This window comes from Aliterella sp. E5.1 (assembly GCF_057473825.1).
Map to the genome: position 1 here is coordinate 1 of NZ_JBYCCV010000010.1, position 93,055 is coordinate 93,055.

A 93,055-nucleotide genomic window follows, 5' to 3' on the forward strand; every position below is an offset into this window, starting at 1 on the left:
ACTTTCTGCTTGACTGTCTCTAGGTCTAGATGAGGACAGGCTTGCGTTACTTGACTCCTGTACATTTATCTTTGCCAAAGTTCTCTCTATTTAATACTCTACTACCTCTGACCACAACTTAGTATGAGTTGTTTTTTTGTACTGGTGGCACAGCCGGAATCCAAGCGCCGTCAAGCACCACTATGATTAAAAATTACCAATAGCTCCTTTGGTGAGGTTTGGCAGCCAATTACCAGCAAAATATACTTGATCCAATCGGGAGTTTGAGCAATTAACAAATGTCATTCTAAAACCGATACTTATTTTGAAGTTTGGAAAGCGTTTTTATGTATAAGATGAAACTAAATTATCTAAACATTTATGACGGCGGTTTCTCTTCAAAACGTCCATAAGGTCTATAACAACATTCCTGTAGTTAACGATTTATCTTTGACGATTCAATCGGGGGAAATGTTTGGTTTACTGGGACCCAATGGTGCAGGTAAATCTACAACCATTCGGATGCTCACAACTTTGACTAAACCAACTCAAGGACACATTGAAGTAACGGGGTTTGATGTTATGCGGCAACCATTGCAAGCAAAGCAAAGCCTAGGTGTAGTATTGCAGCAAACCAGTGTAGATGCTGACTTGACTGTGTGGGAAAATATGGAACTGCACGGGCGCTTACATCATTTGCCCAATCCCCGACGACAGCAATCAATCAATCGCTGGTTGGAATATGTGGAATTAATTGAGCGGCGCAATGATTTGGTAAAAACTCTTTCGGGGGGGATGAAGCGCCGCTTGCAAATTGCTAGAGCGCTGCTGCACGAACCAAAAATATTGTTTTTAGATGAACCTACCGTAGGGTTAGATCCGCAAACAAGGCGGCGGTTGTGGGAAATTATTCTCGACTTGAACAAGCAAGGAATGACAATGCTGCTCACAACTCACTATATGGATGAAGTCGAGTATCTATGCGATCGCATTGGGATTATGGATGGCGGTAAATTAATCTCTTTAGGAACTTTACAACAACTAAAATCACAGTATGGTGAGGGGCTACTCATGAAGCAAATAGGCGATCGCTGGGAGTATAAATTTTTCCCCACTTTAAACGATGCAAACGCCTACCTAGAAAACCAAACTAACAAAACAGGTATGATGGTACGCCCAGCTAACTTAGAAGATATTTTTGTTGAATTAACGGGGCGACAACTCGACTAACTACGGCTGCAACTGTTTTAATGCGGCTTCAGCTTTTTTTAGCCCTTCTACTTGTCCTTTTTGCTGGTAGAGTTCGCGGGCGCGACTAAAAGCTGCGATCGCATCTGGCACTTGACTTTGCTGTTGCAAAGCTACACCTAGCTTAAAGTAGGCATTACCATCTTCAGGTGACAGGACAATTAATCGCTTATAAGCTCTAATTGCTGGTTTTAATTCTCCTCTAGTTAGTAAAATATTCCCGATCGCTTCTTGGACGTTAACTAAGTTTGGCTGTACGGATAAAGCTTTTTCGTAAGCTAATAAAGCACCATTTAAGTCATTTTGTTCTGCCAGCATATTGCCAATTATCATGTGAACTTTAGCATTGCCTGGTTCTAACTTGGCAACTTGCTGCAACGTCAGCAATCTAGCCGTACCATTACCCTGTTTCCACCAAGCATCGGCTAAAGATAGCAGCACGTTACTATTGTTTGGCTCTAATTGTGCAGACTTTTGCAAGACAGAAATCGCTTCTAGAGAGCGCCCCTGCTGAATTAATATTTCTCCTAGCAATCCGTAAGCACTGGCATTTTTAGGATCTATGGCTATGGCTTTTTCGTAAGCATCGATCGCGCTATTGTAGTTCCCTTGGCGTAACATAATTACCCCAAATCCCAGGTATGCGTTTGAGTTTTTTTTGTCTAGTTCTATAGTGCGACGATAAGCTTCGGCTGCACCAACGTTTTCACCCAATTTTCCCAAACTATAAGCTAAGGCATAATGAAAATCTGGATTTTCTGGCTCTAGTTGTACCGCTTGACGATAGGCTACAGCCGCAGCAGAATAATTACCTTGTAGCCCTTGCAAGTAACCTATCCCAGAAAAGATTCGCGGGTTATTTTGCTCTAGCTTGGCTGCTTTTTGGTAGAGGGTGATCGCTCCTGACCAATTTCCCGCGTCTACCAACTTGCGCCCTTGCTCTAGCAGCTTATTTAATTGTTGACTATTTGCTTGCTTTCCTCTATTTTCTTGCGCTACCAATATTTCAGCCGTAGCTGCTATCGGTACTACTACCACAAATCCTCCTAGCAGCACTAAACTAATTCCCAATAACGTTGACTTTTGCACGATTCTATAACCTAATGTTTGCTTGCGCCTTTACAAAATTTTACATTTACTCTCAGGATTTTTACATTAAATCAGAAATTGGGAGATTTGGAAACTGTATAGCTGCAAGATTAATTGAATCTATTTTGATTAATTAAATAGTCCCCAAATAATTAACACCTTTCTATCAATCAAAAGTTTTTTATTTGAAAAACTAATCTAATTTATAAGCCAATCTTTTGAAGTATAGAGACGATCCCAACCGTTTTAAAGATGTTTAAACACCTTTGCCGAAGCAAGACAAATTGCTGATATTATAGGCAATAATTGCAGCATACAAGTTAGCTATAAGTTAGGCTTTTTGGATGCCAAAAAACTTGTTAAATCCTTCAAAAACCCTATTTATGTCTAAAGGTAGACCACCAAGATATTTCTAGTGACGGATAGTGATTTGTTTATTTTGTAATTAAATGAAGCTCTGAAGTAAAAAAATAAGTAATCTTCGCAAGTAAATAAAAAGGGAAATTGAGTTATGTCTTACGTAAATAGACCAATTGATGATGTAATTATTGAGCCGGGAGTTGCGGGTAGGGCAGTGGATTATCATGATCGCGTAAGATGGGGTCCAATTATCTCAGGCTTAGTCGTAGCATTAGCTACTCAGTTAGTTTTAACTGCCTTAATTGGAGCAATCACATCAGGCTTTATTTCTGATTCAGGCGCACCTAGATCGAATGCAGATGGTGCAGCAACTACTGCTGGAATTAGTGCAATTATTGCCTTGCTAATTTCTTTATTTATAGGTGGTTGGTTTACAGCTCAAGCTTGCGGTCCGATGAACCGGAAAACAGCCTTACTCAATGGCACAATTTTGTGGGCGACAACTCTAGCGCTTAGCTCTTGGTTACTAGCAAGTGGAGTTAGTGGTGCTTTTGGTCTTGCAACTAATGCCGCTAGTAATGCTGCCGGAGTAATTGCCAACCAAGTACAACAACAGGGTGGAGTAAATGTACCTCCAGCGCCAAATGTAAGCGCAAGTGAGGCTCGTGCGCTCGCTGAGGGAGCTACTAGAGGGCTGTGGTCATTTGTATTTGGTTCTTTGCTAGGTTTAGCTGCTGCAATGATTGGCTCTGCTGCAGGTGCGCGTACTCCTAGAGGAAACCATTAACTTTAACTCCAAAAGTGAAAACAGTTATATTAAGGAGTCAGAAAGCACTTTGCAAAAAGTGCTTTTTTGTTGGGAAATTGTAAAACAAACTTACAAAAGTATCCAGGGCAATTGTTCGTAACTGCCCTAAATAGTATTAAGCGCTAAAGTATTTAGCTTTCGGGTGATAAGCAACGATCGCCGTTGTAGACTGTTCGGGATATAGTTGTTCGCTTTCATCCATATAGAGGTTGATACGATCGCACTTTAGCAAATCCAGTAACTTATATTGGTCTTGAATATTCGGACAAGCTGGATAGCCAAAACTGTAACGAGAACCCGGATAGCGTTGAGCTAAAATATCACGAATATTACTTGGTTCCTCACCTAAGCCCAACTCGCGGCGAATGCGAACGTGTACCCACTCCGCCAAAGCCTCAGCCACCGATACCGCCAACCCGTGAAAATAAAGGTAATCTGTATACTTATGCTCCTCAAATAAGGATTTAGCAAACTCAGTGGCAACTTCTCCTACCGTCACCGCCTGCATTGTAAATACATCCATAACACCCGACTCTACGGGAGTAAAAAAGTCAGCAATACATAGTCGTCTCAATGACTTTTGCCGAGGAAACTCAAAACTTGCTACCTTTTCACTGTTCTCTGGCTTGTAAATAAACAAGGAATTTCCTTGAGACTGACAAGGAAAATACCCATAAATTATCTGAGGTTGCAACAAATTTTCCTCAATTACTCGCTGCTTCCACTGTGCCAAAACTGGGTAAACTTTCTCTGCTAAAAATGCCTCATAATCTTCCTTAGACTGCTCTCGCGGCTTGCGGAACTGCCACTGTCCGGCAATTAGAGCTTGCAAGTCCAAATAACTAAAAACTTCCTCTAAGTTGATGTCAGCACCTTGCAACAACTTAGTTCCCCAAAAAGGCGGCGTAGGAGGTTTTATCTCCACTTCTACCGCTTCAGAACGGCGCGTATCTACAGGTAAGTTTTCTACTTCAATTGCAGCCTCAACTACTTCTAAAGCTTGCTGATGACCATTTTGAGATACTTCTACTTTCTGGGCCAAACCATCCAAAAAGCCCGTGTGATCGCTCCATTTATCTTGCGACTTTGCAGGCATTAATTTGTCCATGAAATGCAGGTCAGAAAAGGCATCTTTACCGTAAATAACTTGACCGTTGTAGGCATTTTGACAATCTTCGTAAACAAACTTAGGCGTAAGCGCCGCACCTCCCAAAATTACCGGGGTAGTAATTCCGCGATCGTTAAATACCTGCAAATTTTCTTTCATGAACGCCGTGGATTTAACCAATAAACCGCTCATAGCAATGCAATCGGCTTCGTGCTGCAAGCAGGCATCAATAATAGTATCTACAGGCTGTTTGATGCCCAAATTAATTACTTTGTAGCCATTATTCGACAAAATAATATCCACAAGATTTTTGCCGATATCGTGGACATCACCCTTAACCGTTGCAATGACTACCGTACCTTTGGTACTGACTTCGCCTACTTTTTTCTCCATAAACGGTTCCAAAAACGCTACCGCCGCTTTCATAGTTTCCGCAGACTGCAATACAAAGGGCAATTGCATTTGTCCCGAACCAAAAAGTTCGCCCACAACTTTCATGCCATCAAGCAAGAAAACGTTGATAATCTCTAAAGGTGGATGAGTTTCTAAGGCTTTTTTTAGCTGTTCTTCTAAACCAATCCTTTCCCCATCAATGATGTGACGTTTGAGACGTTCTTCTACCGGAAGATTTTCGTCTTCGGTGCGATCGCGTTTTGTAGTTGCGCCTTCAAATAATGTCGTTAATTGAGTCAAAGGATCGTAAACGCAGATATCCCCATCAAATTTGCGCTCATCAAAAATCAAATGACGGCAAACTTCTTGATGCCGATCTTCAATCCGCGCCAAGGGTAAGATTTTACTAGCACTGACAATGGCTGCATCCATCCCTGCTTCGGTTGCATAATGCAGAAACATCGAATTTAGCACTACTCGCGCGGCGGGGTTCAAACCAAAGGAAACATTAGAAACACCCAAAATAACATGACATCCGGGCAATTCCTGACGTATTCGCTTAATAGCTTCAATAGTGGCGCTACCGTTGGCTCTATCTTCCTCAATCCCCGTAGAAATCGGCAATGCTAAAGTATCAAAAAATATTTCATACGGTGCGATCCCAATTTCTACTGCTTGATGATAAGCACGGCTAGCGATCGCAAACTTTTTATCTGCTGTCCGCGCCATCCCATCCTCATCAATTGTCCCAATTACTATTCCCGCACCATACTTTTTCGCCAATTCCAGCACTTTCAAAAACCGGGGTTCGCCATCTTCATAGTTAGTAGAATTGAGCAAACATTTACCACCAGCAACTTTTAAGCCTGCCTCCATTTTTTCCCATTCAGTAGAGTCCAGCATCAAAGGTAAAGTCACATTAGTTACTAGGCGCGAAGCTAGTTCGTGCATATCGCGCACGCCATCGCGTCCCACATAGTCAACGTTGACATCTAATATATGCGCCCCTTCTTTAACTTGCGCCTTCCCCAAAGCCACAAGTCCATCCCAATCTTCAGCATTTAATAAATCGCGGCACTTTTTGGAACCACTAGCATTTAGCCGTTCGCCCACAATCAAAAATGAGTTATCTTGTTCGTAAGGCTGGGCGCTGTAGATAGAAGCTGCCGCAGGTTCATACTGAGATTGTCGCTCTTTAGGCGTTAAAGTTGTACCTATTTCGGCTAATTGTTGAATGTGATCGGGTCTTGTCCCGCAACAACCGCCAATTACTTGCACTCCCAAGTCTTCAATAAAGTGCATCAACGCCATTTTTAATTCTATTGGCGTTAATTTATAGTGAGCGTGACCGCCAATATTTTCTGGCAAACCCGCATTGGGAATACAAGATACGACAAAAGGCGAATGCTGGGATAAATACTTTATATGTTCCGCCATGCGATCGGGTCCGGTCGCACAATTTAGCCCTAATATATCAATGGGGTAAGGTTCCAAAATTGACAGTACAGCGCCTATTTCCGTACCTACAAGCATTTTTCCTTGGACTTCCATTGTTACCGACACCATCAAGGGTCTGCGATCGCCCTTGCGCTGAAAAACCCGCTCAATGCCATTGAGTGCAGCTTTAATTTGTAGCACGTCTTGACAAGTTTCGACGATAAATAAATCTACTCCGCCGTCATATAACCCTTCTGCTTGCTCGGCGAAGGCAGATTCTAGCGTATCAAAATCAATGTGTCCCAAAGTTGGCAATTTAGTTCCAGGTCCAATAGAACCCGCTACAAATCTAGGTTTTTCGGGAGTGGCAAACTCGGCGGTAACGCTTTTAGCAAGTTCGGCGGCGGTTTTATTTAATTGGTATGCTTGGTCGCCTAAATCGTACTCTGCAAGGACAATGGAAGTGCCACCAAAAGTATCAGTTTCAATTACATCCGCTCCCGCAACAAGAAACTCACGATGCACCTTTTTAACGGCTTCAGGCTTAGTATGTACCAAATACTCGTTGCATCCTTCGTATTCTGCCCCACCAAAGTCATCGGCTGTCAAGTTTTGCGTTTGCAAAGATGTACCCATCGCCCCATCAAATACAATAACTGGGCGACTTTTACTATGGAGACGAGAAAGGAAGGGACTATTCATATAATTGGTGACTGTATAAGTATTTGAGCTAGCTTGGGATAATTAACTTATTATATTCTGCAAAATTTCTAGTTTTTTATTACACCTACGATCATGAATGCAAATATACTAATTGCCCCTACTCCCGACCAACAAATCGTTGTAGAACGATTAGTGGTATTGGAGGGGGTTAGCTGGCAGACTTTTAAAGCCCTACTAAAAGATATTGGCGATAGTCGCGCCTCTAGAGTTGCTTATGACCGAGGGGTCTTAGAAATTAGAATGCCACTCCAACAACATGAAGTACCTAAAGGGCTATTAGAAAGCTTCATAGAAGCAATAGCTGATGAACTGGAAATTGAAGCAATGAAGCTTGGCGCTTTGCTACTTGAGAGAGAAGATTTAACCCGTGCGGTGGAGCCTGATAGTTGCTTTTATATTCAAAATGAATCAATAGTGAGGAGTAAAATTATTCAATTACCTGCCAATCCTCCACCCGATTTAGTTATAGAGTCAGACTATACCAGTTCTTCTTTAGATAAGTTCACGATTTATGCCTCTATTGGCGTTCCTGAAATTTGGCGATATCGCTCGCAAACTTTAGAGATATATAACCTTATTGAGGAACGATACGAGCGGTCTGCAACAAGTATTGCTCTTCCCTTTTTACCGACTTCTGAAGTTCCTAACTTTATTGAGCAAGCTAAAACTGTTGGTCAAAGAGCCACAGTACGTTTATTTCGCGATCGCATTCGAGAAATTTGTCAAAATGAGGTCTAATAATTAATTTATTGTTAAAAGCTCATGTCTGTATATGACTCAATAGGTCAAAGTTACTCAAATTCTCGGCTTCCCGATCCTCGAATAGTTGACTTTATCATCAAATTATTACAACTAAAACCAGGTAGCGCGATCGCAGATATTGGTGCGGGTACTGGTGGATATAGCATAAGCCTTACTAATTGTGGCTATCAACTTTACGCTGTGGAACCATCAGCCGTTATGCGATCGCAATCTCCTCCCCATTCACAAGTGCAATGGTTGAATGGATGTGCTGAAGACATACCTTTGCCTACTTCATCAGTAGATGCTGTAATTTGTATTTTGGCTACTCATCACTTCTCTAATCTGGAAAAGGCGATTAGGGAAATGCAGCGAATTACTAAACAAGGTGCGATCGTTATTCTGACTTTTGACCCCAGATTGGTTAAGAACTTCTGGTTTACTGATTATTTTTCCTCACTCTGGGAGGCGACTTTTCGAGTTTTCCCACCATTGAGTCAGGTTTTAGACCTTATTTGTGCAAATACTCAAACAACTGTTGAAGTTTCTACTTTGATGTTGCCTCATGACTTATCAGATTTATTTATGGCTGCGCTCTGGCGACGACCAGAACTATATCTAAATCCTGTAGTTCGTGCAGGCATCTCGGCTTTTGCCTTAGCTGACCCTGCGGTAGTCGAATTGGGAGTTAAAAAACTCAATCAAGACTTAAATACAGGAAAATGGCATGCTAAATATGGAAGTATCCAATCTCTAGCAGAATTTGATGCTGGCTACCGATTTTTATATGCAAGCGATGCCAAGCCAGCACCTAATCTTAATTAGCCGCAATCACAGCCTTCATGACCGCAACCTTTACCGTCCGGATGTCATTGGGCGCAAGCTTCACTACAGTAAGTTTTATTATCTTTTTGTACTGCTTCTGATTCAGAAACTGGGCAATGGCAGGTTTCACAGCCACATTTGATTTGAGTTGCTGTCATGAGTTTGTCCTTAATTCATCTATAAATATCATAAACTATGAACAAGTATTCATGGATTATCAAAAGAATTAACTTTATCTGTCAGGAATCGCTAAAATATGGCTGGACAAAAGAGGATAGATTAAATGTTTTTAGTTACAGGCGCTACTGGAGATATAGGACAAAGAGTTGTACGCATACTAAGGCAACAAGAAACACCTGTTCGCTCTTTTGTACGCCTGAATTCTCGCTACGGCGAATTAGAACACCGGGGTAGTGAGGTATTTATCGGAGACTTACGAGAGCAAAGAGATATTCATAAAGCGTGTAGTGGAGTACGGTATATTATCAGCGCTCACGGTAGTGGTGGCGATGCTTTGGCTTTAGATTATCGTGCCAATATTGAACTTATCGATCGCGCTAAAGAGATTGGAGTAGAGCATTTTGTGTTTATTTCCGTGCTAGGAGCCGATCGCGGTTACGAAGATGCGCCAGTATTTAAAGCCAAGCGAGAAGTGGAAAAATACTTGCAATCTAGCGGTTTAAATTATACTATTTTGCGCCCCGCAGGTTTGGCATCAAATTTATTGCCCCTAGCTGAGAGATTTAAGCAAACGGGCATATATTTACTAATAGGCGATCGCTTTAGTCGGACTTCAATTATCAGCACCGATGACTTAGCTTTGATGGCTGTAGATTCTACTAGCAATACCGCCGCTTGTAACCAAGTTTTAGCTGTTGGTGGACCAGAGATTTTGAAACGAGAAGATATCCCCCAGATTTTTAGTCGCATTTACCAGCGCGAAGCGATTATTCTTAATCCGCCATTAGTTGTAGTTGACGGATTACGCTCGGCGATTGGGTTATTTAACCAAGACGCGCAAAAAGCCTTCGGCACATTCCGCACATTGCTCAACAATGAATTTTTCTGTACCCCTACCGAGATTGAGCGTTTGGAATCGATATTTAATTTCAAATTAGAAACCTTGGAAAGTTTTTTACGGCGAAACTAATTGTGATGCAGCCAATAACTGGGATTGTCCTCGCAGGCGGTAAAAGTTCCCGTATGGGGAGAGATAAAGCTCTGCTACCTATTGACGGCGTACCGATGTTACGCCTGGTGTGCGATCGGGCTTTATCTATATGCGATCGCGTATATGTAGTTACGCCTTGGCAAGAGCGCTACCAAAACTTACTTCTAGCAAAATGCGAGTTTATTGATGAAATCCAACCCCAAGGCGAAGATAATGCCCCTATACTCGGCTTTGCTCAAGGACTTGCACAAGTTAATACCCATTGGGTACTACTCTTAGCCTGCGATTTACCTCGATTGCAAGCGCAACGATTGCAAGAATGGGTAAAGCAACTAAATAATTCTCAGGCGATCGCTTTTTTGCCTCGCCATGCCAAAGGGTGGGAGCCATTATGTGGTTTTTACCGCCGCGACTGCCTTATCTCACTTACAGACTTCATTAACCAAGGTGGGCGATCGTTTCAAGACTGGCTCAAGCTGCAACCTGTACAAGCACTGACTGTAACTGATGCTCAAATGTTTTTTAATTGCAATACACCAGATGATGTATTAGCTATAGATGTTAAGCCAATATCTAAGGGTGATGGTTTGGCAATGCCGTAACCTTGAGCGTAATCTATACCTAGAGCTTGAATTTTGCGGAGAATCTGCTCGTTTTCTACAAACTCTGCAATAGTTTGAATACCCATTACAGAGGCGATACGAATAATTGCTTCTACCATTGCTGATGCAATATCATCTTCGACAATATCTTTAATAAAAACACCATCAATTTTTAGATAATCCACAGGCAAGTTTTTTAGATAGGCAAAAGACGACATTCCACTACCAAAATCATCTAAAGAAAACTGACAGCCAAGAGTTTTTAGTTGCTCAATTAGTTGTGCTGCTTTAGTTAGATTAGTAATTGCTACAGTTTCGGTAATTTCAAAACAAATTATTGAGGGTGAAATATTATATTTACTAAATTGTTCCTGGATAAAGCCAACAAAATTTATATCGTTAATACTAGCTCCCGAAACATTAATAGCATATAAATTATCGCAGTTTTTTTGCTCTGGATCTGTTTTCTCCAAATAAGCAAACAATGTAGATATTACCCATCGATCGATTAAGTACATGAGGTTATAACGTTCTGCTGCTGGAATAAATGCCATTGGTGAAATAATTTTTCCATTTTCGTCTTCCAACCGCAAGAGAATTTCCCAATGCTTGGTTTTTTTGCTATTTTGGATTGGAGTAATAAGCTGAGAATAGAGGCAAAAACTATTTGCTGCTAATGCTTGAGGAATTAATGATAACCACTGCATTTCACCGCTTGCTTCTACTTCGCTGTCATTGGCTTGATAGATATATACTTGATTTCTGCCTTGATTTTTGGCAGCATAGCAAGCCGCATCTGCTGAACGTAATATACTAACTAAGTTTTGACTATTTTTAATCGCAACTAAGCCAATACTTACACCCAAAGCAAAAGTTTTCTCTTGCCAAACAAAACGAAACTCCTCAAGGCAAGAGCGCAAAACATTGGCAATTTTTAAAGCTTCATTAGTTGGACAGTCATAAAGTAAAACTCCAAATTCATCGCCACCTAACCGCGCCAAAACATCAGTTTTTCTCAGTTGTTTTTGAAACAAAATGCTAACTTGCCCTAATAATTGATCGCCAGCTAAGTGTCCGCAAGTATCATTAACAATTTTAAATCGGTCTAAATCCAAGTAACATAAAGTATGTTCTTGATGGGCAGTTTTACTACTAATTACGGCGGCTTGCAAAAGCTGCTCAAAATGACGGCGATTGAACAATTGCGTCAAAGGATCGTGGTTAGCTTGCCAAGCTAGTTGTTGCGCCAAGCGGCGAGATTGAGTCACATCGCGAAATACGACAATGTTGCCCACAAAAGAGCGATCGCTATCAAAAATTGGTGACGCGCAATAATCTATAGCAAACTCAGTGCGATCGCGGGATATTAGTAAAGTATGTTGTGTTGTATCAACCAGGCGCTCTCCACAAAGAGACTGATCGACAAAATTATCTATAGGTTCGCCTGTAGTCTCGTTAATAAGTGTGAATATTTCCAGCAAGGGTAATCCTTCGGCTTCGTGAAACCGCCAATTAGTAATTTTCTCTGCTACCGGATTGAGGGATTTTATTCTATTATCGGCATCAGTAGTAATTACCGCATCGCCTATCGATTGGAGGGTTACTTGAGCCAACTCTTTTTCTTGAAATAAGGCTTGTTCAATTCGCTTGCGTTCGTCAATTTCTTTGGTCAGCTTTAAGTTAGCTATCTCGGTAATTTTCGCTTTAATTAGTGCTTCTTCAGCAATTTTTCTCTCAGTAATATCTCGTTGGATGCCCCATACTCTTACTAAGTAACCGTTTTCAATAATTCCTAATAAGTTTATTAAAAAATATCTTTTATTACCTTGATTATCTACTTGATAAATCTCTCTATCAATAATTCTGTAATTGCAATGAATAAGAGAAATCAATAAGCTTCTACTTGATGGGTAAGAGTTTGATAATAAATCGTTGATACTAATGTCAGTTAGCTTCTGAATGCCTTTATAACTAAGCATGGAAGCCAAAACATCATTGCATTCTACTAAATAACAATGCTTGTAAAAATATTCAATTTGCTCATTTTCAGAACAACTAATTGCGATTGGATGCTCTAATTCGCAGCGCCAAATCCCTTCAGAACTTTGAGAAACAAAAGCCCGATAACGCTCTTCACTTTTTTGGAGTGTCTTTTGGGAATTGGATATTTGATGCAACATCAAGTTAATGTTCATAGCTAAATGAGATAATTCATCTTTACCCAAAACTCCTACCCTTGCTCCTAGGTTGCCACTTTTGGCAATTCGACTAACACCAGTAGTAAGGCGAGTCAACCGAGACAATACCAAGTTTTCTAAAAGTAAGAGAGTTAATATGCCAAATACCAATCCAACTGCACAAAGAAAGAAACTAACTTTGCTAAAATCTTCAATATCTTGAGTGATAATACCCGCAATTCCTGCAACTATTTGTCTAGTATTTTGTTTTTTTAATTTTACTAGACTGCGGGATAATATAGTTGAGGATGTAGCGTAAAAAACACTAATTAAAGTTATTAATGATATACAAAATATGCCTCGCGCTTGATAACGTAGTTTTTTGTACCTAGCTTTTTTGGTATTTTTAGTCAATGTAGCTTCAGAGGGTTTTGTTGATGATCGCGTCTTGGTAATTTGCAAAATACTGTACCAATTAAGTTCTCAGATCTGATATATTGCGGGAGCAAAAATTATTTTTAGACCTAGGTCACTGTATCTCTAAAATTCTGGGCGAGTAACAAAACATATTAAACTTTCACAATAAAAAAATATATTTAAGATAGTTTTGAAGACTGTTGCTAATTATAAAGTATTAGACAAAATTTGCATTTCCAGGCGATCGCTTTTAAAAACGATGGTAAACTAAGCGATCGCATCTCCGTTGAGAAAAGAGGATAAATTGATTGAAGAACAAGCTTTTTGGATAGCGTGGGCGCAAATTAATGGCGTGGGTTCAATTTCGATTAGGCGCTTGCAGCAACATTTTGGAACCTTAGCCGCCGCTTGGACAGCAAGTAGAGAGCAACTATTGCAAGTAGAAGGGCTAGGATTGCATACCGTAGAAGCGATCGCCCGGCAAAAGTCGCGCATCCAGCCAGAAAAGTTATTTCAACAGCACCAAGCCCAAAACCCTCATTTTTGGACTCCTAACCAAACCGATATTTATCCCCGTTTGCTCTTAGAAACGGCAAGTCCCCCACCAGTTTTATACTATCTAGGCAAAGTAACAGTTGCCGAAAATCAAGGCAATATTCCTCTAGTGGGAATTGTTGGTACTCGTAAACCTTCAGAATACGGCAAGCGCTGGACAAGAAATATTAGCACAGCCTTAGCTAAAAGCGGTTTTACAGTAGTTTCGGGCATGGCAGAGGGAATTGATAGCGAAGCACACCTTAGCGCTCTTGCAGCTGGAGGTAGAACGATCGCTGTATTAGGAACTGGAGTTGATGTTGTCTATCCGTCGCGCAACCAAAAGCTTTATCAACAAATTTTGGCTCAAGGATTGGTTGTTAGCGAATACCCAGCTAAAATGCCGCCCGATCGTCCTCATTTTCCTCAACGCAACCGAATTATTGCTGGGATGAGTAGAGCGGTAATTGTTATAGAAGCACCCACCAAATCAGGGGCTTTGATCACTGCTAGGTTTGCTAATGATTTTTGTCGGGATGTGTATGTTTTGCCTGGAAGCTTGGATAACGAGCAATCCTATGGTTGTTTGGAATTAATTAGTAATGGCGCTACTACGATCTTGGGAATTAAGCATTTGCTAGAAATGCTCGGTGCTATGCCTCAACTTGATGCTAGTTTACCACCCCAGCAATTGGAGTTATTGCCAGTAGATTTAGCCCCAGAACTAAAACAAGTATGGGATGCGATTAGTTCTGAAGCTATGGCTTTTGATGCGATCGTCCAAAGAGCGAATAAGTCTGTAGGTGAAGTTTCTAGTGCTTTATTGCAGTTAGAGCTAATGGGATTAGTAGCGCAGCTACCAGGAATGCGTTATCAAAGATCTTGATAGTTCTAACTTAAGTAAGTAAGCGAACAATAACATCAGCTATTTATCTCAGCTAAAGTTTAGCTTGCCAAAGGCAAGCTAAACTTTTTTTCAATTATGATTATATGGCTTTTAGAATCAACTTTGATTTCACCTTTTTCTTGTAGCTTTCCGATCAATCGAGTAATTGTTACTCTCGTAGTAGAACAGGCATCTGCAAAATCTTGATGAGTAAAACGAATACTTAAACGAGATCCTAACTCTGTGCTTTGCCCAATTTCTTGTTTCAATAACTGTAAAAGCTGATAAAAACGGTCTTTTACTCTGCGCTGTCCAGAAATGGCTAAAAGCGACTCTGTTTGCCGTAGGCGTTGGCTAACTTGTTCAAGGACACCTTGAGCTAAACCATGAGAACTAGCTATGTCGGTTGGAGAAATATTTATTAATTGAACTTCCGATAATGCTGTGGCTTGGTAAGTTTGCAATGAAGTTAAGCCTGAGCCAAAAATCATATTAGAGCCGATCAAACCTACTAGCACTTCTTCACCATTTTCACATACTGTAGCAAGTTTGACTACCCCTTGGCAAACTTGCCAAATAGTTTGGTGTTTGATGGGAATAATCTCACCTTTCAAGTAAGTATTTTTCTGAGGGGTGAGAGCGATTTTTGGTTTCTCGGTTGTAGATTTTGATACTCTTGGTTGCAGTTGAAGGTTGTCAACACTGTTGTATATGCCTAGGCGTAAGCCAACTAAATTCCCTTCCCAATCATTAATTCTTGCTACTACTAATTCGGCATTGAAGGGCTTAAGATTACGAGGCAAAAAAGGTAAATTCAATTTAACGATATTTTCACCTTGCTGCAACTGAGTAAGCTGGACGTGAAAAGCTTGTCTTTTTTCTTCAGCAATAAATATAACTAAGGGCTTGCCGATCAAAAAGCGCTGCGAAACATTAAGTGTGTTCGCAGCAATACAATTTGCCTCTTGAATTACGCCTTGTTCGTCAGTAACTAAATAAGCATTTGGAGCAAATTCAAAAAGTTCCTGATATTTTTGCTTCTGAACTTCTAACGCTATTTGTGTTAGACGTAATTCTTCATTTTGCTGTTGTAATTCCTCTACAGCAACTTGTAATTCCTCAGAAACTATTCCAAGCTCTTTAAAAGCTGTAGGCATCACTTCTGAGGGAATTTGCAAATTGGATTGTATTCCTTTATATAAATCTTCTAAGCGAACGTTTATACCTTCTACTTGCTTTGTAAAGTTTGCTAAATCCAACTTCTACCTCCAGTATTTATAAGTGCTAGTAATTAAAAAGTTTTAAGTTTGAGCAACTTAAAATGAGAATTTATTATTGGTAATAATGCCTTATGCGTGTGTGGTTTACAAGCAGGTTTTGTAACTAAGCTACAAAAAGTGGTGTAGAATTGATTGCTTGCTTACAGCAATATTTAGGATAAATTTTGCTGCTAGTATATAACCTTTTAATTTAGTGAAAAAGGTTTGGATGTATTTAAAAAGCTATTTAACTTAATCTATCATAATTTTCAACTTGACCGTTTGCGCTTGGAGGTTGTAATTGTGGGTACGGGAGTAGAAGCCGCAGGAGGAAGGTAAGTCTGAGATACTGGTTGTGTAGGCTTTGCAGGTTGCTTTTGCTGCAACCACCAACGTAGAGCGATCGCACTACCTATAGTTACTATTCCAAAAGACAATAAACCCATGCGATCGCCTAATCCTCCGATTACCGTGTCAACTAGACCAATGGTAATTAAAAAGCTAGGGATGGGTTCTTTACGGTACACTGAACTCAAAAATCTTGGATTTATAGGGTTCATTATAATTTTGTTTATTATTAATATTTTTCAGTACGGTATATTAATGTAATGTTTTTACTTTTGCTAACTTATCGGCATAAAATTTAATTTATTTATTTAATTTTAGCTCTTAAGGTTTAGATTTACATTGCATTAGGGGCATCTGCAAAATTTAGCTCTTTAGTCTTTAACAAGTAAACATCTACTTTATTTTAGACCCAGCCAGGCAAGTACACCTTTGTTAGTAACGTACTCGATAATTACCATTAAAATAAAGCCGATCATGGCTGCTCTACCATTTAATCGTTCTGCATACTCATTGAAGCCAAACTTAGGTTGTTGTAACTTGGGAGTGACTAGAGGTTGGAGTTGGACGTTCATGCTAAAACTTGTGACCTGTTGAAAGAATTTATACCCGCTACAAGCGAATACTGAGATCGCCATCCTAAGTGCGGGTAGGCTAATCTATAAACACTGTAACATTTATTTATATTTAGTTGATTGAACTAGAAAAAAAATCATTGATCGAATTAAAAATGTGTTATAGTAGTTAATGGCATGGCGGGCGTAGCCAAGTGGTTAAGGCAGTGGATTGTGATTCCACCATTCGGGGGTTCAAGTCCCCTCGTTCGCCCTTGAAGCAGTAAGGATATTGTAATGCCGCCCATCCGAAAAATGGATGGGCGGCATTTGCATTTATATAAATAGCGATCGCTCTAGGGAATTGACTAAATAGCGATCGCGTATCAGAAATATTAAGTTGTTTGTTATTTGACCGAAACTGCGTCAACTTCAACCGTACTAGCTGTATTGACATCGGTAGTGCTTGCAGTTTCTGAGTAATTTTTACGAGCTTTTACGCCTTCAATTACCATTTGGGACACTTCCGAAACTAACAGCGTTAGTAGAAAAACATCATCTAGTTGTCCAACGATAGGCAAGAAATCAGGAGCAATATCGATAGGGCTAACAAAATAGAGCGCTGTAGCAATAATTACCCACCAACGGTACTTTGGATTGCGGAGTAGATTGCGATACCAAGTGTAAACTGATTGAATCGAAAAGTTCATTTATTCAACCTCCAATTACCAATAATTGTGACAAATTTGTTGAGGCGATTGCAGTGTAAATAACCGTCCTTTTACAGTGCGGAGGTTGCTACTATTTTCCGTTTGGGCTGTGGTAAGTGATAATCTCTACAATTAAAGTGCCTTAAATAGTATTAGTGGTTAACTATGCTTAAATATTGGGCTGAGGAATGGACGGAGGAGAGTAGAAACTGTGGATGTATTACAGATTTTTCGTGATGGTGGTCCAGCAATGTGGCCCTTACTCGCTTTATCGATTCTATCGTTGAGCGTAATTATTGAGCGATTGTGGTTTTGGGTGAGAATCCTTACCCAAGAAAGAGAGATTGTCAATCGGATCTTGACTACCGCTAGTGCCAATTGGCTGTCGGCAACAGAACTTGCCAAACGTGCCGTCAACCAACCTATTGGACGGTTTCTTTACGCGCCCTTGCGCCTGATAAAGCCCGATCCAGAACTTTTCCGATTGGCATTAGAGGCAAGCGCTGAAGATGAACTATCATCCATGCGCCAAGGTGAAAAAGTGCTAGAAGCCGTAATTGCTCTAGCGCCCTTACTAGGATTGTTAGGTACAGTATTGGGATTAATTCAGTCTTTAGGTAATATTCGCCTGGGAGACTTGGGAACGGCGGCGGCGGCGGGAGTAACGACAGGAATTGGACAATCATTGATTAGTACGGCAGCAGGGCTAATTGTTGCTATTGGTAGTTTGGTCTTCTACCGTTTGTTTCAAGGATTTGTGGTAAATCAAGTAAAAGTATTTCGCAGAGCGGGAAGTGACTTAGAGTTACTTTATCGGCAATATTGGCAAAATGTACCTGAAAATCAACCGCTCCCAGAGCGCCAAAATATAGAACTAGCTAGTGTTGACGAAAACATAGCTACCAATCAATTTACTCAGGTACAGCAACAAACAAATTTTCAACCAAGTCCTAGCGAAGGAAGCGATCGCATAATAATTGAAGCGGAAGACTTGAAGACTCCTCCTATTGAGCCAACTACAAGCCCGGAAGTGACAGAAACAAGTCATCCCTCAGATATTCACCAAACCAAGCAAACACCACAAAACACTGAAAATCGTGCTGATGGTTCGGAGCTTTAGAATATTGCCCAAAAATGACCTTACTTAAATAAACACCATGAAAATTAATTTGCATTCACCCATTGAAGAAGTCCAAATTCAAATTATTCCGTTGATTGATGTCATTTTTTGTATTTTGACGTTCTTTTTGTTAGCGGCTTTGCAATTTACTAGGCAGCAGGCAATTAATGTAGATTTGCCTAAAGCTAACACCAGCACCACCCCCCAGACTCAACAACGATTGATTGTAACTATCGATCCAGTGGGGCAAATTTATGTCGAACAGCAACCAATCAACTTAGATCAATTGCCAGGAACTTTACAAAGTTATTTTCAAGCCAACCCCAATGCTTTGATGGTGTTAAATGCTTCACGAACATCTAGTTATGACGATGTGGTGCAAGTATTAGATACTATGCGGCAAGTAGGAGGCGATCGCGTTGCCTTGGCTACTTTACCACCATCTTCTACTCAAACCCCTGGTACGGTTGCCCCCAATACCACTATTCCTGTAAATCCTGGGGCGATTCCTGTACCAACTACTAACCCGTTGCCAGGCACTGCACCCTTACCTACACCGCCGACTAGCCAACAAGGGGTGAGTCCGGGTAATAGTACAATTCCAGTTTTTCCTACTACACCCTCTACCCCGCAACCGAGGACAACTTCACCCCAAAGATGAGTTTAAGTTCTGCCAATTTACAGATGAATCTTCATAGCTCAAATTAGTTTACTGGTATTAAGAGTCTGCTTAAAACTAGGAGAATTGAGATATGCACTTCGATATTGTCAGCTTATTAATTGCTTGGCTAGTTAGTGCTTCTAGCTTGTTACTTGTGACTAAATTGCCTATAGGTGTAGAAATTGATAGCCCAGCCAGAGCTTACATCTCTGCCGCAGTTTTGGGAGTTGTAGCCGCCGTTGTAAATCCAATTTTGAAGGCAGTATTTTTTATTCCTAACCTGTTGACTTTTGGTTTGATTTCTGGGCTAGTTACGTTTATTGTTACTGCCGTAGCTTTAGCAGTGACGGCTGGCGCAGTAAGCGGTTTTCGTTTGCGTCAAGGTATTTGGAGTGCCTTAATTGGTGCTTTGGCGCTATCGGTTGTGAGTAACTTAATTTATGGTTTTGTTGCTGCTTAATATTACTAGCCTCCTTCCCGCATTGGGGAGGAGGAATAGAATAGCCCGCCTAGGGTTAAAACCCAAGGCTAATAGCTAAAGTCGGCTGAAGCCGACTGAAGAAAAAAATTTTAGACTTTTGCAAGAGGTCTAATGACTAAGCTGGTACTTGGATTTGGTCGTTACCTTCAAGCCCAAAAGCATTATGAATTGCTTGCAATGCCTTAACCCCTTCTTCTTGGGGAACAACGCAACTAATTTTGATTTCTGAAGTTGCGATCATTTGGATATTAATTTGCTGCTGGGCGAGGGCTTGAAACATTTTGGCAGCAATACCTGGTTGTCCGAGCATTCCCGCACCAACAATACTAACTTTAGCGATCGCGCTATCAACGATTATTTCTCCCCAACCAAAGTCTGGGGCAGCATTTTCTAGAGTCTTCTTTGCCAGTTCTGCATCTAGTTGCGCCACAGTACAGGCAATATTTCGCTTGGGTACGCCTTCAACTATGCGGCAGCGCTGAGACTGAATAATTGTATCGACACTAATATTATTTTCTGCTAATAAACCAAATAATCGGGCTGCCGTACCTGGGCGATCGGGGACTTGCCGAATCGCTAGTCTTGCTTGATTAAGGTCCAGAGCGACCCCCCGCACCGGAGGGAGGGCAGTATTAACGGTTTTATGGCTTATGTCTTGTTTCGTAACTTCAAAAGCTTTGCAAAGGGCATTTATGGCGCGATCGCCATCGGTGGCATCAATTACGCAACTAACTTTTACTTCAGAAGTAGAAATCATTTGAATATTGACCCCCGCATTCGATAAAGTAGCAAACATTTTCGCCGCTACCCCAGGGCGACCAATCATCCCAGCCCCAGCTATGCTTACTTTGGCGATTTGTTGTTGGATCATTACTTCCGCTTCTTGGGGTGCAGAATTGCTGTGAGAACGCAAAACCGGAGCGATCGCACTAGCTACAGCTTCTGCCCGTTTGAACATAGGAGTTGTTACTGTAAAAGCTATATCGTTAGTATTGCCTTCATGGATAGATTGAATAATTAAGTCTACATCCAAGTTTTGTTTGGCAATTTCACCAAATAGTCGCGCTGCTACTCCAGGGCGATCAGGTACGCGCAATAAAGCCACTCTAGCTTGATCGATGTCTAATTCCACCCCATCTACAGGACGAGCAATTTCTAAGTCTACAAGGCTTCTTTCACTGGGTATGGGGGAGACTACGCGCGTACCAGGTTCATCACTCCAGCTAGAACGAACTACCAGTTCTACTCCATAATTTCGGGCAATTTCTACAGCGCGAGGATGCAAGACTTTTGCACCCAAACTAGCTAGTTCTAGCATTTCATCGCAGGTAATTTCTGTCATCAACTGCGCTTGAGGTACTAAGCGCGGATCTGTGGTCAAAATTCCTGGTACATCAGTATAAATTTCGCAATAATCGGCTTTTAGAGCGGCAGCTAAGGCAACGGCAGAGGTGTCGCTCCCGCCGCGTCCTAAAGTTGTAATTTCTAGTTCTGAGGCGTTGCTGATGCCCTGAAAACCTGCAACTACAACAACTTTGCCCTCTTGGAGTTGGCGACTAATTCGTTCGGGCTTAATGTGCAAAATTCGAGCGCGGCTATGTTCCGCTTCGGTCATAATGCCTACTTGCGCGCCAGTTAGGGAAATTGCTGGTTGTCCTAATTCTTGCAGCGCCATCGACAGCAGAGCGATTGTTACTTGTTCTCCAGTGGAAAGTAACATATCCATTTCTCGGCGGCTAGGATTATTAGAGATTTCTTGAGCTAATTTCACCAGTCCATCAGTGGTTTTGCCCATAGCAGAAACTACTACAACTAACGAGTTTCCTGCATTGCAGCAAGCGATCGCTCTTTTTGCCACTGCCATAATGCGTTCTACCGAACCAACTGACGTACCACCGTATTTTTGAACTATTAGCGCCATAACTTTTACTGAACCTTGCTCAATTACAACGTTAAACCAAGCAGGGGTTAAGTGCTGATTGAATACTATTTAATTAAACTAGACCAAAAGTATATAACTATAAAGATTTATTTTTCTGTTTTGCGCGTATAACGGTGTTTAACGCCTAGCGGGAAATATTCTGGATCTGCTGTTAGTTTTAAAGTAATTTGCGGTATTTGGTAAGATTCGGGAACGTAGTTTGCAAATTCGCTATTGAGGCGTAGTAATTGAGCTTTGATGGCAAGAGCGATCGCATTTTCCTTTTCTGAACTTGCTTCTACTCCCGGCGCTAACTCCACAACTATTGATAAAAATCGGTTTTTGTCCGCATCTTCTAGCACTTGCAAAACAAACTTACCTGTCACCCATTCCTTAATTTCTCCTTGCTCTAATCCTACAGTGAGGTTTTCCGGGTAAATATTTGCGCCAAAATAGGAAACTGTGAAATTAGAGCGTCCGAAAACATAAACAAAGGGTAACTGGTGGCTTTTACCTTGCGATTCTACTGAAGGATTGAAATCCCATTTTGCTAAAAACGCCTGCATCGCTTCATAAGTAATAATTCCCCCTGTATCGGCGATGTGATATCGCAGCAAGGGAATGCCATTATCTCCAGAAAAAAGCAGCGTTCCGTCGATAGTTTCAAAAAAGCGATTAAGTGGATCGTACTGTACGAGCGTTGGTAAACGCGATTCGCCAAATAGTTCTAAGCCAGCGTCAAGATGATTGGCTAAAAAGCGGCGAATACAAATACTTAACGGCGTTTCATTGCCCAAAACACCCGCATCCGCCGTACCATACAGCGATGCGGAGTCATGACAGATATTTTTTCCTCCGACTCTTTCGCCTACTAAAGTGCGCCATTCTTCGCTAAAAACTTCCCCAGCCATGACCAATTTGATTGCATACTTTTGCCATTCCATACCTTGACGAATGCCATTATCGATCACATCTTTCAAAAATGGTGGGTAGCCAAGCAGTACAACTTGCTCGTACATATTGCCAAGTTCTTTGACAACGCGAAATATCTCTGCTTGGTTATTTCCAGGCGTGACAACGGTAAGGGGATAGCCTTTACTTGCCAAATAACGACAGCAATTTGTAGTGTACATTCCTCCTACCCAAGTCCCCAAAGTAAAACAGATTACCGCTAGAGTAGATTTTTTATCTGCCTCAAAACTATCCCTAAATATTTGCTCGAAACGGGTAGCAATTTGCAATTCATCAGTAATAAAACGCGACCAAAAAGTAGGTTTACCAGTAGAACCCGATGAAACTGCGATCGCATCGCACATAGATAATTGCCCATAGCGGCACAAATCAGTTAAAAAATTAAGTTGTAAATAATTTTCTTTATTTATTAGTGGTAATTTTTGGAAATCTGCGTAAGTTTGAATAGAAGCAGGATTAATATTATTTGCGGCTAGAAAAGCTTTGTAAGCTGGAACTGTCGCCGCTACTTCTTGAAACAACTCTAAAACGTTCGCTTGCGGCGATGTATGCAAATGTTGTTCTAACTTGGTTTCTAGAGGAATAGTCAAAAAATCTTGAAACGCTTTGAGCGATTTTTGGCGCTGTTCTAGTTTCATATATTGCTACTGATTCTCACTTTTTTACTTTAAGTGACTTGATAATTTTTTCATAAAAAAAGGACAAGCTTTATAGCATGTCCTCCAAAGATAATTATTGCCAGCTAGATATTAAAAGTTCATCTCTGCTGCTTGAACTTTCTCTACTTGCTTTTTCTTCAGAACCAACATGACCTGAGACAGCATGATGCCAGATATAAATACTATCAGCCATCTAATCCGCGTAGAACTTTGCAGCACTATTTCGCCATCTGCTTGACCAAATCCACCAACATTTGGGTTATTGGTTAAAGCATCGCCTATAGCTACGGTTTGCCCTTGAGTGGCAATCAACTCAGATCCGGCGGGAATTGTCTCTACGGTGTCGCTGCCATCGCCAGAAATTGTAACTTGATAGCCACCTTCTTCAACAGGGCTAATTTTACTAATAGTCCCCGCCGCCGAAGCGTTGTAAACAGTATTATTACTCTTTTCACCCGTAGGATAAACTTGTCCGCGTCCTCGATTTGCACCTAAGTGAACGGCGTATTTACCAAAGTGAACGCTTTTGTCGCTGGCTGGATTGGGAGACAGTACAGGGAAAACAATTTCTTGGTACTGTTCGCCGGGTAATGGTCCAACTAAAACAAAATTGTCTTGAGTTTCACTGTAAGGTTGGAAATAAAGATCCCCTACTTTTTCCTTCATTTCCTCTGGAATTCTTTCGGCGGGAGCAATCTTGAAACCTTCCGGTAACATTAATACTGCGCCAACTTGCAAGCCCCCTTTTGTGCCATCGCTGACTACCTGCTGGACGCTAGTATCGTAAGGAATTTTGACTACCGCTTCAAATACTGTATCGGGTAGAACTGATTGAGGGATTTCTACTTCTGACGGTTTTGCTGCCAAGTGACAGTTGGCGCAAACAATTCGTCCTGTAGGTTCGCGGGGAGTTTCAGGATAGGTTTGCTGCGCCCAAAATGGGTAGGCGGCGGCGGATTGAGGCATGGCGATGTCGCTAACTACCAAGAAGGCGACAGTTACCAAGGCTAGGATCGCCGTTTTGAAGATCGCCCATACTTTAAAAGGCGATTTTGCTGCAAATAAAGCTTTTTTCATCTGTAACAATTTCTGTGACAAGGACTCAATAAATGGAGTATGAGTTATTATTTGCAACTCATAATTCAAAACCCAAAATTTCTAGTTAAGCCCACCAAGGCTCTTCACCCGTACGGAAATCTGTCTCAGTCCACTGAGTCAAGGTGATTTTATCGTCTTGGGCTTTGGCGTGAGCTAAAGCTAATGACCGAGGTGCAGGTCCGCGTACTACTTTACCTGTATTGTCGTACTGGGAACCGTGACACGGACACATAAATTTATTTTCGTTGCCATTCCAAGGCACAACACAACCCAAGTGGGTACAAATGGCGTTGATGCCGTAATCTGCGATCGCATCTTTGCTTTCTGCCACAATATAAGTTGGGTCGCCTTTGAGTCCTTGGACTAAAGTGCGATCGCCAGCGCTACGATTTTCTAAAAATTTGCTAACGCTAAAATCATTACCTAGCGCGTCTTTTGCTGTTGTTCCACCGCTTGCGCCGCCGCTAGATGGCGGAATAAAAAACTTCACGACTGGATACAACGCCCCGGCTGCTGTCCCTGTAACTGTACCGAAAGCCAGCAAATTCATAAACTGACGACGACCCATATTTGGGACATCCATTGATTCTGACATCTGCGCCATACTGTTCTCTCTTGGATCTTTGTTAACTTTTTTGAGCTTAGGTCAAGAGTGCAATCGCGCACTTTGTTTGCGTCGGACTACCACTACTTACGAAAATATAAAAACTCCTCAAGCGTGCGAAGATTCTCATCGGTAGGAGGTATATTACATTTCTTTATATTGGTATCATACTTGAGTTACCTATTTCTATTTTGTAAAGAAATGTAAAAGTTGGCAAAAGCCATGACAGGACAAGACTTACACCAGCTATTGCTAAATAAATGGGGACGCTCTTACGATGTGCAGTTGCGGCGCACTCAAGGGAAGGTATTTTTACAGGTAATGTGGAAATATCTAGAGCAAGCTTCGTTTCCGTTGAGCGAAGCGGAGTACGATTTGCATATGGAGGCGATCGCTACTTACTTAAATGGGTTTGGGGGAACGTTACAGGTACAGAGGTATATTTTAGAAACAAAAGAACGTCCGCGCTTAGGTAAAGCAGTGAGCATTCCTTTGGATTTGGGCGATCGCGCTTCCGAATGGATACTTTAAGATATTCTTTTGCCTAAAGGTACATCGCGATCACTTTGAATTATAGCCACTGCATTATCATCTAAAACTACACCTAAAACCAGCACTTCCGATAGAAAGTCAGCAATTTGACGCGGTGGAAAATTTGTAACAGCCAAAATTTGTCGCTCTATCAATTCTTCTGGTAAATAGAGTTTAGTAATTTGAGCGCTAGATTTTTTGATTCCTAATTTTCCAAAATCAATCCATAGCTTGTAAGCTGGTTTTCGAGCTTTAGGAAAAGTTTCTACTTTAATAATTTTGCCTACTCTAATTTCTACCTTATCGAAATCATCGTAAGTAATTAAAGTCATTTGCCTAATAACTTAACCAAACCAATTCCACCGAAATAAAGCCCCAATACTGCACCCGCTAATAAGCTTTGAGTTAAGGGATCTGTAGAAGGGGTCAAAACTGCGCCTAAAACCACAGCAGCAACAATTACAAAGCGCCAACCAGCTAACATTTGGGTTGAAGATACAATACCCAAAAAGCCAAGTAGAACTTGAATAATAGGGATTTGGAAGGCAAGTCCGGTACTAAATAATAGTAATAATACAAATTCAAAATAGCGGTCAATCGACCACAATTGCTCAACAACACCCTCGCCATAATTGATAAAGAAATTGAGTGCGGCTGGAATTAAAAGTAGGTAAGCAAATATTAAACCCGCAGCAAAAAGAAAAGTAGAGCCGATAACCACAGGTCCAATTAAACGGCGTTCGCGACGAGTCAAACCAGGGAGAATAAATTGAATAATTTGATAAAGAATAAAAGGACTGGCTACAACCAAGCCACTATAGCCAGCTACTTTAATCGACACGAAAAAGAACTCTCCCGGAGCAAGTTGCAGAAACTTTACGCCTTGAGCGGGTACTTCTAGTAGCTGAACAATTGGCTTAACGGCTATAAAACAGCCAATTACACCTACTACCACAGCAATTAGCGCATAAAAAATGCGCGTTCTCAACTCCTCTAAATGGTCAAATAGTGACATCTCCGCTTCGTCAGGAAGTTGGTTGAGAAACTCATCTTGACTTGGGATGTCGAAATTTTGCTCGGTTAAGGTTTCAACTTCTAAAGGAGGTGTCATTATTCAAGCTATGCAGGGGTTTGTTGACTATTGTATCGAGGGCGGCAGCAGAAAAAAAGAGGCAATAGTTTATTTATGGCAGTGCGGCGGCTTTGGGGTGGCTAGTTGAATAGTCAGCTACTAACTGGGATATTTCTGGATTGTATAAACGTAGATAGTTCCAGTAGTTACCAAAAACTTGTCTGACGTAGCCCTGGGTTTCTTCGTAGGGTATGGCTTCCACAAATTCATCAGGATCGCTGATGCCAAACTTATCGCGCCATCGAGACACTGCGTTGGGACCTGCATTGTAACTTGCGATCGCGAATAAGGAATTATTATTATATTGCTGATGGGTGTAGTTCAAAAACCAAGTCCCTAGCAAAATATTATCTTTGGGCAAGTCGGTATTGTATTGCTCTAAATTAATTTTTTCCGCAATCCATTTACTTGTACCAGGCATTACTTGCATCAAACCTACCGCACCTGCAACGGAACGAATTTTTGGCTCAAACCGAGATTCTTGCCGAATTAAAGCAGTTACAAGCAAAGGGTTTAGTTGACGCTGACTTGACCAGTATTCTATCTCTTGAAGAAAAGGAAAGGGGTAACGCGCTTGCCAGTAAGTAAGTTGTTGGCTTAGGGCTTTATATTCTGTTTGTTCTGGGGGCGTTTCTCGGTCTTCTAAGGTGGCAATTTTGTTGATGCCGAGGAGATTGTCACCTTTGGCTAAACTCATTACGCCGTCGGTAAATTGCTCAGCTACAGTAGGCTGAGTTTTGTTTGTAAATTCTACTTGCCAAAATATTGAAGCATCCCGATCTTGTCCTAGCTGGTAGAGTTCTTTTAAGGTTGCCGATCCCGCAGGTAAAAGACCCCTTGCTGGTAGAACTACTTGAGGATTTATTTGTTTTACTGTCGTAAAGTTTCCTACGTCTAGACCCAGCTTTACTGCCGATCGCCAAGCATAATAAGAGTGGGGAAACTCGCTTAATACATACTCGTAAGCTGCAATAGATTCTTGTTTTTTCCCTAGCTTATCCGCCCATTTTCCTACCCAAAAGCCTGCTCTTGGAGCCAGTATACTTTTAGGATTGCGTGTGGGGAGAGTTTGCGCCCATTGCCATGCTTCTTGATAATTTTGCGCCTCAGCTTTTTCTAAGGCGACTTTCCAGCGATATTCTGCTGCCGCTTCTGAGTCGCCATACTTTTTTAGCATTACGTTACGCGCTTGGGTGGCAGCTTTTTTATCTTGCCGATCTAAAATAGCCGCTTTTGCAGCTAAGGCGGCTCCAGCTTGCGGGGGAAAACTACCAATTACGTTATCGTAGTAGGCGATCGCACTTGATTTTTGCGTACTCATCGCTGCTAGTTGAGTTAAGGCTAAACCGCTTTCTTTGGCAGTGGGGAAGTAAGCGATTAATTGGTTGTAAGTGGCAATAGCTTCGGTTTTTTTGTTGCTTACTTGTAGACTTCGCCCTTTACGGTAAAGATTGAGTGGCTTACGGGTTGCTTTGCTGTAGGCTAGGGCAGCTTTGCCATAATTTTTTCTAGTCCAGTAAGCTGTAGCGACTTGTTCCCAGTCGGTGGATGTTAGTTTTGCTCCCGATTGAACTAATTTATCGGCAACAGCAATATCTGGAGGAGTAGCATTTTTAACTATCACCAGCATTAAATCCGAGCGTTTGGGATTTTCTTTTAATAAATTTCGGGCAATTTCTACGCTGCGGGGATGAGTGGGGAACTTGGCGATCGCTTGTTCCCAATATTGTTTATCAGTTTTACCCAAGGTAAATAAAGCCTCCACCGCTACGGGGCTATTGGCGTGGCTTTTAAGTAGCTCTTGCCATTGGGTTGGGTTGCCATTAGCTTGAGCGCGTTTGAGGGCGATAGGGGCGGCAAGAACTGGATAAGATTGTTCTAAATTTTCTAAAAGTGGAAGGGCTTTTTTTCCTTGATTTTGGGCGATTAGGTCGCTTGCTAGGAGGTAACGAGCGCGCTCGCGCTCGACCGATGGCGGCAACTGGGCGATCGCGCTTAGTTGCAAAGCTCTTTCTTTGGCACTAAGCCCCACTAAGGGCAGGACTTGCGATTTTGGATTGGCTAGGATAGCTTGCGCTTGCTTTGTATTTGCTGGAGATGTATTGCTAGACTTTATTGCTAATACTGCGGCTCCGCCTAGGAAAATACACAGGGCGGTAGTTGTAGCTATCGAAATTAGATTTTGCCTCTGCACCATCGCTCCCACTTAAATAATTAGATGAATTTTCTGCAACTCTAGCATTATTAATTTGGGACTAACGGTCAAAGTTGGTTTTAGGGTAAAAATCGATCTAGAGCAGCTTTTAGCTCTTGAATTTCTACTTCAATATTCCCTGCTTGGGCGGCTCTACCAATACATTCAGTTAAATGTTCGTCTAAGATTAATCGCGCTACTCGATCTAACGCCCCTCGGACGGCGGCAATTTGTACCAGCACGTCGGGACAAGGGCGGCTTTCTTGCACCATTGTTTTAATCCCGCGAATATGTCCTTCTAAGCGCGAGAGCCGATTGATAATGCTGCGTAAGGATTCTTCACTGTGGACGTGGGGGTGAGGTGCTTGTTCGTTTTCGTGCGTATGGGTAGTTGGCAAGTCTTCGTATTGTTTAGAAATAGACAGTGAATTTTCCACTAATCCTTTAGATTGATTCATAGGTGATGGTGAGGCTAAGGCTAGGCGACAAATTAGATCGTAGCTTAGAGCAGCAATTGGCGCTCTTGGAGGCATTTAAACTTAATCGCTAAACCTAATTTTTTAGAGCGCACGTTTTATAGATGCGATGCCCTTAATAATAAAAATGTCGCCCCATACTTTTCTATGAGCCAAACTACCCTTAATTTAGTCGCTATTTCTATTTTTTTAGTTACGCTTTCAACTTTAGCTGGACCATTATTTAACTTGTCTCCTACCATTCCAGCGATCGCTACTTTTACGCTTTTGGGGCTTGCAACCCTTGATAGTTTTGGCTTGCAAGGCAAAGGCGCGGCCGTAGTTAGCGATTTATTTGCTTGGACTTCAGCTACAAACCGCGATCGCATTCTCCGCCATGAAGCGGGACACTTTTTAGTTGCTCATTTTCTAGATATTCCTGTTACTGGCTATACGCTTAGCGCTTGGGAAGCTTTAAAACAAAAACAGCCTGGTCTTGGGGGCGTAACTTTTGCCGATGAAGAATTAGCCTCCCAACTGCAACAAGGAGTTTTGAAAGCGCAGTTATTAGACCGCTACTGTACGCTTTGGATGGCAGGTATAGCCGCCGAAAACTTAGTTTATAACAATGCCCAGGGTGGGGCGGATGACTTAGATAAGCTGCGCAGGGTACTTGCACCAATCGGATTTTCTGCCGCCGCTCAAGAGCTAAAACAGCGCTTTAGTACGTTGCAAGCAAAAACCATTATTGAAGAGCATTGGACGACTTACGAAGCTTTAGTTACAGCAATGCAACAGCGCCTTTCTGTAGCTGAATGTCAAGCAGTAATTGCCAGCAACACTACTACTCTTGGTTAGCGGATTCAGGTTCGGGGGCGGGCGGATTCAAAAACCTCTCCCAACTGGTAATTTGGTCTTGAGCGCCCGCATAAGCCTCTGTACCCAGGGGAACTTGCTTAGCGATCGCAATTGCGCCAGGAATATCCGATTGACCTCGATCTTGAGCGATGCTTAGTATACGATTACTCCACTCGGCGATCGCTGAACTGGCATCGTAACGCAAGGGGCTGCTATTAGGAATCCGGTTGGCAATGCTAATTGCTTTTACTAGCGATTCTGGCGTTCCTCGCAAAGCCATCTGCCTTGCTTCTTGCCAATTTACCCGCGCATTAATTTGTCCTTCCCAGTCATTGATTTCCCTTTGCGCTTCGCGCGAGAGCGATCGCCCAGGTTTAATTTGCCTAGCTGTATTAATCGCTGAGGGTAAATTACCAATACTTGCTAGGCTGCGGGCTTCATCTAACAGGGGACGATCTTCAATTTGCTCAATTTGCTGCTGCCAAGAGCGAATTTTGCGCCGTGCTTGCGAGTATAAAGCTCGTCCCTTACCAATTTGACTTGCTTCATTGATCGCAGCTTGCAAAGAACCCGTATCCTCTGCCGATGCCAATTCTTCCGCCCGGATTAAATAAGGACGATCTTCAATAGTTTCTACCTTCGTACGCCAACGATTTACTTCATCTTTAGCTTCGATAGCACGAGGATTTTTATCGGGTATAACTTCAGCTTGAGCAATAGCGGCGGTTAAGTCGCCTACTGTTCCGCCTTGAGCTAGTTCTCTAGCTCTTTGTAGATGAGCTACATCTTCAATTTCTAGCTGCCAAAGCGCAATTAATTCTTGGGCTTTGTTGTACAAGGGGCGATCTTGAGCAATTTTTTGAGCGATCGCGATCGCACCCTCTAGTCCTGACACATTATTTAACCATGCACTACGCCAAGCTTCGGCAGTAGTAACAAAATCTCTTGCTGCTAGTTGCAAATTGGTACTTGCGGGAATTTGGTTAGCAATAGAAATTGCTTCATCCGCATCTTTTCTATCTAAGGCTGATTGAGCAAGATCGAGCATTTCTTGCCCTAATTTAGGAATTAATATTTGAGCATCTTTATAGCTGTAACTACTCGTACCGATTTCTTGGGCTAGTTTAATTGCTGCAAGTGCATTATCCAAACCACCCCGCTTGCCCAAGGCAACAGCTTTATCAAGATTATTTGCATCTTCTTTTGCCGTCTCAATTAGCCGATTTAGTTCTTCGTACTTAGTCGTTGCCCAATAATCGTTGCCAACATTTAATAAGCGTACCGCCGCCATAAACGCCTCATGCCAGTCTCTTTGTGGTAGCTGGGCTTCGGCTTGTTGATAATAAGTTTCAGCTTGCTTCCAAGTAGCTTCCCAACTAGCGATTTTTTCTTCTACGACTTGATAATTAGGGACATTTTTGGGAATCTTTCTAGCTATGACGAGCGCATCTTGGAGTTTACCTGCTTGAAAGGCGCGATCGCCCAAGTCTAAAATATCTGTTGTCCATAGCTGGATCGATTGGTTTATTTCTGCCCGTAATGGATGATTGTTAGGCAAAGCTTGGACTAAGGCAATTGCTGCTAATAAATCTTTTACTGTCTGCTTATTTGCTGCTACTTCTGCGCAGTGTATTCTTACTGTTGCCGTTGCCAAGGGCCAAAAAATTGCTGGGCAATTGGGAGCTGCGGGCAATTTCAGCAGCATAGAAATTGCGATTATTCCCACACCACTACTAATTAAACCTGCAACTCCCCACCAAAGAACCCAGTTTTTTAACCATTTTGGTAGTTTTTCTGGGGGAGGGTTGATACTTGGTGGTAGGGGTGACGGTGAGCGATTACTTTTACGATTGGGTGAGAGCGACTGTAATTTTAATGAAGGGGTTGGCGATGATAGCTCTCCTGGTTCTGAGCTACTATGACTTGGCAATGGAGAGTCAGGAGGAGAATTTGCATTATTGGGCAATCCTGGACGATCGCCCCAGTTTACAAATTTCCGTGTTGACCAATTTTCAGGAATTCCTGGCTCTCTCATTGTTTGTACCCAAAGTGTCTTACAGATCCAGCAGCCTTCAATAAATTAGCTTAGTTGACAGCTTTATTATTTAAAAACAGCTTTAAATCGATCTATTTGCTTCGATCTTGATTGCTAATCCTCGTTGTCATCGTACCCCTCCAGGGTTCAAAAAGCTATATTGTCTGCCAAAATCTCTTTAGTTAGTAGGGAGGCTTTTACCCTGAAGATTCTGTTTGCAAGTCAATAATTAGCTGGGCTAGTTCATCGCTACTAGCTTGATATACTTCTCCACAAAAGTGGCAAGTTGCCTCAGCACCGCTATCTTTTTCAATCATATCTTGTAGTTCGGCGGCTCCTAACATTTTTAATGCTCCAAGAACGCGATCGCCAGAGCAACCACAGTGAAAACGCACTAACTGAGTTTCTGGTAATATTTGTAAGTCCATATCTCCCAGTAGTTGCTCGAAGATTTCCGGTAAGTTCAAGCCTGCTTGCAGTAGCGGAGTAAAACCCGAAAGCGAAGCTACTCGCGATTCTAAAACTTGCACTAAAGCTTCATCTCTGGCGGCTTTTGGCAATACTTGAATTAATATCCCTCCTGAAGCTGTCACCCCATTTGCACCCACAAACACACCTACAACCAAAGCAGAGGGGGTTTGTTCGGAGGTAACTAGATAATGTGCCACATCTTCGCCAATTTCTCCAGAAACCAATTCAACCGTACTAGCGTAAGGGTATCCGTACCCTACATCGCGGACTACATACAAATACCCTTCTTTTCCTACTGCACCACCAACATCTAGTTTGCCTTTACTATTTGGTGGTAGTTCTACGTCAGGATTATCTACATAGCCGCGTACCGTTCCATCCAAACCTGCATCTACCAAAATGCCACCCAAAAGCCCGTTACCCTTAACTCTGATATTCACGCGCGAACCAGGGCGCTTCATGTTTGAAGCAAGCAACAGTCCGGCGGACATGGTACGACCTAACGCCGCCGTAGCTACGTAGGAGAGATTATGCCGCCCTCTAGCTTCTTCCGTCAGACGAGTTGTAATTACACCTACTGCTCTAATTCCACCATTGGCGGCGGTGGCACGAATTAATTGATCTGCCATGAAAATCCTTACAATTCTTTATATCTTTATTTTAGGATGGAGAGTAAGGCGGATGGGTTAGGGGCAGGAAAATTCAATTCTGCCATACTGGAAAGTAGAACTTAAGACACTCGCTACAATTTAAAGCCATGCTGGGTACATTTCAACAAAGCCAAATCCGCATAGAAGTTTCAGCTTCCTTTGATACCATCCGAGATAGCCTACTTTGCCCTAGGCAGTTGCAACAATGGCTGTGGTTTGAACGCTTCAACCCTGGAATGCCAGAACAATTACACCCAGGACTTACCTTTACGAACTGGACTGGGTTTGTCCCAATTCATCATCAAGTAGAAGTAGCTACGCCAGAGAGTCTGCGCCTCATACTCAGTCAAGGGATTGATGGCTTTCACGAGTGGTACTGGGGAGAAGGTTGGGTTCAGTCGCACCTGGAAGGCATATCTCTATTGCCATTAAGTGCAGGACAAACTTTGAGCTTGTTAAACCTACGTCAGTTTTTAACTCAAACAAGTCAGCCCAAGGCAACACCCTAGGCTAATAACTGAAGCTAACGGGCTTTTATCAATCAAGTAGATAAGTTTACTAAAATCTCACTCCTAATTGTCCGTTAATACCTCGAACCGTATTGTAGCCAACGCCAACAAAAATATTATCTGTTGCACCCACTTGAACGCCACCAGAAACTGCTACGCCTTTATCTGCGGAATACAATCCTAAGCCTACGTAAGGAGAAACTAGGGGTACGCTAATAAATTTCAGTACATCTACCCCTGTAGCGCCGTCTGCACCCGTCCCTAGCTCAACTCCCCAATTTATTGCTCTTGCTCCTAAAGCAAAAGTAGGATCGCTATCGTTGATCCCTACAGATACCCAAGGCTGGGGTATTAACTGACTTTTCGCTGGGCTTGGGGCAAGTAATGTTGTCAAACTTACGGCTATAACTAGGATTTTTTGCATCATGGTTAAATCGGCAGCTATTCAAAAATACAACTGTTAATAAAAATACGCGATCGCATTTTCATAACTATCACACTGAGGGCTTAACTACTAGCACTGAACAGGTGGCATCTTCTACAACTTGGCTGCTTACAGAACCTTGTAAAATTCGCTTTACCCCAGTCAATCCGCGACTGCCGATCGCAATTAAATCAGCATGATATATATTTGCTAACCGAATAATTTCTTCGGCTGGATCTCCCGTGACAATTTCTAGTTCGCTTTCAAAGGGCAAACAGGCTTGGTAAGCTTGCAACTGCTTTTCAATGTGGCGGTAAGGAATTGTCTCAGCTTCACTTTGAGGGCGATCGGCAGCTATTTCCAATTCAGAATCTGATGCAGGAATCGCATGGGCAAGAATAATTTTGGCAGAAGGTGACAATTGCAGTTGTTGGATTGTCTCAATTACCCGATCGGAAAGCTCGGAGCTGTCTAGAGCTACCACAATTATGTTTAACACTGCAATTGTCTCCTTCAAAGTTGATACTGAAAACTACTCTTGTCGTTTCCAGTCTTTAGGCTCATTATCCTCTACTCGCAGCTCTACAGATTGCGCGTGCGAAACCAATCCTTCTGCCTTTGCTAGGACATCAATAGCTCCCGCTACTTGCTGCAATGCCATTGGAGAATATTGAATAATACTAGAGTGCTTGAGGAAAGTTTCTACGCCCAAGGCGGAGGCGTAACGAGCAGCGCCAGAAGTAGGTAGAGTATGGTTAGGACCTGCTAGGTAGTCTCCTACGGCTTCAGGAGTGGAGTAGCCAAGAAAAATTGCCCCCGCATGACGAATATCTGGCATTAAGTCCCAAGGTTCTGCAACTTCAAGCTCTAAGTGTTCTGGGGCAAATTCGTTAGATAGCTGTACCGCTACGTCTAGAGAATCGACGATCGCAATTAGTCCATAATGAGCGATCGCTTTTTCCGTTAAAGTCCGGCGTGGGTGGTCTAATAGTTGCCTTTCCACGGCTGCTTGTACTTTCAGCGCTACCCTACTATCAGTGGTAAGTAAAATCGCCGCAGCCATCGGATCGTGTTCTGCTTGGGCTAGTAAGTCGGCAGCTAAGTGTTCGGGGTTAGCCCCAGTATCGGCAATAACTAGCACTTCTGAGGGTCCAGCCAAGGAGTCAATACCTACAGTTCCATAGACTAATTTTTTTGCCAAAGTGACGTAGATATTGCCGGGTCCGGTAATCACATTTACTTTGGGAATTGTCTCGGTTCCGTAAGCTAAAGCAGCGATCGCTTGCGCTCCACCTACGCGATAAATTTCTTCTACTCCCGCTTCCTGCGCGGCGACTAGCACGGCGGGGTTGATAGTTTTTCCCACCCCTGGAGGCGTGACTATTACTCTTCTAGGTACGCCAGCTACTTTTGCTGGAATTGCATTCATAAGTACCGTACTAGGGTAGGCGGCTCTACCTCCAGGCACGTACAACCCTGCTCGGTCTACGGGGGTATAACGTTTGCCCAACACAACATCTAGCTCCCCAAATTGTACCCACGACTTAGGGATGCGTTGGCGATGGAATGCTTCTATATTTTGACAAGCCAAACGAATCGCGCTCAATAACTCCTTTGATACTTGCTGATAAGCCGCGTCCAATTCGGAGCCACTAACACGCAAGTCTTCTACTTGGAGTTCTTGATTATCAAATTCTGCTGTATAGTGCAGTACGGCTTTGTCTCCCTGGCGCTTTACTGCCTGAAGTACTTCTCGGACTGTCGCTTCTTTGTGGTGCACCTGGTCGTCCTGGGTGCGATCGCAGATCCTTTGTAGTTCTGCTTGTACCTCGCCTTGCTGAGTAATAATTCGCAGCATGAAGTTCGCAATACAATCAATTTTGGAGTTAGTGCTAGTTATAGCGCGTACTGCTTCCTTGCCATTATTCGCCCCTTAAGGCGGGTCAAGTTCACCGATACTCGCTACTTATATAGCTTAACGCGGATTTTTCTTTTCCATCCATACCAATTATTGTAATATCAGTGTTATATTAGTACATCTAGTATTTTGTCTATATAACAGTAGTTTTTCTGAATTAATTGTGGCAAATATCAAATCTGCTATCAAGCGCATCCAAGTCGCGGAAAGAAATCGCTTGCGTAATAAAGCTTACAAGTCAGCCGTCAAAACCCTGATGAAAAAGTACCTCACCGCCGTAGATAGCTATGCGGTCAATCCTACTCCTGAAGCAAAGCAAGAAGTAGAAAAGCATATGTCGGCGGCATTTAGCAAAATCGATAAAGCCGTAAAGTGCAAGGTACTGCATCGAAATAATGGTGCGAGGAAAAAATCAATCCTTGCCAACAGTTTGAAAAGAAAAGAAGCTAGCATCAGCAGCGCTCCCTAAGAGGCTCTCTAGCATCAACTTTTAGCGTCAAATCGCTTAGCAGCAAGAACTACAGCTTAAAAAAATCATGCAGCTGATAGACTCTCATGTTCATCTAAACTTTGATGTGTTTGAGCCAGATATAAAAGTAGTGCGATCGCGTTGGCAAGAAAATGGTGTAGTAAAGCTCGTCCACTCTTGTGTAGAGCCTAGCGAATTTACCCGCATTCAAAAGCTAGCTAATACCTATCCTGAAATCAATTTTGCTGTGGGTTTGCATCCCCTAGATGCAGACAAATGGACGCAGAAAATGGCTGAGGAAATATTGGCGTTGGCTAGTTCTGATGCCAAAGTAGTAGCAATTGGCGAGACAGGCTTAGATTGTTATAGGGCAAACAATATAGTCCAGCAGCGCCTAGTTTTAGAATCCCAACTAGATATCGCTGCACAATTGAACTTGCCTGTAATTATCCACTGTCGGGATGCTGCGGCACAACTAAAACAAATTTTGCAATCTTGGCAAGCAAACAACTCTCATCAAATCCAAGGTGTAATGCACTGCTGGGGAGGAACGCCAGAAGAAACCAAATGGTTTTTAGACTTAGGGTTCTACATTAGTTTTAGCGGTACAGTGACTTTTAAAAATGCTCAGCAGATTCATCAAAGCGCTCAAATTGTCAACAAAGATCGCCTACTAATTGAAACAGATTGCCCTTTTTTGGCTCCAGTCCCCAAAAGAGGGCATAAACGCAATGAGCCAGCCTTTGTTCTGCACGTAGCCCAAGCTATTGCTCAATTGCGTGACGTAACGGTCGAAGAAATTGCTCAAACAACTACGGCGAATGCTTGTAAACTGTTTAATCTCTCAGTCTAATTCTAAAGCGACCAATGAAGGGGAAAAAAGTCATAATAGTTAAGGGTCAAGCAATTGTAGTCAATTTTGCTAGGAAAAATTCTACAAAGCCGCCAATCTAAACCCTTAAAGCTCTACAACCAAGGGATCTTAAGAGCAAACAAGTCGCAAGTGGAGAATTTTTGTTGTCCATACTATATTATCGGCAACTTGACTGCAAAAATGTCTAGCGATCGCGCTCAAACTTACGTGGATGATACTAGCTAAAACAATGCCGTAATAATTCACCCCTAGAATGACGATACTACAAATCCTGCACAATGATAAATAGCTAGAGTTGGCAATAAGTCATCTTTTGAATATGAAAAAATTTTTTGTTAGCAATCACTGCGTACCTGTTAAATAGCAAAGCGCAAGCAGTAGAAAAGGATTTCCGCCCGTTGAATACATACCAGCAGCAATAAGTATAAAAACGCATGACCACTGACAACTACATTGAACCTGCCTTTTTGCTACCCGACTTAATTGACATTCAGCGTTCTAGCTTCCGTTGGTTTTTAGAAGAAGGACTAATTGAAGAACTTAATAGCTTCTCACCAATTACTGACTATACGGGTAAATTAGAATTACATTTTTTAGGTCATAACTACAAACTCAAGCAGCCAAAGTACGACGTAGACGAAGCAAAACGGCGCGATAGCAGCTATGCGGTACAAATGTACGTACCCACCCGATTGATTAATAAAGAGAACGGGGAAATTAAAGAGCAAGAAGTATTTATTGGCGATTTGCCGCTCATGACCGATCGCGGCACATTTATTATTAACGGTGCAGAACGGGCAATCGTCAACCAAATCGTGCGTAGTCCTGGAGTGTACTACAAGTCCGAAGTTGATAAAAATGGTCGCCGTACTTATTCTGCTAGTTTAATACCTAACCGAGGAGCGTGGCTAAAATTTGAAACTGACCGCAATGGCTTAGTTTGGGTAAGAATTGATAAAACCCGCAAATTATCAGCCCAAGTGCTATTGAAAGCTCTCGGATTATCAGATAACGAGATTTTTGATTCTCTACGTCACCCAGAGTATTTTCAAAAAACGATTGAAAAAGAAGGGCAATTTAGCGAAGACGATGCCCTGATGGAGTTGTATCGCAAGTTGCGACCAGGGGAACCACCTACAGTATCTGGTGGTAATCAATTGTTAGAGTCTCGCTTTTTCGACCCCAAGCGTTACGACTTAGGGCGGGTAGGACGCTACAAAATTAATAAAAAGCTGCGGCTATCCATCCCCGATACCACTAGAGTCCTGACACCAATTGATATTTTGGCTGCCGTTGACTACCTAATCAACTTAGAGTTTGATATGGGTAGTATCGACGATATCGACCACTTGGGCAATCGGCGGGTGAGAAGTGTAGGCGAACTGTTGCAAAACCAAGTTAGAGTCGGCTTGAATCGATTAGAGCGGATCATTCGCGAACGCATGACTGTCTCCGATCCTGACACTTTAAGTCCCGCCTCCTTAGTCAATCCTAAGCCCTTGGTAGCAGCAATTAAAGAGTTTTTTGGTTCTAGCCAATTAAGTCAGTTCATGGATCAAACCAATCCCTTAGCTGAACTTACCCACAAGCGCCGCTTGTCAGCCCTTGGACCTGGCGGATTGACCCGCGAACGTGCAGGTTTTGCAGTTAGAGATATTCATCCCTCCCACTACGGGCGAATTTGTCCGGTGGAAACGCCAGAAGGACCAAACGCGGGGTTAATTGGCTCTTTAGCAACCCATGCTAAAGTCAATCAGTACGGCTTTTTAGAGACACCCTTTAGACCTGTAGAAAACGGCATCGTTCAGTTTGATAAGCCGCCTGTATATATGACGGCGGACGAAGAAGATGATTTGCGAGTAGCACCAGGCGACCTCCCCATTGATGAAAACGGTCAAATTTTGGGTAAAAAAGTCACTGTGCGTTATCGCCAGGAATTTGCCAGCACTACTCCCGATCAAGTGGACTACGTGGCGGTATCTCCCGTACAAATTGTCTCGGTCGCAACGAGTCTTATTCCCTTTTTGGAGCATGACGACGCTAACCGGGCGCTAATGGGGTCGAATATGCAACGGCAAGCCGTGCCATTACTTAAGCCAGAGCGTCCTTTAGTGGGTACAGGGCTAGAAGCACAAGCTGCGCGCGACTCTGGCATGGTGATAGTTAGCCGTACCGATGGCGAAGTCGCTTATGTAGATGCCACCAAAATTCGCATCCGAGTCAAGAGTAAAGAAATTACTAGAGACGCTCAAACAAATTTTGCACCTCAAGAAATTGAGTATCCAATATCTAAGTATCAGCGTTCTAACCAAGATACCTGTTTGAATCAGCGACCTTTAGTGCGATTTGGCGATCGCGTAGTTGCCGGACAGGTTCTTGCCGATGGATCTTCTACGGAAGGCGGAGAACTCGCGCTAGGGCAGAATATCACTGTAGCTTATATGCCTTGGGAAGGTTACAACTACGAAGATGCGATCTTAATTTGTGAAAAACTCGTCCAAGACGATACTTATACTTCAATCCACGTTGAAAAATACGAAATTGAAGCAAGACAAACCAAGCTAGGACCAGAGGAAATTACCAGAGAAATCCCCAACGTCGGTGAAGATGCTTTACGCCAACTCGACGAACAAGGAATTATTGGTATTGGTGCTTGGGTAGATTCGGGAGACATTCTAGTCGGCAAAGTCACTCCTAAAGGAGAATCGGATCAACCACCGGAAGAAAAACTACTAAGAGCAATCTTTGGTGAAAAAGCTAGGGATGTCCGCGATAACTCTTTGCGCGTACCTAACGGTGAAAAAGGGCGAGTAGTAGACGTGCGCGTGTTTACCCGCGAACAAGGCGACGAATTGCCACCGGGCGCTAACATGGTAGTCCGGGTGTATGTAGCGCAAAAGCGTAAAATTCAAGTCGGCGACAAAATGGCAGGACGGCACGGCAATAAAGGAATTATTTCTCGAATTTTGCCTGTAGAAGATATGCCTTATTTGCCTGATGGATCTCCCGTAGACATCGTTCTCAATCCTTTAGGCGTACCATCGCGGATGAACGTCGGACAGGTATTTGAATGCTTGCTCGGTTGGGCTGGAGAAAATCTCGGACTGCGGTTTAAGATTACTCCCTTTGATGAAATGTATGGAGAAGAATCATCAAGAACAATCGTGCATGGAAAATTGACGGAAGCGCGAGAAGAAACTGGGAAAGATTGGTTGTTTGACCCCGAAGCCCCAGGAAAAATTCAATTGTATGACGGGCGGACGGGAGAACCCTTCGATCGCCCAGTAACGGTGGGCATAGCTTATATGCTGAAGCTGGTGCATTTAGTTGATGACAAGATTCACGCTCGTTCTACAGGTCCTTACTCCTTAGTTACGCAGCAGCCTTTGGGTGGCAAAGCGCAACAAGGCGGTCAAAGATTTGGAGAAATGGAAGTGTGGGCGCTAGAAGCATTTGGTGCGGCTTACACCTTGCAAGAATTGCTGACAGTCAAGTCTGACGATATGCAGGGACGCAATGAAGCCTTAAATGCGATCGTTAAAGGGAAAGCAATTCCCCGTCCCGGTACGCCAGAGTCGTTTAAAGTGTTGATGCGAGAATTGCAATCCCTGGGCTTAGATATTGCTGTCCATAAAGTAGAACTTCAGTCTGATGGCAGTTCTTTAGATGTGGAAATTGATTTGATGGCAGATACTGGGGGTCGTCGGACTCCCAATCGTCCTACTTACGAATCTCTTAGTCGCGAAGCACTCGAAGAAGAAGTATAGCCAAAAGCTAGAAGTAACAAAATTTACTTCTAGCTTTTTATCCTGGCGAAAATGTGCAATCTATTCCTCTCCCCCTTCTTACTTAACTTATGAGAACGCCACAAGTCACGCAATTTGATTATGTAAAAATTGGCATCGCCTCCCCTGAGAGAATTCGGCAGTGGGGAGAACGAACTCTACCAAATGGTCAAGTGGTAGGGGAAGTTACTAAGCCAGAAACTATTAATTACCGAACCCTTAAGCCAGAAATGGATGGCTTATTTTGCGAACGGATTTTTGGACCTGCTAAAGATTGGGAATGTCATTGCGGTAAGTACAAGAGAGTTAGACATCGCGGTATTGTCTGCGAACGCTGTGGTGTAGAAGTAACGGAAGCTCGCGTCCGCCGCCATCGCATGGGTTTTATCAAGCTTGCAGCCCCCGTGGCTCACGTTTGGTATCTCAAAGGTATACCTAGCTATATTGCTATTTTGCTGGATATGCCTTTGCGGGATGTGGAGCAAATTGTTTACTTCAATGCTTACGTAGTTCTATCGCCTGGTAACGCCGATACTCTTACTTATAAACAACTACTAACAGAAGATCAGTGGCTGGAAATTGAAGACCAACTTTATAGCGAAGAATCTGAGCTAAGTGGTGTGGAAGTCGGCATCGGCGCAGAAGCATTGGCGCGGCTACTTGCAGATATTCAACTAGAAACCGAGGCAGAAAGCTTACGCGAAGAAATTGCTAATGCCAAAGGACAAAAACGCGCCAAATTAATTAAACGTCTGCGGGTAATCGATAACTTCGTTGCTACTGGATCTTTGCCTGAATCGATGGTAATGAAGGTAATTCCCGTTATCCCTCCCGACCTGCGCCCAATGGTGCAGTTGGATGGTGGACGTTTTGCTACTAGCGACTTAAACGATCTTTATCGCCGAGTGATTAACCGAAATAATCGTTTGGCAAGGTTGCAAGAAATTTTAGCGCCAGAAATTATTGTCCGTAATGAAAAACGAATGTTGCAAGAAGCGGTGGACGCTTTAATTGACAACGGACGGCGCGGACGGACGGTAGTAGGCGCAAACAACCGCCCCTTAAAGTCTTTATCAGATATTATTGAAGGCAAACAAGGTCGTTTCCGGCAAAACTTGCTCGGAAAACGGGTGGATTATTCTGGGCGATCGGTAATTGTCGTCGGACCAAAGCTAAAAATTCATCAATGCGGTTTGCCAAGAGAAATGGCAATTGAGCTATTTCAACCCTTTGTAATTCATCGGCTGATTCGCGGCAACGTAGTCAATAACATTAAAGCTGCCAAAAAGTTGATTTCACGAGGCGATCCTAGCGTCTGGGGCGTTTTGGAAGAAGTAATTGAAGGGCATCCCGTACTACTAAACCGCGCTCCTACTTTACACAGATTGGGAATTCAAGCTTTTGAGCCAATTTTGGTAGAAGGTCGGGCAATTCAGTTGCATCCCTTGGTATGTCCAGCTTTTAACGCTGACTTCGACGGCGACCAAATGGCGGTACACATTCCCTTGTCTTTGGAAAGTCAAGCGGAGGCAAGGTTGCTAATGCTGGCTTCTAATAATATCTTGTCTCCGGCTACGGGAAGACCGATTGTGACTCCAAGTCAAGATATGGTGTTGGGTTGCTACTACTTAACGGCAGAAAATCCGAATAGTAATGATGGGGGCGATCGCTATTTTGCTTCTCTAGATGACGCAATCATGGCGTACGAACAAAAGCAAGTACATATTCATGCCAAAGTTTGGGTGCGTTTTGATGGCTTGGTAGATTCGGAAGATGATGGTGTAGAGAAGGTAGAAAAGCTCAGTGATGGCACGCGAGTAATTACTAACAATAATATCCGCCGTCGTGAAGATGCGGACGGCGAGCTAATTTCCCAGTTTGTGCGTACTACTCCCGGCAGGATTATCTACAACAAAACTATTCAAGAAGTATTGCAGTAAAGCGGTTCGCAACTAATCAACTAAATAAGGGATGGCAAAAATGGCAGACGGCAAAGAAATGATTTTCCGCAATCGCGTGGTAGATAAAGGTCAACTCAAAAAGTTGATTGCCTGGGCGTTTACTCACTATGGCACTGCCAAAACCGCCGCGATCGCCGACCGATTAAAAGATTTGGGTTTTCGCTACGCTACGGTGGCGGGAATCTCTATTAGCGTTGATGACTTGAAGGTTCCCCCCACCAAAAAACTGCTCCTTGAAGCGGCAGAAACCGAAATTTTGGCGACTGAAGAGCGCTATACACGCGGAGAGATTACTGAAGTAGAGCGTTTTCAAAAGGTAATTGATACTTGGAATAGTACCTCCGAATCCCTTAAAGATGAAGTGGTGGAGCATTTCAAAGCAACAGATCCTCTCAACTCTGTATACATGATGGCGTTCTCTGGTGCGAGAGGAAATATCTCTCAAGTCCGCCAGCTAGTAGGAATGCGCGGGTTGATGGCCGATCCCCAAGGGGAAATCATCGACCAACCAATTAAAACAAACTTTAGAGAAGGTTTGACGGTAACAGAGTACATTATTTCTTCTTACGGAGCTAGAAAAGGACTTGTAGACACCGCTTTAAGAACGGCAGATTCTGGTTATTTGACTCGCCGCTTGGTAGACGTATCCCAAGACGTGATTGTGCGCGAAGTAGATTGTGGCACGACGCGGGGAATTATGGTGCGTCCAATGGTGGAAAACGACCGCATCATGATTCCTCTAAGTTCGCGCTTGCTAGGGCGCGTACCCTTAGAAGACGTAGTTCACCCCAAAACCAAAGCCGTAATTTCTCCTAAAAATCAGCCAATGTGCGACGATACTGCGATCGCAATTCAAAAAGCTGGAGTAGAGGAAGTAATGGTGCGCAGTCCCTTAACTTGCGAAGCCGCGCGATCGGTGTGCCAACACTGCTACGGCTGGAGTTTGGCTCATGCCAAGCTCGTAGACTTGGGTGAAGCGGTGGGAATTATTGCCGCTCAAAGTATTGGCGAACCTGGAACTCAGCTAACAATGCGGACGTTCCACACTGGCGGCGTATTTACAGGAGAAGTCGCGCGTCAAGTCCGTAGCGAAGAAGAAGGAACTATCCGCATTCCCAAAAAGCTGCGGACTAGACCCTTTAGAACCCGTCACGGTGAAGAGGCTTTATTTGTAGAAGCAAATGGCGACTTGATGTTGGAAGTAAGTAGCGGAAAATCCGTAACTATTCCTGTTACTCAAGGATCGACTATCTACATTGTGGACGGTCAAAAAGTTAAAGCCGATCAATTACTAGCGGAAGTCGCCATCGGTAGCCGGACTAACCGCGCTCATACCGAAAAAGCAACCAAAGACGTTTCGTCAGATTTAGCTGGAGAAGTCAAATTTGCCGATCTAGTACCAGAAGAAAAAACCGATAGACAAGGCAATACTACAACGACAGCGACTAGAGGTGGCTTGATTTGGATTTTGTCGGGAGAAGTGTACAACTTACCCCCTGGAGCGGAGCCAAGTGTAGTTAATGGCGATCGCGTGGATGCCAATACCGTCCTTGCTGAAACAAAAATCCATACCCTGCATGGTGGGATTGTGCGATCGGCTGCCGACACCCCTGAGTCCGGTCACAGCGCCCGTGAAATTGAAATCATCACAGCTTCCGTTGTTCTAGACACCGCCACCGTGCGCGTAGAGCAGTCTTCTCGCCAAGGCGACCATTACATCATTGAAACCAATCATGGGGCAATGTTCTCGCTCCTAGCAACCCCAGGTACAAAAGTTCAAACAGGTCAAGTAGTCGCTGAACTTATTTCTGACGAATACCGGACCAATACTGGTGGCTTAATTAAATATGCGGGAGTAGAAGTTGCCAAAAAAGGTAAAGGTAAACAAGGCTACGAAGTAGTTAAGGGCGGCACAATACTGTGGATACCTGAAGAAACTCACGAAGTCAATAAAGATCTTTCCTTGTTGTATGTAGAAGATGGTCAATACGTTGAAGCGGGTACAGAAGTTGTCAGAGACATTTTCTGTGAAACTAACGGTGTCGTCGAAGTAACTCAGAAAAATGATATTTTGCGCGAATTAGTGATCAAACCTGGTGAATTACTGATGCTGGACGATCCAGAATCCGTATTAAACCGTGATGGCACGTTTACGCAACCTGGAGAGGAATTAATTCCAGGGTATGTTGCGTCAGAGTTGCGCTACATCGAATATATAGAGTCATCCTCCAATGGTCCAGCGCTTTTACTGCGCCCTGTAACTGAGTTTGCCGTACCCGATTCTCCTTCTGTACCTAGTACAAAATCAAGCACTGGTGAGGGTCGCTCGATTGAACTACGGGCAGTTAGTCGATTGCCCTACAAAGATTCTGAGCGCGTGAAATCTGTAGAGGGAGTTGAACTACTGCGGACTCAGCTAGTGCTAGAAATGGATCAAACGCACTCGGCTGAATACACTGGCGGTTCGCCAATTGTGGCAGATATTTAGCTTGTATCAGATGCGGAAAATTCAGAAATCAAGCGCCTGAAATTAGTGATTTTAGAATCACAAATTATTCGTAAAGATACCCCCGCCGATGTTACCCAAGGCAGTACCAATACTCGGCTCAATGTAGTTGAAGGGCAAGAGATTCCCCCGAAAGCTGTAGTCGCTCGGACTGAAGTTTTGTGTAAAGAAACAGGGATTGTACGCGGGGTGAGAGAAGGTGCGGAGGCGATTCGCCGAATTTTGATTTTAAGAGAAAAGGATTGTTTTACTGTAGTCACAAATGAAAAGCCCCGCGTCAAAGTGGGTAGCTTGTTAATTGCTGGGAGCGAAATTGCTCCTGGGGTGTTTATAGAAGAATCCGCTCAAGTAATCGAAATTGCCAACCAAAGCAAACAAGAAGCCGCCCAAGCAAATAATCAACTCTCTACAAGCTCTTACAAAGTTACTCTACGCATTGCCCGCCCTTACCGGGTTAGCCCTGGAGCAATGTTGCAAGTAGATGATGCGGGATTAGTGCAAAGAGGAGACAACTTAGTCTTGCTGGTATTTGAGCGGACTAAAACTGGAGATATCATTCAAGGATTGCCCAGAATTGAGGAACTCTTAGAAGCACGCAAACCCAAAGAAGCTTGTATTCTAGCTATTAGACCGGGAACTGTAGAACTAACTAGAGTAGAAGATGAAACTATTGCCGTTAAGGTAATTGAAGATAACGGGACAATTACTGATTATCCTTTGGGACCTGGGCAAAATCCTGTAGTCTCTGATGGATCGGTAGTAGATGTGGGAATGCAGCTAACTGATGGTCCGGCTAATCCGCACGAAATTTTGGAGGTGTTCTTCAACTACTATTCCGCACAAAAAGGTTCTGCCGCTTCTACTGAAGCATTGCAAAAAGTGCAAAACTTCTTGGTTAATGAAGTGCAGTTGGTTTATCAATCTCAAGGAATTGATATTGCTGACAAGCATATCGAGACTATTGTTCGGCAGATGACTTCTAAAGTGCGGGTAGATGATGGTGGAGACACAACTATTTTGCCTGGAGAGTTGATTGAGCTACGCCAAATCGAGCAGGTGAATGTAGCCATGAGTATTACAGGCGGCGCTTTAGCTCAATACACGCCGATGTTATTGGGGATTACTAAAGCTTCGCTCAATACTGATAGCTTTATTTCTGCGGCATCTTTCCAAGAAACTACAAGAGTCCTTACGGAAGCTGCTATTGAAGGTAAGTCAGATTGGCTGCGGGGTTTGAAGGAAAACGTAATTATTGGACGCTTAATTCCTGCGGGTACGGGGTTCAATGCCTATGAAGAGCCACTTGCGGTTTCTGAAGATCCGACTTTAGATGCTAGTAGTGTTTTTGAGGAGAGCGACGATCCGTTAGATGTAGTGCTAGACGATCGCACGGCTCGTGCTTATAGCTTTGAAAGCGGGTTGGGAGAAGGATTTAACTTTGATCGCGGTGCGGTTACTCCCGATGAGGAGGAACTGGTTGATGATGAAATAGACGATGTAGATGATGATGACGATGTAGATGATGATGACGACTTTGAAGACGATGACGAGTAAATTCTAAGTCTTAATATAGTTTGAAAGAGCCTAGCGTTTACAAACCTAGGCTTTTTTATTTAAGCTTGGCTATACTTAGGGCGTTCCGACAAACTTGTAAATTGCATACAATATTTATAACTGTTTTGATTTATTATCTAAATTCTTATGAAAAAAAATACTTTACCTACGAACCTGGCATTAGTGTTGAGCATAGTTAGCATGACTATCCTAGCTCAACCAATATTTGCTTCTGAGCCAATACCTGTAGTAACTAAGCAAACTTCTCCGCTTGGAGCTAAAAAAATTCAAGAAGCCCAAGCATACAACGATCGCGGTGTAACTTTGGCGGAGCAGGGTAAAATTGAGCAAGCGATCGCTGCTTTTAATCAAGCTATCAAAATTTATCCTACTTTTGAGAATGCTCACAATAACTTGGGGTTGGCTTTGAGCAGCCAAAATCAATTTGCTGAAGCTGTCACTGCTTTTAAACAAGCCTTAGCTATCAATCCTCAAAACCTAGAAACCTACAATAATTTAGGCATTGCTTTAGGTAGTCAAGGCAATTTTATTGAAGCAGTTACAGTATTTAACATTGCAGTTCAAATTAATCCTAGCGAACCAATCTCTCATCAAAACTTGGGGGTAGCATTTTGGAGTCAAGGTAAATTGCCAGAAGCGATCGCTTCTTTGCAAAAAGCAAAAAAACTGTACGCATCGCAAAATAAACAGGAGGAAATGCAACAGGTAGAAGAAATTATCCAGCAAGTGCGATCGCGTTAACAATCTATTTCAAGCCCAAAATACTTTTTACTTCTCTCCACAAAGGCATTGCCGAACTAGCTTGCGGATAGGTAAGGATACCTTGGCTGGGACTAAATAACAGTGCCAAAGTAAAAAAGCCCGATGCTACTAAAACAATCGCTGGACCCGAAGGTAAATTTAAAAAATAGCTAATATACATACCGCTAATACTAGCTACAACCCCAATTGCTGCCCCTAAAATCATCATTTGATTGAGTTGTTTTACTAGCAAATAAGCCGTTGCCCCAGGGGTAATCAGTAAAGCTAAAACTAAAATTACGCCTACAGCTTTTAAACTAGCGACAATGGTTAGAGCGATTAACACCATCAACCCAAAGTTGAGCAAATTTACTGGCAAACCCGCCGCCTGAGCGCCCAAAGGGTCAAAAGTGTAGAACAATAATTCTTTGTATAGCAGCACGACTACAGCAATTACTACTGCCGAAATAATTGCTGTATTTCTGACTTCTTGTCCCGTGACTCCTAAAATATTCCCAAATAAGAAATGATTGAGATCAATTTTGTTATCTTTTTGAATAATTGTAATTAAAGTAATGCCTAGGGCAAAAAATGCTGAAAACACAATGCCCATGGCTGCATCTTCCTTAATTGGCGATCGCGTTCTAATTAAAGTAATTACTACTGTACTCAAAACCCCAGCAATAAATGCCCCTATAAAGATATCTGCGCCAATAATAAACGCGATCGCAAGCCCTGGTAATACAGAGTGACTAATCGCGTCTCCAAGTAACGCCAATCGCTGCACCATCAAGTAACTACCCACTACAGCGCAGATAATTCCTACCAAAACCGCAATAAAAAGCGATCGCTGCATAAAACTATATTGCAACGGTTCAATCAATGCCTCTATCATTAAGCCGCTTCCCCGGTAAAAAACATGACTTGTCCCCGGTAGGCACGACTCATATTTTCCGGTTGCAATACCGCCGCTCGATTACCACTAGCAACTAACTCAGTATTTAACAAAATTAAGTCGTCAAAATGGGTAATTGCTTCGCCCAAGTCGTGGTTGACGACCAAAACGATTTTGCCTGTATCCGCTAATTCGTGGAAGACATCAAAAATTACTGCTTCAGTTCTTTTATCAATTCCAGCTAGAGGTTCGTCAAAGCAAAATATTTCTGCTTCTTCTGCCAGCGCACGAGCAATAAATACGCGCTGTTGCTGTCCTCCAGACAATTGCCCAATAGATCGATCGCGATATTCGCTCATACCTACGCGATCGAGGGCGGCGGTGGCTACTTGACGGCTAACACTTGTAAAACGTCGAAACCAACCAGCCTTTCTTACGCGCCCCATCATGACCACATCAGACACCGTTGCGGGGTAACTCCAATCAATTTGCGATCGCTGGGGAACATAAGCTACTTGCTGTAACTGATTTATTAACGGACTACCTTTGTAGCGCACAAGACCACTATTTACTGCCGTTAAACCCAACATTGCTTTCAATAACGTGCTTTTACCCGCGCCATTGGGTCCAATAATGCCTGTTAATCTTCCTGGTTGGATCGCTAAATTGACATCTTGCAACGCCTGAACACTGCGGTATTGGACGCTCAAGTGACTAACCGTAATTGATTCGCTATTCATAACAGGGGGTATTTGTCTGGATTTATGCTTGGTAGAAGTTGCCATTTTGTTTATAAATTTAAAAATAATGAAAGAAATATGAAAACAGTATAAGCTAAAAAATGAAAAGAATATGAAAACTAATGTATCAAGTCTATGAAAGCGAGTTCTCAGTCCCAGGACATAAAATTTAACTTAGCAAAAGTTGTCGGGGTACTACTGGGAATGTATTTGAGTGCTTGCGGGACTCAGCAAGGAGGTATTGATTCTAGCAGTGATGACAACAAACCAAATGTAGTTACAACTAGCACGGTAATAAATGATTGGACGCAAAAAGTCGGCGGTGACGAAATTGAACTGACGGGAATTTTGCAACCAGGAGCCGATCCCCACGTTTACGAACCCGTACCCAAAGATAGTATTGCGTTTGAGAAAGCAGATTTAATTATCTACAACGGTTACAACTTAGAGCCGGGGTTGATTAAAATGATGAACGCGGCGGGTGTAAAGGCGCGTAAACTGCCTGTAGGAGAAGTCATAAAACCCTTGCAGTTAGATAAAGCTGGGCAAACTGTACCCGATCCTCACGTCTGGGGAGATGTCAAAAATGCGATCGCAATGGTAAATAGTATCAGGGATACGTTGATAGAATTGTCGCCGGAAGACAAAGCAGAATTTATCCAAAATGCGGCGGAATTTACAGAGCAATTAGAGCAGTTGCATACTTGGACGCGATCGCAAGTTCAAACTATTCCCGAAAATAAGCGCCGACTTGTAACGACTCATGATGCTTTTCAATACTATTCTAAAGCTTACGGCTTAGAAGTTTTTGGCACTTTAATCGGCATTAGTACCGAGGAGCAACCCAGCGCTCAAACGGTGAGAAAATTAGCTGATTCTATTAGAAATACCGGAGTTCCAGCGATTTTCGCCGAAACTACCATTAATCCCGCATTAATTCAAACTGTGGCACAAGAATCTGGAGCGAAATTAGCACCAAGAAGTCTATATTCTGATTCTATCGGCGCACCGGGTAGCGATGGCGATTCTTATATCAAAATGATCGTGGCAAATACCCGCACCATCGTTGAAGCTTTGGGGGGAAAATCCACCCCTTTTGAGCTAGTTAGTAAGTGATTTTAATGGGGCTTGTATTTTAAAACGTCTCAGTTTTTTTGGGGTTAATGTAGCTTTGACGTATTAATTGGGGAATACTAGGCTAGTGATTTTTACTTCCTAGTTATGATCGTTAAGGAACTCGATTTGTTTATTCCCCAAGGCAAGTTTGCGAAAGCTGGTAAAGAAGCAGAAGAACAGATGAGTTTTTACCTGCGCCGAGCTTTTGCAGATAATAAAAATATTTATGTGTTTAACGATTTACGCTTGGAATATGAAAATGATGCTGCCCAAATCGATCATTTAGTTGTTCATCAATACGGCATGATCGTTATTGAAAGTAAAAGCGTCACTAGCCGCGTCAAGATCAACGAGCAGCAAGAGTGGCCTCGATGGTTTAATAACATTGAGCAAGGGATGTCATCTCCTATTCTTCAAGCCGACAGACAAAAGACTTTTCTCAAAAATCATTTGGAACGATACGCTGAGGTTTTGTTAGGCAAAATTTTGGGTATGCAAAGTCACTTTAGATCGATGCCAATTGATACCCTAGTAGCAATATCTGACTCTGGAATTATTGATCGCCCTAAAAAAATGTCTCTAGAGGAAGTGTGTAAGGCAGATCAAATTTGCGATTGAGTACGATCGCTTTATAGCAAACGACAAAAAGACAATAGTGTCTTTAATTTAAGTTTAAACAGTGTAGTCTACTCTTTTAACAAGGATGAAGTAACTAGAGTTGTCCAGTTTTTACTCAAGGAGCATAAACCTTTACGCTACAAGACTGAAGCAGAAGCTATATCTAATCCTACTTCACAAACTACTATCCTAGAGAAAAAAGTAGTCATTCAAGTTAAAACTGAAAGCTTATCTATCTCTAAGGCTGTTGTTTCTAAACTCAATAAAGTAATCGCTCAAACTGTAAGCAACTACCCCTGTCGTCAATGCAATAAAACTAATTTGTCTGTAGCATCTGGCAAATATGGCTATTATTTTAAATGCTTGGAATGTGAGGGTAATACGCCAATTAACATTACTTGTCAAAGTTGCAGTAGTAAAGAGAAAATTCGCAAAAGTGGAAATCAATTCTTTGCAGAGTGCGAAAGCTGTAAGACCTCTGATTTGTTTTATACCAACCCCACAAGCTAAAAGAGTTCAATACAAACTATTTCAGCCAGTTAGGAAGTAAATTTTATTGCGATCGCACTACTAGCTATATATTTTAGAAAATATTATGCAGCCTTGTATTTTGTATAAAAGTTACAAAGCTGCCTAGTGCTTTAGACGTTGTTGGTTTTAAGTAGTGATGATAATGAATTATGTTGCAACCATGCACATATTTTTATAGCTCTTGAATCTTCCGGTTTTGACTTATATTCACTGCTTTGAATTTCTTGTAAGACCTTACCGCCGCAAAATGACTTAGCATCTTTCATCAGGTCTTCAAACATTCCTAATAGTAGCAGTATACTTTCAACTTCAACATCGTCCTCATTAAATACAATAGTTTCAAGTCTAAATCTATAGCCAGTCCATCCAATGGAAGGCAATTTATCAATTGTTCTTTGTAAGTTTTCTATTACACAACTACGCTCTAGATCGGGATTTTTCCCCCTTGCCATATCCACCAGTAAACATTATGCCTAACAAAATGCTTCTCATTTCCGTTAGTACATACCTCTACTTCTACACCGTCTACATCTAAAAACTGGCGATTCATCTCTCTAACTTCACCTTCAGGCATTGGTTCTAATTCTTCCCAGGGTTCAACTTCAACAACACTTTTATTGTTCCCATTGTTAGCTGGAAGTTTACTAATATAGCGGTTCGCACTTGAGTGCAGTACACCTTAAGCATGACCTCACAGTAATTAAATCCTAAAGCTGTACTTTATCGGAATGAGAACTGCTGTAAGCTGTATAGGAATCGGATCTTCTTCCACGGCTTCTAGCCCTGGAGTGTCTTTTTTAATATCTGGCGCACTTTCTATAATTGTTTCTAGCTGCGAGACACTAACAGCCATGAACTCTACTCCCGCAATAGTTTTACGAGTTGCGTCTTGCATTATATGAACTAAGCCTTCAACAGGACTCAAATCTATTTTTATACCGTTGTACTCAGTTTCCCAGTATCCGAATTTGCCAAAAGACTTAGGTTCTGTATGATACTCTTTCCACTTCAACGAACTAGCTTTTTTATTGATATTGCGTAGTGCAACCCGTATGCTACCTGATAGCCCACGTTTACCATAAACTGGATAGTTCAAATATATAGTAGGCGGTTTTCTCCAGCGATAGGGTCAAATCCAAAAACCACAATATTCAACTTTGCTAATTGATGGAGACTTTGTTGTAATGCCGTCTCAACAGGAGTAATTTTTCTTATAGGTGTAACTATTTTTGACCAATTTAGCGGCGGCTTATATAAGCTTATAAACTCATTTTCCAAATTAGAGATCGTATTGAGATCGTCATTACAATTTAGCCAGCTAATGCTAAGGGGATTTTTGCGATTAAACCTTTTTAGTTGATTAAATCGATGATGATCTTTCCATCTTGCTACTAAGTTTACTGTTCTGCCAATATAAATAATTTGCCCATTGCTGTCAACTACAAAATATATAGCTGCACAGTTAGGTAATCTGTTTTTTTTTAATAAATTAACTGATGGTAAGTCAGTAATTTTAATTTTTGATAGCACAATATAGTATTCCTAAATTATTCATATAATTTTCTTTCCTTTTGGTCTTGACAGTTAAGTTAAAAATCTCGATCTTAATGCTGAAAATCAACTTTAATGTATCCAAATTTTTACTCAGATAAGTTAAAATATAATTTATGTAAAGTTTTCTGATAAAACTTAATAAGATATACGTGTGAGGCGACCAAATGGCGGCAGATTATGCAGATATTGATATTGCTCCTTTAATCGATCACACGCTGCTCAATCCCTTAGCGACACCGGAGCAAATAGAAAAACTGTGCCAGGAAGCAGACAGATATCAGTTTGCGGCGGTTTGCATATACCCTTGTTACGTGCGTCTAGCTGCCGAATTATTGCAAAGGAAGAATCCTAAAATATGTACGGTAATTGGCTTCCCTAGTGGTGCAAATACTTCTGCTACCAAGCTCTACGAAGCGCGAGAAGCCGTAGAAAACGGTGCAACGGAACTTGATGTAGTAATTAACTTAGGTTGGTTAAAAATCGGCAAAACTGAAGAAGTCCACCGAGAAATTGCTCAAATCTGTGAAGAAACAGGAGTAACAGTTAAGGCAATATTAGAAACTACCCTGCTGACGGATGCAGAAAAGCGCCTAGCTGCGGAACTATGTATGGATGCAGGCGTAACATTTCTGAAAACAAGTACAGGCTGGAATGGGGGAGCAACGGTAGTAGATGTAAAGTCGCTTTATGAACTAGCAAAAGAGCGTGTAGGCATCAAAGCATCAGGGGGAATTCTCAAAATTGAGCAAGCCTTGGATTTGGTGGTAGCTGGAGCAACTCGCTTAGGTACATCTCGCGGTGTGGATTTACTCCGTCAACGCGATACTGTGGAGAAAGACTAAGTTTAAAATCGTTTACTTAACAAAAACAACTAGCCTCCACCCATTGCTAATAGCTAAAAGCTAACAGCTAACTATGAGTCGAACTTACAAAGCCACTGGAATTAATCTTAAAAGTATGCCTTTAGGCGAAGCAGATCGCCTAGTTACAGTTTTGACGCAAGAATATGGTTTGATTCGAGCCGTAGCACCAGGAGCGCGCAAGCAAAATTCTAGCTTAGGTGGTAGAAGCAGTTTGTTTGTGGTGAACGAGTTGTTGATTGCCAAAGGGCGATCGCTTGATAAAATTACTCAAGCTGAAACTATTGGTACTTACCCTGGTTTGAGTCGCAATTTGGGCAAGTTAGCTGCTTGTCAATATATGGCAGAAATAGTTATGTGCCAAGCTTTGAGCGAACAACCCCAAGTAGAATTATTTTGCCTACTTAACGAGCATCTCAAGCGATTAGAACAATTGCCTAGCAACTGCGAGTTTTTGATTTTAGCTTATCTATGTCATGCCGTTTTTCACTTGCTAACTCTAGCTGGAATCACGCCACAAGTTCAAGAATGCCAATTGACACACCAACCTATTATTCCCGAAATAAGAAGTCCCACTACGGAGCAAGTAGGCTTTAGTATCGCCGCCGGAGGCGTAATTAGTATAGATGCGTGGGAAAGTTTGCAAGCTGAAAACAAAGCTATTGTTTACCGCAGCGCCGAGCAAGTTAGAACCAATTTGGTTAAAGAAATTGATACGCATTACCGAACAAGCCAAGCATTACCGCAACTAAACGCTCGTTTTAGCAGTCACGAACTAGCCTTGATGCAGCAACTAGCAGATGCTGAGCTAAGTCAAGTAGAGCAATCTAACCCTAGCTGGCTATCTATTGAAAAGATTTTACGTCAATACGTTCAGCATCACTTCGATCGTCCAATTCGCTCTGCTGCTTTGATTGACAGTTATTTTGCTCTACAAACTTCCGCGCCAAACGTATGATGCAACCCCCTAACTCTAACCCAAAAGCAAGTCCGTCTAATCAGACTATTACCGACTCACATTTTAATCATCCCTCATCTACTAATAAATCAAAGAAGTCGCCTTTAGAGCCATCTAATAAAAAATATCAAAAAATGCCTTTATCTAATTCCACTTTTGAACAACAAAACGATCGCGTTTCAGAAGCTAATATGCCTACCGTAGAACAGTTAAACGAGTTAACTAAGAATACGGAAGCAATTGCTAACCAACCGATGGATGATAGCTCATCATACCTGCCTCCAGAATCTACTGGAGAACAAGAACCTGGATTTTTGCCAGTTTTAAGAAATCGTAATTTTTTAACGATGTGGAGCGGACAGGTTTTTTCGCAATTAGCCGATAAAATTTATTTGGTGCTAATGATTGCGATTATTTCTACTCGCTTTCAATCTAGCGATCAAAGTATTAGTGGCTGGGTATCAGCGATTATGATGGCTTTCACTATCCCCGCCGTGCTGTTTGGTTCGTTAGCTGGAGTATTTGTCGATCGCTGGTCGAAAAAAACTGTTTTAGTATCAACTAATATTCTACGCGGCATTTTAGTATTATCGATTCCTGTATTACTGTGGTTAACTCAAGATTGGCAAGCGATCGCGGGTTTGCCTGTAGGTTTTGGTATTTTACTTTTGTTATCGTTTTTAATTTCTACCTTGACACAGTTTTTTGCCCCTGCCGAACAAGCGGCAATTCCTTTAGTGGTGGAAGAAAGACACTTATTATCAGCTAACTCGTTGTATACAACAACAATGATGGCTTTAGTAATTGTAGGGTTTGCGGTGGGGGAACCGTTACTGGCATTTGCTGACAACACTACAAATCAGCTAGGTGTAGGCGTAGGAATTGGGAAGGAATTGGTAGTAGGTGGCAGTTATGCGATCGCTGGGGTTCTATTATTACTGTTAAAAACTGGCGAACAAGAACCAAAACCCGAACGCGAACAAAATCATGTTTTTCAAGATTTACACGATGGTTTACGCTATTTAGGAGAAAATAAGCGCATTCGCAACGCTCTAATTCAACTGGTAATTCTATTTTCAATTTTTGCGGCTTTAGCAGTTTTGGCTGTGAGAATGGCAGAAGTAATTCCTGGCTTAAAATCGTCTCAATTTGGTTTTTTGCTAGCGGCGGGTGGTATAGGACTCGCTTCTGGATCGACTCTTTTAGGACAATACGGTCAGCGTTTTTCTCATGTTCGATTGAGTTTTTATGGTTCCATTGGCATGGCAGCTTGTTTAATTGCTCTATCTATATTCACCAAAGAATTGTGGATTGTAGTAATTGCCCTGGCTTTATTGGGGATGTTTTCGGCATTAGTCGCGATTCCGATGCAAACAACAATTCAACAAGAAACTCCGCCCCAAATGCGGGGTAAAGTATTTGGGTTGCAAAATAACGTTATAAATATTGCCCTAAGTTTGCCTCTAGCTTTAGCTGGATTAGCCGAGACTATGATTGGATTGCAGGCAGTTTTTTCAATTTTGGCAGCAATTGCGATCGCAGGGAGCCTCTTAACCTGGTATATTTGCCGTACAGAAACAGAAAATTTACAGGGTTTAAACAGATAATTGCTATTGAATACCTGTAATTAACTGTAATTTGGCGATGTACGTGCGATCGTCAATGTCTCTAAACTCAAAGTGCTTAAAGAATGCATATTGCTTGGCTTGGAAAAAAAACACCTTTTTGTGGCAACGTCACATACGGTAGAGAAATTACGAATGCTCTGTTAGACCGAGGACACCAAGTAAGCTTTCTTCATTTTGCCCAAGAAGAAGCGAGTCGAGATACCGAGTCTGACTGTGCGGAAGTTTCCCTGCCTTTCCTCTATAAATCTCAGGTTTATACAATCCCCTCTTTTAAAGCGACTAAAGTTTTAACAGAATCTCTGCGCCAACTAAAGCCCGATTTAGTTCATGCTTCTCTAACTTTGTCGCCGCTAGACTTTCTCTTACCAGAAATCTGCGCTGAATTAAACTTACCTTTAGTTGCTACTTTTCATACACCGTTTGCAGGTAAAGGAGCAAAATTCAAATCGGGAACCCAGCTTTTAGCCTACCAACTTTATGCGCCGTTTTTAGTCAACTACGATCGCACAATTGTTTTTTCTCAAGTGCAGCGAGAAGTTTTAGCGCGTTTGGGCGTACCTGCAAATAATGTAGCTGTGATCCCGAATGGCGTAGACGTGCAGAGATATTCTCCGGGTACTTCGGCGATCAAAGCCGAATTTAACGCTCAACACTTATTTGTTTACCAAGGACGATTAGCCGCAGAAAAGAATGTAGAGGCGCTTTTGAGAGCCTGGAAGCAGGCTCAAATGAATGTAGATAGCAAGTTGTTGATTGTGGGGGATGGTCCGCTAACGCCTTCTTTAAAGCCTTTTTATGGTTCGGAACATGGCATCATCTGGCTGGGGTTTGTCGCCGATGAACATCGACGCATTGAAATTCTGAGAGGCGCAGATGTATTTATTTTGCCGTCTTTGGTAGAAGGGTTGTCATTGTCTTTATTGGAAGCAATGGCTTGTGGACTTGCTTGCTTGGCAACCGATGTAGGGGCTGATGGGGAAGTATTGGAAGACGTAGGGGTACTATTAAATACGCGCCGCGTCGGCTCGCAGTTGCGGACATTGCTACCACTATTTCAAGATCATCCTGAGTTAGCACCGATGCTGGGTAAAAAAGCTCGACAGCGAGTATTAGAGCGCTATACCCTAAATTACAACATCACTTGCTTAGAGCAATTGTACGGTCAAGTTTTGGAACAGCAGCGAGTTGGGGTAGGAATTTGATCGTCGGCAAAAATGCGATCGTTTCTATACTTTTCAAGAGTTTCGCTACAAAGCAGAAAGTGCAAAATATCTCTAGTTAGTTACTGGTGATGCGACTGGAACCTCCGATGTTGCAGCTTGTAAAAAAGTACGGGGACGAAAACCAAATACTGGTGAAATTAGGGAAGTAGGAAATAATTTAACTTGGCGATTGTAGGCTTGCACTGCCTGGTTGTAACGCATTCTTTCTACAGCAATCCGGTTTTCTGTACCCGTCAACTCATATTGCAAATTAGTAAATGCTTGTGCTGCACTCAACTGGGGATTTTGGACTATATATTGCTGAAACTGAGAAATAGCTTTATCCATCTGGATGTTTGCGGCAATCTTTTGGGCTGGAGTGCTGGCTTGTAAATAATTTTGCTGAGATTGAGTTAGTTGCGTAACTAAATCACGCTCGTGTTGAGCATGAGCTTGGGTAATGCTAACTAAATTAGGAATTAAGTCCGAGCGGCGTTGAAATTGATTTTCTACTTGCGCCCAAGCAGAGTCTACTTTTTGCTCGGCATCGTTGAGAGTATTGTAAGTCCAAATGCTCCAGGTAGAAATTACTAATGCTAAGCCGAGCGAAAATATTTTAAGTTTTTGCGATCGCTTGCGAGTTTTAATCTCTTGAATTTGAAGTTCTTGTACTGCTTGTCGAATGAACTCTGGCGGAATCTGGGCTTCTAACCCTGCTTGTTCTAATTCTTTCAATGAAAATTCTTGACTTTTTTGAGCATAAAAGCGAGAAGCAAGAGCAAAAACTTCTGGAGTGAGTTCTTCGGGAATTTTAGGTTCTAGGTTACTCATCGATTTTTTCCTCTACCAACTGCCGCCCGCACCGCCGCCGCCACTGCTACCACCACCCCAATCACCGCCGCCGCTATACCCCCCACTGCTGCCACCGTTATTAATCCAAATGTTAGTAGAAGATGATTTAGTAGGAGGTGGGGGTGGTGGGGGCAATTTGTTAATTGTTTTCTCAGTCTCTTTCTGGTAAGAACAGCAATTACAGCTACCAACTTCAAGGCTTGTACCTTCACTGAAAACCGTAGCTGGCTTAATGACTTTTGATGTGTGCGTTACTGTAAATTCTTGACAAACGGGACAATATCTAAATCGGCTTGAGGGCAACCGATGGCGTTCTAGGTGAACTTCCTTCAAGCTATGTTGCTTCAAGTAACAATTAATGCAGTGCCATCCTTCAAAATCAACACTGCCTAGCTTTTGTGCTACTTGCTGCGGTTGATTCAAATGCGGGTGAAGGATCTTTGAGTCAATTTTTGTCATCGGCTGCTGACAGGTAGAACAAAGCTTAACAATAGGTTCCACAACTTTTTGGAAAAGCTTACCTTTGCGACCAACCAGAGCGATCGCTAAAATGCCTCCACTTAATCCTAGCAGCCCCAAAAATACCGCCCACCCACCATCTTGACTATTTTGTTCGATGGAACCTAAATTTTGGGGGTTTGAGTTAGCAATTTTACCTTCTGAATCTGGGTTTAAATTCCTAGCTTCAGCCTCTAGAACTGTTACCAATGCTTTAGTTCCGTTTAAAGTACCCTTGTCAAAATTACCCTGTTTGAATGCAGGTGTTATTTGCTGATTGATAATATTACCGACTAGAGCATCCGATAATACATCTTCTACGCCATAGCCTGTTTCAATCTCTACTCGGCGATCGCCTTTAGCTATTAGCAATAGAACACCATTATCTCGACCTTTCTTTCCAATTCCCCAGTAGTTAAATAAAGCTGTAGCAAATTCTTTAGGTGTAGCCGATGGCGTAGTTTCTGGCACGGTTACTACAGCTATCTCACTACCATTTGTTGCTTCTAAATTTGAGAGCAAACGATTTATGTCTGCCTCCGTTTCTGAGCTAAGAACATTTGCCATATCCGTAACCCAACCATTTTGGCTTTGCTTGGGATTTGGCACATCTTGCACATTTAGAGCTAAAGCTATATTAGGAAAGCTAACAACAGCGATCGTCAATGCTCTACCGCAAACCAATTTGGTTAAAGCTTTCCAATTAAAACTTGGTTGCATTTTTACAGTTAGCAATAATGTAGTCTCGCTCACAACAATCACCTTTGCTAAATATTGCTAGTTTGGTCATAGATGTATTGGTTGCTCAAATTTTTAGTATAACTACTACTTTGCGATCACTAATTCCAGAAAAACAATGGTCATTGTCTAATTACTAAGGGTAGTTTTTACGGCTACCTTCCCACCCAAACGTGTTGGCTGTTGATAAACTAACTTAAGTGTATTTACATCTCTAGCGGAAATACTAGGCGGGTTTGCGACTTGGGAAAAGTACAAAGCATCAGTGGCAATTGGACTATGCCCCCATATTCCTAAAGCATGACCCAATTCGTGCAAAGCGGCAGCCTTAATATATTTGCTTGGCTGGTTGGGACTTAAGATAATCGTGCAACGATGAGCTAAAACTGGGGTAGATGTGGAAAGGCGATTGATGTATAACTCATAGCTAGTTAAAGCCGAGCGCGCCCTTAATAAACTTGTCTTTCTGAGCGGCGGAGACTGAAAAGAAATATTAATGTCAGCTATTTCTTTTTGCTCAACTATCTGCAAAGGCAAATAAGTATTCCACTCTTGAACAGCAGCATTTACCTGTAACAACTCTCGAAGTTGGGTACTATCTATATAAATTTTGACTGGAAACTGCGACCAAACTAGATAGCCAACTTCTGTTAACTTTACATGCGCTAAGTAGTCACCGCTATTTGTTAAGTCTTGCCATTGCTTTAGAGTAACTGGTAACGGATGGCGCTGACTTGTGGCTAAAAAATTATGAGGTTTTGCCGAACTAAGCTCAATATTACTTAGAACTACCAATAACCCCGTAATAATAGCTATTCCCCAAATAATTATTTGCCGTCGTGATCGCTTTAACTGTTGCCATTGTCTAAGAGAGATCGCACCAATCAACGGCATCAGCTATCTAGGGAGCCAGTTTGCACTCAATACTAAGGATAATCCTAAAAAAATCACCGTTAGTGTCCAAGTAATTCTATTTAATGTACTTTCGGCGCTCTTTGTACTGCTAAACAACTGAGCTTGTCCGCCAATAGCGCCAATTCCATCCCCTTTAGGACTATGAAGCAACACCAAAATTGTCAAACCTACCGCAGAAATTGACCAGATTGCTTCTACTATTTTATATAACGTCATTTACTAAGTTCCTAGACAAATAGTTTTTTCTGGCATACTACTAGCTGCCAGTATTTCAAATTTTAACTCAATTGCGCGAACCACACTCAACTATAAAGACACTTCTACGGGAGTACGAGTTGCTTGCAATTGATATTGACTTGGTTCTAGTAAAGAGCGCCCAGTCATTTCTACAGGCTGCGGCAATTGCAAAATCTGGAGAATAGTAGGAGCAATATCGCCTAAAGCGCCATCTGTTCTTAATTTTACTTCTGCGCCGTAGCCGGGGATTTTTGCTATTTCGCCTTCAATCAAGATGAAAGGCACAGGATTGGTAGTATGAGCCGTCCAAGGATTGCCCTCATCATCTTTCATACTTTCGGCGTTACCGTGATCGGCGGTAACAAGGGCAGTTCCTCCCACTTGGCTGATACTTCCAAGTAGTCTCCCCAAACATCGATCCACTGTTTCTAATGCCTGAATTGTGGCAGGGATTTGTCCCGTATGCCCTACCATATCTGGATTAGCGTAGTTGATTACCACCAAGGAATAGATGCGTTTTTTGATTGCTGCGGTGGCAATATCCGTTACAGCTTCTGCCGACATTGCTGGAGCGCGATCGTAAGTGGCTACCATAGGACTCATTACCAGTTCTCGATCTTCCCCTTCTAATGGCTCCTCTAAGCCACCATTAAAGAAATAAGTAACGTGAGCATATTTCTCAGTTTCGGCGGTGCGAAATTGCTTTAAACCATGCTGGGCGATTACTTCTCCCAGGATATTACTCAAGTTTTGTGGCTCAAAGGCAACTTTTACGGGCAAATCTGGCTCGTATTGAGTAAACGTAACAAACGATAGCGGGACAATTTGTTGACGCTCAAAACCATTAAATTCTTTGTTTACTAATGCTTGAGTTAGCTGCCTTGAGCGATCGGGACGGAAGTTAAAAAATATTACTCCATCTCCTGACTCAATAGCTCCAGGTGCTACCCGCGTCGGCAAAATAAACTCGTCTGTTATATTTTGAGCATAAGATGCCTGTATGACTTCTAGCGCCGAACCGCCGCTTTCTCCGTCTAGTGTCATTGCATCGTAGGCTTTTTGAACTCTATCCCAACGGCGATCGCGATCCATTGCATAATAACGACCGCTAATAGTCACAATCTGCCCTATCCCAACACTATCAATGTGTTTTTGGACTTTCTCGATTGCTTCGATACCTTCGTTTGGGCTGGTATCGCGCCCGTCAGTAATGGCATGAATACAAACCTTACCAATTCCTTGAGCCTTCGCTAAGTCAAGTAATCCTAACAAATGGCTGAGATGAGAATGTACCCCACCTTCAGAAGTTAGTCCAATTAAGTGCAGTTTGCTCTGGCGATCACGTACTTCGGTGCATATTTTCACTAGCGCCGGATTTTGCAACAGCGAACCATCTTCTACTGCGTCAGATATGCGCACTAATTCTTGCGGTACTACTCGCCCCGCGCCAATATTGAGATGTCCCACTTCTGAGTTACCCATTTGTCCCTCTGGCAAACCTACAGCCTTACCAGAGGTTTTAATTAGGGTGCGAGGGTAGGCAGCCCAGAGGCTATCCATTACGGGAATTTTCGCACTGGCGATCGCATTTCCGTCTTTTTCCTCTCGGTAGCCCCACCCGTCTAAAATGACTAGCACCACGGGAGCGACAGGTGCTTGGGTCATAAGTCTATTGCCCTTTATTTAATAGTTTTAACTCACCGCAATAATACCACTGCTGTTACCTAACGCGAAGGAATTTTTACGGATTTATTTGACATTTTATTTGATTTTTATCCCATTTTGCTGACTTAATTAAGCGGATAATTTTTTTGTTTTGTCAATTTATTTACGCTTCGTCGAGGCTTTAGCAGCTTTTTTGGCAGCTTTTTCGGCGGCGTTTTTTTCTTGCATTGCCTGCTCTTTTTCTTCAGCAATTTTATCTAAATAGTAATGATAGTCCCCGCGATAGATGCGAAATTCTCCATCGCGAATCTCAACTATTTTATTTGCTACTTTAGAAATGAAATAGCGATCGTGAGAAACTATAACTACCGTTCCATCGTAGTTTTGGATTGCTTCTTCTAGCATCTCTTTAGCAGGAATATCTAGATGATTAGTCGGCTCATCTAATATTAAAAAGTTAGCTGGGCGCAGCAACATTTTAGCTAAAGCCAAACGAGCTTTTTCACCACCACTTAAAGCCCCTACTTGCTTGAATACGGTGTCGCCACTAAACAAAAATCTACCTAAAATTGTCCTAACTTCTTCATTGGTCCAATCTGGTACTTCGTCATGAATTGTTTCCATTACGGATTTGGTGAGATTTAATGCTTCTGCCTGATTTTGTTCAAAATAGCCAGGTATGACATTGTGATCGCCTGTTCTAACTGTGCCTTCGGTAGGAGGTTCTAAACCCATGATCAAACGGAGTAAAGTAGATTTACCCGCACCATTAGGACCTAAAAAAGCAATGCGATCGCCTCTTTCAATTAATAAGTTTGCACCTAAAAACAGCACCTTATCGTCATAAATATGAGTAAGTTCTTCAATTGACGCTACTTCTCTACCACTGCGAGGCGAAGGGGGAAAACGAAAATGTAAAGTTCTCATTACTCCAGTAGGTGCTTCGATTCGCTCTATTTTATCTAGTTGTTTCTCGCGGCTTTTTGCTTGGGTGCTACGAGTTGCACTAGCTCGGAATCTATCGACAAATGCTTGCTGTTTTTCTAATTCCTTTTGCTGGCGTTCGTAGGCGCTTAACTGAGCTTCTTGAGCTTCAAATTTTTGTTGCAAGTAAGCGGAATAATTACCCAAATAAGTAGCCGAAACTCCGCGCTCTGTCTCTACAACTTGCGTGCAAAGACGATCTAAAAATTCTCGGTCGTGAGAAACAATTACCATCGGAGTCAGTAACTTTTTGAGATAAGTTTCTAACCATTCAATTGTTTCTAAGTCTAAGTGGTTTGTCGGCTCGTCTAATAATAATAAGTCGGGCTTTTGCAGTAAAATTTTGCCCAAACTCATCCGCATTTGCCAACCGCCACTAAAGGCACTCACCAAGCGATCGCCATCAGCTTGTTCAAAACCCATTTCTGGCAATATTTTCTCGATTTGAGCTTCTAAACCATACCCATCCAAAGCCTCAAATTTTCTTTGCAGCCGATCCATTTTATCGATCAACTTGTCTAATTGCTCAGGATCGGCGCTTTCCATCGCTCGATGCACTTCTGATAAAGCCTGATGAACTTGGTTTGCTTCGCCAAAGGCTTGCCAAAATTCTTCTTTCACCGTGCGGGTGGGATCTACTTCAAATTCTTGGGTAAGATAAGCTATGTGCAAACTAGCAGGTCGGATAATTTCGCCGCTAGTCGGTTCCATTTCCCCAGCGATGATTTTGAGTTGAGTCGATTTACCTGCGCCGTTAACGCCAACTAACCCTGTGCGATCGCCTGGTTTGACTTCCCAGTTTACATCTTTGAGAACTTCGCCCGTCGGGTAAATTTTACTGATATGTTCTAGTCGCAGCATGAAAAATCTCCAAGGTAGGAAAGGCGATCGCGGATTTAGTCGCATTAATCTTAACAAAATTTAAAGACTAGACGCAAAAGTTGATGGCACCACCTAAATTTTTGCTCATAGTCTTCGTTGCTGGTAATTTCTATAAAAAAATCGTAACTTGGCATTTTTGGCAATAGGTATCTGTACCATTACCGTATATTTTAATAATAAGCAACAAGTATAAAATATTCTTATAGTTACGTTGAGTAAATTAAAATTTTAACTTATCGAATAATTGATATATTGTGAAGCAGCTTGTAAAGCGAACAAGTACCAGCGATCGACTTCTTTAGAAGAAAAATATGTCTTACTCCCAAACAAAAACTCAAACAAAAACTGGCTACCAAGCTGGCGTAAAAGATTACCGACTAACTTATTACACTCCCGACTACACGCCTAAAGATACAGATATTTTGGCGGCGTTTCGCGTTACTCCTCAGCCAGGAGTACCCCCAGAAGAAGCAGGCGCAGCAGTAGCGGCGGAATCTTCTACAGGTACGTGGACAACGGTATGGACAGACTTGCTTACCGACCTAGATCGCTACAAAGGTCGTTGCTATGACATCGAGCCTGTAGCTGGCGAAGATAATCAATTTATCTGTTACGTTGCCTATCCTTTGGACTTGTTTGAAGAAGGCTCTGTGACAAATATGTTGACCTCGATTGTAGGTAACGTATTTGGATTCAAAGCATTACGGGCTTTACGGCTTGAAGACCTCAGAATCCCCGTAGCTTACCTCAAGACTTTCCAAGGACCGCCTCACGGTATCCAAGTAGAGCGAGACAAACTCAACAAGTACGGTCGTCCCCTATTGGGATGCACGATCAAGCCTAAGTTAGGTTTATCTGCCAAAAACTACGGACGAGCAGTTTACGAATGTTTGCGCGGTGGTTTGGACTTCACCAAAGACGACGAAAACATTAACTCTGCACCATTCCAAAGATGGCGCGATCGCTTCTTGTTTGTATCAGAAGCCATCCACAAAGCCCAAGCAGAAACCGGGGAAATCAAAGGTCACTACCTTAACGTTACCGCCCCCACCTGCGAACAGATGCTAGAACGGGCTGAGTACGCCAAAGAACTCAAAATGCCCATCATCATGCACGACTACCTGACCGCAGGTTTTACTGCCAATACAACCTTGGCGCATTGGTGTCGTAAGAACGGTATTTTGCTGCACATTCACCGTGCTATGCACGCCGTTATCGATCGTCAAAAAAACCACGGTATTCACTTCCGTGTATTAGCTAAAGCCTTGAGAATGTCTGGTGGCGATCACATCCACACCGGAACTGTTGTCGGTAAGCTAGAAGGCGAACGTGGGATCACGATGGGATTTGTTGACTTGTTGCGTGAAAACTACGTCGAGCAAGACAAATCTCGCGGTATCTACTTCACTCAAGACTGGGCTTCTATGCCTGGTGTCATGGCTGTTGCTTCTGGTGGTATCCACATTTGGCATATGCCCGCCTTAGTTGAAATCTTCGGCGATGACTCTGTACTACAGTTTGGTGGTGGAACCCTCGGACATCCTTGGGGTAACGCGCCTGGTGCAACCGCTAACCGCGTTGCGTTGGAAGCTTGTATTCAAGCTCGTAACGAAGGACGCAACCTAGCTCGTGAAGGTAATGACATTATCCGCGAAGCTTGTAAGTGGTCGCCAGAACTTGCTGTTGCTTGCGAACTATGGAAAGAAATCAAGTTCGAGTTTGAGGCAATGGATACCGTTTAATAAGTAGGTCGTTGTATGAGCTAGGGAGTTTTAAGTTAGCTTAACTTAATAGCTCATACATCACTACATTTAGGGCTGGGGCGCTGGTATGGATGTCAAACAAATTGCGAAAGATACAGCCAAGACACTACAAAGCTATTTGACTTATCAGGCAGTAAGAGTAGTGCTGGCTCAATTGAATGAAACTGACCCGCCTTTAGGGTTTTGGTTGCATCACTTCTCCTCAAAAGAAAAAATCCAAGATGGAGAAGCGTACATTCAGGCGTTGTTTCAGGAAAAGCAAGCTTTAGCTTTGCGGATTTTGACGGTGCGAGAACATTTGGCTCAAGAAGTAACGGACTTTTTGCCAGAGATGGTTTGCACAGGGATAGCCCAAGCTAATATGGAACATCGCCGCCAGCAGCTAGAGCGAATCACGCAATTAAATGTATCAAGCTCCAGTCTTACCCAAACGCCAGAACCGGATAGCCAAGCTAGTTAAGGCATTTAGTAGGTTGCGATCGCATCTCAATTAAAGCTTGCTAGTTAGATTGCCAAAATCTCCTTGCCAATTAAGGGCAAAGAGCAACATTTATCCCATCATCCCAAACATTTTTTAAACCATGCAAACTCTACCAAAAGAGCGTCGTTACGAAACTCTGTCCTATTTGCCTCCTTTATCTGACGCTCAAATTACTAGACAGATTCAGTACATTTTGACTCAGGGTTATTTCCCAGCCATTGAATTTAACGAAACTTCCGATCCAACGGAGTTGTATTGGACAATGTGGAAGTTGCCTTTATTTAATGCCAGAACTCCTGAAGAAGTATTGAGCGAAGTTCGCGCTTGTCGTTCTGATTATTCCAACTGCTACATCCGCGTAGTTGGTTTTGATAACGTTAAGCAGTGCCAAATTCTCAGCTTTATCGTTCACAAGCCACGCTAGAGCGCAACGTCTTGTGGTTGAGTAAATAATCAGGAAGCGATAACTTAATTATCGTTTTCTACCCTAGGAGAGGTGGACTTGTCTGCCTCTCTTATTTACTGAGTAATAAAAGTAAAACTAAAAAGTGCGATCGCCCTATTCAACAATAATTATGAGCTACTACATTTCTCCTAGCTTTCTAGATAAACTTGCCGTTCACATTACTAAGAATTTTTTAGAATTACCTGGTGTGCGCGTACCGCTCATTTTGGGTATTCACGGGCGTAAAGGCGAAGGCAAATCTTTTCAATGCGAATTAGTATTTGAGCGCATGGGGATTGAGGCAATTCATATGTCCGCCGGAGAATTAGAAAGCCCTGATGCTGGAGATCCGGGGCGATTAATTCGCCTACGCTATCGAGAAGCTTCGGAATTAAGTAAGGTGCGCGGCAAAATGTGCGTGCTGATGATTAATGACTTAGATGCTGGGGCGGGAAGATTTGATAAAGGTACTCAATACACTGTCAATACCCAGCTAGTTAATGGCACTTTAATGAATATTGCCGATAACCCCACCGACGTACAGTTGCCCGGATCTTACGATTCCACCCCTCTCCAGCGCATTCCAATTATTGTGACAGGGAATGATTTTTCGACTTTGTACGCTCCCTTAATTCGGGATGGACGGATGGAAAAATTCTTTTGGGAACCCAACCGAGATGACAAAGTGGGGATTGTCGGCGGGATATTTGAACCGGATGGATTGCCAAAGAGAGATATTGAAAAACTTGTCGATACTTTTCTTAATCAGCCTATAGACTTTTTTAGTGCTTTGCGATCGCGTATTTATGACGAGCAAATTCGTTCTTTTATTCACAGTACGGGGTTTGAAAAAGTTTCTCTGCGCGTCGTTAATAGCACCGAAGGAGCGCCCACTTTTGCTAAACCCAACTTCCCGCTACCGCGCTTGATTGAATACGGCAACTTGATGGTACAAGAACAGCAAAGAGTAGAAAATTCTGGTTTAGTTAGAGAGTACAATCAAGCACTCCAAGACAAAAATCGTCCCATACCAAATAATGGTGATCGCCCAGAACCTACACCTGCAACTAAACCTGCAACCGAAGATCCTACTCCTACTACCAATCGTTTTGCTTACCCAATCCAACCCGCGCATTACAACACCTATGTCGATGCGCCAGAAAATCGCCCAGAACTTACCCCTGCACCTGCACCTAAACCTATATCTATACCTGCCCTTGCACCCATACCCAAACTTGTAACAGCAGATCCTACTCCTATTAACAATCGCTTTGTCGATCCAAGCCAATCTACCCCTTATAATACCCATGTCGATCCCAACCGTCATAATCAAGTTCTAGCAACGCGCATTGGCTTAGAAACGCTCGAACGAATGCGAACGGATTTAGCCCAAGGTCATCATATTGGGCTTGAGTTTGTCGATAAACGCCGATTTAAAACTAATTCTTGGCAAAATTATGGTTCAGTAGTGGTTGGCGAATCTGAAGCAATTATTGCTTTAGAATCTTGCTTAACTGAGCATGAGAACGATTACGTCCGCTTATTTGGGATTGAATCGGGAACTAGGCGGCGGTTGTGGGAAAAAATCGTTCAACGCCCAGAGTAAGGCAAATAATCTTTTTCCTTAATTGCTACCTGCGCTAAAAATGCTATATTGAATCTAGACCTGGATCCATGCGATCGCAACGCCTAAATCTTGTCAGGACCGGAAGGTAGCAGCAATACGGGATGCTTGTGGTAGGCGTGGTCTCCGGGTTCCCTATTTTTAAAGAGAGCATAAACCGCCATGCCTGGTTTTGGAGATATTGTACAAAAAGCTTTTTATCTCGGCGTTGGTCTAGCTTCTTATGCTGGCGAGAAAGCAGGGGGAAAAGTATCAGAACTGCGACTTCAAGCTCAAAAATTAGCTGACGAAATGGTTGCTCGTGGCGAAATGACCACCGAAGAAGCAAAAAAATTTGTTGAAGACATGATGCAGAAAGCTCAACAATCTGCTCAAGTTCCAAGCGATGCCCCTACTAGCGCCCCTACGGAACCGCGTAGAATAGAAATTATTTCCGAAGACGAAAGCGCCACCACCCCACAACAAGCTAAAGATGTAGATAATTTGCGTCAGCAAGTATTAGGGCTGCAAGAAGAACTTAAAAATCTCAAGCGCGATAAGTAAAGTAAAATAAATCAGATTTAGAGCATCAACATCAAAGCTTTTAGCTATATATAGAATATGGCGAATGCCGTAAGTAAAATTTTTTATAGCATAAACGCTTAAAAGCGTATGGAAAACTGGCAAAAGGATTTTCTAGAAATAATTGAAGAAGTGACCGATGAAGTAGAACATTTCTTTGTAGGAGTCACAGAAGTAGTAAATTCATTTTTTGAAGTGTCAGAAACAATCGCTTCACAGTTGCAAAATACCATTGCAACAGAATTCGATCTGTATTTGCAAGATTGGGCAGAACCACTGTTCGATATTTACACTGACCTTGAAGATGTGATGAACGATTTGGAACAGCCGTTTCCTCATTTAGTGGAACCCACAGAAACTAGACATCCTGCGTGCAGAGGTTGCTCTCAGTATCATGGACAAGTTTACAACGGTAACTTGTTAGTGTGTGGAATGCACCCTTATGGCTGGGAAGATGACCATTGTCCAGACTGGGAGAGTAGTAATTAATCTGATGACAAGTGATTCTTTATCTGTGTCAGATGCCTCCGTAGCATCGAGTGCAGGCAATCAAAGACCTGATGTAGAAATGAAATATGGCGAACGCGAGATTGAAAAAGGTAAGCTAATTACTTTTCCCAATCCACGTATAGGACGTAAGTACGATATTCACGTTACTTTGCCGGAATTTACTTGCAAGTGTCCGTTTTCCGGTTATCCCGACTTTGCCACAATTGATATTACCTATGTTCCCGATCGCTTAGTAGTGGAATTGAAAGCAATTAAACTGTATATCAATAGCTATCGCGATCGCTATATTTCTCACGAAGAATCAGTCAATCAAATTTTAGATGACTTTGTAACCGCTTGCGATCCGCTAGAAGCTTATATTAAAGGCGATTTTTCACCACGGGGTAACGTCCATACAGTAATTGAAGTACGTCATCAGAAGGCGAATTAAAAATACTGGCGTTGCTCAAGAAAGTTGGAGGTGCGCCCAGATAATGCAAAAATGGCAGACTGTTAGGGGAATTATTGAGCGCGGGCATCAAGTAGCTTCAGGAATGGCAAGCGATACCCCTTATCCCAAAGGGACTATAGAGATGCAAACCCCTTTTTTTCAGAAGTTGGGTCTTGACCTTAGTGCTTTTTTTCCCGGCACATTGAATGTATCTATTAGTCCCAAAACTTTCAGCCTCCAGCAGCCAGAATATACATTTAAAAATATTAAGTGGCATCCAGAATATCCCTCAGAAGACTTTTCCTTCTCACCCTGTAGAGTCATCTTTAAAGGAATTACTTACGCAGGATTAGTCTACTATCCTCATCCTGAGACAAAAATAGGACATTTTCAAGATCCGGCAATTGTTGAAGTAATAGTAAGCTCGTTTATTCCCCAACTACATTATGGCGATCGCCTAATTTTGGAAGTCAATCCTGCGGCAATTTTAATTAGCTGACAAAGAGCGATCGCATTTTTCTCCCAAATCTATCATTCAGAAGGAACCTCATGATCGTTGTCCACCACTTAAACAACTCGCGCTCTCAGCGCATTCTCTGGCTATTAGAGGAACTGGGGCTTGATTATGAGATCAAACGCTACGAGCGCGACCCAAACACCATGCTTGCACCAGCATCGCTTAAAGAAGTGCATCCCTTGGGCAAGTCTCCAGTTGTTACCGACGAAGGGCAAACTTTGGCAGAGTCGGGGGCGATTATCGATTACTTAGTAGAGCGTTATGGTAAAGGTAAGCTTGCACCCCCATCAGGGACACCAGAAAAGCTGCGATATAATTATTGGTTGCATTATTCTGAAGGTTCGGTTATGCCTTTATTAGTAATGAAACTTGTACTTGATAATTTTGGGTTAGGAGATAGCCCTGCCTCTAGCCAATTTGTTGCACCCCAGCTTAAGCTTCATTTTGATTACTTAGAAAGCGAACTTAGTAACAATACTTGGTTTGTAGGTGAGGAATTTACTGCTGCCGATGTGCAAATGAGTTTTCCCGTGGAAGCCGCAGAGGCACAAGTAGGATTGGATGATTGTCCAAAGCTTAAAGATTTTCTCAAACGCATTCACGCCCGCCCAGCTTACGGACGCGCCTTAGAACGCGGCGGCAAGTATGAGCTTTTGACTTGAAATAATGCCTTTAGAAACTCCAAGCGTCAACCACTTATAGCGAAATTAAGCCTTAGAAGCAAGTTCTGGTTTTTCTAGCTTTTCAACTTGTTTTTGGGCAGTAATTTGAGCCAAAATATCAAGCATTTCTTGCTCAAAACCTACCTGCGCTCGATTAGTTTTGCCACCCACATAAAAATGTCCATCTTGCTGCAACGCCCAAATTTGCGAATGCGAAACATAGCTCATCACCACACCCAGCATCAATAAAACAAAGCCAGTATAAACAACTGGAATACTGGGGTCAGCCTTAATTTGCAATCCGGTACTGCCAACTATCTCGTCAATGTAGAGAGTTACACCATTAACTTGCGTAGACATTCCAGGGCGTAAAGTAGATATTAACTGCCCTTTGACATCGTAAAGCAGTAGCATTCCTTGTAAATCTCTAGCTAATAGCGAAACACCCTCACTCATATCTGTTTTTGTCGGTATCCAAGTTGCCCAAATCCGCCCTTGTCCGTTGGTGTTTAGTTTTGCCATTGGTAATTGCAAAACTGGGCTTTTGTTCACGCGGATGCGAACGCTGGAAACTCCCCAATCTGTTTGATACAAAGTTACGCCTTTGTAGCGCAAGGGTTCGTTTACAAAAATTGTTTTACGCTTAACTTCTTGCCCTTGTTTATCTAAGACAGATAAATCGGAGTAAAACTGATCGATACCTCCATTGGGCGTGTAGTCAATCCAAAAACGATTCACCCGCAAAGACCAGTCTTGAGGAATTTGTGGTGCTGCCCAAGGTCCCGCATCTACTATATTTTTAACGCTAAAATTGTCACCGCTAGGAACCATCTCTTGAGCGATGAATCCTGTCATTGCGCCCCAAATACCGCCCGCTAAAATTGCAACGATCCCAATATGAACTACAATCGGTCCGATGCGTCCAGCAATGCCTTTACGGGCATATAAATTATTATTTTCCCCAGCAAATACTAAATAATGGCGGCTTTGGAGTTGTTGGGTTAAATCCGATAGCGTGCCTGTATCAAGTTCGGCGCTTAAAGCCAATTTTTGAAACTGACGGGGTTTGTCGTAAAATTTCCATTTGCGCGAAGCTTTGAGTGCTGGCAATTGCCTAGTAAAAGTACAAGCCGTTAAACTAACACCAAATAAAATAAGTAAAGCTAAATACCACCAAGTACGATAAACATGGTCAAAACCCGCCGCTAAAAGCACTTTCCAGCTAAGGAATCCAAATAAGGCAGGGTCTTCAGGATAGTTGGCTTGGTAGAAGGCGACAGACTGCCCTTGCTCAATTACTGTACCGCTAATACTAAAAAGCGCGATCGCAAGTAGCAGCAAAATCGCCAACCGTAAATCTGTAAGTATAGGTAATAATTCTTTTTTTAGAAATCTTTGGGGAACCGACAAAATAGAAGGTGATGGTACAGGTATATTATCTAAAGCCATTTAAAATATTCCCACGGGAAGCCGAAATAATAAGGAAAATACGCCAAAACCGACCAAAATCGCCCCACTTACAGGGGTAATCCATCCTGACCATCGCCGCAACTCTAATAAGTTTTTAATTGCGGCTGTAAAAGTACCTGCCAAAATTAAGGGCGCGACGTAGCCCGCAGTATACGCAAGCAGCAAGCCCGCGCCTAAAACCAAGTCATGAGTACTCGCAATCCAAGCAAGTAAGGTTGCAAGTACAGGCGTACTGCAAGGAGAAGCAACGACTCCAAAAGTTAAGCCGATTAAATAAGAACGCACGCCTGGAGGTAAATCTTTAGAAATCCAATTCATCCCCCCAAAAGACGGCAATTGTATGGGCAACGCTTCTAATAAATTTAGCCCCATCAAAATAGCAATAACGCTGACAATAATTGGTAAACCTATGCCCACTTGCCCGTAAACTTGCCCCACAAAGGCGGCAACTATTCCTAGGGCTGCTAAAGTAGTGGCAAGACCTAAAGCAAACCAAGTAGATGCGATCGCAGCAGTGAGTCGGTTTTTAGTTTCATAGCCGCCAATATAGCCAATCGTAATCGGCAGCATAGATAGCATACAAGGAGTCAAGCTGGTCAGCAGACCCGCCGTAAAAATAATTGCAATACTCGTCAAGCTTAGATGAGTTAGCTGGTTCGTAACTAGATTATTTGCAAAGTGTTCTAGTTCGTATATATAAGTTTGCATTCTTTTCGAGCATGAAATGCTGATTACTACTCAATTTTAACGTAGTTAGCAAAAACTTATTTGTAGCCTTAGCTAAAAATGTGATCGCCCATTTACAGGACTGCGCTGTGGTAAAGACACCACTTGTCCCTCACTACTTTCTCTAGCGACGCGAATTAGTATTCCAGCAATTAGCAAGCTCGCAATAACTGAATTACCACCATAGCTAACCAAAGGCAAAGGCAAACCCGTAGTTGGCAAAGCACCAGAAGCCACGCCAATATTTAACAATGATTGTCCTACCAAAAAAATCATTGTGCCAATTGCGACCAAACGATGCACTGCATTTGCCGCTTTAAATGCTACAAGTAGGGCGATCGCGCTATAAACTACCAATAATAGTAAAAATAGTACGCAGCCAATAAAGCCAAATTCTTCGGCAAATACCGCAAAAATAAAATCTGTATATTGAATTGGCAAATAAAACAACTTTTGCTGAGATAGTCCGTATCCCGCTCCCCAAGTACCGCCAGAACCAATTGCCAACAAGCTTTGTACCAGTTGGTAGCCAGTATCTATCGCATCCGCCCAAGGATTGAGAAATGATAACACCCGTTGTTTTTGATAGTCATGCCTGCTGATACTACCAAATGCCAGCAATATCCCACTTATAGCTGTCAAAGCTAAGTATCCATAAGGCAATCCTGCTGCTAGTGCTACTAACCACAAAGCCATCCCACACAATGCAGCTGTGCTTAAGTTTGGCTGTGCCAAGATGCCACCCAGTGCTAACGCAAAAACACTCAGCCAAACTAGCCGAGATTGCCATTTTAATTTATGCCACTGCCCAAAAACACGAGCGCTTTGCAGTAATAAAAACGGCTTGATTAGTTCTGAAGGCTGTAATTGAAATGAACCCAAGGCTATCCAACGAGTTGCACCGTTGGTATTGATTCCTATTCCTGGAATTAAAGTTACAAAAATCAGTACCACAAACAGAAATACAAACCAGTGCGCCACACCCAAAGTTCGCCGCAAAGGTGAATGCACAACCCAGTTGAATGCTACTAAGCCAATAACTATTGAGATAATTTGCCGCTTAAAGTAATATAGCCCATCATCAAAATCTGCTTCGCCAACGGCGTAAGATGCAGAGAACAGGATTACCAAGCCGATAAATACCCACAAAAAAGTTAGCCAGCGCAATAACCGCGCCAAAGTAGCCCATCGGGACGTAGACGTATCAAATAAGGGGATTAATTGGCGTAACTCCACAACAACTTACAGGGCTTCACGACATTAGGAGTTTGACACTCGATGCTCAATAACGCAAGAGTAATCTAATATTTTTTAAATTAGTATATCTATTGCCATCAAAAAAGGAGGCTGTAACACCTCCTTAAACGTAAACCTACTTAAAAATTAAAGTAATTAGGCTAGACCAGTATTCATACCAGGCTTACCCGTAGCTAATTCAACTTTCATAATTTTACCGCCCATTTTCATGATGCGCTGCTGTTCGCGAAACCAATTTTCATAAGGGACTAACTTAGTAAAATAAGTATTTTGTAATTCTCTTTGGGTGCGAATCCGTGTTTGACTGGGAACGCAAGCAGTTATTTTAAACATTCGCATTGGTTGTAATCTCCTAGACTAAATGAGAAAAATTTTGATTTCAATGGTTGCAAGTAAAGTCCTATGCGATCACCTTTACTCTACTCTTATCTATAGTTCGATCGAAGGCTGGGAGTCAACTCGTCAATACTAGCCTGTCCGCACTCACCGACTGGGTTTAGTCAAGATAAGCGACAAAACTTTCTAGCACTCACAAATTAACTCCCAGACCTCAAATAAAGATGCTATCTAACCTTTGCAGGTTAAAACAGCTATTAGCTTAAGCCAGAACAGATGTAGTCAAAGTAAACGCCCATTTCTTTGCCAGCATCAGGACCAACTAAGCTTGCGGTTACTTCTTTCATTGCTTGGATAGACTGAACGGTTGCACCGATAGGTACGCCCAAGGAATTGTAGGTTTCTTTCAATCCGTTGAGTACGCGCTCGTCAAGAATTGAAGGATCGCCTGCTAACATTGCGTAGGTCGAATAACGCAAGTAGTAGTCCAAATCGCGGATGCAAGCAGCATAGCGACGAGTGGTATACATATTACCACCGGGGCGAGTGATATCCGAGTACAACAGTGACTTAGCTACAGCTTCTTTAACAATCGCTGCGGCGTTAGCGCTAATTGTGCTTGCTGCACGAACGCGAAGTTCGCCAGTTTGGAAGTAGCCTTTCAGCTTCTCCATTGAGGAGTTGTCCAAGTACTTACCTTGAACGTCTGAAGAATTGATTACAGAAGTAATTGCGTCTTGCATATCTTGATTCCTTTAGCAATTTTTTGAGTAGTTTTGCAGCTACTTACTGCATAGCACCGACTAAATAGTCGAAGTAAGATCCAGCTTCAGCTGCATCTTCACCGGACATCATTGAAGTAGCAACGTTTTTCATTGCGCGGATACCTTCAGCAACGCCTTCAATAGGTGTACCGAGAGAGCGATACATTTCACGTACGCCTACAACACCAATTTCTTCGATGGGTGTAACGTCACCAGCTACTACTCCGTAAGTAATCAAACGCAAGTAGTAATCCATATCGCGCAGACAAGTAGCAGTCATTTCTTGACCGTAAGCATTTCCACCAGGAGATACTACGTCAGGACGCTTTTGGAACAACTGGTCGCCAGCTTGCTTGACAATGCGCTCGCGGTTCTCTGTTAAAGCTTGAACGATCCGCAAGCGGCGCTCTCCACTTCCAACAAAGCTCTTGATCCGATCTAGCTCACCGGGGCTGAGGTAGCGAGCTTCGGCATCCGCATTCACGATTGATTTCGTGACAATACTCATTAACCGATTCCTCCAATAAAATGAACCAATTTTTTAAACTGGCTTAATAACTAACTGAGTTTATCTAAATAGCGTGCAATCTACACAACTATTACCGCAATTAAGACAGTAATTCTTTATTAGGCGCTTGCGTAAACCTATACACAAACTTTTAAACTCATTTACCTTCCGCAAATATTCTCCTGCATTCCGTTCACGTTTTGACTCACGTCTTAATACTTTTTAATATATTTTTCATTTAGGTGAATAATTACATACTTTCTTAATTTCTTATGACGTTGAACGAGCGCAAGAACTGGTATATGGAGGCGCTGGATAGAAAACAGACAGCAATGCGATCGCATTGCTGTCTGTTTAGCTAGATATTTTTAAGGCAGCTTAGCGCCCTGTAGAGCCTTGTGTAATCGACGAAGGCGACAGATCCGACCAAGACTGCTTAACTAAGTCCGCCGCCGCTTTAACGCTGCCTAGGTAGTTACCCGCAGGCAATGAGGGGTAGCGGGGGTAAGGTGCAACATCTTCACCAAAATACTGAGCGTATTCGGTACTATCTACCATTGCCTCTACTGCCGCCTTTAAGCCGCCATCTGCTAGTAGCTTGTTGTAGAAGCGAATTTCGCTTTGAGTAGCAGGAGCGCGACCCAAGATGTGACGGAATAAAAATTCAATCACTTTGGTATTGGGATAAGGCGTATAGAAGCGCCGACGATAGATATCGGAACTAGCTAGAGTACGGACAAATTCTCTGACATTAATTTCGCCATTGCGCAGTTTGCTGTCTAAATCGGAAATTCTCAGCCCATCAGGAACCTGACCGCTAAAGATATCCATTATTTGACAGTAAATAGCATTAATTGCCAGTTGAGTTTCGGCGGCGTTGTTACCGTTAGTAACGCGATGAATCCGCGCAGGTTTGCGGCGAGTTGTACCAACGCCAACTTCGACAGACTGACCACGACCGTTATTGTAAGAACGTCCAAGCTCCACAAATAATGGTTGACTTTGGTCAACTTGACGCGCTGCAAACGCCATATCGGCGATCGCTTTTGCCATCATCGGCATTTTGTCTGTTGCCATCATCGGCGTTACAGGCTCAAAGCTAGGTACAACCAAATCGTCATTTTGCTTGGTTAGCTGGTTGTACAACTTCTCGGTATTCGGGAAGTTAGCCGCAGGTAGAGTTGGGAAGCGACGATAAGGGATCGTATCTTCGCCAAACACTTGAATGTACTCAGCACAATTTACCATCGCACTGACGAAGCCGCGAATACCCGCCGAAGCTAAGATTTGGTTGTATTCCCGAATCTCTGCTTGATTTTTGGGGGCGCGTCCTAAAAAGTGCTTAGTTCCAAGTTCAATTACCTTGGTATTGGGGTAAGGAGTGTAAAACTCTTTGATATAGAGACTTGAGCTACCCAGTCCCTCGATAAATTCCTTAACATTAATTTCCCCATTGCCTAGCTTACTTTCTAAAGCAGTAAACTCGTTTTGAGCGACGTAAGGTTCAACATCGCGCTCAAATACTTGGCGATAAGCAGCCCGAATGGCAGTTTTTAAGGCAACTTTGTCGCTGGTATTGGTGAGCTTAAAGACTTTTGTTTGTTCGCGCTGCTTGTTAACGCCTTGGTTGACGCGGAACTGAATATCTGGTTCTGTCCGCATTTCCTTGACTTCGCCTAGCTCAACAAAGCGTGGGGTTTCTGTTTGCTCTACCTTAGTACTGACAATATCTTGATTGATACTACCAACTCGGAGACTCCGCAATGCTAAACCACCAGGAGTTAAATAACGCTCGTAAGGAACAGTATCTTCTCCAAAGGCTTCGCTGTACTCTGGGCTGTCAATTAAGGCATCTATCAAAGCATAAAAGCCTTTTTTGGCACAGATATCAAAGTAGCTATTGATTTCCGCTCTGCCATAGGTAGGACGACCCAATAAGCGGCGATGAATGTACTCAACAGCTTTAGTAACGTACAAAGAAGTCCAGTAAAGCTTGCGGAACAAATCCGATTTAGCTAACTGACGCACAAACTCCCTAACTGGAATTTCGCCATTTTCTAGCTTAATTTCTGCTACTTTTAGGCGCTGTCCTTCGTAGACATCCCGCCCAAATACTTGCAAATATGCGCCTTTAATTACGGCTTGAGTAGAGCTTTCCGAGTATTTAACGCTCGCGCCTTTAGGTGACTTTCTGCCGCTTGTACCGGGAAGTTGGTCTAAGCGGAATATCTTAGGTCCTAGAGAACCAGGGAACTCGCCTCGCGCTTGAGGAGTGCTGTTTTGGTTATTGATTCCAGGTCCTTGGTGAATCAAGATCCGCTTGGTATCTTTACCAAAAGGAGCGGGACTTGTGCTGGGGTTACGGGTTTCTTTAGGGAAAATTGCTCCAAATTGAATCTCCAATGGATCGTTACCGGAACCATAGGGATGTTGATCTGGGAGAGGCTTTTCGTAAGCGGCAAACAAAGTAACAAACTGTGGTACTTTCCGGAAAGGAGCGCTGTAATTTAGTAAGTCTTGCTGCGCTCCCCAGTTGCGACATTCTTGGGCTTCCTGACCCAATCCTCGTAAGTATGGTACTGTTTCTTCACCAAAGTAGTCGGCGTACTCTTTAGAATCAACTAGCGCATCGATTAAGGCTGGTAAACCACCATTAGAGACAATCGAGAAGTAATTTTGTACTTCTTCGCGGCTAGAAGGACCTCTGCCCAAAAAGTGACGGAAGGCAAGCTCTAGAGCGCGGCTGTTGATAAAAGGTTGAAAAAATTGTTTTTGGTAAAGAGGAGATTTCCCAACGCGGCGGACAAACTCTTTCATTGAGATGTCGCCATTTTTGACTTGGGATTCTAAGTTAGATATCGACTGGCTGTAGGCGCGGGTAATATCGCGCTCAAAAATTTGTCGATAAGCGGCTTTGATTACTTCTTGCTTTTCTCCGGCGGATAAACCGGGCTTCATGACAAACTTCGGACGACGCTCGGCGGCGTTAAAGTATATCTGTGGTAGTTGTAACCCTTGCAAATCGCCAGAAGGACGTTGCCGCAGCTTTTCTGAAGGGGTAGGCGCTTTAAATTCTGTAATCAGTACATCCATGTACTGGCTGACAATATCAGCCGCTTCTGTATCCTTACGGAAGTAAGACAGCGATGCTTGCTTAATTTCTTGCAAAGCGACAATTGTTGCTTCCCCAGAACAAGCATTTTCAATGATTTCTCTTAGTCCCCGGACGTTGACCGCAATAATATTGGGATCGCCAGCAACGATCGCATAAGTCGCGTAACGTAACATCCAGCTTAAGTCCCGTAAGGACTTTTGCATATTGCTAGGACCATACCGGGAAACGTTGATCGGACGGAAATTTGCTGGAGTAGCACCACCAGGAGAGGAACTAAATAGCGATCGCAATCCCTCAAGAAAACCACCCCGGCTCTCTACATAGGTTACGTTTCCTAGTTGCATTCCTGTTTTTAGAGCGTCTGGCGCTCCTACGCTGGCTAGTTCCAATTCCTTTGGCTTTTCTAAGTAAGCCATTGGCGAACCACCAACGAAGATCCGGTTAGCGGCGCGAGACACAATTAATTCGGCATTTTTGCTTAGTGTCTCGGCAATTTCTAATCGTTTTGTTCCCGATGCAAAATAGTTAGACAGTTCGTTCAGTTCGCCACGCTCTAAAAAGCGGTCTTGTTGTTCCGCTTGGTTGATTGTTGCGACTGCTAGCGTTTGATATAGCTGCGGACGCGCAACTGAGCTTCCACCACTTGCCTTAACACTCATGCGATTATTTAAACTCCCATCATATTTTTTACTGTATTAAACCTGACCGGGATACCAGTAAACTTTCTTTTGAGCTACTTCAAAACTTGACAAATCGCCGCTTTTACCCCTGTGTTAAGGAACTGCGATTTTTATATTGCTGCTAGATAGCAATCGCGGTTTAAAGTTAACTCGGTCAGTTCCTACATTAAAACGTTTTGAGTAGTTTCCGCTTGAATATTAAGAAGTGTATATAATTCCCAGGATTGGGGCGATTTTTACGAGGATAAGTTGGCGTTGAAGTGTGATCGTGTTTGTAAACTAATTAGGTAAATTTAGATACGCTTCAATCCGATCACACGCTGTCTGTACGCCATTTTCTGAGCGAATTTGCTGTTTTACTAATGCCGCTTGTTGAGCGTATTTTGGCTCGTGCAATAGCTGCTTTAATTCTGCGGCTACAGCGATCGCCTGATAATTGTTACGTTTAATAGTACGAGCTACACCTAACCGTTGTGCGCGGGCAGCATTATCGGGTTGATCGTGACTGTAGGGCATAACTAGCATAGGACGACCAGATCTCAAAGCTTCGGCTGTTGTCCCAATTCCACCTTGATGCACGATGACTGAGGTGTAAGGGAATATTTTGGAATAGGGCGCGTAGCTGAAAGTAACTATATCTGCTGATAATAAATTTTCTGGTAGTTGATTGCGCGTGTCTTCTCCAATTATCAATACTGCACGGCATCCTAATTGTTTGGCAGCGATCGCGCTTTCAATGTAAAAATTGCCTGCATCATTGACGGCGGCTGAACCCAAGGTAAAAATAATCGGCGGCGAACCAGCTTTAAGAAATTCTAATAATTCTGGTGGTAGTTCCCCAGCTTGGCGATCATAAAAGGGAAACCCAGTAACGAAAATTTTCTTGTACCAATCTCTTTGAGGTTGAGCAAAAACTTGAGAGAATAAAGCTAGAACTAAATCTGGTGAATGTTGGTCTTGAAAGAAAGGATCTCTAACTGGTGATAGCCCTAATTCCGCCCGAAGTTGTTGTATGGGTGAACTCCAAGGAAAAATACTAAGTTTGCCTACAGACATTAATAAGCTATTGATTAAATTAGAAAACAACCCTAAATCAACACGACTAATTTGATTTGCTAAAACTGGCGGATCGTATGCTGATAAGAAGGAAATTGGCGATAATACGCTAGAAATCCAACGTATGCCTGTTTTTTGCGCTAGTAAAGCACCAGCGAAACTTATCGGATGAGTAATGAGTAAATCAGCGCCGCCTATAGCTTGCGTTAAATCGTTGTAGGTATCTTTTAGGTAAGGCAAAATTAACTGGCGTAAAACGTACTCTGTTCCTTTTTCTGAGTCCATAGCTTGTTTGATCGCTACTTGGGCTTCCTCAGTGTTTTTATCGGGTAAATTAGGTCTGACAGGGTAAAACTCAAGATTTTCTGCTTCAACTCGATCTCGATAAATCTCGCTAGTTACGATCGCCACATTATGTCCTCGTTGCTTCAATTCTACTGCGATCGCCATGTAAGGGTGCAAGTCGCCTAACGAGCCATAAGTAGTTATAACAATACGATGATTACCCATATTTGATTATTAGCCTTAGTAGTCGGACATTCGCTAAACTACGGGATGCTGCAATTTTTCTCACTATGCCAGATCCTCAAAGCGTTAGCGCTGCTGTTGCCAAACTCTACGATACTTATCCCTTTCCTCCCGAACCCTTGCTAGATGAGCCACCACCAGGTTACAACTGGCGTTGGAATTGGCAAGCTGCTTACAATTTCTGCACCGGACAAAAGCCCCAAAAACAGGATGTTCGCATTCTTGATGCTGGCTGTGGTTCGGGTGTAAGTACGGAATATTTAGTACACTTAAACCCCCAATCTCAAGTAGTTGGTATCGATCTTAGCGCGGGTACTCTAGCGGTAGCCAAAGAACGCTGTCAGCGATCAGGAGCCGATCGCGTTCAATTTCATCAATTAAGTTTATACGACGCAGACCAGCTTGAGGGGGAGTTTGACTTAATTAACTCTGTTGGCGTACTGCACCACTTAGACGATCCAATTCGCGGTATTCAGGCTTTAGCCAAAAAGGTAGCTCCCGGCGGCTTGATGCACATTTTTGTCTATGGAGAATTGGGACGCTGGGAAATTCGTTTGATGCAGCGCGCGATCGCCCTCCTCCAAAATGACAAGATTGGTGATTACCGCGATGGTGTTGAAGTTGGACGCAAACTCTTTTCTGCACTACCAGAAAACAACCGCCTTGTCAAGAGAGAAAAAGAGCGTTGGTCAATGGAAAATCAGCGCGATGAATGTTTTGCTGATATGTACGTCCATCCCCAAGAGATTGACTACAATATTGAAACTTTGTTTGAACTCATTGATGCTTCAGAGTTAGCCTTTTTAGGCTTTTCTAATCCTAATTTTTGGCAAATAGAGCGACTTTTGGGCAAAGAGCCCTCGTTACAGGAAAGGGTAGAAAAATTAAGCGATCGCGAAATTTACCGTTTGATTGAATTACTAGACCCTGAAGTCACTCATTACGAGTTCTTTTTAGGACGTGCGCCTTTACCTAAAAACGATTGGTCAGTTGATGAAACCCTTTTAGCGGCAATTCCCGAACGTCATCCGTGTATGGAAGGTTGGGAAAGTAAGTGCTTATTTAACTACGATTACCAAATTGTCAATTTATCGCAACTTGAGTTTGAGTTTTTGCAACAGTGCGATAGCGCAAGCGCGCACGCAGGGCTTCGCAATTCAACCAAAACTGTAGGCGAAATCTTGATAAAAGTACCGTTGGACTTAGAGAAAGTAAGACAATTACTTTCTCAACAGTTAGTTATGCTTACACCTAGTTAATTATTTTTAAAGAATCGTTACCACACCTGTGCTACGATCTTTTCTGGCTCTTTGGAGTCAAACCACTTAATTAATGACGGTTTGCGAGTCCTGTGAGCTTGTCAAACGAACCCACGACCACACCCGAAGTCGAAGAAAATTCTTCCCCCGATTCTGCCCCTTCAGAATCGGGAAAATCGATGCAGGAATTTTATCAACTCTCCAAAGAGTTGTTTTCAATTACCCTGGTTTTGACCGGGATAATTTTTATCTCTGTATGGATTTTTTACTCGCTTAACATTGCCCTAAATTATCTGATCGGGTCATGCACTGGTGTGGTTTACTTGAAAATGTTGGGTAAAAATGTCGAGCAACTTGGCGTAGAAAGCCCCCAGTTGAGTAAAAATCGATTTGCACTGCTGATTGGATTGCTAGTTGTAGCAAGTCAATGGGATCATCTGCAAATCTTGCCCGTATTCTTGGGATTTCTGACTTACAAAGCCACGCTCCTCGTGTATACGCTCCGCACGATTTTTACTCCTGACTCTTAAAGAAGTTAGGTTTTGAAAAAATCGCAAGTTAACTCCTAAAACTTTAGGATCGAAAACTTCCGCAATGGAAATGCTCAGTGTGTTAAACGCCTTTAACTATAAGTTCCTCGCCGCCTTAGAAGTCGGTCAGCATTTCTACTGGCAATTGGGCAGTCTCAAAATTCACGGACAAGTATTTCTTACTTCCTGGTTTGTAATTTCCCTTCTAGTGATAGCTTCTCTAGCTGCAACTCGAAATATCCAACGAATTCCTAGCGGCATCCAAAATTTTATGGAATACGCCCTAGAGTTCATTCGGGATTTAGCAAAAAACCAAATCGGTGAAAAAGAATACCGTCCTTGGGTTCCATTTGTTGGAACTTTATTTCTGTTCATTTTTGTATCAAATTGGTCGGGTGCATTAATCCCCTGGAAGTTGATTAGACTTCCAGAAGGTGAATTAGCCGCACCCACTAATGACATCAATACCACCGTAGCCCTGGCTTTACTGACTTCTTTGGCGTACTTTTACGCAGGTTTTAGTAAAAAAGGTTTGAGGTATTTTACAAAATACATCGAACCCACACCGATACTACTACCGATCGCAATTTTAGAAGATTTCACCAAGCCCCTTTCCCTAAGCTTCCGTTTATTTGGTAACATCTTGGCGGATGAATTGGTGGTGGGAGTATTAGTTTTACTCGTTCCCTTGTTTGTACCACTGCCCGTAATGGCTTTGGGATTATTTACTAGCGCCATTCAAGCTCTAGTTTTTGCCACCCTAGCCGCCGCGTACATCCATGAAGCACTAGAGGGGCATGGCTCTGAAGAACACGAGGAGCATTCATAGCCCTCAGTTGAGTGTGATCGCACTAAATAGCGCGTAAAATACGCATCTGTTAACGTTCATTTTTTGTACATTTTAGGTAAGGAAATCATCATGGATCCATTAGTCGCTGCTGCTTCTGTAATCGCTGCTGCTTTAGCAATTGGTTTAGCTGCAATCGGACCTGGTATTGGTCAAGGAAATGCTGCCGGACAAGCGGTAGAAGGTATTGCTCGTCAACCAGAAGCAGAAGGCAAAATTCGCGGTACTTTACTACTAACCTTGGCGTTCATGGAATCTCTTACCATTTACGGTCTAGTTATTGCTTTAGTATTGCTATTTGCTAATCCTTTCGCTTCCTAAGAAAAGTCGCATTTTTAGAGACGTGGAAATCGCGTCTCTACACTTAGAGCAAGTTAATTAAGAGTGATTAAGGTAATTACCCCCACCGCAGTTAGGGGTTTATTGAATTTATCAAAGGTTGAATGATGTTGCCTGTAATTAAAATTGCTGTTCTAGTCCAAGGGGAAAACAATGTTTGATTTTGACGCTACTTTGCCCTTAATGGCATTGCAGTTTCTCCTCCTAGCAGCTTTATTGAATGTAATTTTCTATAAGCCAATTACTAAAGTATTGGACGATCGCACTAATTATATTCGTACCAACAAAACGGATGCCCGCGATCGCCTAGCTAAAACCGAACAATTGGCAGCCCAATACAAGCAGCAGTTAAACGAAGCCCGGAAACAGGCTCAATCAGTGATTACTACTGCCCAAGGCGAAGCTCAAACCATTGCGAGTCAAAAAGTTGCCGAAGCTCAAAAAGAAGCTCAAAGCCAAAGAGAACAGGCACAACAAGAGATAGACAAGCAAAAGATTGAAGCAATGCGCTCATTGGAGCAACAAGTAGAGGCTCTGAGTCGGCAAATTATGGACAAACTGCTAGAGCCAGCTAGATAAAGCAATTGCCACACACTAACAACCAAATTTATTTTATTAGCAATCGAGCAGGGCAGTTGTAGATGAATATAATCGGAAGTTATTTACTCACCGCCGCCGCCGAGGTAGGTACAGCCCACGCGGAAGCCGAAGGCGGTTTTGGTCTCAATCTCGACATTTTTGAAACAAATATCATTAATCTAGCCATTTTGATTGGGGTATTGTTTTACTTTGGTCGGGGGCTGTTAACCAATATTTTGACTGAGCGCAAAGCTGGGATTGCCACCGAAATTCAAGCGGCGGAGAAAAGCGCCAAAGAAGCCGCTTCAGCCTTGTCTGAGGCTCAACAAAAGCTAACTCAAGCTCAAGCTGAGGCTCAAAGGATACGCAAAACTGCGGAAGAAAACGCCCAAGCTGCCAAAGAAGCAATTTTAGCTCAAGCAGTAAAAGACGTAGAGCAGATGAAACAAATGGCAGCGAATGACTTGAATACAGAAACGGAAAGAGCGATCGCCGATCTGCGCCAGCAAGTAGTCGCTAAAGCTTTGCAAAAAGTAGAATCAGAACTACGTCAGCAAGTAGATAGCAATGCTCAACAGAAATTATTAGACCGTAGCATAACGCTATTAGGGAGTGAAGCCTAATGAAAGGAAGTGGCGGTATAGATTCAGAAGTAGTAATGCCTTACGCTCAGGCGCTAATGTCTTCGGCAAAATCGCAAAACATTACCGAGGAAATTGGCGCAGATGTCCGCTCTTTGCTAAGTTTGCTGCAATCTTCCGACCAGTTGCAGAACTTTGTAGCTAATCCTTTTGTGAAAGAACAAGACAAAAAGCAGGTATTAGAACAAGTAATAGGCGATCGCGTTCATCCTTATTTGCGTAACTTTTTGCGAATACTGGTAGATCGGCGACGGATATTATTGTTAGAAGGAATTTGTCAGCAGTATTTGAATCTTTTGCGCCAACTAAATCAAACAGTTTTAGCAGAAGTAACATCTACCGTAGAACTGAGCGAAGAACAGCAGCAATCGATTAAAGATAAAGTCAAATCGATGACCAACGCCCGCGAAGTCGAGCTAGATACGAAACTTGATTCAGAATTAATTGCTGGAGCGATCGTTAAAGTCGGCTCTCAAGTAATTGATGCTAGTCTTCGAGGTCAGTTGCGTCGCCTGTCTTTAAGCTTAACTAGAGGCTAGTTGAAAGTTTTCTTAGCGCAAGGCAATTTGAGAGGGAATTAAATCCCCTTTATTTTAGTCAAACAATCCTAAATCACCGAAGATAAACATGGCTATTAGTATTAGACCCGACGAAATTAGCAGCATTATCCAGCAGCAAATTGAGCAGTACGACCAAAACGTTAAAGTTGATAACGTTGGTACGGTATTACAAGTAGGAGACGGGATCGCCCGGATCTATGGCTTAGAAAAAGCCATGGCTGGGGAATTACTCGAATTTGAAGATGGCTCGATTGGTATCGCCTTAAACCTCGAAGAAGACAACGTAGGCGCGGTATTGATGAGTGAAGGGCGCGATATTCAAGAAGGTAGCTCGGTTAGAGCCACCGGAAAAATTGCTCAAGTCCCCGTCGGCGATGCGATGATTGGTAGAGTTGTAGATGCTCTAGCTCGTCCCATTGATGGTAAAGGCGATGTTAATACTAGCGAAAGCCGTTTGATTGAATCCGGCGCACCCGGAATTATTGAACGTCGTTCGGTATACGAACCAATGCAAACTGGGATCACGGCTATTGATGCAATGATTCCTGTAGGACGCGGCCAACGAGAATTGATTATTGGCGATCGCCAAACTGGAAAAACATCCATCGCCGTTGATACCATCATTAACCAAAAAGGCGAAGATGTAATTTGCGTTTATGTAGCGATCGGACAAAAAGCTTCTACAGTAGCGAATATCGTCAACGTGCTGCAAGAAAAAGGCGCGATGGAATACACCATCGTAGTTACAGCTAATGCCAATGCTCCAGCTACCCTGCAATACTTAGCTCCTTACACAGGCGCAAGTTTGGCTGAATACTTTATGTATAAAGGCAAAGCAACCTTAATTATCTACGACGATCTTTCCAAGCAAGCCCAAGCTTATCGTCAGATGTCGCTATTACTCCGTCGTCCACCAGGACGGGAAGCTTACCCCGGCGATGTATTCTATCTCCACTCCCGTTTACTAGAGCGGGCTGCAAAATTGAGTAACGAACTCGGTGAAGGTAGCATGACCGCCTTACCTATTATCGAAACTCAAGCTGGAGACGTATCGGCTTACATTCCGACTAACGTAATTTCGATTACGGACGGGCAAATCTTCTTATCTTCCAACTTGTTTAACTCTGGCTTGCGTCCGGCGGTAAACCCTGGTATTTCCGTATCAAGGGTAGGTTCGGCGGCTCAAACTAAAGCGATGAAGCAGGTAGCTGGAAAAATTAAGCTAGAACTTGCTCAGTATGACGATTTAGCAGCATTTGCTCAGTTTGCTTCCGATTTAGACCAAGCTACCCAAAATCAGCTATCACGGGGTAAGCGCCTGCAAGAACTATTGAAGCAGCCTCAATACTCGCCCTTATCTGTCGGCGACCAAGTAGCAATTCTGTACGCCGGAATTAACGGCTACTTAGATGACATCGATGTAGACCAAATATCTGCTTACACTACAGGACTGCGGGATTATCTAAAAAGCAGCAAAGCTCAATACGGCGAATTACTCCGCAGCGAGAAGAAGCTAGGCGATGAAGCCGAGAAACTTCTCAAAGAAGCCATCAACGAGTACAAGCAAACCTTCATGGCATCGGTATAAGCTGTTAGCAATTTAGCGGTTAGGATGGCTAATCGCTAAATTGTTATTAGAGGTAATAAAAATATGGCTAATCTCAAAGCAATTCGCGATCGCATCAATTCAGTCAAAAATACCAAAAAAATCACTGAAGCTATGCGCCTAGTAGCGGCAGCTAAGGTACGGAGAGCGCAACAACAAGTAATTGCAACTCGTCCGTTTGCCGATCGCTTGGCTCAAGTATTATTTGGGTTACAAACTCGTTTAAGGTTTGAAGAAGCGGATTTGCCCCTTCTTAAGCAGCGCCAAGTCGGAACTATTGGCTTATTAGTCATTTCTGGCGATCGCGGTTTATGTGGTGGTTACAATAGCAATATTATCCGTCGGGCAGAAAATCGCGCTAAGGAAATCAAAGCCGAAGGACGTGACTACAAGTACATTCTAGTTGGTCGTAAAGCTTCTCAATACTTCCAGCGCCGCACTCAGCCTATTGAGGGCGTTTATACGGGCTTAGAGCAGATTCCAACGGCAGCAGAAGCGTCTAATATTGCCGATCAACTGCTGTCCTTGTTTTTATCTGAGAGTGTAGACAGAATTGAATTGGTTTATACCAAATTCGTTTCACTAATTAGCTCTCGCCCAGTAGTTCAAACGTTGCTACCTCTAGATCCCCAAGGGTTAGAGGCGGCGGATGATGAAATCTTTAGATTGACAACTCGCGGCGGTGAGTTTGAGGTGGAAAGACAAAGAGTTACTACCGAAGCTCGTCCTTTTCCCCGTGATATGTTATTCGAGCAAGATCCGGTACAAATTCTGGATGCCTTGTTGCCGTTATACTTAAATAACCAGCTACTACGAGCATTGCAAGAATCGGCAGCCAGCGAACTAGCAGCCCGGATGACAGCGATGAACAGCGCCAGCGACAACGCCAAAGAACTAATTGGCAACCTGTCGTTGACTTACAACAAAGCCCGTCAAGCGGCGATTACTCAAGAGATTCTAGAGGTTGTTGGTGGTGCGGAAGCCTTAACTTAATCAGCACATTAATTAGAATTTGTTAAGAGCGCTAGAAATTCTAGCGCTTTTTGTTTGCTTAATTAGGTAAAAATAGACCTGTTGCATAAATGGTAAATTAGCGACTTCAAAATATTAGAAACTATTACCAAACGTGTAGAGTTTTCTGCACCAAATAGCAATTCTCCGACAGCAAACATTGGTAAAACTATTTCCGGTAATGTCAGCACTTTTTCAGGAATCGTTGTGTCTCCATTCAAGAAACGAACCGTAACAGAGGTATCTAGGGCAATCTCACCACTCATTCAAATCTACCTGGCGACGCTCTTTTGCTATCTCTTGTTGTAGTTCTTCCGCCTCTGAGTCACTTAAAATTCCTGCGAACTTCGTCAAAGGATGTTTTTTGGGTATAGCCTTAACCCGATGTAAAAAAATCCAGCACTGTTTGTACTAGCTCGTCGGGAGCTTGTTCGAGTTCCTGAATCAATTGCTCTCGGTTTATCATGCTTTCACGGTTTCCTAGCAAAGTGAAGTTAGCACTTCTTTAGTTTATCCAAACGCTGAATTTGCTTGCTGAGACTGAACACCAACAGATCGCCTTTAAAAGCATCACTGCCAAATACTGTTTCATTGTCACCAATAAATAACATTTTTCTGGAAGTGCGATCGCATTTCACAACCTAATCGCTCTACTCTACTAATAACTCAAAGCGCGATTGCGTTACAAATAAAACAGGGTTATTTAGGTATGAGTGGACTCACATCGTAAACTCTCCTATATTCTTCTGATGAAAATCATCTAGGATGTTTTGACACTCAATTAGCTGTTGCTCTGCTTTTTCCATTTCTTCAGTAACTGCTGCATGAACAATTTTTAGTCCTACTGATAATTTGTGTGTGAGAAAGATTTTCCGCCGCCGACTTACTCTTTGTCTAAACTCTTGCTTCAACCAGTCATTTAAATAGGATTGTTCATTATAAATAACTCCGTAGTCGTTATCTCTGGTAACAATTACGATATCTTTATGACTATCCATGGCGCATTGAACGATCCATTCCCAATTAACAGCATCTCCAATAGAAGTATCATTAGATTTTCGAGGTGGATATCCCAAACAAAATCTCTTGCGAGCTAAACGTCGAATTTTAAAACGTTCTTTTGACTCACGAGCCAAGTTGTACGGGGAAGTAATTCCAAACAATCTCTGTAGAGATTGAAATACAGGATCATTTTGCGAGGGGTTGGTTAGAATTTCCTGAATTTTTTTTATTAACTACTTTGTATTGACTTATAATTTCTTTACGGTTTTTCTCTATCATCTGTGATGCCTGAAGTCCAATAACTAGAGCAGGCGTAGTTAACTTGGCCCAATCAGGAGTTGAAAACTGTTTCAGTGATTCAACAATAACTTTTTGTCTGTTTTTTTACATTCCATTTCGATCTGAGAGCCAATTATTAATCGTTCTTTGCAAGCCTCCAACTGTTTAAGATATTTCATGCTTATGTCTGATTTTTGTATACGATAAAAGTCAAGAAGAATATTTGTGTCTACAAAAAGTAGAGCATCCATGTCTAGTGTGTTTATATCTTCAGGCACTTGTTCTTCTATCGAAACATCTAACTATTGATTATATGCAAGCTTTCTTGATCCATTAGTAATCGGCAAGTTATACGAAAACTTTCATATAGTAATAATCACCAAACATGATCGCATCCTACAACCAACCCTACCAGCAACAACTAATTGCTCAAGATGTCAATTTCCTAATAACGAACTATAATAGGAGAACGCGGGGCTTTAAAGGTTTCGACAGGTTGGCGAAAGCTACTCTGTGATGCAGGTCGAGAGCGAGTCTCCTCTCGTAAATCAAAGACTCAAAAAAAAGTAAATGCGAACAACATCGTTCCTTTCGCTCGTAAAGCAGTAGCCGTAGCCTAAAAACTCTCGTCCACTGTGAGCGTCTATAGTTTGACTCCGTTAAGGACTATAGACCAACCCCCAACGGATGCTCTAGCAAATGTTCTCTGGGTGGTTTGCTAGTTAAGACTTAACCAGTGCATCCCACCGTCCGGGATAAGGGACGGTTCCCGCCTTGAGGATTAGATAGGATAAACCTGTGAATGAACGGGGAGTCAATACCCAATTTGGACACGGGTTCGATTCCCGTAAGCTCCATAAATCTAAAAATCCATCTAGCATTTTGCTGATGGATTTTTTGTTTAGTAAGACACCTCGATTAAACTAAGTAAAGTTGAGGTAAAAAGGAGAAAAAATGACACCTGTAAAACCTACTATTTTAGTTACGGGGGGAGCAGGATATATTGGCTCCCATGCAGTGCTTGCTCTGATGAATGCAGGTTATGAAGTAATTATTCTCGATAACTTGGTTTACGGACATCGAGACTTAGTAGAAAATGTACTCAAAGCAGAGCTAATTGTTGGTGATATTAACGATCGCTCTTTGCTTGATAAACTATTTGCCAGCCGTAATATTGCCGCAGTCATGCACTTTTCCGCCTACGCTTATGTAGGAGAATCTGTTAATGACCCAGCTAAATATTATCGCAACAATGTAATTGGAACGATAACTTTGTTAGAAGCAATGATCGCTGCTTCAATTAAGAATTTTGTGTTTTCTTCTACTTGCGCTACTTACGGTGTACCTCATACCGTCCCAATAACCGAAGACCACTCCCAAAATCCGATTAATCCCTACGGCGCTACTAAATTAATGGTAGAGCGAATTTTGCAAGATTTTGATGTGGCTTACGGTCTAAAATCTGTTTGTTTTCGCTACTTCAATGCCGCCGGAGCCGATCCCAACGGCTTGCTAGGAGAAGATCATAACCCCGAAACTCATCTGCTACCTTTAGTGTTGATGGCAGCGCTAGGTAAACGCGATTCGGTGTCAGTTTTTGGCACTGATTATCCTACCCCCGATGGAACCTGCATCCGTGATTATATTCACGTCACAGACTTAGCCGATGCTCATATTCTTGGTTTGGAATACTTATTAAATGGGGGAAATACTACTGTATTTAATTTAGGCAACGGTCAAGGATTTTCTGTCAAAGAAGCAATTGATACAGCAAGGATCGTCACAGGCCGAGAGATAAAAGTAGTGATGAGCGATCGCCGTCCTGGAGATCCGCCAATTCTTGTCGGCAGTAGCGATAAAGCTAGAAATATTTTGGGCTGGGAACCTAAGTACCCAGCCCTAAAAGAAATATTGGCTCATGCTTGGAATTGGCATCAAAAAAGGCATATTTGACAAATTTTAAAGGGTAGTGCGTCAAATAAACGTGGGATTGGTAGATTAGAGGGGATCTCTCATCTGCAACTCGTCCATGCAATGCCCTTTGTGTGATCATTCTAAAGCCCATAAACACGGCAAGATGCCCAACGGACATCAACGCTATCTCTGTCCTGTTTGCCAACAGACGT

Annotated in this window: 91 protein-coding genes, 1 tRNA gene, 2 other RNA genes and 2 pseudogenes; 50 read left to right on the forward strand and 46 right to left on the reverse strand. The window is 42.6% G+C overall.

The annotated features are described in order from the left end of the window. The first annotated feature begins 360 nt into the window (after positions 1 to 360). Positions 361 to 1,209 carry an ABC transporter ATP-binding protein gene (locus AC2VE5_RS05825; protein ID WP_486886836.1) on the forward strand — a complete coding sequence of 283 codons (849 nt, stop codon included), beginning with the start codon at positions 361 to 363 and terminating at the stop codon, positions 1,207 to 1,209. On the opposite strand, the gene AC2VE5_RS05830 is transcribed toward AC2VE5_RS05825, so the two are convergent. Next, on the reverse strand, positions 1,210 to 2,316 hold the full coding sequence (locus tag AC2VE5_RS05830; RefSeq protein ID WP_486886837.1) for a tetratricopeptide repeat protein: 1,107 nt from the start codon (positions 2,314 to 2,316) through the stop codon (positions 1,210 to 1,212). 511 nt (positions 2,317 to 2,827) lie between these two features. On the opposite strand from AC2VE5_RS05830, the gene AC2VE5_RS05835 reads away from it, so the two are divergent. Further along, the gene (locus AC2VE5_RS05835; RefSeq protein ID WP_486886838.1) at positions 2,828 to 3,463 is read left to right on the forward strand and encodes a hypothetical protein; all 636 of its coding nucleotides are present in this window, start codon (positions 2,828 to 2,830) and stop codon (positions 3,461 to 3,463) included. A 136-nt stretch (positions 3,464 to 3,599) separates the two neighbouring features. Here AC2VE5_RS05835 and metH read toward each other — a convergent pair whose 3' ends face one another. Continuing rightward, complete coding sequence (gene metH / locus AC2VE5_RS05840; RefSeq protein WP_486886839.1) at positions 3,600 to 7,124, reverse strand: methionine synthase; 3,525 nt, start codon at positions 7,122 to 7,124, stop codon at positions 3,600 to 3,602. A 93-nt stretch (positions 7,125 to 7,217) separates the two neighbouring features. Between metH and AC2VE5_RS05845 the strand changes: the two genes are divergently transcribed. Then, complete coding sequence (locus AC2VE5_RS05845) at positions 7,218 to 7,883, forward strand: Uma2 family endonuclease (protein ID WP_486886840.1); 666 nt, start codon at positions 7,218 to 7,220, stop codon at positions 7,881 to 7,883. 24 nt (positions 7,884 to 7,907) lie between these two features. Further along, entirely contained in the window at positions 7,908 to 8,711 is an 804-nt protein-coding gene (locus AC2VE5_RS05850; protein WP_486886841.1) for a class I SAM-dependent methyltransferase, read from the forward strand. Positions 8,712 to 8,755: 44 nt separating this feature from the next. Here the strand turns inward: AC2VE5_RS05850 and AC2VE5_RS05855 are convergent, their stop codons facing one another. Further along, positions 8,756 to 8,869, reverse strand: coding sequence for a hypothetical protein (locus AC2VE5_RS05855; RefSeq protein ID WP_486886842.1), 114 nt, complete (start codon positions 8,867 to 8,869; stop codon positions 8,756 to 8,758). A 125-nt stretch (positions 8,870 to 8,994) separates the two neighbouring features. On the opposite strand from AC2VE5_RS05855, the gene AC2VE5_RS05860 reads away from it, so the two are divergent. Then, positions 8,995 to 9,861 (forward strand): SDR family oxidoreductase, encoded by an 867-nt coding sequence (locus tag AC2VE5_RS05860; protein WP_486886843.1) that lies wholly within the window; start codon positions 8,995 to 8,997, stop codon positions 9,859 to 9,861. A gap of 5 nt (positions 9,862 to 9,866) precedes the next feature. Beyond that, complete coding sequence (locus tag AC2VE5_RS05865; RefSeq protein WP_486886844.1) at positions 9,867 to 10,484, forward strand: molybdenum cofactor guanylyltransferase; 618 nt, start codon at positions 9,867 to 9,869, stop codon at positions 10,482 to 10,484. On the opposite strand, the gene AC2VE5_RS05870 is transcribed toward AC2VE5_RS05865, so the two are convergent. Continuing rightward, positions 10,394 to 13,123, reverse strand: coding sequence for an EAL domain-containing protein (locus AC2VE5_RS05870; RefSeq protein WP_486886845.1), 2,730 nt, complete (start codon positions 13,121 to 13,123; stop codon positions 10,394 to 10,396). The genes AC2VE5_RS05865 and AC2VE5_RS05870 overlap by 91 nt on opposite strands. A gap of 259 nt (positions 13,124 to 13,382) precedes the next feature. Between AC2VE5_RS05870 and dprA the strand changes: the two genes are divergently transcribed. Beyond that, positions 13,383 to 14,498, forward strand: a complete 1,116-nt coding sequence (gene dprA / locus AC2VE5_RS05875; protein WP_486886846.1) for a DNA-processing protein DprA — start codon at positions 13,383 to 13,385, stop codon at positions 14,496 to 14,498. 59 nt (positions 14,499 to 14,557) lie between these two features. On the opposite strand, the gene AC2VE5_RS05880 is transcribed toward dprA, so the two are convergent. The 3 genes from AC2VE5_RS05880 to AC2VE5_RS05890 all read right to left on the reverse strand — a co-directional run bounded on the left by AC2VE5_RS05880 (position 14,558) and on the right by AC2VE5_RS05890 (position 16,677). After that, positions 14,558 to 15,757: a Crp/Fnr family transcriptional regulator gene (locus AC2VE5_RS05880; protein WP_486886847.1), complete on the reverse strand. Its 1,200-nt coding sequence runs from the start codon at positions 15,755 to 15,757 to the stop codon at positions 14,558 to 14,560. A 269-nt stretch (positions 15,758 to 16,026) separates the two neighbouring features. After that, positions 16,027 to 16,317 carry a hypothetical protein gene (locus tag AC2VE5_RS05885; RefSeq protein WP_486886848.1) on the reverse strand — a complete coding sequence of 97 codons (291 nt, stop codon included), beginning with the start codon at positions 16,315 to 16,317 and terminating at the stop codon, positions 16,027 to 16,029. Between the two features lie 186 nt (positions 16,318 to 16,503). Continuing rightward, a complete protein-coding gene (locus AC2VE5_RS05890; RefSeq protein ID WP_486886849.1) occupies positions 16,504 to 16,677 on the reverse strand; it encodes a hypothetical protein in 174 nt (57 codons plus the stop codon). Positions 16,678 to 16,857: 180 nt separating this feature from the next. On the opposite strand from AC2VE5_RS05890, the gene AC2VE5_RS05895 reads away from it, so the two are divergent. After that, positions 16,858 to 16,930, forward strand: a tRNA-His gene (locus AC2VE5_RS05895). A gap of 133 nt (positions 16,931 to 17,063) precedes the next feature. Here AC2VE5_RS05895 and AC2VE5_RS05900 read toward each other — a convergent pair. After that, positions 17,064 to 17,366: a YkvA family protein gene (locus tag AC2VE5_RS05900; protein ID WP_486886850.1), complete on the reverse strand. Its 303-nt coding sequence runs from the start codon at positions 17,364 to 17,366 to the stop codon at positions 17,064 to 17,066. Between the two features lie 211 nt (positions 17,367 to 17,577). Between AC2VE5_RS05900 and AC2VE5_RS05905 the strand changes: the two genes are divergently transcribed. The 3 genes from AC2VE5_RS05905 (at position 17,578) to AC2VE5_RS05915 (ending at position 19,607) form a co-directional block, all read left to right on the forward strand. Then, positions 17,578 to 18,486 carry a MotA/TolQ/ExbB proton channel family protein gene (locus AC2VE5_RS05905; protein ID WP_486886851.1) on the forward strand — a complete coding sequence of 303 codons (909 nt, stop codon included), beginning with the start codon at positions 17,578 to 17,580 and terminating at the stop codon, positions 18,484 to 18,486. A 37-nt stretch (positions 18,487 to 18,523) separates the two neighbouring features. Then, complete coding sequence (locus AC2VE5_RS05910) at positions 18,524 to 19,147, forward strand: ExbD/TolR family protein (RefSeq protein WP_486886852.1); 624 nt, start codon at positions 18,524 to 18,526, stop codon at positions 19,145 to 19,147. A 91-nt stretch (positions 19,148 to 19,238) separates the two neighbouring features. Continuing rightward, the gene (locus AC2VE5_RS05915) at positions 19,239 to 19,607 is read left to right on the forward strand and encodes a phage holin family protein (RefSeq protein WP_486886853.1); all 369 of its coding nucleotides are present in this window, start codon (positions 19,239 to 19,241) and stop codon (positions 19,605 to 19,607) included. 136 nt (positions 19,608 to 19,743) lie between these two features. Here the strand turns inward: AC2VE5_RS05915 and AC2VE5_RS05920 are convergent, their stop codons facing one another. From AC2VE5_RS05920 to petC, 4 genes are all read right to left on the reverse strand, one after another. Next, the gene (locus AC2VE5_RS05920) at positions 19,744 to 21,549 is read right to left on the reverse strand and encodes an aspartate kinase (RefSeq protein ID WP_486886854.1); all 1,806 of its coding nucleotides are present in this window, start codon (positions 21,547 to 21,549) and stop codon (positions 19,744 to 19,746) included. Between the two features lie 107 nt (positions 21,550 to 21,656). Beyond that, positions 21,657 to 23,159, reverse strand: coding sequence for a phenylacetate--CoA ligase family protein (locus AC2VE5_RS05925; protein WP_486886855.1), 1,503 nt, complete (start codon positions 23,157 to 23,159; stop codon positions 21,657 to 21,659). A gap of 111 nt (positions 23,160 to 23,270) precedes the next feature. Next, a complete protein-coding gene (gene petA / locus AC2VE5_RS05930) occupies positions 23,271 to 24,257 on the reverse strand; it encodes a cytochrome f (RefSeq protein ID WP_486886856.1) in 987 nt (328 codons plus the stop codon). Positions 24,258 to 24,342: 85 nt separating this feature from the next. Further along, positions 24,343 to 24,882 carry a cytochrome b6-f complex iron-sulfur subunit gene (gene petC / locus AC2VE5_RS05935; RefSeq protein ID WP_486886857.1) on the reverse strand — a complete coding sequence of 180 codons (540 nt, stop codon included), beginning with the start codon at positions 24,880 to 24,882 and terminating at the stop codon, positions 24,343 to 24,345. A gap of 222 nt (positions 24,883 to 25,104) precedes the next feature. On the opposite strand from petC, the gene AC2VE5_RS05940 reads away from it, so the two are divergent. Continuing rightward, on the forward strand, positions 25,105 to 25,413 hold the full coding sequence (locus AC2VE5_RS05940) for a DUF3067 family protein (protein ID WP_486886858.1): 309 nt from the start codon (positions 25,105 to 25,107) through the stop codon (positions 25,411 to 25,413). On the opposite strand, the gene AC2VE5_RS05945 is transcribed toward AC2VE5_RS05940, so the two are convergent. The 4 genes from AC2VE5_RS05945 to AC2VE5_RS05960 form a co-directional block, all read right to left on the reverse strand. Further along, positions 25,410 to 25,745 carry a tRNA-binding protein gene (locus AC2VE5_RS05945; protein WP_486886859.1) on the reverse strand — a complete coding sequence of 112 codons (336 nt, stop codon included), beginning with the start codon at positions 25,743 to 25,745 and terminating at the stop codon, positions 25,410 to 25,412. The two genes, AC2VE5_RS05940 and AC2VE5_RS05945, sit on opposite strands and share 4 nt — an antisense overlap. Further along, on the reverse strand, positions 25,742 to 26,524 hold the full coding sequence (tatC, locus tag AC2VE5_RS05950; protein ID WP_486886860.1) for a twin-arginine translocase subunit TatC: 783 nt from the start codon (positions 26,522 to 26,524) through the stop codon (positions 25,742 to 25,744). The genes AC2VE5_RS05945 and tatC overlap by 4 nt, the downstream gene beginning before the upstream one ends. 73 nt (positions 26,525 to 26,597) lie before the next feature. Then, positions 26,598 to 28,742 (reverse strand): lytic transglycosylase domain-containing protein, encoded by a 2,145-nt coding sequence (locus AC2VE5_RS05955; RefSeq protein ID WP_486886861.1) that lies wholly within the window; start codon positions 28,740 to 28,742, stop codon positions 26,598 to 26,600. Between the two features lie 77 nt (positions 28,743 to 28,819). After that, entirely contained in the window at positions 28,820 to 29,197 is a 378-nt protein-coding gene (locus AC2VE5_RS05960) for a metal-sensing transcriptional repressor (RefSeq protein ID WP_486886918.1), read from the reverse strand. A gap of 165 nt (positions 29,198 to 29,362) precedes the next feature. Between AC2VE5_RS05960 and AC2VE5_RS05965 the strand changes: the two genes are divergently transcribed. Further along, the gene (locus AC2VE5_RS05965; RefSeq protein WP_486886862.1) at positions 29,363 to 30,052 is read left to right on the forward strand and encodes an ATP-dependent Zn protease; all 690 of its coding nucleotides are present in this window, start codon (positions 29,363 to 29,365) and stop codon (positions 30,050 to 30,052) included. Here AC2VE5_RS05965 and AC2VE5_RS05970 read toward each other — a convergent pair. Together AC2VE5_RS05970 and hslO are read right to left on the reverse strand one after the other, a co-directional pair. Then, a complete protein-coding gene (locus AC2VE5_RS05970; RefSeq protein WP_486886863.1) occupies positions 30,039 to 32,087 on the reverse strand; it encodes a chromosome segregation ATPase in 2,049 nt (682 codons plus the stop codon). The two genes, AC2VE5_RS05965 and AC2VE5_RS05970, sit on opposite strands and share 14 nt — an antisense overlap. 197 nt (positions 32,088 to 32,284) lie before the next feature. Next, positions 32,285 to 33,187, reverse strand: a complete 903-nt coding sequence (gene hslO, locus AC2VE5_RS05975; RefSeq protein WP_486886864.1) for an Hsp33 family molecular chaperone HslO — start codon at positions 33,185 to 33,187, stop codon at positions 32,285 to 32,287. Between the two features lie 128 nt (positions 33,188 to 33,315). Between hslO and AC2VE5_RS05980 the strand changes: the two genes are divergently transcribed. After that, entirely contained in the window at positions 33,316 to 33,717 is a 402-nt protein-coding gene (locus AC2VE5_RS05980; protein ID WP_486886865.1) for a hypothetical protein, read from the forward strand. 49 nt (positions 33,718 to 33,766) lie between these two features. Here AC2VE5_RS05980 and AC2VE5_RS05985 read toward each other — a convergent pair whose 3' ends face one another. The 3 genes from AC2VE5_RS05985 to hisD all read right to left on the reverse strand — a co-directional run bounded on the left by AC2VE5_RS05985 (position 33,767) and on the right by hisD (position 35,999). Continuing rightward, positions 33,767 to 34,141, reverse strand: coding sequence for a hypothetical protein (locus tag AC2VE5_RS05985; protein ID WP_486886919.1), 375 nt, complete (start codon positions 34,139 to 34,141; stop codon positions 33,767 to 33,769). Positions 34,142 to 34,211: 70 nt separating this feature from the next. Further along, positions 34,212 to 34,640: a universal stress protein gene (locus AC2VE5_RS05990; RefSeq protein WP_486886866.1), complete on the reverse strand. Its 429-nt coding sequence runs from the start codon at positions 34,638 to 34,640 to the stop codon at positions 34,212 to 34,214. A gap of 33 nt (positions 34,641 to 34,673) precedes the next feature. Then, positions 34,674 to 35,999: a histidinol dehydrogenase gene (gene hisD / locus AC2VE5_RS05995; protein WP_486886867.1), complete on the reverse strand. Its 1,326-nt coding sequence runs from the start codon at positions 35,997 to 35,999 to the stop codon at positions 34,674 to 34,676. A 223-nt stretch (positions 36,000 to 36,222) separates the two neighbouring features. Between hisD and rpsT the strand changes: the two genes are divergently transcribed. From rpsT to AC2VE5_RS06030, 7 genes and pseudogenes are all read left to right on the forward strand, one after another. Beyond that, complete coding sequence (rpsT, locus tag AC2VE5_RS06000) at positions 36,223 to 36,528, forward strand: 30S ribosomal protein S20 (protein ID WP_486886868.1); 306 nt, start codon at positions 36,223 to 36,225, stop codon at positions 36,526 to 36,528. Positions 36,529 to 36,595: 67 nt separating this feature from the next. Further along, positions 36,596 to 37,381, forward strand: coding sequence for a TatD family hydrolase (locus AC2VE5_RS06005; RefSeq protein ID WP_486886869.1), 786 nt, complete (start codon positions 36,596 to 36,598; stop codon positions 37,379 to 37,381). A gap of 66 nt (positions 37,382 to 37,447) precedes the next feature. Then, entirely contained in the window at positions 37,448 to 37,627 is a 180-nt protein-coding gene (locus tag AC2VE5_RS06010) for a hypothetical protein (RefSeq protein WP_486886870.1), read from the forward strand. A gap of 209 nt (positions 37,628 to 37,836) precedes the next feature. Next, a complete protein-coding gene (gene rpoB / locus AC2VE5_RS06015; protein WP_486886871.1) occupies positions 37,837 to 41,169 on the forward strand; it encodes a DNA-directed RNA polymerase subunit beta in 3,333 nt (1,110 codons plus the stop codon). 89 nt (positions 41,170 to 41,258) lie between these two features. After that, positions 41,259 to 43,127 (forward strand): DNA-directed RNA polymerase subunit gamma, encoded by a 1,869-nt coding sequence (locus AC2VE5_RS06020; protein ID WP_486886872.1) that lies wholly within the window; start codon positions 41,259 to 41,261, stop codon positions 43,125 to 43,127. 40 nt (positions 43,128 to 43,167) lie between these two features. Further along, a pseudogene (locus tag AC2VE5_RS06025) lies at positions 43,168 to 47,208 on the forward strand (DNA-directed RNA polymerase subunit beta'). A gap of 147 nt (positions 47,209 to 47,355) precedes the next feature. Beyond that, positions 47,356 to 47,970, forward strand: coding sequence for a tetratricopeptide repeat protein (locus tag AC2VE5_RS06030; protein ID WP_486886873.1), 615 nt, complete (start codon positions 47,356 to 47,358; stop codon positions 47,968 to 47,970). A 4-nt stretch (positions 47,971 to 47,974) separates the two neighbouring features. Here the strand turns inward: AC2VE5_RS06030 and AC2VE5_RS06035 are convergent, their stop codons facing one another. Together AC2VE5_RS06035 and AC2VE5_RS06040 are read right to left on the reverse strand one after the other, a co-directional pair. Further along, positions 47,975 to 48,865, reverse strand: coding sequence for a metal ABC transporter permease (locus tag AC2VE5_RS06035; RefSeq protein WP_486886874.1), 891 nt, complete (start codon positions 48,863 to 48,865; stop codon positions 47,975 to 47,977). Next, entirely contained in the window at positions 48,865 to 49,605 is a 741-nt protein-coding gene (locus tag AC2VE5_RS06040) for a metal ABC transporter ATP-binding protein (RefSeq protein ID WP_486886875.1), read from the reverse strand. The genes AC2VE5_RS06035 and AC2VE5_RS06040 overlap by 1 nt, the downstream gene beginning before the upstream one ends. Positions 49,606 to 49,740: 135 nt before the next feature. Between AC2VE5_RS06040 and AC2VE5_RS06045 the strand changes: the two genes are divergently transcribed. The 3 genes from AC2VE5_RS06045 to AC2VE5_RS06055 all read left to right on the forward strand — a co-directional run bounded on the left by AC2VE5_RS06045 (position 49,741) and on the right by AC2VE5_RS06055 (position 51,889). Further along, positions 49,741 to 50,721, forward strand: coding sequence for a metal ABC transporter substrate-binding protein (locus AC2VE5_RS06045; protein ID WP_486886876.1), 981 nt, complete (start codon positions 49,741 to 49,743; stop codon positions 50,719 to 50,721). Between the two features lie 105 nt (positions 50,722 to 50,826). Then, positions 50,827 to 51,339, forward strand: a complete 513-nt coding sequence (locus AC2VE5_RS06050; protein WP_486886877.1) for a nuclease-related domain-containing protein — start codon at positions 50,827 to 50,829, stop codon at positions 51,337 to 51,339. A 343-nt stretch (positions 51,340 to 51,682) separates the two neighbouring features. Next, on the forward strand, positions 51,683 to 51,889 hold the full coding sequence (locus AC2VE5_RS06055) for a hypothetical protein (RefSeq protein ID WP_486886878.1): 207 nt from the start codon (positions 51,683 to 51,685) through the stop codon (positions 51,887 to 51,889). A 91-nt stretch (positions 51,890 to 51,980) separates the two neighbouring features. Here AC2VE5_RS06055 and AC2VE5_RS06060 read toward each other — a convergent pair whose 3' ends face one another. The 4 genes from AC2VE5_RS06060 to AC2VE5_RS06075 form a co-directional block, all read right to left on the reverse strand. After that, a complete protein-coding gene (locus AC2VE5_RS06060) occupies positions 51,981 to 52,322 on the reverse strand; it encodes a hypothetical protein (protein ID WP_486886879.1) in 342 nt (113 codons plus the stop codon). Further along, positions 52,295 to 52,444 carry a hypothetical protein gene (locus tag AC2VE5_RS06065; protein WP_486886880.1) on the reverse strand — a complete coding sequence of 50 codons (150 nt, stop codon included), beginning with the start codon at positions 52,442 to 52,444 and terminating at the stop codon, positions 52,295 to 52,297. The genes AC2VE5_RS06060 and AC2VE5_RS06065 overlap by 28 nt, the downstream gene beginning before the upstream one ends. A 126-nt stretch (positions 52,445 to 52,570) precedes the next feature. Then, positions 52,571 to 52,966, reverse strand: coding sequence for a hypothetical protein (locus AC2VE5_RS06070; protein WP_486886881.1), 396 nt, complete (start codon positions 52,964 to 52,966; stop codon positions 52,571 to 52,573). Beyond that, on the reverse strand, positions 52,963 to 53,400 hold the full coding sequence (locus AC2VE5_RS06075) for a GIY-YIG nuclease family protein (protein WP_486886882.1): 438 nt from the start codon (positions 53,398 to 53,400) through the stop codon (positions 52,963 to 52,965). The genes AC2VE5_RS06070 and AC2VE5_RS06075 overlap by 4 nt, the downstream gene beginning before the upstream one ends. A gap of 188 nt (positions 53,401 to 53,588) precedes the next feature. On the opposite strand from AC2VE5_RS06075, the gene deoC reads away from it, so the two are divergent. The 4 genes from deoC to AC2VE5_RS06095 all read left to right on the forward strand — a co-directional run bounded on the left by deoC (position 53,589) and on the right by AC2VE5_RS06095 (position 58,072). After that, on the forward strand, positions 53,589 to 54,266 hold the full coding sequence (gene deoC, locus AC2VE5_RS06080; protein ID WP_486886883.1) for a deoxyribose-phosphate aldolase: 678 nt from the start codon (positions 53,589 to 53,591) through the stop codon (positions 54,264 to 54,266). Positions 54,267 to 54,339: 73 nt separating this feature from the next. After that, positions 54,340 to 55,242 (forward strand): DNA repair protein RecO, encoded by a 903-nt coding sequence (recO, locus tag AC2VE5_RS06085; protein WP_486886884.1) that lies wholly within the window; start codon positions 54,340 to 54,342, stop codon positions 55,240 to 55,242. After that, positions 55,239 to 56,849, forward strand: coding sequence for an MFS transporter (locus tag AC2VE5_RS06090; RefSeq protein ID WP_486886885.1), 1,611 nt, complete (start codon positions 55,239 to 55,241; stop codon positions 56,847 to 56,849). The genes recO and AC2VE5_RS06090 overlap by 4 nt, the downstream gene beginning before the upstream one ends. An 83-nt stretch (positions 56,850 to 56,932) precedes the next feature. Then, a complete protein-coding gene (locus AC2VE5_RS06095) occupies positions 56,933 to 58,072 on the forward strand; it encodes a glycosyltransferase family 4 protein (protein WP_486886886.1) in 1,140 nt (379 codons plus the stop codon). Between the two features lie 72 nt (positions 58,073 to 58,144). Here the strand turns inward: AC2VE5_RS06095 and AC2VE5_RS06100 are convergent, their stop codons facing one another. The 6 genes from AC2VE5_RS06100 to AC2VE5_RS06125 form a co-directional block, all read right to left on the reverse strand. Then, entirely contained in the window at positions 58,145 to 58,903 is a 759-nt protein-coding gene (locus AC2VE5_RS06100; RefSeq protein WP_486886887.1) for a LemA family protein, read from the reverse strand. A gap of 12 nt (positions 58,904 to 58,915) precedes the next feature. Then, positions 58,916 to 60,175, reverse strand: coding sequence for a TPM domain-containing protein (locus AC2VE5_RS06105; RefSeq protein WP_486886888.1), 1,260 nt, complete (start codon positions 60,173 to 60,175; stop codon positions 58,916 to 58,918). A 114-nt stretch (positions 60,176 to 60,289) separates the two neighbouring features. Then, positions 60,290 to 61,054, reverse strand: coding sequence for a peptidase (locus AC2VE5_RS06110; RefSeq protein WP_486886889.1), 765 nt, complete (start codon positions 61,052 to 61,054; stop codon positions 60,290 to 60,292). A 3-nt stretch (positions 61,055 to 61,057) separates the two neighbouring features. Next, complete coding sequence (secG, locus tag AC2VE5_RS06115) at positions 61,058 to 61,291, reverse strand: preprotein translocase subunit SecG (RefSeq protein ID WP_486886890.1); 234 nt, start codon at positions 61,289 to 61,291, stop codon at positions 61,058 to 61,060. A gap of 90 nt (positions 61,292 to 61,381) precedes the next feature. Then, positions 61,382 to 62,977 carry a 2,3-bisphosphoglycerate-independent phosphoglycerate mutase gene (gene gpmI, locus AC2VE5_RS06120; RefSeq protein WP_486886891.1) on the reverse strand — a complete coding sequence of 532 codons (1,596 nt, stop codon included), beginning with the start codon at positions 62,975 to 62,977 and terminating at the stop codon, positions 61,382 to 61,384. A gap of 159 nt (positions 62,978 to 63,136) precedes the next feature. Then, complete coding sequence (locus AC2VE5_RS06125; RefSeq protein ID WP_486886920.1) at positions 63,137 to 64,822, reverse strand: ABC-F family ATP-binding cassette domain-containing protein; 1,686 nt, start codon at positions 64,820 to 64,822, stop codon at positions 63,137 to 63,139. A gap of 332 nt (positions 64,823 to 65,154) precedes the next feature. Here AC2VE5_RS06125 and AC2VE5_RS06130 point away from each other — a divergent pair, with 332 nt between their 5' ends. The 10 genes from AC2VE5_RS06130 to AC2VE5_RS06175 all read left to right on the forward strand — a co-directional run bounded on the left by AC2VE5_RS06130 (position 65,155) and on the right by AC2VE5_RS06175 (position 71,836). Further along, positions 65,155 to 66,585 carry a form I ribulose bisphosphate carboxylase large subunit gene (locus tag AC2VE5_RS06130; protein WP_486886892.1) on the forward strand — a complete coding sequence of 477 codons (1,431 nt, stop codon included), beginning with the start codon at positions 65,155 to 65,157 and terminating at the stop codon, positions 66,583 to 66,585. 88 nt (positions 66,586 to 66,673) lie between these two features. Next, complete coding sequence (gene rcbX / locus AC2VE5_RS06135) at positions 66,674 to 67,066, forward strand: RuBisCO chaperone RbcX (RefSeq protein ID WP_486886893.1); 393 nt, start codon at positions 66,674 to 66,676, stop codon at positions 67,064 to 67,066. 121 nt (positions 67,067 to 67,187) lie between these two features. Continuing rightward, positions 67,188 to 67,511 carry a RuBisCO small subunit-like domain-containing protein gene (locus AC2VE5_RS06140; RefSeq protein ID WP_486886894.1) on the forward strand — a complete coding sequence of 108 codons (324 nt, stop codon included), beginning with the start codon at positions 67,188 to 67,190 and terminating at the stop codon, positions 67,509 to 67,511. Positions 67,512 to 67,662: 151 nt separating this feature from the next. Continuing rightward, on the forward strand, positions 67,663 to 69,138 hold the full coding sequence (locus AC2VE5_RS06145; protein WP_486886895.1) for an AAA family ATPase: 1,476 nt from the start codon (positions 67,663 to 67,665) through the stop codon (positions 69,136 to 69,138). Positions 69,139 to 69,195: 57 nt separating this feature from the next. Beyond that, positions 69,196 to 69,292: signal recognition particle sRNA small type (ffs, locus tag AC2VE5_RS06150), an RNA gene on the forward strand. A 26-nt stretch (positions 69,293 to 69,318) separates the two neighbouring features. Continuing rightward, positions 69,319 to 69,699, forward strand: a complete 381-nt coding sequence (locus AC2VE5_RS06155) for a phasin family protein (RefSeq protein WP_486886896.1) — start codon at positions 69,319 to 69,321, stop codon at positions 69,697 to 69,699. A 108-nt stretch (positions 69,700 to 69,807) separates the two neighbouring features. Beyond that, positions 69,808 to 70,206, forward strand: a complete 399-nt coding sequence (locus tag AC2VE5_RS06160) for a hypothetical protein (RefSeq protein WP_486886897.1) — start codon at positions 69,808 to 69,810, stop codon at positions 70,204 to 70,206. A gap of 79 nt (positions 70,207 to 70,285) precedes the next feature. After that, positions 70,286 to 70,657 carry a preQ(1) synthase gene (queF, locus tag AC2VE5_RS06165; protein WP_486886921.1) on the forward strand — a complete coding sequence of 124 codons (372 nt, stop codon included), beginning with the start codon at positions 70,286 to 70,288 and terminating at the stop codon, positions 70,655 to 70,657. 43 nt (positions 70,658 to 70,700) lie between these two features. Next, positions 70,701 to 71,156, forward strand: coding sequence for a hypothetical protein (locus AC2VE5_RS06170; protein ID WP_486886898.1), 456 nt, complete (start codon positions 70,701 to 70,703; stop codon positions 71,154 to 71,156). Positions 71,157 to 71,206: 50 nt separating this feature from the next. Beyond that, positions 71,207 to 71,836 (forward strand): glutathione S-transferase family protein, encoded by a 630-nt coding sequence (locus AC2VE5_RS06175; RefSeq protein WP_486886899.1) that lies wholly within the window; start codon positions 71,207 to 71,209, stop codon positions 71,834 to 71,836. Positions 71,837 to 71,881: 45 nt separating this feature from the next. Here AC2VE5_RS06175 and AC2VE5_RS06180 read toward each other — a convergent pair whose 3' ends face one another. The 8 genes from AC2VE5_RS06180 to AC2VE5_RS06215 all read right to left on the reverse strand — a co-directional run bounded on the left by AC2VE5_RS06180 (position 71,882) and on the right by AC2VE5_RS06215 (position 82,258). Next, positions 71,882 to 73,285 (reverse strand): cytochrome c biogenesis protein, encoded by a 1,404-nt coding sequence (locus AC2VE5_RS06180; protein WP_486886900.1) that lies wholly within the window; start codon positions 73,283 to 73,285, stop codon positions 71,882 to 71,884. Further along, positions 73,286 to 74,014, reverse strand: a complete 729-nt coding sequence (locus AC2VE5_RS06185; protein ID WP_486886901.1) for a cytochrome c biogenesis protein CcdA — start codon at positions 74,012 to 74,014, stop codon at positions 73,286 to 73,288. A 72-nt stretch (positions 74,015 to 74,086) separates the two neighbouring features. Continuing rightward, on the reverse strand, positions 74,087 to 75,268 hold the full coding sequence (locus AC2VE5_RS06190; RefSeq protein ID WP_486886902.1) for an FtsW/RodA/SpoVE family cell cycle protein: 1,182 nt from the start codon (positions 75,266 to 75,268) through the stop codon (positions 74,087 to 74,089). Positions 75,269 to 75,424: 156 nt separating this feature from the next. Then, entirely contained in the window at positions 75,425 to 75,628 is a 204-nt protein-coding gene (locus tag AC2VE5_RS06195; RefSeq protein ID WP_009634167.1) for a phycobilisome linker polypeptide, read from the reverse strand. A gap of 254 nt (positions 75,629 to 75,882) precedes the next feature. After that, complete coding sequence (apcB, locus tag AC2VE5_RS06200) at positions 75,883 to 76,368, reverse strand: allophycocyanin subunit beta (RefSeq protein WP_009634168.1); 486 nt, start codon at positions 76,366 to 76,368, stop codon at positions 75,883 to 75,885. 43 nt (positions 76,369 to 76,411) lie between these two features. Then, entirely contained in the window at positions 76,412 to 76,897 is a 486-nt protein-coding gene (apcA, locus tag AC2VE5_RS06205; protein ID WP_486886903.1) for an allophycocyanin subunit alpha, read from the reverse strand. 378 nt (positions 76,898 to 77,275) lie between these two features. Beyond that, positions 77,276 to 80,671: a phycobilisome rod-core linker polypeptide gene (locus tag AC2VE5_RS06210; protein ID WP_486886904.1), complete on the reverse strand. Its 3,396-nt coding sequence runs from the start codon at positions 80,669 to 80,671 to the stop codon at positions 77,276 to 77,278. Between the two features lie 300 nt (positions 80,672 to 80,971). Continuing rightward, the gene (locus tag AC2VE5_RS06215) at positions 80,972 to 82,258 is read right to left on the reverse strand and encodes a glycosyltransferase (RefSeq protein WP_486886905.1); all 1,287 of its coding nucleotides are present in this window, start codon (positions 82,256 to 82,258) and stop codon (positions 80,972 to 80,974) included. Between the two features lie 65 nt (positions 82,259 to 82,323). Here AC2VE5_RS06215 and AC2VE5_RS06220 point away from each other — a divergent pair, with 65 nt between their 5' ends. The 9 genes from AC2VE5_RS06220 to AC2VE5_RS06260 all read left to right on the forward strand — a co-directional run bounded on the left by AC2VE5_RS06220 (position 82,324) and on the right by AC2VE5_RS06260 (position 89,630). Further along, entirely contained in the window at positions 82,324 to 83,535 is a 1,212-nt protein-coding gene (locus AC2VE5_RS06220) for a class I SAM-dependent methyltransferase (RefSeq protein ID WP_486886906.1), read from the forward strand. A 92-nt stretch (positions 83,536 to 83,627) separates the two neighbouring features. Then, positions 83,628 to 84,065, forward strand: a complete 438-nt coding sequence (locus AC2VE5_RS06225; RefSeq protein ID WP_486886907.1) for an N-ATPase subunit AtpR — start codon at positions 83,628 to 83,630, stop codon at positions 84,063 to 84,065. A gap of 64 nt (positions 84,066 to 84,129) precedes the next feature. Then, the gene (gene atpB, locus AC2VE5_RS06230) at positions 84,130 to 84,894 is read left to right on the forward strand and encodes a F0F1 ATP synthase subunit A (RefSeq protein WP_486886908.1); all 765 of its coding nucleotides are present in this window, start codon (positions 84,130 to 84,132) and stop codon (positions 84,892 to 84,894) included. Positions 84,895 to 84,984: 90 nt separating this feature from the next. Then, positions 84,985 to 85,233 (forward strand): ATP synthase F0 subunit C, encoded by a 249-nt coding sequence (gene atpE, locus AC2VE5_RS06235; RefSeq protein ID WP_009634175.1) that lies wholly within the window; start codon positions 84,985 to 84,987, stop codon positions 85,231 to 85,233. Positions 85,234 to 85,404: 171 nt separating this feature from the next. Then, positions 85,405 to 85,830 carry a F0F1 ATP synthase subunit B' gene (locus AC2VE5_RS06240; protein ID WP_486886909.1) on the forward strand — a complete coding sequence of 142 codons (426 nt, stop codon included), beginning with the start codon at positions 85,405 to 85,407 and terminating at the stop codon, positions 85,828 to 85,830. Between the two features lie 62 nt (positions 85,831 to 85,892). Continuing rightward, entirely contained in the window at positions 85,893 to 86,453 is a 561-nt protein-coding gene (locus AC2VE5_RS06245; protein ID WP_486886910.1) for a F0F1 ATP synthase subunit B, read from the forward strand. Further along, positions 86,453 to 87,010, forward strand: a complete 558-nt coding sequence (atpH, locus tag AC2VE5_RS06250; RefSeq protein ID WP_486886911.1) for an ATP synthase F1 subunit delta — start codon at positions 86,453 to 86,455, stop codon at positions 87,008 to 87,010. Before AC2VE5_RS06245 ends, atpH begins: the two co-directional genes overlap by 1 nt. Positions 87,011 to 87,098: 88 nt before the next feature. Next, positions 87,099 to 88,619, forward strand: a complete 1,521-nt coding sequence (gene atpA, locus AC2VE5_RS06255) for a F0F1 ATP synthase subunit alpha (protein ID WP_486886912.1) — start codon at positions 87,099 to 87,101, stop codon at positions 88,617 to 88,619. Positions 88,620 to 88,682: 63 nt separating this feature from the next. Next, positions 88,683 to 89,630 carry a F0F1 ATP synthase subunit gamma gene (locus AC2VE5_RS06260; protein WP_486886913.1) on the forward strand — a complete coding sequence of 316 codons (948 nt, stop codon included), beginning with the start codon at positions 88,683 to 88,685 and terminating at the stop codon, positions 89,628 to 89,630. A gap of 62 nt (positions 89,631 to 89,692) precedes the next feature. Here AC2VE5_RS06260 and AC2VE5_RS06265 read toward each other — a convergent pair whose 3' ends face one another. From AC2VE5_RS06265 to AC2VE5_RS06285, 5 genes and pseudogenes are all read right to left on the reverse strand, one after another. Beyond that, positions 89,693 to 89,914 (reverse strand): PIN domain-containing protein, encoded by a 222-nt coding sequence (locus tag AC2VE5_RS06265; protein WP_486886914.1) that lies wholly within the window; start codon positions 89,912 to 89,914, stop codon positions 89,693 to 89,695. Further along, positions 89,904 to 90,114, reverse strand: a pseudogene (locus AC2VE5_RS06270) (hypothetical protein). The gene AC2VE5_RS06265 and the pseudogene AC2VE5_RS06270 overlap by 11 nt, the downstream one beginning before the upstream one ends. Before the next feature lie 28 nt (positions 90,115 to 90,142). Continuing rightward, positions 90,143 to 90,286: a hypothetical protein gene (locus AC2VE5_RS06275; protein ID WP_486886915.1), complete on the reverse strand. Its 144-nt coding sequence runs from the start codon at positions 90,284 to 90,286 to the stop codon at positions 90,143 to 90,145. An 81-nt stretch (positions 90,287 to 90,367) separates the two neighbouring features. Beyond that, entirely contained in the window at positions 90,368 to 90,784 is a 417-nt protein-coding gene (locus AC2VE5_RS06280) for a PIN domain-containing protein (RefSeq protein ID WP_486886916.1), read from the reverse strand. A gap of 216 nt (positions 90,785 to 91,000) precedes the next feature. Further along, a complete protein-coding gene (locus AC2VE5_RS06285; RefSeq protein ID WP_486886922.1) occupies positions 91,001 to 91,180 on the reverse strand; it encodes a PIN-like domain-containing protein in 180 nt (59 codons plus the stop codon). Positions 91,181 to 91,402: 222 nt separating this feature from the next. Here AC2VE5_RS06285 and ssrA point away from each other — a divergent pair. The 3 genes from ssrA to AC2VE5_RS06300 all read left to right on the forward strand — a co-directional run. After that, positions 91,403 to 91,789: a transfer-messenger RNA gene (gene ssrA, locus AC2VE5_RS06290) on the forward strand. A gap of 94 nt (positions 91,790 to 91,883) precedes the next feature. Beyond that, positions 91,884 to 92,882, forward strand: a complete 999-nt coding sequence (galE, locus tag AC2VE5_RS06295) for a UDP-glucose 4-epimerase GalE (protein ID WP_486886917.1) — start codon at positions 91,884 to 91,886, stop codon at positions 92,880 to 92,882. A 76-nt stretch (positions 92,883 to 92,958) separates the two neighbouring features. After that, positions 92,959 to 93,055 (forward strand): IS1/IS1595 family N-terminal zinc-binding domain-containing protein (locus AC2VE5_RS06300; protein WP_486886923.1); only part of this gene is annotated, 97 nt, incomplete at its 3' end.

Excerpts from the sequence above, each read along its gene's own strand:
- AC2VE5_RS05890 (WP_486886849.1), bottom strand. The coding sequence starts at position 16,677 with ATGAACGTCCAACTCCAACCTCTAGTCACTCCCAAGTTACAACAACCT.
- AC2VE5_RS05865 (WP_486886844.1), top strand. The coding sequence starts at position 9,867 with ATGCAGCCAATAACTGGGATTGTCCTCGCAGGCGGTAAAAGTTCCCGT.
- AC2VE5_RS06030 (WP_486886873.1), top strand. The coding sequence starts at position 47,356 with ATGAAAAAAAATACTTTACCTACGAACCTGGCATTAGTGTTGAGCATA.
- AC2VE5_RS05855 (WP_486886842.1), bottom strand. The coding sequence starts at position 8,869 with ATGACAGCAACTCAAATCAAATGTGGCTGTGAAACCTGCCATTGCCCA.
- AC2VE5_RS06185 (WP_486886901.1), bottom strand. The coding sequence starts at position 74,014 with ATGCAAACTTATATATACGAACTAGAACACTTTGCAAATAATCTAGTT.
- AC2VE5_RS05885 (WP_486886848.1), bottom strand. The coding sequence starts at position 16,317 with ATGAACCCTATAAATCCAAGATTTTTGAGTTCAGTGTACCGTAAAGAA.
- AC2VE5_RS06090 (WP_486886885.1), top strand. The coding sequence starts at position 55,239 with ATGATGCAACCCCCTAACTCTAACCCAAAAGCAAGTCCGTCTAATCAG.
- AC2VE5_RS05940 (WP_486886858.1), top strand. The coding sequence starts at position 25,105 with ATGACAGGACAAGACTTACACCAGCTATTGCTAAATAAATGGGGACGC.
- gpmI (WP_486886891.1), bottom strand. The coding sequence starts at position 62,977 with ATGACCCAAGCACCTGTCGCTCCCGTGGTGCTAGTCATTTTAGACGGG.
- AC2VE5_RS06260 (WP_486886913.1), top strand. The coding sequence starts at position 88,683 with ATGGCTAATCTCAAAGCAATTCGCGATCGCATCAATTCAGTCAAAAAT.
- AC2VE5_RS05900 (WP_486886850.1), bottom strand. The coding sequence starts at position 17,366 with ATGAACTTTTCGATTCAATCAGTTTACACTTGGTATCGCAATCTACTC.
- AC2VE5_RS06045 (WP_486886876.1), top strand. The coding sequence starts at position 49,741 with ATGAAAGCGAGTTCTCAGTCCCAGGACATAAAATTTAACTTAGCAAAA.
- AC2VE5_RS06125 (WP_486886920.1), bottom strand. The coding sequence starts at position 64,822 with ATGCTGCGACTAGAACATATCAGTAAAATTTACCCGACGGGCGAAGTT.
- hslO (WP_486886864.1), bottom strand. The coding sequence starts at position 33,187 with ATGGCAGATCAATTAATTCGTGCCACCGCCGCCAATGGTGGAATTAGA.
- AC2VE5_RS06210 (WP_486886904.1), bottom strand. The coding sequence starts at position 80,671 with ATGAGTGTTAAGGCAAGTGGTGGAAGCTCAGTTGCGCGTCCGCAGCTA.
- AC2VE5_RS06160 (WP_486886897.1), top strand. The coding sequence starts at position 69,808 with ATGGAAAACTGGCAAAAGGATTTTCTAGAAATAATTGAAGAAGTGACC.
- tatC (WP_486886860.1), bottom strand. The coding sequence starts at position 26,524 with ATGACACCTCCTTTAGAAGTTGAAACCTTAACCGAGCAAAATTTCGAC.
- AC2VE5_RS05985 (WP_486886919.1), bottom strand. The coding sequence starts at position 34,141 with ATGCAAAAAATCCTAGTTATAGCCGTAAGTTTGACAACATTACTTGCC.
- AC2VE5_RS06095 (WP_486886886.1), top strand. The coding sequence starts at position 56,933 with ATGCATATTGCTTGGCTTGGAAAAAAAACACCTTTTTGTGGCAACGTC.
- apcA (WP_486886903.1), bottom strand. The coding sequence starts at position 76,897 with ATGAGTATTGTCACGAAATCAATCGTGAATGCGGATGCCGAAGCTCGC.
- metH (WP_486886839.1), bottom strand. The coding sequence starts at position 7,124 with ATGAATAGTCCCTTCCTTTCTCGTCTCCATAGTAAAAGTCGCCCAGTT.
- hisD (WP_486886867.1), bottom strand. The coding sequence starts at position 35,999 with ATGCTGCGAATTATTACTCAGCAAGGCGAGGTACAAGCAGAACTACAA.
- AC2VE5_RS05825 (WP_486886836.1), top strand. The coding sequence starts at position 361 with ATGACGGCGGTTTCTCTTCAAAACGTCCATAAGGTCTATAACAACATT.
- AC2VE5_RS06180 (WP_486886900.1), bottom strand. The coding sequence starts at position 73,285 with ATGGCTTTAGATAATATACCTGTACCATCACCTTCTATTTTGTCGGTT.
- galE (WP_486886917.1), top strand. The coding sequence starts at position 91,884 with ATGACACCTGTAAAACCTACTATTTTAGTTACGGGGGGAGCAGGATAT.
- atpE (WP_009634175.1), top strand. The coding sequence starts at position 84,985 with ATGGATCCATTAGTCGCTGCTGCTTCTGTAATCGCTGCTGCTTTAGCA.
- AC2VE5_RS06050 (WP_486886877.1), top strand. The coding sequence starts at position 50,827 with ATGATCGTTAAGGAACTCGATTTGTTTATTCCCCAAGGCAAGTTTGCG.
- petC (WP_486886857.1), bottom strand. The coding sequence starts at position 24,882 with ATGGCGCAGATGTCAGAATCAATGGATGTCCCAAATATGGGTCGTCGT.
- recO (WP_486886884.1), top strand. The coding sequence starts at position 54,340 with ATGAGTCGAACTTACAAAGCCACTGGAATTAATCTTAAAAGTATGCCT.
- rcbX (WP_486886893.1), top strand. The coding sequence starts at position 66,674 with ATGGATGTCAAACAAATTGCGAAAGATACAGCCAAGACACTACAAAGC.
- rpoB (WP_486886871.1), top strand. The coding sequence starts at position 37,837 with ATGACCACTGACAACTACATTGAACCTGCCTTTTTGCTACCCGACTTA.
- AC2VE5_RS05980 (WP_486886865.1), top strand. The coding sequence starts at position 33,316 with ATGCTGGGTACATTTCAACAAAGCCAAATCCGCATAGAAGTTTCAGCT.
- secG (WP_486886890.1), bottom strand. The coding sequence starts at position 61,291 with ATGACGTTATATAAAATAGTAGAAGCAATCTGGTCAATTTCTGCGGTA.
- AC2VE5_RS06130 (WP_486886892.1), top strand. The coding sequence starts at position 65,155 with ATGTCTTACTCCCAAACAAAAACTCAAACAAAAACTGGCTACCAAGCT.
- AC2VE5_RS05910 (WP_486886852.1), top strand. The coding sequence starts at position 18,524 with ATGAAAATTAATTTGCATTCACCCATTGAAGAAGTCCAAATTCAAATT.
- AC2VE5_RS05920 (WP_486886854.1), bottom strand. The coding sequence starts at position 21,549 with ATGGCGCTAATAGTTCAAAAATACGGTGGTACGTCAGTTGGTTCGGTA.
- AC2VE5_RS06215 (WP_486886905.1), bottom strand. The coding sequence starts at position 82,258 with ATGGGTAATCATCGTATTGTTATAACTACTTATGGCTCGTTAGGCGAC.
- AC2VE5_RS06005 (WP_486886869.1), top strand. The coding sequence starts at position 36,596 with ATGCAGCTGATAGACTCTCATGTTCATCTAAACTTTGATGTGTTTGAG.
- apcB (WP_009634168.1), bottom strand. The coding sequence starts at position 76,368 with ATGCAAGACGCAATTACTTCTGTAATCAATTCTTCAGACGTTCAAGGT.
- AC2VE5_RS06240 (WP_486886909.1), top strand. The coding sequence starts at position 85,405 with ATGTTTGATTTTGACGCTACTTTGCCCTTAATGGCATTGCAGTTTCTC.
- AC2VE5_RS06020 (WP_486886872.1), top strand. The coding sequence starts at position 41,259 with ATGAGAACGCCACAAGTCACGCAATTTGATTATGTAAAAATTGGCATC.
- AC2VE5_RS06245 (WP_486886910.1), top strand. The coding sequence starts at position 85,893 with ATGAATATAATCGGAAGTTATTTACTCACCGCCGCCGCCGAGGTAGGT.
- AC2VE5_RS06195 (WP_009634167.1), bottom strand. The coding sequence starts at position 75,628 with ATGCGAATGTTTAAAATAACTGCTTGCGTTCCCAGTCAAACACGGATT.
- atpA (WP_486886912.1), top strand. The coding sequence starts at position 87,099 with ATGGCTATTAGTATTAGACCCGACGAAATTAGCAGCATTATCCAGCAG.
- petA (WP_486886856.1), bottom strand. The coding sequence starts at position 24,257 with ATGAAAAAAGCTTTATTTGCAGCAAAATCGCCTTTTAAAGTATGGGCG.
- AC2VE5_RS06040 (WP_486886875.1), bottom strand. The coding sequence starts at position 49,605 with ATGAATAGCGAATCAATTACGGTTAGTCACTTGAGCGTCCAATACCGC.
- AC2VE5_RS06170 (WP_486886898.1), top strand. The coding sequence starts at position 70,701 with ATGCAAAAATGGCAGACTGTTAGGGGAATTATTGAGCGCGGGCATCAA.
- AC2VE5_RS05835 (WP_486886838.1), top strand. The coding sequence starts at position 2,828 with ATGTCTTACGTAAATAGACCAATTGATGATGTAATTATTGAGCCGGGA.
- atpH (WP_486886911.1), top strand. The coding sequence starts at position 86,453 with ATGAAAGGAAGTGGCGGTATAGATTCAGAAGTAGTAATGCCTTACGCT.
- AC2VE5_RS06110 (WP_486886889.1), bottom strand. The coding sequence starts at position 61,054 with ATGCCGTTGATTGGTGCGATCTCTCTTAGACAATGGCAACAGTTAAAG.
- AC2VE5_RS05915 (WP_486886853.1), top strand. The coding sequence starts at position 19,239 with ATGCACTTCGATATTGTCAGCTTATTAATTGCTTGGCTAGTTAGTGCT.
- AC2VE5_RS05955 (WP_486886861.1), bottom strand. The coding sequence starts at position 28,742 with ATGGTGCAGAGGCAAAATCTAATTTCGATAGCTACAACTACCGCCCTG.
- AC2VE5_RS06065 (WP_486886880.1), bottom strand. The coding sequence starts at position 52,444 with ATGCCTGAAGGTGAAGTTAGAGAGATGAATCGCCAGTTTTTAGATGTA.
- AC2VE5_RS06220 (WP_486886906.1), top strand. The coding sequence starts at position 82,324 with ATGCCAGATCCTCAAAGCGTTAGCGCTGCTGTTGCCAAACTCTACGAT.
- AC2VE5_RS05860 (WP_486886843.1), top strand. The coding sequence starts at position 8,995 with ATGTTTTTAGTTACAGGCGCTACTGGAGATATAGGACAAAGAGTTGTA.
- AC2VE5_RS05970 (WP_486886863.1), bottom strand. The coding sequence starts at position 32,087 with ATGAGAGAGCCAGGAATTCCTGAAAATTGGTCAACACGGAAATTTGTA.
- AC2VE5_RS05960 (WP_486886918.1), bottom strand. The coding sequence starts at position 29,197 with ATGAATCAATCTAAAGGATTAGTGGAAAATTCACTGTCTATTTCTAAA.
- AC2VE5_RS05925 (WP_486886855.1), bottom strand. The coding sequence starts at position 23,159 with ATGAAACTAGAACAGCGCCAAAAATCGCTCAAAGCGTTTCAAGATTTT.
- AC2VE5_RS06175 (WP_486886899.1), top strand. The coding sequence starts at position 71,207 with ATGATCGTTGTCCACCACTTAAACAACTCGCGCTCTCAGCGCATTCTC.
- AC2VE5_RS05965 (WP_486886862.1), top strand. The coding sequence starts at position 29,363 with ATGAGCCAAACTACCCTTAATTTAGTCGCTATTTCTATTTTTTTAGTT.
- AC2VE5_RS06155 (WP_486886896.1), top strand. The coding sequence starts at position 69,319 with ATGCCTGGTTTTGGAGATATTGTACAAAAAGCTTTTTATCTCGGCGTT.
- AC2VE5_RS06140 (WP_486886894.1), top strand. The coding sequence starts at position 67,188 with ATGCAAACTCTACCAAAAGAGCGTCGTTACGAAACTCTGTCCTATTTG.
- queF (WP_486886921.1), top strand. The coding sequence starts at position 70,286 with ATGAAATATGGCGAACGCGAGATTGAAAAAGGTAAGCTAATTACTTTT.
- AC2VE5_RS06035 (WP_486886874.1), bottom strand. The coding sequence starts at position 48,865 with ATGATAGAGGCATTGATTGAACCGTTGCAATATAGTTTTATGCAGCGA.
- atpB (WP_486886908.1), top strand. The coding sequence starts at position 84,130 with ATGGAAATGCTCAGTGTGTTAAACGCCTTTAACTATAAGTTCCTCGCC.
- AC2VE5_RS05845 (WP_486886840.1), top strand. The coding sequence starts at position 7,218 with ATGAATGCAAATATACTAATTGCCCCTACTCCCGACCAACAAATCGTT.
- deoC (WP_486886883.1), top strand. The coding sequence starts at position 53,589 with ATGGCGGCAGATTATGCAGATATTGATATTGCTCCTTTAATCGATCAC.
- AC2VE5_RS06145 (WP_486886895.1), top strand. The coding sequence starts at position 67,663 with ATGAGCTACTACATTTCTCCTAGCTTTCTAGATAAACTTGCCGTTCAC.
- AC2VE5_RS06265 (WP_486886914.1), bottom strand. The coding sequence starts at position 89,914 with ATGAGTGGTGAGATTGCCCTAGATACCTCTGTTACGGTTCGTTTCTTG.
- AC2VE5_RS06285 (WP_486886922.1), bottom strand. The coding sequence starts at position 91,180 with ATGGATGCTCTACTTTTTGTAGACACAAATATTCTTCTTGACTTTTAT.
- AC2VE5_RS06100 (WP_486886887.1), bottom strand. The coding sequence starts at position 58,903 with ATGAGTAACCTAGAACCTAAAATTCCCGAAGAACTCACTCCAGAAGTT.
- AC2VE5_RS06055 (WP_486886878.1), top strand. The coding sequence starts at position 51,683 with ATGGCTATTATTTTAAATGCTTGGAATGTGAGGGTAATACGCCAATTA.
- AC2VE5_RS05945 (WP_486886859.1), bottom strand. The coding sequence starts at position 25,745 with ATGACTTTAATTACTTACGATGATTTCGATAAGGTAGAAATTAGAGTA.
- AC2VE5_RS06060 (WP_486886879.1), bottom strand. The coding sequence starts at position 52,322 with ATGGCAAGGGGGAAAAATCCCGATCTAGAGCGTAGTTGTGTAATAGAA.
- AC2VE5_RS05850 (WP_486886841.1), top strand. The coding sequence starts at position 7,908 with ATGTCTGTATATGACTCAATAGGTCAAAGTTACTCAAATTCTCGGCTT.